This window comes from Stenotrophomonas terrae, assembly GCF_039674165.1.
Classification (GTDB): domain Bacteria; phylum Pseudomonadota; class Gammaproteobacteria; order Xanthomonadales; family Xanthomonadaceae; genus Stenotrophomonas; species Stenotrophomonas terrae_A.
Map to the genome: position 1 here is coordinate 1 of NZ_JBDJMY010000002.1, position 115,343 is coordinate 115,343.

At 61.6% G+C, this 115,343-nt stretch carries 102 protein-coding genes, 1 tRNA gene and 1 pseudogene (1 of these 104 running past the window's edge); 61 read left to right on the top strand and 43 right to left on the bottom strand.

The features are described 5' to 3' along the window. The first annotated feature begins 274 nt into the window (after positions 1 to 274). The 33 genes from ABE493_RS01125 (at position 275) to fliP (ending at position 37,320) form a co-directional block, all read left to right on the top strand. Positions 275 to 1,462, top strand: coding sequence for a flagellin (locus ABE493_RS01125; protein WP_346496467.1), 1,188 nt, complete (start codon positions 275 to 277; stop codon positions 1,460 to 1,462). Between the two features lie 230 nt (positions 1,463 to 1,692). Continuing rightward, positions 1,693 to 3,048: a flagellar filament capping protein FliD gene (gene fliD / locus ABE493_RS01130; protein ID WP_346496469.1), complete on the top strand. Its 1,356-nt coding sequence runs from the start codon at positions 1,693 to 1,695 to the stop codon at positions 3,046 to 3,048. 101 nt (positions 3,049 to 3,149) lie between these two features. Beyond that, a complete protein-coding gene (fliS, locus tag ABE493_RS01135) occupies positions 3,150 to 3,572 on the top strand; it encodes a flagellar export chaperone FliS (RefSeq protein WP_346496471.1) in 423 nt (140 codons plus the stop codon). Further along, the gene (locus ABE493_RS01140; RefSeq protein ID WP_346496473.1) at positions 3,572 to 3,883 is read left to right on the top strand and encodes a hypothetical protein; all 312 of its coding nucleotides are present in this window, start codon (positions 3,572 to 3,574) and stop codon (positions 3,881 to 3,883) included. Before fliS ends, ABE493_RS01140 begins: the two co-directional genes overlap by 1 nt. Continuing rightward, positions 3,880 to 4,452: a PilZ domain-containing protein gene (locus ABE493_RS01145; RefSeq protein WP_346496475.1), complete on the top strand. Its 573-nt coding sequence runs from the start codon at positions 3,880 to 3,882 to the stop codon at positions 4,450 to 4,452. Before ABE493_RS01140 ends, ABE493_RS01145 begins: the two co-directional genes overlap by 4 nt. A gap of 78 nt (positions 4,453 to 4,530) precedes the next feature. After that, positions 4,531 to 5,163 (top strand): response regulator transcription factor, encoded by a 633-nt coding sequence (locus ABE493_RS01150; RefSeq protein WP_346496752.1) that lies wholly within the window; start codon positions 4,531 to 4,533, stop codon positions 5,161 to 5,163. Between the two features lie 261 nt (positions 5,164 to 5,424). Then, positions 5,425 to 6,834, top strand: a complete 1,410-nt coding sequence (gene rpoN / locus ABE493_RS01155; protein ID WP_346496477.1) for an RNA polymerase factor sigma-54 — start codon at positions 5,425 to 5,427, stop codon at positions 6,832 to 6,834. A gap of 14 nt (positions 6,835 to 6,848) precedes the next feature. Beyond that, positions 6,849 to 7,229: a response regulator gene (locus ABE493_RS01160; RefSeq protein ID WP_346496479.1), complete on the top strand. Its 381-nt coding sequence runs from the start codon at positions 6,849 to 6,851 to the stop codon at positions 7,227 to 7,229. Further along, positions 7,222 to 8,709, top strand: coding sequence for a sigma-54 dependent transcriptional regulator (locus ABE493_RS01165; RefSeq protein WP_346496481.1), 1,488 nt, complete (start codon positions 7,222 to 7,224; stop codon positions 8,707 to 8,709). The genes ABE493_RS01160 and ABE493_RS01165 overlap by 8 nt, the downstream gene beginning before the upstream one ends. A 165-nt stretch (positions 8,710 to 8,874) precedes the next feature. After that, positions 8,875 to 9,645: a glucose-1-phosphate cytidylyltransferase gene (gene rfbF, locus ABE493_RS01170; RefSeq protein WP_346496482.1), complete on the top strand. Its 771-nt coding sequence runs from the start codon at positions 8,875 to 8,877 to the stop codon at positions 9,643 to 9,645. Continuing rightward, positions 9,642 to 10,700: a CDP-glucose 4,6-dehydratase gene (gene rfbG, locus ABE493_RS01175; protein ID WP_346496483.1), complete on the top strand. Its 1,059-nt coding sequence runs from the start codon at positions 9,642 to 9,644 to the stop codon at positions 10,698 to 10,700. Before rfbF ends, rfbG begins: the two co-directional genes overlap by 4 nt. Continuing rightward, on the top strand, positions 10,697 to 12,049 hold the full coding sequence (rfbH, locus tag ABE493_RS01180) for a lipopolysaccharide biosynthesis protein RfbH (RefSeq protein ID WP_346496485.1): 1,353 nt from the start codon (positions 10,697 to 10,699) through the stop codon (positions 12,047 to 12,049). The genes rfbG and rfbH overlap by 4 nt, the downstream gene beginning before the upstream one ends. Further along, positions 12,046 to 14,313 carry an N-acetylneuraminate synthase family protein gene (locus ABE493_RS01185; protein ID WP_346496487.1) on the top strand — a complete coding sequence of 756 codons (2,268 nt, stop codon included), beginning with the start codon at positions 12,046 to 12,048 and terminating at the stop codon, positions 14,311 to 14,313. The genes rfbH and ABE493_RS01185 overlap by 4 nt, the downstream gene beginning before the upstream one ends. A 78-nt stretch (positions 14,314 to 14,391) precedes the next feature. Then, positions 14,392 to 16,176 carry a thiamine pyrophosphate-binding protein gene (locus ABE493_RS01190; protein WP_346496489.1) on the top strand — a complete coding sequence of 595 codons (1,785 nt, stop codon included), beginning with the start codon at positions 14,392 to 14,394 and terminating at the stop codon, positions 16,174 to 16,176. After that, on the top strand, positions 16,173 to 16,865 hold the full coding sequence (locus ABE493_RS01195) for a class I SAM-dependent methyltransferase (RefSeq protein ID WP_346496491.1): 693 nt from the start codon (positions 16,173 to 16,175) through the stop codon (positions 16,863 to 16,865). Before ABE493_RS01190 ends, ABE493_RS01195 begins: the two co-directional genes overlap by 4 nt. Then, positions 16,862 to 17,785: a nucleoside-diphosphate sugar epimerase/dehydratase gene (locus tag ABE493_RS01200; protein WP_346496493.1), complete on the top strand. Its 924-nt coding sequence runs from the start codon at positions 16,862 to 16,864 to the stop codon at positions 17,783 to 17,785. The genes ABE493_RS01195 and ABE493_RS01200 overlap by 4 nt, the downstream gene beginning before the upstream one ends. Positions 17,786 to 17,813: 28 nt before the next feature. Next, entirely contained in the window at positions 17,814 to 19,109 is a 1,296-nt protein-coding gene (locus ABE493_RS01205; RefSeq protein WP_346496495.1) for an FkbM family methyltransferase, read from the top strand. Positions 19,110 to 19,168: 59 nt separating this feature from the next. Next, entirely contained in the window at positions 19,169 to 20,563 is a 1,395-nt protein-coding gene (locus tag ABE493_RS01210; protein WP_346496497.1) for a glycosyltransferase family 2 protein, read from the top strand. 46 nt (positions 20,564 to 20,609) lie between these two features. Then, complete coding sequence (locus tag ABE493_RS01215) at positions 20,610 to 21,665, top strand: NAD-dependent epimerase/dehydratase family protein (RefSeq protein ID WP_346496499.1); 1,056 nt, start codon at positions 20,610 to 20,612, stop codon at positions 21,663 to 21,665. Between the two features lie 29 nt (positions 21,666 to 21,694). Then, positions 21,695 to 26,554, top strand: coding sequence for a glycosyltransferase (locus ABE493_RS01220; protein ID WP_346496501.1), 4,860 nt, complete (start codon positions 21,695 to 21,697; stop codon positions 26,552 to 26,554). Between the two features lie 229 nt (positions 26,555 to 26,783). Continuing rightward, positions 26,784 to 27,140: a flagellar hook-basal body complex protein FliE gene (fliE, locus tag ABE493_RS01225; protein WP_346496503.1), complete on the top strand. Its 357-nt coding sequence runs from the start codon at positions 26,784 to 26,786 to the stop codon at positions 27,138 to 27,140. Positions 27,141 to 27,152: 12 nt separating this feature from the next. Continuing rightward, positions 27,153 to 28,796: a flagellar basal-body MS-ring/collar protein FliF gene (gene fliF, locus ABE493_RS01230; RefSeq protein ID WP_346496506.1), complete on the top strand. Its 1,644-nt coding sequence runs from the start codon at positions 27,153 to 27,155 to the stop codon at positions 28,794 to 28,796. A 10-nt stretch (positions 28,797 to 28,806) separates the two neighbouring features. After that, on the top strand, positions 28,807 to 29,793 hold the full coding sequence (gene fliG / locus ABE493_RS01235) for a flagellar motor switch protein FliG (protein WP_057628133.1): 987 nt from the start codon (positions 28,807 to 28,809) through the stop codon (positions 29,791 to 29,793). Further along, positions 29,790 to 30,431 carry a FliH/SctL family protein gene (locus ABE493_RS01240; RefSeq protein ID WP_346496508.1) on the top strand — a complete coding sequence of 214 codons (642 nt, stop codon included), beginning with the start codon at positions 29,790 to 29,792 and terminating at the stop codon, positions 30,429 to 30,431. The genes fliG and ABE493_RS01240 overlap by 4 nt, the downstream gene beginning before the upstream one ends. Continuing rightward, the gene (locus ABE493_RS01245) at positions 30,428 to 31,819 is read left to right on the top strand and encodes a FliI/YscN family ATPase (protein WP_346496510.1); all 1,392 of its coding nucleotides are present in this window, start codon (positions 30,428 to 30,430) and stop codon (positions 31,817 to 31,819) included. Before ABE493_RS01240 ends, ABE493_RS01245 begins: the two co-directional genes overlap by 4 nt. Next, positions 31,816 to 32,268, top strand: a complete 453-nt coding sequence (gene fliJ, locus ABE493_RS01250; protein ID WP_346496512.1) for a flagellar export protein FliJ — start codon at positions 31,816 to 31,818, stop codon at positions 32,266 to 32,268. Before ABE493_RS01245 ends, fliJ begins: the two co-directional genes overlap by 4 nt. Next, positions 32,265 to 33,341, top strand: a complete 1,077-nt coding sequence (locus ABE493_RS01255) for a flagellar hook-length control protein FliK (RefSeq protein WP_346496514.1) — start codon at positions 32,265 to 32,267, stop codon at positions 33,339 to 33,341. The genes fliJ and ABE493_RS01255 overlap by 4 nt, the downstream gene beginning before the upstream one ends. 212 nt (positions 33,342 to 33,553) lie before the next feature. Continuing rightward, positions 33,554 to 34,024, top strand: coding sequence for an REP-associated tyrosine transposase (locus ABE493_RS01260; protein ID WP_430980686.1), 471 nt, complete (start codon positions 33,554 to 33,556; stop codon positions 34,022 to 34,024). Positions 34,025 to 34,231: 207 nt separating this feature from the next. Next, positions 34,232 to 34,747 carry a flagellar basal body-associated FliL family protein gene (locus ABE493_RS01265; protein ID WP_346496518.1) on the top strand — a complete coding sequence of 172 codons (516 nt, stop codon included), beginning with the start codon at positions 34,232 to 34,234 and terminating at the stop codon, positions 34,745 to 34,747. A gap of 9 nt (positions 34,748 to 34,756) precedes the next feature. Beyond that, complete coding sequence (fliM, locus tag ABE493_RS01270; RefSeq protein WP_346496520.1) at positions 34,757 to 35,773, top strand: flagellar motor switch protein FliM; 1,017 nt, start codon at positions 34,757 to 34,759, stop codon at positions 35,771 to 35,773. Beyond that, positions 35,766 to 36,119 carry a flagellar motor switch protein FliN gene (gene fliN, locus ABE493_RS01275; RefSeq protein WP_346496522.1) on the top strand — a complete coding sequence of 118 codons (354 nt, stop codon included), beginning with the start codon at positions 35,766 to 35,768 and terminating at the stop codon, positions 36,117 to 36,119. Before fliM ends, fliN begins: the two co-directional genes overlap by 8 nt. Further along, positions 36,116 to 36,523: a flagellar biosynthetic protein FliO gene (fliO, locus tag ABE493_RS01280; RefSeq protein ID WP_057628148.1), complete on the top strand. Its 408-nt coding sequence runs from the start codon at positions 36,116 to 36,118 to the stop codon at positions 36,521 to 36,523. Before fliN ends, fliO begins: the two co-directional genes overlap by 4 nt. A gap of 74 nt (positions 36,524 to 36,597) precedes the next feature. After that, the gene (gene fliP, locus ABE493_RS01285; protein WP_428999531.1) at positions 36,598 to 37,320 is read left to right on the top strand and encodes a flagellar type III secretion system pore protein FliP; all 723 of its coding nucleotides are present in this window, start codon (positions 36,598 to 36,600) and stop codon (positions 37,318 to 37,320) included. A 39-nt stretch (positions 37,321 to 37,359) separates the two neighbouring features. Here the strand turns inward: fliP and ABE493_RS01290 are convergent, their stop codons facing one another. From ABE493_RS01290 to lexA, 4 genes are read right to left on the bottom strand one after another with little or no spacing between them, the layout of a single operon-like run. Continuing rightward, complete coding sequence (locus tag ABE493_RS01290; RefSeq protein WP_346496525.1) at positions 37,360 to 40,449, bottom strand: error-prone DNA polymerase; 3,090 nt, start codon at positions 40,447 to 40,449, stop codon at positions 37,360 to 37,362. After that, positions 40,446 to 41,867 (bottom strand): Y-family DNA polymerase, encoded by a 1,422-nt coding sequence (locus tag ABE493_RS01295; RefSeq protein WP_346496527.1) that lies wholly within the window; start codon positions 41,865 to 41,867, stop codon positions 40,446 to 40,448. The genes ABE493_RS01290 and ABE493_RS01295 overlap by 4 nt, the downstream gene beginning before the upstream one ends. A 3-nt stretch (positions 41,868 to 41,870) precedes the next feature. Further along, positions 41,871 to 42,491, bottom strand: a complete 621-nt coding sequence (imuA, locus tag ABE493_RS01300) for a translesion DNA synthesis-associated protein ImuA (protein ID WP_346496529.1) — start codon at positions 42,489 to 42,491, stop codon at positions 41,871 to 41,873. Beyond that, on the bottom strand, positions 42,491 to 43,096 hold the full coding sequence (lexA, locus tag ABE493_RS01305) for a transcriptional repressor LexA (RefSeq protein WP_346496531.1): 606 nt from the start codon (positions 43,094 to 43,096) through the stop codon (positions 42,491 to 42,493). Before lexA ends, imuA begins: the two co-directional genes overlap by 1 nt. Positions 43,097 to 43,255: 159 nt before the next feature. Here lexA and ABE493_RS01310 point away from each other — a divergent pair, with 159 nt between their 5' ends. Both ABE493_RS01310 and ABE493_RS01315 read left to right on the top strand, forming a co-directional pair. After that, positions 43,256 to 44,200: a GGDEF domain-containing protein gene (locus ABE493_RS01310; protein WP_346496533.1), complete on the top strand. Its 945-nt coding sequence runs from the start codon at positions 43,256 to 43,258 to the stop codon at positions 44,198 to 44,200. 20 nt (positions 44,201 to 44,220) lie between these two features. Further along, complete coding sequence (locus ABE493_RS01315; RefSeq protein WP_346496535.1) at positions 44,221 to 44,595, top strand: hypothetical protein; 375 nt, start codon at positions 44,221 to 44,223, stop codon at positions 44,593 to 44,595. A gap of 67 nt (positions 44,596 to 44,662) precedes the next feature. On the opposite strand, the gene ABE493_RS01320 is transcribed toward ABE493_RS01315, so the two are convergent. The 9 genes from ABE493_RS01320 to ABE493_RS01360 all read right to left on the bottom strand — a co-directional run bounded on the left by ABE493_RS01320 (position 44,663) and on the right by ABE493_RS01360 (position 53,822). Continuing rightward, the gene (locus ABE493_RS01320; RefSeq protein WP_346496537.1) at positions 44,663 to 45,361 is read right to left on the bottom strand and encodes an OmpA family protein; all 699 of its coding nucleotides are present in this window, start codon (positions 45,359 to 45,361) and stop codon (positions 44,663 to 44,665) included. Positions 45,362 to 45,500: 139 nt separating this feature from the next. Beyond that, a complete protein-coding gene (locus ABE493_RS01325) occupies positions 45,501 to 46,910 on the bottom strand; it encodes a cryptochrome/photolyase family protein (RefSeq protein WP_346496539.1) in 1,410 nt (469 codons plus the stop codon). Between the two features lie 14 nt (positions 46,911 to 46,924). Continuing rightward, positions 46,925 to 48,355, bottom strand: coding sequence for a replicative DNA helicase (locus tag ABE493_RS01330; RefSeq protein WP_346496540.1), 1,431 nt, complete (start codon positions 48,353 to 48,355; stop codon positions 46,925 to 46,927). Between the two features lie 214 nt (positions 48,356 to 48,569). Then, positions 48,570 to 49,127: an NADPH-dependent FMN reductase gene (locus tag ABE493_RS01335; RefSeq protein ID WP_346496542.1), complete on the bottom strand. Its 558-nt coding sequence runs from the start codon at positions 49,125 to 49,127 to the stop codon at positions 48,570 to 48,572. A 105-nt stretch (positions 49,128 to 49,232) separates the two neighbouring features. After that, positions 49,233 to 50,087, bottom strand: a complete 855-nt coding sequence (locus ABE493_RS01340; protein WP_346496544.1) for an EcsC family protein — start codon at positions 50,085 to 50,087, stop codon at positions 49,233 to 49,235. Between the two features lie 5 nt (positions 50,088 to 50,092). Further along, entirely contained in the window at positions 50,093 to 50,668 is a 576-nt protein-coding gene (orn, locus tag ABE493_RS01345) for an oligoribonuclease (RefSeq protein WP_346496546.1), read from the bottom strand. Between the two features lie 88 nt (positions 50,669 to 50,756). Further along, the gene (tadA, locus tag ABE493_RS01350; protein ID WP_346496755.1) at positions 50,757 to 51,242 is read right to left on the bottom strand and encodes a tRNA adenosine(34) deaminase TadA; all 486 of its coding nucleotides are present in this window, start codon (positions 51,240 to 51,242) and stop codon (positions 50,757 to 50,759) included. 237 nt (positions 51,243 to 51,479) lie between these two features. After that, complete coding sequence (locus tag ABE493_RS01355; protein ID WP_346496548.1) at positions 51,480 to 52,142, bottom strand: hypothetical protein; 663 nt, start codon at positions 52,140 to 52,142, stop codon at positions 51,480 to 51,482. Positions 52,143 to 52,283: 141 nt separating this feature from the next. Next, the gene (locus ABE493_RS01360; protein ID WP_346496550.1) at positions 52,284 to 53,822 is read right to left on the bottom strand and encodes a sensor domain-containing diguanylate cyclase; all 1,539 of its coding nucleotides are present in this window, start codon (positions 53,820 to 53,822) and stop codon (positions 52,284 to 52,286) included. Positions 53,823 to 54,045: 223 nt separating this feature from the next. Between ABE493_RS01360 and ABE493_RS19410 the strand changes: the two genes are divergently transcribed. Beyond that, complete coding sequence (locus tag ABE493_RS19410; protein ID WP_430980687.1) at positions 54,046 to 54,630, top strand: phage integrase central domain-containing protein; 585 nt, start codon at positions 54,046 to 54,048, stop codon at positions 54,628 to 54,630. A gap of 72 nt (positions 54,631 to 54,702) precedes the next feature. Then, entirely contained in the window at positions 54,703 to 55,023 is a 321-nt protein-coding gene (locus ABE493_RS01370; RefSeq protein WP_346496555.1) for a hypothetical protein, read from the top strand. A 493-nt stretch (positions 55,024 to 55,516) separates the two neighbouring features. Here the strand turns inward: ABE493_RS01370 and ABE493_RS01375 are convergent, their stop codons facing one another. The 3 genes from ABE493_RS01375 to ABE493_RS01385 all read right to left on the bottom strand — a co-directional run bounded on the left by ABE493_RS01375 (position 55,517) and on the right by ABE493_RS01385 (position 57,633). Then, a complete protein-coding gene (locus ABE493_RS01375) occupies positions 55,517 to 56,158 on the bottom strand; it encodes a hypothetical protein (protein ID WP_346496557.1) in 642 nt (213 codons plus the stop codon). 142 nt (positions 56,159 to 56,300) lie between these two features. Next, positions 56,301 to 56,486 carry a hypothetical protein gene (locus ABE493_RS01380; protein ID WP_346496761.1) on the bottom strand — a complete coding sequence of 62 codons (186 nt, stop codon included), beginning with the start codon at positions 56,484 to 56,486 and terminating at the stop codon, positions 56,301 to 56,303. A 406-nt stretch (positions 56,487 to 56,892) separates the two neighbouring features. Further along, positions 56,893 to 57,633, bottom strand: a complete 741-nt coding sequence (locus tag ABE493_RS01385; protein ID WP_346496559.1) for an antA/AntB antirepressor family protein — start codon at positions 57,631 to 57,633, stop codon at positions 56,893 to 56,895. A 550-nt stretch (positions 57,634 to 58,183) separates the two neighbouring features. On the opposite strand from ABE493_RS01385, the gene ABE493_RS01390 reads away from it, so the two are divergent. The 5 genes from ABE493_RS01390 (at position 58,184) to ABE493_RS01405 (ending at position 61,946) form a co-directional block, all read left to right on the top strand. Next, positions 58,184 to 58,567, top strand: coding sequence for a hypothetical protein (locus tag ABE493_RS01390; RefSeq protein WP_346496561.1), 384 nt, complete (start codon positions 58,184 to 58,186; stop codon positions 58,565 to 58,567). A gap of 132 nt (positions 58,568 to 58,699) precedes the next feature. Then, positions 58,700 to 58,978 (top strand): hypothetical protein, encoded by a 279-nt coding sequence (locus ABE493_RS01395; protein ID WP_346496563.1) that lies wholly within the window; start codon positions 58,700 to 58,702, stop codon positions 58,976 to 58,978. Positions 58,979 to 59,882: 904 nt separating this feature from the next. Next, positions 59,883 to 60,146 carry an energy transducer TonB gene (locus ABE493_RS19415; protein WP_430980689.1) on the top strand — a complete coding sequence of 88 codons (264 nt, stop codon included), beginning with the start codon at positions 59,883 to 59,885 and terminating at the stop codon, positions 60,144 to 60,146. A 482-nt stretch (positions 60,147 to 60,628) separates the two neighbouring features. After that, a complete protein-coding gene (locus ABE493_RS01400; RefSeq protein WP_346496565.1) occupies positions 60,629 to 61,201 on the top strand; it encodes a hypothetical protein in 573 nt (190 codons plus the stop codon). After that, on the top strand, positions 61,191 to 61,946 hold the full coding sequence (locus tag ABE493_RS01405) for a hypothetical protein (protein ID WP_346496567.1): 756 nt from the start codon (positions 61,191 to 61,193) through the stop codon (positions 61,944 to 61,946). Before ABE493_RS01400 ends, ABE493_RS01405 begins: the two co-directional genes overlap by 11 nt. A 650-nt stretch (positions 61,947 to 62,596) precedes the next feature. Here the strand turns inward: ABE493_RS01405 and ABE493_RS01410 are convergent. After that, the gene (locus tag ABE493_RS01410; protein WP_346496569.1) at positions 62,597 to 63,916 is read right to left on the bottom strand and encodes an AAA family ATPase; all 1,320 of its coding nucleotides are present in this window, start codon (positions 63,914 to 63,916) and stop codon (positions 62,597 to 62,599) included. A gap of 774 nt (positions 63,917 to 64,690) precedes the next feature. On the opposite strand from ABE493_RS01410, the gene ABE493_RS01415 reads away from it, so the two are divergent. Continuing rightward, positions 64,691 to 65,071, top strand: a complete 381-nt coding sequence (locus ABE493_RS01415; RefSeq protein ID WP_346496571.1) for a hypothetical protein — start codon at positions 64,691 to 64,693, stop codon at positions 65,069 to 65,071. A gap of 470 nt (positions 65,072 to 65,541) precedes the next feature. On the opposite strand, the gene ABE493_RS01420 is transcribed toward ABE493_RS01415, so the two are convergent. Further along, entirely contained in the window at positions 65,542 to 66,309 is a 768-nt protein-coding gene (locus ABE493_RS01420) for a hypothetical protein (protein WP_346496573.1), read from the bottom strand. Positions 66,310 to 66,548: 239 nt separating this feature from the next. Here ABE493_RS01420 and ABE493_RS01425 point away from each other — a divergent pair, with 239 nt between their 5' ends. From ABE493_RS01425 to ABE493_RS01440, 4 genes are read left to right on the top strand one after another with little or no spacing between them, the layout of a single operon-like run. After that, a complete protein-coding gene (locus ABE493_RS01425; RefSeq protein ID WP_346496575.1) occupies positions 66,549 to 67,514 on the top strand; it encodes a DNA cytosine methyltransferase in 966 nt (321 codons plus the stop codon). After that, positions 67,511 to 67,711 carry a hypothetical protein gene (locus tag ABE493_RS01430; protein WP_346496577.1) on the top strand — a complete coding sequence of 67 codons (201 nt, stop codon included), beginning with the start codon at positions 67,511 to 67,513 and terminating at the stop codon, positions 67,709 to 67,711. Before ABE493_RS01425 ends, ABE493_RS01430 begins: the two co-directional genes overlap by 4 nt. Continuing rightward, positions 67,708 to 67,890, top strand: coding sequence for a hypothetical protein (locus ABE493_RS01435; RefSeq protein ID WP_346496579.1), 183 nt, complete (start codon positions 67,708 to 67,710; stop codon positions 67,888 to 67,890). The genes ABE493_RS01430 and ABE493_RS01435 overlap by 4 nt, the downstream gene beginning before the upstream one ends. Beyond that, the gene (locus ABE493_RS01440) at positions 67,883 to 68,119 is read left to right on the top strand and encodes a helix-turn-helix transcriptional regulator (protein WP_346496581.1); all 237 of its coding nucleotides are present in this window, start codon (positions 67,883 to 67,885) and stop codon (positions 68,117 to 68,119) included. The genes ABE493_RS01435 and ABE493_RS01440 overlap by 8 nt, the downstream gene beginning before the upstream one ends. Positions 68,120 to 68,155: 36 nt before the next feature. Here the strand turns inward: ABE493_RS01440 and ABE493_RS01445 are convergent. From ABE493_RS01445 to serS, 3 genes are all read right to left on the bottom strand, one after another. Beyond that, a tRNA-Ser gene (locus tag ABE493_RS01445) sits at positions 68,156 to 68,245 on the bottom strand. Between the two features lie 67 nt (positions 68,246 to 68,312). Next, complete coding sequence (locus ABE493_RS01450; protein ID WP_057628580.1) at positions 68,313 to 69,305, bottom strand: LysR family transcriptional regulator; 993 nt, start codon at positions 69,303 to 69,305, stop codon at positions 68,313 to 68,315. 581 nt (positions 69,306 to 69,886) lie between these two features. Next, positions 69,887 to 71,164, bottom strand: a complete 1,278-nt coding sequence (serS, locus tag ABE493_RS01455; protein WP_346496583.1) for a serine--tRNA ligase — start codon at positions 71,162 to 71,164, stop codon at positions 69,887 to 69,889. Between the two features lie 113 nt (positions 71,165 to 71,277). Between serS and ABE493_RS01460 the strand changes: the two genes are divergently transcribed. Together ABE493_RS01460 and ABE493_RS01465 are read left to right on the top strand one after the other, a co-directional pair. Further along, entirely contained in the window at positions 71,278 to 71,928 is a 651-nt protein-coding gene (locus ABE493_RS01460) for an energy transducer TonB (RefSeq protein ID WP_346496585.1), read from the top strand. Positions 71,929 to 72,030: 102 nt separating this feature from the next. Continuing rightward, positions 72,031 to 72,537, top strand: coding sequence for an energy transducer TonB (locus ABE493_RS01465; protein WP_346496587.1), 507 nt, complete (start codon positions 72,031 to 72,033; stop codon positions 72,535 to 72,537). On the opposite strand, the gene aroA is transcribed toward ABE493_RS01465, so the two are convergent. The 4 genes from aroA to ABE493_RS01485 form a co-directional block, all read right to left on the bottom strand. Next, positions 72,521 to 73,834 (bottom strand): 3-phosphoshikimate 1-carboxyvinyltransferase, encoded by a 1,314-nt coding sequence (gene aroA, locus ABE493_RS01470; RefSeq protein ID WP_346496589.1) that lies wholly within the window; start codon positions 73,832 to 73,834, stop codon positions 72,521 to 72,523. The genes ABE493_RS01465 and aroA overlap by 17 nt on opposite strands. A 175-nt stretch (positions 73,835 to 74,009) precedes the next feature. After that, positions 74,010 to 75,236 carry a prephenate dehydratase gene (gene pheA, locus ABE493_RS01475; protein WP_346496591.1) on the bottom strand — a complete coding sequence of 409 codons (1,227 nt, stop codon included), beginning with the start codon at positions 75,234 to 75,236 and terminating at the stop codon, positions 74,010 to 74,012. 50 nt (positions 75,237 to 75,286) lie between these two features. Continuing rightward, entirely contained in the window at positions 75,287 to 76,372 is a 1,086-nt protein-coding gene (gene serC, locus ABE493_RS01480) for a 3-phosphoserine/phosphohydroxythreonine transaminase (RefSeq protein ID WP_346496593.1), read from the bottom strand. A 141-nt stretch (positions 76,373 to 76,513) separates the two neighbouring features. Beyond that, positions 76,514 to 77,326: an FHA domain-containing protein gene (locus tag ABE493_RS01485; protein WP_346496595.1), complete on the bottom strand. Its 813-nt coding sequence runs from the start codon at positions 77,324 to 77,326 to the stop codon at positions 76,514 to 76,516. Between the two features lie 118 nt (positions 77,327 to 77,444). Here ABE493_RS01485 and ABE493_RS01490 point away from each other — a divergent pair, with 118 nt between their 5' ends. From ABE493_RS01490 to ABE493_RS01505, 4 genes are all read left to right on the top strand, one after another. Beyond that, positions 77,445 to 77,720, top strand: a complete 276-nt coding sequence (locus ABE493_RS01490) for a polyhydroxyalkanoic acid system family protein (protein WP_346496597.1) — start codon at positions 77,445 to 77,447, stop codon at positions 77,718 to 77,720. A 79-nt stretch (positions 77,721 to 77,799) separates the two neighbouring features. Then, a complete protein-coding gene (locus tag ABE493_RS01495) occupies positions 77,800 to 78,264 on the top strand; it encodes a phasin family protein (RefSeq protein ID WP_346496599.1) in 465 nt (154 codons plus the stop codon). A 224-nt stretch (positions 78,265 to 78,488) separates the two neighbouring features. Beyond that, entirely contained in the window at positions 78,489 to 79,307 is an 819-nt protein-coding gene (locus ABE493_RS01500; protein ID WP_346496601.1) for a YggS family pyridoxal phosphate-dependent enzyme, read from the top strand. Positions 79,308 to 79,403: 96 nt separating this feature from the next. Beyond that, entirely contained in the window at positions 79,404 to 80,402 is a 999-nt protein-coding gene (locus ABE493_RS01505) for a restriction endonuclease (protein ID WP_346496603.1), read from the top strand. Positions 80,403 to 80,477: 75 nt separating this feature from the next. On the opposite strand, the gene hutC is transcribed toward ABE493_RS01505, so the two are convergent. Together hutC and ABE493_RS01515 are read right to left on the bottom strand one after the other, a co-directional pair. Next, positions 80,478 to 81,206, bottom strand: coding sequence for a histidine utilization repressor (hutC, locus tag ABE493_RS01510; protein WP_346496605.1), 729 nt, complete (start codon positions 81,204 to 81,206; stop codon positions 80,478 to 80,480). A gap of 40 nt (positions 81,207 to 81,246) precedes the next feature. Further along, a complete protein-coding gene (locus ABE493_RS01515; protein ID WP_346496757.1) occupies positions 81,247 to 82,611 on the bottom strand; it encodes a formimidoylglutamate deiminase in 1,365 nt (454 codons plus the stop codon). Between the two features lie 66 nt (positions 82,612 to 82,677). On the opposite strand from ABE493_RS01515, the gene hutI reads away from it, so the two are divergent. From hutI to hutU, 4 genes are all read left to right on the top strand, one after another. Next, a complete protein-coding gene (hutI, locus tag ABE493_RS01520) occupies positions 82,678 to 83,883 on the top strand; it encodes an imidazolonepropionase (protein WP_346496607.1) in 1,206 nt (401 codons plus the stop codon). Positions 83,884 to 83,905: 22 nt separating this feature from the next. Then, entirely contained in the window at positions 83,906 to 85,453 is a 1,548-nt protein-coding gene (gene hutH / locus ABE493_RS01525) for a histidine ammonia-lyase (protein WP_346496609.1), read from the top strand. 519 nt (positions 85,454 to 85,972) lie between these two features. After that, positions 85,973 to 86,824 carry an N-formylglutamate deformylase gene (gene hutG / locus ABE493_RS01530; protein ID WP_346496611.1) on the top strand — a complete coding sequence of 284 codons (852 nt, stop codon included), beginning with the start codon at positions 85,973 to 85,975 and terminating at the stop codon, positions 86,822 to 86,824. Further along, positions 86,821 to 88,488 (top strand): urocanate hydratase, encoded by a 1,668-nt coding sequence (hutU, locus tag ABE493_RS01535; protein WP_346496613.1) that lies wholly within the window; start codon positions 86,821 to 86,823, stop codon positions 88,486 to 88,488. Before hutG ends, hutU begins: the two co-directional genes overlap by 4 nt. Positions 88,489 to 88,581: 93 nt before the next feature. On the opposite strand, the gene ABE493_RS01540 is transcribed toward hutU, so the two are convergent. Further along, positions 88,582 to 89,001 carry a DoxX family protein gene (locus tag ABE493_RS01540; protein ID WP_346496615.1) on the bottom strand — a complete coding sequence of 140 codons (420 nt, stop codon included), beginning with the start codon at positions 88,999 to 89,001 and terminating at the stop codon, positions 88,582 to 88,584. A 26-nt stretch (positions 89,002 to 89,027) separates the two neighbouring features. Here ABE493_RS01540 and ABE493_RS01545 point away from each other — a divergent pair, with 26 nt between their 5' ends. After that, a complete protein-coding gene (locus ABE493_RS01545) occupies positions 89,028 to 89,369 on the top strand; it encodes a hypothetical protein (RefSeq protein WP_346496617.1) in 342 nt (113 codons plus the stop codon). Positions 89,370 to 90,043: 674 nt separating this feature from the next. Beyond that, complete coding sequence (gene tssA, locus ABE493_RS01550; RefSeq protein ID WP_346496618.1) at positions 90,044 to 91,108, top strand: type VI secretion system protein TssA; 1,065 nt, start codon at positions 90,044 to 90,046, stop codon at positions 91,106 to 91,108. Between the two features lie 36 nt (positions 91,109 to 91,144). Here tssA and ABE493_RS01555 read toward each other — a convergent pair whose 3' ends face one another. The 6 genes from ABE493_RS01555 to ABE493_RS01580 all read right to left on the bottom strand — a co-directional run bounded on the left by ABE493_RS01555 (position 91,145) and on the right by ABE493_RS01580 (position 99,077). Then, positions 91,145 to 91,939 (bottom strand): OmpA family protein, encoded by a 795-nt coding sequence (locus ABE493_RS01555; RefSeq protein WP_346496620.1) that lies wholly within the window; start codon positions 91,937 to 91,939, stop codon positions 91,145 to 91,147. Then, the gene (gene tagF, locus ABE493_RS01560) at positions 91,939 to 92,922 is read right to left on the bottom strand and encodes a type VI secretion system-associated protein TagF (protein WP_346496622.1); all 984 of its coding nucleotides are present in this window, start codon (positions 92,920 to 92,922) and stop codon (positions 91,939 to 91,941) included. Before tagF ends, ABE493_RS01555 begins: the two co-directional genes overlap by 1 nt. Then, positions 92,919 to 96,638, bottom strand: a complete 3,720-nt coding sequence (gene tssM, locus ABE493_RS01565; RefSeq protein WP_346496624.1) for a type VI secretion system membrane subunit TssM — start codon at positions 96,636 to 96,638, stop codon at positions 92,919 to 92,921. Before tssM ends, tagF begins: the two co-directional genes overlap by 4 nt. Positions 96,639 to 96,653: 15 nt before the next feature. Continuing rightward, positions 96,654 to 98,042: a hypothetical protein gene (locus tag ABE493_RS01570; protein ID WP_346496626.1), complete on the bottom strand. Its 1,389-nt coding sequence runs from the start codon at positions 98,040 to 98,042 to the stop codon at positions 96,654 to 96,656. Between the two features lie 79 nt (positions 98,043 to 98,121). After that, positions 98,122 to 98,382, bottom strand: coding sequence for a PAAR domain-containing protein (locus ABE493_RS01575; RefSeq protein ID WP_346496628.1), 261 nt, complete (start codon positions 98,380 to 98,382; stop codon positions 98,122 to 98,124). A gap of 101 nt (positions 98,383 to 98,483) precedes the next feature. After that, positions 98,484 to 99,077 (bottom strand): M15 family metallopeptidase, encoded by a 594-nt coding sequence (locus ABE493_RS01580; protein ID WP_346496630.1) that lies wholly within the window; start codon positions 99,075 to 99,077, stop codon positions 98,484 to 98,486. Positions 99,078 to 99,737: 660 nt separating this feature from the next. On the opposite strand from ABE493_RS01580, the gene ABE493_RS01585 reads away from it, so the two are divergent. Both ABE493_RS01585 and ABE493_RS01590 read left to right on the top strand, forming a co-directional pair. Beyond that, on the top strand, positions 99,738 to 100,310 hold the full coding sequence (locus ABE493_RS01585) for a hypothetical protein (protein ID WP_346496632.1): 573 nt from the start codon (positions 99,738 to 99,740) through the stop codon (positions 100,308 to 100,310). A gap of 198 nt (positions 100,311 to 100,508) precedes the next feature. Next, positions 100,509 to 101,315: pseudogene (locus ABE493_RS01590) on the top strand (formylglycine-generating enzyme family protein). On the opposite strand, the gene ABE493_RS01595 reads toward ABE493_RS01590, so the two are convergent. From ABE493_RS01595 to tssH, 9 genes are all read right to left on the bottom strand, one after another. Further along, complete coding sequence (locus ABE493_RS01595; protein WP_430980690.1) at positions 101,290 to 101,577, bottom strand: integrase core domain-containing protein; 288 nt, start codon at positions 101,575 to 101,577, stop codon at positions 101,290 to 101,292. The pseudogene ABE493_RS01590 and the gene ABE493_RS01595 overlap by 26 nt on opposite strands. 186 nt (positions 101,578 to 101,763) lie before the next feature. Then, positions 101,764 to 102,603 (bottom strand): DUF6708 domain-containing protein, encoded by an 840-nt coding sequence (locus ABE493_RS01600; protein WP_346496634.1) that lies wholly within the window; start codon positions 102,601 to 102,603, stop codon positions 101,764 to 101,766. A 298-nt stretch (positions 102,604 to 102,901) separates the two neighbouring features. Continuing rightward, positions 102,902 to 103,996 carry a hypothetical protein gene (locus ABE493_RS01605; protein ID WP_346496636.1) on the bottom strand — a complete coding sequence of 365 codons (1,095 nt, stop codon included), beginning with the start codon at positions 103,994 to 103,996 and terminating at the stop codon, positions 102,902 to 102,904. Positions 103,997 to 104,140: 144 nt separating this feature from the next. Continuing rightward, positions 104,141 to 105,109 (bottom strand): DUF6708 domain-containing protein, encoded by a 969-nt coding sequence (locus ABE493_RS01610; protein ID WP_346496638.1) that lies wholly within the window; start codon positions 105,107 to 105,109, stop codon positions 104,141 to 104,143. Between the two features lie 48 nt (positions 105,110 to 105,157). Next, the gene (locus ABE493_RS01615) at positions 105,158 to 108,658 is read right to left on the bottom strand and encodes a T6SS effector BTH_I2691 family protein (RefSeq protein WP_346496640.1); all 3,501 of its coding nucleotides are present in this window, start codon (positions 108,656 to 108,658) and stop codon (positions 105,158 to 105,160) included. Continuing rightward, positions 108,651 to 109,622, bottom strand: coding sequence for a hypothetical protein (locus ABE493_RS01620; RefSeq protein WP_346496642.1), 972 nt, complete (start codon positions 109,620 to 109,622; stop codon positions 108,651 to 108,653). The genes ABE493_RS01615 and ABE493_RS01620 overlap by 8 nt, the downstream gene beginning before the upstream one ends. Continuing rightward, positions 109,619 to 112,345, bottom strand: a complete 2,727-nt coding sequence (locus ABE493_RS01625; RefSeq protein WP_346496644.1) for a type VI secretion system Vgr family protein — start codon at positions 112,343 to 112,345, stop codon at positions 109,619 to 109,621. The genes ABE493_RS01620 and ABE493_RS01625 overlap by 4 nt, the downstream gene beginning before the upstream one ends. A 125-nt stretch (positions 112,346 to 112,470) precedes the next feature. Continuing rightward, complete coding sequence (locus tag ABE493_RS01630) at positions 112,471 to 112,821, bottom strand: hypothetical protein (RefSeq protein ID WP_062167671.1); 351 nt, start codon at positions 112,819 to 112,821, stop codon at positions 112,471 to 112,473. Between the two features lie 21 nt (positions 112,822 to 112,842). After that, a protein-coding gene (gene tssH / locus ABE493_RS01635) for a type VI secretion system ATPase TssH (RefSeq protein ID WP_346496646.1) crosses the window boundary here: on the bottom strand, positions 112,843 to 115,343 show its 3' portion. 250 nt of this gene lie beyond the right edge of the window; only the last 2,501 of its 2,751 coding nucleotides appear in the window; the start codon falls outside the window, past its right edge; its stop codon occupies positions 112,843 to 112,845.

Sequence of the window (115,343 nt, forward strand, 5' to 3'; positions counted from 1 at the left end):
CGCCGCTATGTTGAGTTGGGTTTTGCTTTTTTTGGGGGGGGGTTAACACCCCCCTGCTTCGGGGCGGCCCCCGCTCCCACATGCTTGTCCAAGGCCCGCTCGCCGTTGGACAGCGATTTTTGTCAATCCGAACCTACAGCAGCCCTAAAGCGCGGGAGGGTGCTGCCGTTATTGATATCAGCAGCGGTACTGCGGCCCCAACGGCACCTCCCACTGCACTCAGTACCGGTCAGGTTGAGCTGCCGGATCAAACGACAAAAAGGAATCCGAAACCATGGCACAAGTAATCAACACCAACATCATGTCGCTCAATGCTCAGCGCAACCTGAACACGAGCGGCAGCAGCCTGGCCACCTCGATCCAGCGCCTGTCGTCGGGCCTGCGCATCAACAGCGCCAAGGACGACGCCGCCGGTCTGGCCATCTCCGAGCGCTTCACCACCCAGATCCGCGGCCTGGACGTTGCTACCCGCAACGCCAACGACGGCATCTCGCTGGCCCAGACCGCGGAAGGCGCGATGGTCGAAATCGGCAACAACCTGCAGCGTATCCGCGAGCTGGCTGTGCAGTCCTCGAACGCCACCAACTCCTCGACCGACCGCGAAGCGCTGAACTCGGAAGTCAACCAGCTGCTGAAGGAAATCGACCGCGTCTCCAACCAGACCAGCTTCAACGGCACCAAGTTGCTGGACGGCAGCTTCTCCGGCGCGCTGTTCCAGGTTGGCGCTGACTCGGGCCAGACCATCGGCATCAACAGCATTGTCGACTCCAACATCGACGCGCTGGGCCGTGCAGGCTTCGCCGCGACCTCGACCTCGACCGCAGCACTGGCCTCGGGCGCTGCCACCGCAGCCGGCTCCATCGGCGGCATGAGCGTCAACGGCATCGCCATCGAAACCGTCAAGGTTGCTGTCGGCGACACGGGTGCAGACGTCAGCAAGAAGGTTGCTGCCGCGATCAATGAGAAGATGGACCAGTCGGGCGTGTATGCATCGCTGGACAGCACCGGCAAGCTGAGCATGACCTCGGTCAAGGCCGGCAAGGACTTCACCTTCACCGATGCAACGCAGACCGCTGCCACCGGCCTGGCCTATTCGGGCACCGGCATCGCCGCAGGCACCGTCGCCGCCAATGCTGGCGCCGGCACCAAGTTCCTGAAGGACCTGGACATCTCCAGCGTCGCCGGTTCGCAGCAGGCCCTGGAAATCGTTGACAAGGCACTGACCTCCGTCAACAGCTCGCGTGCCGACATGGGTGCGATCCAGAACCGCTTCAGCTCCACCATCTCCAACCTGTCGACCACCTCGGAAAACCTGTCCGCCTCGCGTAGCCGCATCCGTGACGCTGACTACGCCAAGGAAACCGCCGAGCTGACCCGCAACCAGATCCTGCAGCAGGCCGGTACCGCCATGCTCTCGCAGGCCAACAGCTCCACCCAGAACGTGATGAGCCTGCTGCGCTAATCACACTGCGGCGCCGGTGGATCGGCGCTACCAGTGACGTTTCCGGAACCCCCGCCAGCTGGCGGGGGTTTCGCGTTTGCAGCGGGCGCGGCCCAGGCGACGCCGATCAAGGCACGCCGCTTGCATGGTGTGCACGGCAACCGTCGCCGTCTGCCTAAAGTTGCTGGGCAGGCGTGCCGATACAAGGGATAGCTGCACAGGCGTCCTTCCGCCTAGAACAAGGAAACACAATGGCCACCTCCTCTCTCGCTGCTGTCGGCTCCGGCCTCGACATCCCGACCATCGTTGCCAAGCTGGTCGCTGCCGAGCGCAAGCCGGCTGACAACCGGATCAATTCGCAGGGCACCGCGGCCACGGCCAAGCTGTCTGCGCTGGGCAACATCAAGAGCTCGTTGAGTGGCCTGCAATCCTCGTTGGAGGCGATGGTCAAGAGCGCGGACATCCGTTCCTACAAGGCCACGGTGCCAGAGGGTTCGGGTTTCAGCACCAGCATCATCACCGATGCCAGCTCCGGCAAAACCCTGGCAACCGCAGGCACTTACAACGTCGAAGTGCTGAGCCTGGCGACCACCCAGAAGCTCAGTTCCGGCGCGTTCGCCGCCGATGCGTCAGTAGGCGACGGAACCTTGACGGTAGCCTGGGGCGACAAGACGCTGGATGTCGATATCGCCGAAGGCTCGACGCTGACCGAAATCGCCGCAGCCATCAACAAGGCGGCCAACGGCAAAGGCGTCAACGCCACCATCATCACCGCCAGCGACGGCCAGCATCTGGTAATGAATGCCGTCAACGCCGGCACCGAAGGTGCACTGAAGGTAACCACCAGCGGCGGCAACGGCGGCCTGTCCGCACTGACCTGGGACGGCGCTGCAGGTGGCATGGCACAGACTACGGCGGCCACCAACGCCAAGGTCCGGGTTGACGGCTTCGAACGCGAGTCCAGCAGCAATTCGATCACCGACATCATTCCCGGTATCACCCTCAACCTTAGCAAGGCCGAGGTAGGTACCACCCGCACGCTGACCGTGGCCCAGGACAACTCGCCGCTGAAGATCAACCTGCAGGCATTCATCAGTGCCTACAACGCGACCAACAGCATGCTGAAAAGTGCCACCAGCTATGACGCCAAGAATGACAGGGCGTCCACGCTGACCGGCGACTCGATGATCCGCGGCCTGCAGCAGCAGATGCGCAGCCAGCTCAGTGCCAACGTCGTCGATCTGAAGGCGCTTGGTGTTGCGATCAACAAGGACGGCTCGCTCAGCTTCAGCGCTACCACCTTCGACAAGACCGTCGCCGAAAATCCCGGCGCAGCCGAAGCCCTGCTGGGCAGCAAAGGAAACCTGTCCAGTGGCATGACCAGCATGCTCAAGAGCAACCTGGACAGCACCGGCACCCTGACCCAGCGCACCGATTCGCTCAACAAGCAGATCAAGAAGCTCGAGAAGGACCTGGATGCGCTGGATGCGCGCATGGAAAAGGTTTCCGAGCGCTACACCAAACAGTTCACGGCGATGGACAAGCTGGTCGCGGGGATGCAGAGCACCAGCAACTACCTCAGCCAGCAGTTGGCCTCCAAATCCTGACAACCGCGCCCTGCGGGCGCAGCGACACTCATCCACCAACCACCACCTGCCGCTGCGACGAGCCACTCGCGTAAGGGCTGAATCAAAGGAGTCCCATCCACATGTACGGTGCCAACCGCCACTATGCCGAGCAGTACCGCAAGGTCGGCGTTTCCAGCCGTGCCATCGATGCGGACCCCCATCGTCTGGTTGCGCTGCTGCTTGAAGGCGCCGGCGAGCGCATCCGGCGTGCCGAAGCCTGTCTGGCTAGCGGCGACCAGGCCTTGAAGGGCAAGGCCATCGGCGAGGCCTGCGCCATCATTGGCCACCTCAACGGTTCGCTGGACCATGAGGCCGGTGGTGATGTGGCCGGTAATCTGTCGGCGCTATACGAATATGTACTGCACCGCCTGACCGAGGGTAACCTCAACAACGACGTCAATGCCCTGCAGGAGTCCTTGTCGCTGATGACCGAGATCGAATCCGCCTGGAACGCCATCCCCGCCGAGCAACGCGGCATGCCAAACGCCGCCGGGGCACGGTGATGTCCACTGCCGCCAGCCAGGCCCTGGATGCCCTGCACGCAGATCTGGATGCCTTGAAGAACGCCATCGACGCCGAAGATCACGATCGCGCCGAACAGATTGTTGCCGCGCATGATCAGCGCCTGCGCGGCTATATCCAGGACAACGGCGCAGCGGGTGCGGCAGACGCTCTGCAGCACCTGCTGGAACAACAGCACAGCCTGACCGGGCGGATGCGCGAACTGCGCGACGAGGCGGCCGCACACCTGCGCGCCGAACGTCAGTCCACCCGCGTGGCCAGTGCCTATCTACAGGCTGGAAGCCTGGCATGAACAGCACCGGCATCGACCACCCCGCAGAAGCCGAGCTGTTCGACGACACGCTCAGTTGCGAGTTGTCGCTGCCGGTGGAATTCCAGGCCGGCGCTACGCTGCAGCGCCCGGGCAGTACCGAGATGCTCCTGCGCAGCATCGCGCTGGTCGAAGACGCACGCAATGCGGATGACGGCAGCGACGAGCGCAACGACAACAGCCTGCAACTGCAGCGACTGGAAGCACGGCTGGATCTCACCCTGGTCCTTCTTGGGCGCCTGCTGCAACGCGACGCACCTGCTGCAACGGCTGCAGCGCTGCGCTGGTCACGGCATGGTCTGCGCCTGCAGCGTGAGCAGCTTGCCGGTTACGCGGCAGGAACCAAGGGTGTGGTCCGTTTGCAGCCGGCCGAGTGGCTGCCTGACCTGATCGAGCTGCCCGTCGTGGTGCTGGCCGAAGCAACCACCGCCGCTGGCCCGCAGTTGTGGCTCCGCCTGGACGCCCAGAACGAGGCCTTGCTGGCTGCCGTTGAGCGCCACCTGTTCCGCCTGCACCGCAAGCAGATCGCCGATAGTCGCCGTAACCGGTGAGCAGATTGCATGGTGCTGCGCTGGCGCCTGCGCCCCCGCTCCGCTAAGGTGCAGCCTTCTGATATGACCCGGTCTCCCGTGCGCGTTCTTATTGTCGACGACCACACCTTGGTTCGTGCTGGGCTTACCCGGCTGCTGCAGACATTTGACGGAATCCAAGTGGTGGCCGAAGCCAGCAATGCCGAACAGGCATTGGAAATGGCGCTTTTTCATGTGCCAGACCTGATTTTGCTTGATCTCTCCCTGCCCGGCCGTTCCGGCCTGGAGGCACTGACGGACATCCGCCAGCGCTTGCCGCATGCGCGTGCGGTGATGATGTCCATGCACGATGACGCCGCCCATGTGCGAGATGCACTTGATCGTGGTGCGGTTGGCTTTCTGGTCAAGGATGCGGCTCCGGCGGAACTGGAACTGGCCCTGCGCGCCGCGCATGCCGGGCAGGTTTTCCTGAGCCCGCAGATCTCGGCAAAGATGCTGGCGCCGTTGATGAACAAGGAGCGCGCTACCGGCATCGGCGCTCTGTCGCCGCGACAGAAGCAGATCCTGCGGCGTCTGGGCACCGGCCAGACCACCAAGGAAATCGCCGCGGACCTGGGCATCAGCATCAAGACCGTGGAAACCCATCGGGCGCGGATGATGGAATCCCTGGGCTGCCGCCGCGCCAATGACCTGCTTCTGATGGCCGTACGCCACGAAAACGAGCTCGGTTGATGTCAGTAGTCCGGACAAAGTGAATCTGCGTCACGGAAACCGAAACCCGTCACCTGACTTGACGGATGCAGTGAAATCAACAAGTTGCATCACAGCACCGGCATTGGCGCGCCAATTTACCGACGCAATGTAGGGGTTACACCTACATGAGGTAGGGGGGATTACGACAGCTATCAGGTCGACACCTATTACCGTCCCGACATGAAGCACGCAAGATGCGTTCCACAACGCGGCCATCAACCGGGCGCAACGGGAACCTGCATGAAAGCTTCACTGTCTACCCAGCTGGGACAACAACTCCACCTCACCCCTGCCCTGCTGCAGTCGATTCGCCTGCTGCAGCTCAATGGCATGCAGTTGGAGCTGGAAGTACGTCAGGCGCTGGAGAACAACCCGTTGCTGGAACTGCAGGAGCTGGCTGAAGAAGCGCCAGCGGCCGTTGCCGCTGATGACGCTCAGGCCGACACCGCTGCATTCGACGAACTTCCCGAAAGCAACCTGTGGGATGTCCCCGGCGCCAGTTGGAATGCCGCCGACGAGGACCGCATGGCCCGCGTGGCCGCCGGCGAGTCCACCGATCCGCAGCTGCGCGTCCTCAACGCACTGGCGCTGGAACTGGACGAGGCCGATCTGGCCGTCGCCGCTTTCTGGTTGGAACACTGCGACGAGGCAGGTTACCTGCAGGCTCCGCTGGCGCAGCTGACCCAGCTGGCCAGTGCCCGCCTTGATCGGACGGGCGCAGATATCGAAGCCATCCGCCAGCGCCTGTTGCAGGGCGAGCCTGCCGGCATGGCTGCCGTGAACCTGCATGAGTGCCTGCTGGCACAGCTCACTGCCCTGCCCGGCCGGGTGCCCGCACGCCACCTGGCCTGCCGCCTGCTCGATGCCGACATGCAACTGCTGGCAAACCATGACTATGCGGCGCTGGCGCTGGCCCTGGACGCGGAAGTCGCCGATATACACGAAGCCTTCCGCCTGATTCTGTCGCTGCAGCCACGGCCGGGCGAAACCCTGCTGCCGCAGCAGGAAGCCAGCGTCATCCCCGACGTGGTGGCCTGGCACGCCGACGGCCAGTGGCGGGTAGCGCTGAACCCGGCAACCACCCCGCGCCTGGCGATCAACAGCAGTTATGAGCGGGTTGTCGCCGACAGCAGTGGTGAGTCGGCCCAGCCGCTGCGCGAAATGCTGCAGGAAGCACGCTGGCTGACCCGTGGCCTGTCGATGCGCTACGACACCCTGCTGCGCACCGCGCGGGTCATCGTCGAGCGCCAGGCCGCGTTTCTGGTCAATGGCGATGAATGCATGGCGCCATTGACCCTGAAGGAAGTCGCCGACCTGATCGGCATGCACGAATCCACGGTCTCGCGGATCACCTCGGGCAAGTACCTGCAGACCCCGCGCGGCACCTTTGAATTGAAGCACTTCTTCGCCGTTCGCCTGGAAGGCGCCAGTGTCTCCGGCCAGGCCGTCAAGGCAATGGTCAAGCGCCTGATCGACGCCGAACCGCCCGCCCGCCCGCTCGCCGACGAGGCCATTGCCGGCCTGCTGTCACGTCAGGGAGTGAACATTGCACGCCGGACCGTCGCAAAATACCGCGAACAGCTTGATATCGCCCCGGCACGCGAACGTCGCCGCCAGAGCAGCAAGCCCCAGCTGGCCCGTGTGGGCTGAGACCAAGGATTCCCATGAACAAGCTCACCGTAGTGCTGGTCGACGACCATGAAGGTTTCATCAACGCCGCCATGCGCCATTTCCGCAAGATCGACTGGCTGGAAGTGGTCGGCAGTGCCGCCAACGGCCTGGAAGCGATCGAGCGTTCCGAAGCCCTGCGTCCGCAGGTGGTGCTGATGGATCTGGCCATGCCGGAAATGGGCGGCCTGCAGGCGACGCGCCTGATCAAGACCCAGGACCAGCCCCCCTACATCGTCATCGCCAGCCATTTTGATGACGCCGAGCATCGCGAACACGCGTTGCGCGCCGGTGCTGACAACTTTGTCAGCAAGCTGTCTTACATCCAGGAAGTCATGCCCATCCTGGAAAGTCTCAAGGTGCAGGAAAATGAGTGAGTCACGCATTCTGGTGATCGACGCCGACGGTGTGCGCGCCGAGCGCACGCTGGCGCTGTTGGAGTTCATGGACTTCAACCCGCGCTGGGTCAGCGACGCACAGGACATCGACGTCAGCCGCCACCGCAGCAACGACTGGATGGCGGTGGTGGTCGGCGCACTTGAAGATGCCGACCGCGCTGCCGGTTTCTTCACCTGGCTGGCAAGTACGTCTTTGCCGCCGCCGATCCTGCTGGCCGAAGGCGACCCGCTGGCGTTCTCACGCCACTATGGCCTGCACGAAGCCAATGTATGGCCGCTGGAACAGCCGATGCGCCATGCGCAGATGGAAGCCCTGCTGCGGCGCGCCAGCCTGAAGCGGCTCGATGCCGAGCACCAGGCAGGCAATACCGATGACAGCGGCCCGACCGGGCACAGCCCGGCAGTACGCGAGCTGCGCCAACTGATCGACCAGGTCTCCAATTTCGACACCACCGTGCTGGTGCTGGGCGAATCCGGCACGGGCAAGGAAGTGGTCTCGCGCGCCATCCATCAGCGTTCGCCGCGCCGCGACGGCCCGTTCATTGCCATCAACTGCGGCGCGATCCCGGCCGACCTGCTGGAAAGCGAACTGTTTGGCCATGAGAAAGGCGCCTTCACCGGTGCGCTGAGCGCCCGCAAGGGCCGTTTCGAAATGGCCGAAGGTGGCACCCTGCTGCTCGATGAAATCGGCGACATGAGCCTGCCGATGCAGGTCAAGCTGCTGCGCGTGCTGCAGGAACGCAGCTTCGAGCGCGTTGGCGGCAACCAGACCATCCGCTGCAATGTGCGGGTCATCGCCGCCACCCATCGCAACCTGGAATCGAGCATCACCGACGGCAAGTTCCGCGAGGACCTGTTCTATCGTCTCAACGTGTTCCCGATCGACGTGCCGGCGTTGCGCGAGCGCGCCAGTGATCTTCCCGAGCTGGTCGAAACCATCGCTGCCCAGCTTTCGCGTACCGGCCGTGGCGAAGTCCGTTTCGCGCCCGAAGCACTGCAGGCACTGGCCGGCTATGCCTGGCCCGGCAATGTGCGCGAACTGACCAATCTGGTCGAGCGCCTGGCCGTACTGCATCCGGGCGGCACCGTGCGCCTGCAGGACCTGCCCAGCCGTTACCGCGGCGACAAGGCCATCCTGGCGGCTGCCCGTGCCGAGGACGAACGTCCGATGCTGTTTGGAAAGCAGCCCGCCGCGATGGAAACCTCCGCAAACCCGGTTGCAGGCCTGATCAACCAGATCGCCGCGCCGGATAGCACCAGTCAGCTGCCCAATGAAGGCATGGATCTGCGCGATCACATGGCCAACATCGAGCTGACCCTGATCAACGAAGCACTGGAGCGCACCCAGGGCGTGGTCGCCCATGCCGCCCAGCTGCTTGGCCTGCGCCGCACCACGCTGGTTGAAAAGCTACGCAAGTACGGCATCGAGCGCGATTCGGTCGAGACCGCCAGCCAGTAACAACCTGTGGCCGGCGATGCTTTCGCCGGCAAATGATCACGCCGGGGCAGTTACCCCACGCTTGCGTGCACGCACTGAAGTTGCCGCCCCGCTGCGGCACGAAACTTGCAGCTTCAGTCACATCGTTCGCTGCCCCGACTGCACATGAAGCCCGCCGTTACTGGAATGAAAGCCGTCATCCTGGCCGGAGGCCTGGGAACCCGCATCAGCGAGGAGTCCCACCTGCGCCCCAAGCCGATGATCGAAATCGGCGGCAAGCCGATCATCTGGCACATCATGAAGCTCTACACGCATTTCGGTATCACCGACTTCGTCGTGTGCCTGGGCTACAAGGGCTATGTGATCAAGGAGTATTTCGCAAACTACTTCCTGCACATGTCCGACGTCACCTTCGACATGGCCGAAAACCGCATGCAGATCCACAACCGCAACGCCGAGCCGTGGCGGGTGACGCTGGTGGATACCGGTGACAGCACTTCCACCGGTGGCCGCCTGAAACGTGCGCGCGATTATCTGGGCAGCGACACGTTCTGCCTGACCTACGGCGACGGCGTGGCCGACATCGACATTTCCAGTCTGGTCGACTTCCACCGCCAGCACGGCCGCCTGGCCACGGTAACGGCGGTGCAGCCGCCGGGCCGGTTTGGCGCGCTGGATATCACCGGCACGCAGGTATGTGGCTTCAAGGAGAAACCATTGGGCGATGGCGCCTGGATCAACGGTGGCTTCTTCGTGCTGGAGCCGGGCGTGTTCGATTACATCGAAGGCGATGCGACTACCTGGGAGCAGGAGCCGATGCGTCAACTGGCCGACGAAGGTCAGCTGATGTCCTTCCTCCATCACGGCTTCTGGCAGCCGATGGACACCCTGCGTGACAAGACCCTGCTCGAGGAACGTTGGTCGCTGGGCAAGGCGGAGTGGAAACTGTGGCAGTGACTTCGGATTTCTGGCGCGGGCGTCGGGTCTTCATCACCGGCCACACCGGCTTCAAGGGCACTTGGCTGGCGCTGTGGCTGCGCCAGCTGGGCGCTGATGTTCATGGCTACGCCCTGCCCGCACCTGCGGGTGATTCGATGTGGCAGGCGACCGGGCTGGCTGCGCTGATCGACACTGAACTGGCCGACATCCGCGACGCCGAGCGTTTGACTGCCGCAATGGCGCGGCAGCAACCCGAGCTGGTGCTGCATCTGGCCGCGCAACCCTTGGTACGGGAGTCGTACCGGACGCCCGCAGACACCTGGTCGACCAATGTCACCGGCACCCTCAACCTGCTGCAGGCGGTGCGCCAATGTGACAGCGTTCGCGCCGTGCTCGTGGTCACCACCGACAAGTGCTATGACAACCGCGAATGGGTCTGGCCTTACCGCGAACAGGACGCGCTGGGCGGTCACGATCCCTATAGCAGCAGCAAGGCAGCCGTTGAGCTGTTGTGCGCCTCCTGGCGTGCCTCGTTCCTGCAGACGCAGGGCTTGGCCCTGGCCACCGCACGCGCCGGCAATGTGATCGGCGGCGGCGACTGGTCACCGGAGCGGCTGCTGCCCGACATCCTGCGCCAATGGCAACAGGATCAGCCCGTCACCCTGCGCTACCCCGGCGCCACCCGCCCCTGGCAACACGTGCTCGAATCCCTGCACGGGTACCTGCTGCTGGCAAAGGCGCTGTTGAACGGCCAACAAGGCGCGGATTCCGCCTGGAATTTCGGCCCGGATGCTGCCGATGTCGCCAGTGTCGGTGCCGTCGTCGCGCAGTTGGCGCAGCTGTGGCCGGGCAAGCCGCAGTGGCAGATCGACGCCACGCCGCAACCGCACGAAGCCGGCTTGCTGTCCCTGGATTCGGCCAAGGCACGGCACTTGCTTGCATGGAAACCACGATGGTCGCTGCCACAGGCACTGGCACAAACCGTGCGCTGGCACCAGGCATGGCTGGCCGGCGAAGACATGCAGCGTCACACCCTCACCCAGATCGAAGATTTCCAGAACAGCACGCGATGAACCACGACGAACTCCAGCTGCGCCATCAGATAGCCGAACTGGTCGGGCAATACGCCGACCGTCATCTCGCCACGCCTGCCTTTGTCCCCGGCAGCAGCACGGTGGCGCCGTCCGGCAAGGTCATCGGCGCCACCGAGTTGAAATCGATGATGGAGGCGGTGCTGGATGGCTGGCTGACCACCGGACGTTTCAACGATGCCTTCGAGAAGAAGCTGTCGCGTTACCTCGGCATCCGCAACGTACTCACCACCAACTCGGGTTCTTCCGCCAACCTGCTGGCGTTCTCGGCGTTGACCTCGCCCCGCCTTGGCGAACGCGCCATCGGCAAGGGCGATGAGGTGATCGGCGTCGCCGCCGGTTTCCCGACCACCGTCAATCCAATTCTGCAATGCGGTGCGGTGCCGGTATTCGTCGATGTCGAGCTGGGCACCTACAACGTAAACGCCGCGCTGATCGAAGCGGCGATCACCCCGCGTACCCGCGCCATCATGCTCGCGCACACGCTGGGCAACCCGTTCAACCTGGCCGTCGTGCGCGAGCTGTGCGACCGTTACGGGCTGTGGCTGATCGAGGATTGCTGCGATGCGTTGGGTTCAACCTATAACGGCAAGCTGGTGGGCAGCTTCGGCGATATCGGCACGCTGAGCTTCTATCCGGCCCATCACATCACCATGGGCGAAGGCGGTGCGGTATTCACCGGTTCGCCGCGCCTGAAGCGCATCATCGAATCCTTCCGCGACTGGGGCCGCGACTGCTATTGCGGGCCCGGCACCGACAATACCTGTGGCCAGCGCTTCGACTGGCAACTGGGCGGTCTGCCTGAAGGCTACGACCACAAGTACACCTATTCGCACCTGGGCTACAACCTGAAGATCACCGACATGCAGGCCGCCTGTGCACTGGCACAGATGGACCGCCTGGAAGGCTTCATTGCTGCCCGCAAGCGCAACTTTGCCTGGCTGCACCAGCGCCTTTCCGGCAGCACCGAACAGTTGATTCTTCCGCATGCAACGCCCGGCAGCGACCCCTCTTGGTTCGGCTTCCCGATCACCCTGCGTGATGGCAGCGGCGTGCTGCGCGAAGACCTGTTGCGCCACCTGGACAGCCACAAGATCGGCACCCGCCTGCTGTTTGCCGGCAACCTGACCCGCCAGCCCTATATGCAGGGCCAGAACTACCGGGTCAGCGGTGAGCTGCCGGTAACCGACAAGGTCATGAAAGACACCTTCTGGATCGGCCTGTGGCCGGGCCTGAGTGAAGACCAACTGGAATACGCAGCCGCTTGCATCGAAGACGGACTGCGGACCGCGCGCACGCGCCCACGAGCTGCCGTCGGAGCCGACGCATGAACCAACTTGCGCAGAAACTGAGCCTCTTACCCGACAGCAGCATCCTCGATGCGATCAAGCTGCACGAGGCTGACGCATTGAAGACCGTGTTCGTCATCGACGGGCAACAACGCGTGCTTGGCGTCGTTACCGATGGCGATATCCGCCGCTACCTGCTCAACGGCGGGCAGACCAGCCAAGCCGTCACCGCCTGCATGAACCAGGCCTTCCATTCCGTCAGTGATGATGCCGACCGCGATGCGCTGGCCGATGCCTTCAACCTCGGCTATGGCGCGATACCGGTGCTGGATCGCCTTGGACGGCTGCTCAGTGTCCATACCCGACGCTCGAGCACCATTGAGCTGAATGGCTTCGCGCTCGGCGGCGAGCGGGTGTTCGTCATCGCCGAGATCGGCAACAACCACAACGGCTCCGTAGAACTGGCCAAGCGCCTGATCGATGCATCCATCGCTGCCGGCGTCGATGCGGTCAAGTTCCAGCTGCGCGACCGGCAAGCACTGTACCGTCGTCAGGCGGATGGATCGCGCGCGGAAGACCTGGGTGTCGAGTATCTGCAGGATCTGCTGGACAAGGTCGAACTGAGCCTGGACGAGCACCGGCAGCTGCGCGCTTACTGCCGCCAGAAGAACATCACCTACCTCTGTACCCCGTGGGACGAGCCCAGCGTGGATGCGCTGGCCAGCTTCGACGTGGCGGCGGTGAAGATCGCATCAGCCGATCTCTGCAACCCGTATCTGATTGCCAAAGCTGCAAGCCTGGGCAAGCCGCTGATTCTCTCCACCGGCATGTCACACGAACACGAGATCATCCGCACCATCAAGCAACTGCGCGAGCTCAGGGCGCCTTTCGCCTTGCTCCATTGCAACAGCGCCTACCCGGCCCCGGAATCCGACATCCAGCTTGGCTACATGGGGCGTCTGAAGCAGTTGCACGGACTGGTCGGTTACTCCGGTCACGAGCGCGGTACCGCGATTACCTTGGGGGCCGTCGCACTCGGGGCAAAACTGGTCGAACGCCACATCACCCTGGATCGCGCCATGGAGGGTCCGGATCACCTGGCCAGCCTGGAGCCGAACGAGTTCGGCCAACTGGTCGAAGGCATCCGCCAATTGGAAGCCGCATTGCCCTGGCAACGACCGGGACGGCGCCTTTCCCAGGGCGAACTACTCAACAGGGAAAATCTCGGCAAAAGCGTGATCACTACTCGGCCCGTGCGTGCCGGTACAGTGTTTGCAGCCGACATGCTGCGTGTCGCCAGTCCCGGCCAGGGCTTGGCCCCGTATCGGTTGCACGAGCTGATCGGCAAGACCGCAATGCGCGACATCGCCGAAGCGGGCTTCCTGTACGAAAGCGACCTGGATGCGCCGCGCAGTGAAGAGCGCCTGGCGTTCTCACTTCCCATCGCCTGGGGTGTGCCGGTGCGTTACCACGATTTCCTCGACTACCGGCGCCGCATCGAACCCGATCTTTTTGAATTCCATCTTTCCTATCGCGACCTGGGCCTGAAACCGCAGCGGTTCCTCGATGAAGTCGCATGCCGCCGCTTGGTGGTCCACGCACCGGAGCTGTTCGAGAACAGCGAACTGCTGGATCTGGTTGCCGACGACCCTGGCTGTCGCCGCCGCTCTATCGACAATCTGCAGCGGGTGGTGGACGCTACGTTGCAGATTGCCGAGTTCTTTCCGCATGCAAAGGAACGCTTGATCATCGGCAATGTCGGCGGTTTCTCGGCCGATGCGCCGCGCCCACGACATACACGCGCCGCCCTGTACGAACGCTTCCATGACTCCTGCGCGCGCATAGACTTTGCTGGTACCGAGCTGATCCCGCAGAACATGCCACCGTTCCCCTGGCACTTCGGCGGCCAGCGTCACCAGAACATCTTCATGATGCCCGACGAGCTGGCTGCACAAGCGCACGAACATGGTCTGCGCCTGTGCCTGGATCTCTCGCACCTGCAGATGACCTGCTTCCACTTCAATCTGGATTTCCAGCAGGCACTGGAGCAACTGTTGCCCTACTCCGCCCACCTGCATGTCGCCGATGCCAAGGGAGCCAATGGTGAAGGCGTCCTGATGGGTACCGGCGACATCGATTGGCCACGCGCCTGGCAAACAATCACTCGTCATCCACATGCCAGCTTCATTCCCGAGGTGTGGCAGGGCCACAAGGACCATGGGGCCGGCTTCTGGGCGGCGCTGAAGTTCCTTTCCCACCTCCCTGCAACGCGACCGGCACGCCAATTGCTTGCATCGTGTGCGTGAGCTGCAGCAAACGCTGCAAGCCTTTCTCGCGTACCGGCATCACTGCCCGCCGCACTTCAACTCGATACGGAACCATCAATGCGCGTCGCTGATTACATCATGAGCCGCTTGGCCGACCTGGGCGTCGGGCAGGTTTACTTCCTCCCGGGCGGCGGGGCGATGCATCTTAATGATGCGCTCGGCCGCCATCCGGCATTGGAACCGGTGCTGTGCCTGCACGAGCAGGCCGCTGGCGTCGCCGCCGAGGCGGCAAGCAAACTTCGTGGCGGCCCGTCCGCCTGCATGACCACCTGTGGGCCGGGGGCGACCAATGCAGTCACCGCCGTGCTCGGTGCATGGCTGGACTCATCGCCGGTGTTCTTCATCTCCGGCCAGGTCAAGAGTGCCGACCTGAAGGGCGACAGCGGCCTGCGCATGCTCGGCGTGCAGGAGGCAGACATCGTCTCCATCGTCGCCCCGATCACCAAGCACGCCGTGACCCTGACCGATCCGTTGGCGGCGGCCGAGGTGTTCGACCAACTCGAGCAAGCGGCGCTGAGCGGTCGCCGAGGGCCGGTATGGCTGGACATACCATTGGACATACAGGCCGCGCAGATTGATCCGGCCCAACTCCGTCGCGCACTGCCATTGCCAATCACGGCATCGGCGGATCTGCAGGAGCCAGTGGCAAAGACCATCGAACTCCTGCGCAATGCCCAGCGTCCTGCCTTCATCGCCGGCAGCGGTATCCGCATGGCGGGCGCTGTGGAGGAGTTCCGCAATCTGTTTGAACAAGCGGGAATCCCCGTGCTGCCAACCTGGTTGGCCATGGATGTCATCGAAGACGATCATCCGCTGTATGGCGGTCGGCCAGGTTCGATTGCACCGCGCTGGGCGAACTTCACGTTGCAGAACTGCGATCTGCTGATCGTGCTGGGCTCGCGTCTGGACATGGCGCTCACCGCCTATAACCACGCAAACTTTGCGCCCAATGCCAGAAAGGTCGTGGTGGATATCGACGCAGCCGAGATCGCCAAGCTGAAAATGCCGATTGACGTTGCCGTCGTCAGCGATGCAAAACCATTCATACATGCCCTGAACGTTGCAGTACAAACCGCCACCCTGCCCGACTACCAGCAATGGCATCGTCGCATCGCCGAATGGCGCAGCCGCTACCCCTTGCTGGGTGCCGAGCACGCAGACGACAGCAACGGCGTCAGCATGTACTACTTCACGGACCGGCTCTCCCAACAACTGGCCGAGGGTGATGTGATCGCACCGGGCAGCTCCGGGTTTGCCGCCGAACTGTTCCTGCTCAACCTGCGTCTGAAGAAGGGCCAGCGCTGCTTCCACAATCGTGGCACCGGCTCGATGGGCTTCGGCATACCCGCAGCAATCGGCGCCTGCATGGCATCCGGACGTACCCGGACCATCTGCGTGGAGGGCGACGGCGGCCTGCAGATGAACGTCCAGGAGCTCGCTACGCTGGCCGCGCTGGCGTTGCCGGTCAAGTGCTTCGTGGTCAACAACCAAGGCTATGCCTCCATCCGCACCTCACAACAGATGCACTTCCAGTTGTTGGTTGGCGCGGACAGCAGCAGTGGCATGCGCTTGCCGGAACTGGAGCAACTGGCCAAGGCATATGGCGTGGCCTATGCCCGCATCAGTTCGCATGACGGACTGGAACAACAGTTGCAAGCCGTACTCGACAGCGCGGGGCCGGTGCTGTGCGAAGTAATGGTCTACCCGGAAGAACCCCGTGTCCCGCGCGTGATGACTCGCATCAACGCGGATGGAAAACCCGAATCGGGAACCCTACAGGACCTCTACCCCTTCCTTCCTGCCGACGAGTTGGCTGCCCAGATGAAGGCGTCCGTGCCATGATTACCTACTGCGACAGCGCCACGGCAACTAGCGACGCAGCGCTCATGAATGATCCCCTGCCCTTCGATGCCAAGGCGGATCATTGGGCCAATTTCTACCGTAGTGGCAACGCAACGGCGCCCGTCTATCCCTCTCAGTTCGCAGCATTCGCAATCAATGAGCTGTCTGATATCGACGGAATCGTCGAGTTTGGCTGCGGCAATGGAAGGGACAGCCATTTCTTCGCCAGCAACGGGGTCCCGGTACTCGCCCTTGACGCTGCCGAAACTGCCATCGCCTTGTGCATTGCACGCAACCAACATAGGCATGCGCGCTACGTGGCCAATCGTGCATCCAAGGCGCGGGCCGAAGTGGAGGGCTTCGTTGCTGGCAAGAACAGGATCGCTGTCTATGCGCGATTTTTCCTGCACGCCATCGACGCCAAGGAACAGCACGCCTTCCTGGCAATGACCAGGCAGGCGATTCCGGCCGGTAGTGTGCTGCTGCTGGAATATCGAACCACGGATGATGCCGCCGGTGACAAGGTGTTTGGTCATGACCACTATCGCCGCTACCTGGACCATCTGGGTGTGCTTTCCGCGGTGACCGCAGCAGGCTTTGATGTCCGCTACCAGATAGAAGGACGTGGCTTGGCCAAGTATGGCAACGAAGATGCAATGGTCGGGCGCTGCGTGGCGGTGAAGGCATGAGCGTCGTCCCGCAAGCATTGGCCGGAAAGCGCCTGGTCCTGTTTGGTGCCGGACGCGTCGGGCAAGGTTTCGCCGAAAACTTCGCCACACTGAATGTAGTGGCCTTTGCCGACAATGACAGCAGCCGGCACGGCAGCCAGATCAGAGGCTTGCCCGTTCTGGCGCCGGAGCAGATCAGCACGTTCGACTACGACCTGGTGGTGATCACCACTGGTTGGTGGAAGAGCATCTCCACGCAGTTGCAGGTACTGGGCATTCCCGCAGACAAGGTCACATTGCCACCGAAAAGCATGCTCGCCGTCAACCATGGCAAGCACCCTTTTTCCGACGCAACCACCAAGCACTTCGCGGTCAGGCTGATCCATGCCATGGACGACGCGATGACAAGGTATGGCTTTCGCATGTGCCTGGACTTCGGCACTTTGCTGGGTGCCGTGCGTGAGAACGACTTCATCGCCTGGGATGACGACATCGACTTCACGCTGGTCGACCAGGACCTGCACATCCTCGTAGACAACCTGTCTGCGATCAAAGCCTCGCTTCCGTTGCTTCCTGGAACCTGCGTGGACGTTGCAGTTTTCACGCAGGATTGCAGTCCCGCAGCGGTTGTACTGACCTTCCAGAACGAAACCGACGCGGAAGTCATCATTCCTTTCGAGATCGGAATACTTCGCCGCGTCTTCGAAGATGGCAGCGCGATAACCACCGGTCTTGGCACCGAGTTCATCGCCCCAGCGCACCACTTCCGCGACTACGATCAAATGCGGTTCCTCGACCGCAGCCTATATGTGCCCCATCAGACCGAAGCCTATCTCGACTTCGTCTATGGCGACTGGCGAACGCCGAAGAAAGACACCACCCTGGCCGAGTACCCCATGCGCGAACCCGGCTATCAACGACCTGGCAAGGTCTCGATCTGACCCACCCCTCCCAGCTGGAAACACCCCCGTGCACGTCCCCGCTCAGTACGCCCACCTGCAGGAAGATCACCCCCACATCCACACGATCGCGGGTGGCTTGGCGCTGCAGGTTGTCTGGTCGCGACGCCAGCACCTGGCCTGCCGTGACCAGGTGGTGATTGACCACCCTTCGCGGTTGTCGATCCTGGACCGGTTGGATGCCTATCCGAACGTACAGGCGATGCTGTCTGCAGACGCGTTGCCGCGCCTGCAGCAACGCGGTCAACAGCTGCGCGCGGAACTGAACCGGGGAATCTATATCTTCGGCGCTTACAAGATCGGGATGCGGCTGGCGAGGATCGCGCGCGAGCACGGCGTTGCAGTGATCGGCTTTCTGGACAATGACCATGGCAAAGAGGGTCAGCAACTGGAAGGCTTGCCGGTGCATCACCCGCGATCCATTCCCCTGCAAGCGGCTACGGTTGTCATCGCCAGCGGCCAGCACAGCAATGCGATCCTCTCCCAGCTGGCGCAGCAGTACCCTGCATCGCAGCTGCTGAACATGCACGAGTTCCTCTATGCATTGGATGCCGATCACGTCACCGGCGCCTTTGCCAACACGGCCGAAGCCCCAGCCCGCGACCCACTGCCGCACCTGTCCGCATTCCTGCGACTGGACGATGAACACTCGCGCCAGGTATTCGACGCTCTGATCGGAATGCGTCTGCAGCTGGCCACCGGCCCCGCAGCCGCCATCAGGTCACCGCAGCAGCAGGAGTACTTCGAACCTGCCTTTGTAAGCCGCGAAAAGGCAGAGCGCTTCGTCGACGGCGGGGCAGCCGCAGGCGACACACTCTGCCGGCTGGAGGCAGTGCATGGGCCGGTTCAGCAAGCATGGCTGTTTGAACCGGAGCTTGCGCCGTACTACGAGGCACTGAAGAACTTTTCATCGCGCGCAGAAGTTGCGGTATTCAATATGGGGCTGGATGCGACTCCCACGCGTGCCGTCTATCAGCGCAGCCTGTCCTATGACATCGCCGACGAGCTCAGCTATACCTTGCCGCGCGACATCGCATCATTCATCCAGGGCACGCCGCTGGACGCGCTGGCATCCGGGCAAATCGGCCTCATCAAGCTCGACATCGAGGGCATGGAAGCCAGGGCCATCCGTGGCGCCAAGAACATCATTGCGCGCGACGCACCCACCTTGGCGATCTGCGCTTACCACCACGCAGACGACTATTGGCAGTTGATGGATGAAGTGTTGTCGATCCGCCCGGACTACAAGGTCGGCATGCGCCTGTACGCCGACGTTCTCGAAGACATCACCCTCTATTTCCATTGATCCGCTCCCTGGTGCGGCCAGCAAGCCGTCCCCGGAACGACGCAATTCTGCGAGCCACCATGACGATTCCGCTTACGGTCGCGCTGACCACCTACAATCGCTGCCACTATCTTCGGCAGGCGCTTCCCGCGATTCTCGGCCAGACGTACGGGGATTTCGAACTGCTCGTTCTGGACAATGGAAGCACCGACGAGACCCCTTACTACGTACTGGAGTGCAAGGACAGCCGCTTGCGCTACATCCGCAACCCACCGGGGCACACCTCATCCTTCAACAGCATCTCGGCTCAGTGGATCGCGCGCAGCGAGCGCCTCCTCATCACCCATGACGACGACATCATGGAACCAAAGATGCTGGAACGGCAGATGGCGCTCATTTCCCAACGTCCGGATCTGACCGCCATCTGGACCAACAAGAGCATCATCGACGCGGACAACAACCAGATTCACCCCTGGATCACCCCACCCGGCCCGACCCGCATCTTCGAACAGGGGGAATACATCGCCAGGGTTACCGAGGAACGCCTGTGGTATCCGGCCAGCAGCATGATCTTCATGCCCCACCTGCTTTCGACGAACACGCTGCTGCGTACCTATCGTGGCGTCAAGGATAGCCGTCAGCGCCCGATAACCATCGGGGCGGGGGAACACGTCCGTACCGCGCTGATGAACCTGAAAGGACCGGTTGCATTCCTGAACGAGCCGCTGCTTCGCTACCGCCAGCACGGCGTTCAGGAGACCCAGGACGTGCATCTCGCACGTGCTGCAATGCATACGTTTCAGTCACTCCGCAAACTGGTTCGGAAGACAAGCTACCGCGAGCAATACGAACCGATGTTCGATGCGCAGATCGCGCGTTTCCAGGCCCAGGACCTCATCCTGCAGCAGCAGAAAGCCACATTCGGGCAGTCCGTCCTGCGCCGGCTGGAAGCACTTCTGCTCAAGGGTCTGGACGGTCTTGGCGAGAATACGCGGGTCGCGCAACCGCTGCTCCCCTTGTTGGTGCTGCTGCTGCAGAGCGGACGGGTCGACATCGCCACGCGCGTACTTGATCGAATGCAGGCTCCTGCAGCCGATGCCACCACTGCAATCCGCTTGTTGTATCGATGGGCGGCTCATGTCCGTGCAGGGAACAATATCTTCAGCCACATGCGTGGACAGCGTGTGGTCATTCTCGGTAGCAGCCTGTTGGCCGCCCTGCTGGTGATCGAGGCACGCAACGCCCAGGTGGAAGTGGTGTGCTGCCTGGACTCCAACCGTACCCGACAAGGCACGTCTTGGCTCGGTCTGTCCGTGGTTCCTCCGTCCTGGCTGGCCAGCCGCGAGGAGACAGTGGACGCACTGGTCTTCAGCTCCGAGCGCGACCACGAAGACAAGTTGCTGATGATGGTACGCAGCCATGACCCGGAGTTGCCGGCGTTGTCCTGGAAAAGCCTCGTCGAGGACGTTAAGTGATCCGCCGCGCCGGCTCCACCGGCTGCGGTCGCAATCAGGTGGTCGAATGACATCCGTTGCCACACTCTCGCCACGCTCGGTCGAAGCAATCCGCGCATTTGCACGTTTGCCGGCAGCAACGGCGCTGGGCCCGCGACTGCAGGGTCATCACTTGCTGCTGACAGGCGGCACGGGCTTTTTTGGTCAATGGCTTCTGGCCTTGTTGGACAGCCTTGTTCTTCAGGGCGTTGACCTGCGGGTGACGGTGGTATCGCGGAATCCAGCGCGCTTTCTTGACGCACTTCCCTATTACCGCAGCTGTAGTTGGCTGCATTGGATTGCCAGCGACGTACGCGCCATTCCCAAGTGGCAAGGCCCCGCGCCTGACCTTATCCTGCACGCAGCAGCCGAGACCTCGGTTTCCGCGCATGCAAGGCCGCTGGAACTATTCGACAGCATCTTGACTGGCGGCCGCCGGCTGCTGGACCTTGCCGTGGAATGTGGGGCGCCCCGGATACTTTTTACCGGCTCCGGCGCCCAATATGGGCCGATTGCCGCAGGCCAGCCCGTGCAGGAGTCTACATCGAGCGCAGGTGACAGTACGCTGGCAGGCAACATCTACGGTGAAGCCAAACGTGCCCAGGAAACAATGGCGGCGGTCTACGCCGAGCAGCTTGGCATCGTTCCCGTTTTCACCCGTTGCTTTGCCTTCGCCGGGCCTGGGCTGCCACTGGATGCCCATTTCGCGATTGGTAATTTCGTTCGCGATGCACTCCATTCGAAAAGCATCGACCTGCATTCCTCCGGCGAAGCAATGCGCAGCTACCTGCATGGCGCCGATCTTGCGTGTTGGTTGCTGCACCTGCTGTGCACAGGTATGGCTGGGCAGGCCTACAACGTTGGTTCCGATGTGGGAATCAGCATCGCCGACCTGGCCGTCCGTGTCCGCGACATTCTCAGCCCCAATAAGCCCGTTCATATCCTGGGGAAGTCCGGTGGCCCGCGTTCCTACTATGTCCCCGACATCAGCAAAGCGCGCTCACTGGGCCTTGATGTATGGACCTCGCTGGAGCAGAGCGTGGAAGACATGGCGAGCTTCGCAAGAACGAGCAACAAGCAATGATCCCCACGGCAGTAGAAAGAGATGAATGCATGATCGATTGGGCGTTGTTGGCGGGCGGTCGTTGCCCCGACAAACCGTGGCGCGTCGCCATTGCCGGTTTCAGCCCCATAGAAAATCAGGCGTTCCTGCTCAGTGACGCAGACTGGCGCGATCTGAACATCCAGATGCCGATCACGCCATTGTGCCGCTACGGCGATGGCAACGGCCTTCAGTTCGAGCGTCTGCAGGATCAGAGTGGCGGTTCCCACGACGGTCTTCTGCTGATTGCGCATGACCGCATCGACCATGTTCGCGTCTGCTTCGCATCGACTCCGAATGTCTACCTTGTCCTTCGCCATACCGCGCAACGCGAACATCTGCATGACGAGACAGCATTCAACAAGCTGTTCCTGCCACTCGTGGTACCGATGCATGACGAGCAGCTGGTTTACCTCGATTCGCGCATCATCACCGACCCCAAGGGAGCGGCCACGGATTGGGAGATGATACAAACCGATACGCCGCATCAGGCGCCGTCCTATCCCCGCTCCGCCGACTACTGGATCAACCGCATCACCACGGCCATCGCCGCCGATGCGGCCAACGTGCGTGGCCAACGGCCCAGATTGAGTGTGATCGTCCCAACGTACAACTACGGGAAGTTTCTGCAGCAATGCGTGCAGTCCGTGCTGGACCAGGGCATTGATGACATCGAAGTACTCGTGCTGGACAACGCTTCGAGCGACTGCACCCAACAGGTCATGGCTGCCTATACGAACGAGCCACGTGTGCGCTACATGCGCAATCGCTACAACTATGGCGCTGGTCACAACTGGAGAAATGGTCTGGCGATCGCTCGCGGCCGCTACTTCACGTTCCTGTCGGCCGATGACTTCCTCAATCCAGGGTACCTGCAGCGGCTGCTTCCGGTGCTGGAAGCCCACCCCCATGTAAAGGTGGGCTATACCCGTATCCGCTGGGTCGACGAACAAAGCCAGCCAGTGGCCCAGATTGCCCATCCGGGCTACCGCTCTGCCGACTACGTGGGTGAGCGCAACGAAGTGGCCGACCTGCTGACCCACGATTGCTACATGACGCCCTCCGCGGTGATCTATGACCGCCAGGCCTTCCGTGCCACGTGGCGGCCAGCGAATACCAACGGTGCGGGTGACTGGCAGATGGTTGTGCAGATGGCAGAACAGCACCCGGACTTTGCCTTTGTTCATGCCGAAGGGACAAGCTATCGATGGCATGGCGCACAGGACTCCAACCGCTTCTATGCCTCCACCGCACCGTTGGAAGATCACCTCACCATTGTCGAAGGTGTGCTGGAGCGCGGCATGGGACCACGCCTGCGCGACCGCGAGCATGATGTCGCGGACCACATCACCAGGCGATTGGCGCTGTATCCCACGGAACGCGATTCCGCGCTTGGTCAACGTGCACGCGCACTGATCGAGCGGCTACAGGCCTTGGCAGAAGACAATGCTGCACCACTGATTTCGGTCATCGTCACCACCTGGAACCGCCCGCAGTTGCTGATCGATGCGTTGGCCAGCCTCCAGGCCCAGACCTGCCGTGATTTCGAAGTGGTGCTGGTGAATGACTGCGGCGAAGGGGTCGAGCACCTGCTGGCCGATCATGACTTCCACATCGACTATCTGCGTCTGGGGCGCAATGGTGGGCCGGCCGCGGCACGCAATGCAGCCCATCGCCTGGCGCGTGGTAGATACGTTGTCTATCTCGATGACGATGATCTGTTTCTACCCAGCCATCTACAGGTGCTGGCTGACGCGATCGCGCAACATCCCGGTACAGTCATCTATACCGATGCGCTTTTCATCATCGAGCGTGTTGAAGGTGGCACCCGTCAGCAGCTGACCGAGGAGCGGCGCTACCTGCATGATTGCTATTCGCACGAGCGTTTGTCGGTGGACAACTACATCCCCGTCAACACATTTGCCTGGCCACGCGCGCTCGCCACTGAAATCGGCGGCTTCGACGAGCATTTGCAGGGACTTGAAGATTGGGACTTCCTGTTGCGGTTGGCCGCGCGCCTGCCCTTCCACCATGTGCGCCAGCAAACCGTCCATGTGCGGATGCGCGCCGATGGCGATGAGCGACGGTCCGTGCAGGCATTCGCGCACTACCCCGCGCTGTATCGCAAACTCTATGCCCGTCACTCCGATCTGGGCGCGGAAATCGTACGCACCGGTCGGGCCGAGCGACTGAAGCAGCTTGGCATCCACCTTGCGAAGACTCCCAGTGCCGTAATCGACAACTGGCGCGCGGTGCGGGTACCTACAGCTGCCCAATACACGTTATGCGAACAACGCATGCGCGTTTTCGGAGCGCCACCTCGCCTGTGCATACTGCTGCGGAGTCCGGAAGGTGATGTCGCCGCCATCCAGCGCAGCATCGCCAGCCTCGGTGGCAGCGACGGTTTGCCTGAAGGCTTGAAGGTAATTGTGTTGACGGGCAACACCACACACGCGATATGTGCTGCCGTGGCCAACACCCAGGTGCAGGTGACCGGTTCGGCAGGTGAGTCACTGGAAAGGCTTGCGGACAAGCTCCTGGCGGAAGCGACGTTCGAATGGCTATTGCTGGCCAACAGCGGGGACGAATTCTGCGCAGGTGGCCTACTGCAGCTGCGGCTCAGACTCACGGAGCAGCCACAGCTGCGGGCATTGTTCGCTGACGGGTGGTGCCGCAATGATGATGGCACGTTGGCACCCATGCTCCGTCCGGACCTCAACCTGGACCTGTTGTTGGGTAATCCATCGATGCTCGCATCGCATTGGGTATTTCAACGCGAGGCAGCACGTGCTGCCGGTGGCTTTGATCCCATTGCGGGAGATGCTGCGGAACTCGATCTGATCCTGCGGCTCATCAATGCCGACGCCTTCGTTGGCATTGAACATCTGCCCGAACCCTTGCTTAGCGCCACGCTGCGCCAGAATGGCGGCCCATCACAGCATCGGGCGATCCTCAACCATTTGCAGGCACGCGGCTATATCGACGCGACGGTAGCAGCCATCGACGACGGCCTGTATCGCATCGACTTTGGCCACAGTCAGCAACCAACGGTATCCGTGTTGCTGGTCGTATCCGAAGACACCACGCTGGCCGCGCTCGAGCGCTGTGTCGTCTCGATACTCGAAAAGACCCGCTATGCCAACTATCAGCTGCTGCTGGTCGACAACGGCGCGGCCGATGAACTACGTCAATGGATGCAGCAGGTTGAGTCCTTGGCCGCAGATCGGGTGCGGGCATTCGCCTTCGATCCGCCGCTGCCGCACGCTGCCGCCCGCAATCTTGCCGCTACCCAGGCAAACGGAGAGTTTTTGCTGTTCCTGCGCCCGGAGGTAGCCGCGTTGCAGCCGCATTGGCTGGATGAGCTGCTCAATCATGGCCTGCGGCCCGAGGTCGGGGTGGTGGGAGCCAAGACCGTCTCCGGCGATGGCAAGCTGACCCACGCCGGGCTGGTGCCGGGACTGTTCTGCAGCGGCGGCCACGCGTTTGCGGGAATGGCCATGGATGCGTCTGGCTACATGAACCGGCTGCAGGTAGCGCAGCAATATTCGGCGGTCACGGACAGCTGTTTGTTGATCGGCGCAGAGCTGTTCGCACAGCTCGAAGGGTTCGACCATGCGACCTTCGCCGATGAAGGCGCTGACGTGGATCTGTGCCTGCGTGCACGTGCGCGCGGCTACCTGACCGTATGGACGCCGCATGCCTTGCTGCTGCATTCGACCGAGCAGACCGGGACCACGGAAGCGACAGCCGATGCCCTGCTTGAACGCTGGCTGCCTGCCCTCGCGCACGATCCGGCGTACAACCCAAGCCTGCGATTGGATGTCGCCGGTGGATTCCGCCTGGGCGAATCGGATTTCTCGTGGAAGCCACTGCCCTGGCGGCCGCTTCCCCGCTTGTTGGCGCAGCCCGCCGATCCCTGGGGCAGCGGGCAGTATCGGGTCATCCAGCCGTTCGAAGCCTTGAAGCTGGAGGGCCATGTTGAAGGTGCGCTCTATTCGACATTGCTGGATCCGGTCGAACAGGCACGTATAGATCCCGATGTGCTGGTTCTGCAACGTCGTGTCAGTGAGGATGACCTGCACAAGATCCAGCGCGGCGCTCGTTTCTCGCGTGCGCTCAAGGTTTATGAGCTCGACGACTACCTGCCCAACCTGCCGCCCAAGAGCGCGCATCGCGAGCACATGCCACGCGACGTATTGCGCAGCCTGCGCAAGGCCATGAGCCTGGTCGACCGTTTTGTGGTGTCCACACCGGCGATGGCCGAGGCCTTTGCAGGCATGCATCCGGATATCCGCATTGCCCGTAATCGTCTGCCGGTGAGCTGGTGGAAACACCTGCCCATCGTGCGTCGCGACGACAACCGGCGCCCACGCGTTGGCTGGGCCGGTGGCCTCGGCCATACCGGCGACCTGGAAATGATTGCCGATGTTGTCAGCGAATTGGCGCAGGACGTGGACTGGGTTTTCTTCGGCATGTGCCCGGATCGGCTCCGTCCGTACATTGCCGAGTTCCATCCCGGCGTGGATATCGCGCTGTATCCGCGTGCATTGGCGCAGCTGCAGCTCGACCTGGCCATCGCGCCGCTGGAGGAAAACCGCTTCAACGAATGCAAGAGCAACCTGCGCCTGCTCGAATACGGTGCCTGCGCAGTACCGGTGGTCTGCAGTGACGTCGGTCCGTACCGGGACCCCAGCCTGCCGGTTACCCGCGTGCGTAATCGACACCGCGAGTGGGTGGGCGCCATTCGACAACATCTCGCCGATGCCGGTGCGCGTCGCCAGGCAGGCGATGCGCTGAAGGCCGTGGTTCACCGCGACTGGATGCTCGAAGGTGCCGGGCTGGATGAGTGGCGCGCCGCCTGGCTGCCCTGATCCACGCCCTGCTCCATTGTCATTACGGCCGCCGGTTCTCCGGCGGCCGTCTTCGTTCCGGCGCCTGCGATCCACCGCCAGCGGCGTGAACCCAAGCTTCCGTGTCGGAAAGCCGACACCCATTCACCGCAGCTGCGACGTATTCACCAACATCAAGGCCTTCACGGTTCCGGCACGCAACTTGCAGTTGCTCCAGCAGCTCCCCACACGTTGCCCGGAAACCCGCACGATGTCCCACTCCATCACCTCCGTTCTCTCCCAGATCCGCACGCTGCAGAACCAGGTCGGGCAGACCGCGCCCATTGCCGACGTTCCGCGCAGCAACGCGATCCAGGGGCTGGCCGAGGGCAATGCCGTTGCCGCTCCCTCCTTCAGCCAGGCCCTGCAGGGCGCCATCAAGGGCGTCAACGAAGCGCAGCAGAAGTCCGGGCAACTGGCCGCAGCCTTCGAGCGTGGCGATGCCAATGCCGATCTGGCCAAGGTCATGGTCGCCTCCCAACAGTCCTCGCTGGCGTTCCGCGCCACCGTGGAAGTCCGTAACCGTCTCGTCCAGGCTTACCAGGACGTGATGAACATGCCGCTGTAAGGATCCGCACGCATGGCACTCGCGCTGTCCAGAGAATCACTGAATCCGGAACGGGCTGGGGCCTGGTTCGACCGTCTGCAAAGCCTGCAGATCACCCGCCGCCTGGGCTTGATGGCAATGATCACGGTTGCCGTGGCGGCCGGCCTGTTCGTGTTCTTCTGGGCACAGAAGCCGCAGATGATGCCGCTGTATACCGGGCTGGACCAGAAGGCGACCGCCGAGGCCACCGACCTGCTGCGCTCGGCGCAGATCCCGTTTGAGCTGGACGCCACCACCGGTGCGATCAGCGTGCCGGAAAAGAACGTGCACGATGCGCGCCTGAAGCTGGCCGGCTCCGGCCTGACCGAGAGCGGTCGCCTGGGCTTTGAAATGATGGAACGCGACCCCGGCTTCGGCGTCAGCCAGTTCGTCGAAACCGCGCGCTATCAACACGCGCTGGAAACCGAACTGGTGCGCACCATCAGCAGCCTGCGCCCTGTGCGCGATGCCCGCGTGCATCTGGCCATTCCCAAGCCCAGCGCCTTCACCCGCCAGCGCGATGTCGCCAGTGCCTCGGTGGTACTGGAACTGCGTGGCGGTCAGCAGCTGGAGCGCAACCAGGTCGATGCCATCGTGCATATGGTGGCCTCCAGCATTCCCGATCTGGCGCCCGAACGCGTGACCGTGGTCGACCAGAGTGGACGCATGCTCACCATCGCCGATCCCAACAGCGACGCAGCGCTCAACGCCGCCCAGTTCGACCAGGTCCGTCGTCTGGAGGGCTCCTACAACCAGCGCATCCGCGAACTGCTGGAACCGATGACTGGCGCAGGCCGGGTCAATCCGGAAGTCAGCGTCGACATGGATTTCTCGGTCACCGAGGAAGCCCGCGAGCTCTACAACGCCGAGCCGCAGAAGATCCGCAGCGAGCAGATCAGCGAGAACACCAACACAACCGCCGGCCCGCAGGGCATTCCCGGGGCCACCAGCAACACCCCGCCGGGCCCGGCCGCCGCCCCGCCGGCCACGGCCAGCACGCCGACTGAAACCTCCAAGAACGCCACCCGCAATTACGAGCTGGACCGCACCCTGCAGCACACCCGCCAGCCGCCTGGCCGGGTCAACCGCGTCTCGGTTGCGGTACTGGTGGACCACGTGCCGCGTGCCGGTGCCAACGGCAAGCAGACCGACCAGCCGCTCAGCGCCGCCGAACTGACCCGCGTCGAAGCACTGGTCAAGCAGGCGGTAGGCTTCAACGCCGAACGTGGCGACACCGTGTCGGTGATGAACGCGCCGTTCGTGCGTGAGTCCGTACCCGTCGAAGCACCGAAGTGGTGGGAGAACCCGCAGGTACGCGATGCACTGCGTCTGGTTCTTGGCGCCATCGTGGTACTGGCCCTGCTGTTCGGCGTGCTGCGCCCCGCCCTGCGCCAGATCACCGGCACACCCAAGGCCTTGTCGGGTCCGGAAGATCCGCTCAGCGCCGACGTGCAGGTACTGGATGACGGCACCGAAATGCCGGCACTTGCCGCCGACCGCCTGCACCTGGACGGAACCCCCACCCTGGCCTTGCCGGTGGACGCATACGAAGAACGCCTGCGCATGGCCCGCGAAGCAGTGAAAACCGACTCCAAGCGGGTTGCCCAGGTAGTGAAGGGATGGGTGTCAAATGACTGATGCAATGCCGATGACCGGCGTGCAACGTGCCGCAGTATTGCTGCTGTCGCTCGGTGAAACCGACGCGGCCGAAGTGCTGCGCCACATGGAACCGAAGGAAGTACAGAAGATCGGCATTGCCATGGCTACGCTCACCGATGTCACCCGCGAGCAGGTGCAGAAGGTGATGGACGACTTTGGCGCCGAGCTGGGCAACAAGACCTCGTTGAGCGTTGGCTCGGACGACTACATCCGCAACATGCTGGTGCAGGCGCTGGGCAATGAGAAAGCCAGCAACCTGATCGATCGCATCCTGCTCGGCCGCAATACCACCGGCCTGGATGCCTTGAAGTGGATGGACCCGCGCGCGGTCGCCGACCTGGTGCGCAACGAACACCCGCAGATCATCGCCATCGTCATGGCTCACCTGGAAACCGACCAAGCTGCCGAAGCATTGAAGCTGCTGCCCGAGCGCACCCGCGTCGACGTGCTGCTGCGCATCGCCACCCTCGACGGCATTCCGCCGAACGCGTTGAACGAGCTCAACGAGATCATGGAGCGCCAGTTCGCCGGCAACCAGAACCTGAAGTCGTCGAACATTGGTGGCGTGCAATGTGCCGCGAACATCCTCAACTTCATGGACGGTGGCCAGGACCAGGCCATCCTCACCGAAATTGCCCGTATCGATTCGCCGCTCGGCAGCCGCATCCAGGACCTGATGTTCGTGTTCGACGACCTGGTGGATCTGGACGACCGCGAAATGCAGCTGGTGCTGCGCGAAGTCAGCGGCGAGCGCCTGGGCCTGGCCCTGCGCGGTGCCGACATCAAGGTGCGCGACAAGATCACCCGCAACATGTCGCAGCGTGCCGCAGAAATCCTGCTTGAAGACATGGAAGCCCGGGGCCCGGTGCGCCTGTCCGATGTGGAAGGCGCGCAGCGCGAGATCCTCGCCATCGTCAAGCGCATGGGCGATGAAGGCACCATCACCCTCGGCGGCGCCGCGGAGGCCATGCTGTGAACAACGCCGTGCGCTGGCTTGCACCGGATCTCAACGCACCGCCCGCCCCGTTGGCGGCGGACGATTTCGACCTGGAATCGCTGGAAACCATCGTTGCCGAGCCGGAGCTGCCACCGTTGCAGCTGCCGACCTTGGATGAGATCCAGGCCATCCGCGATGCAGCGCAGGAAGAAGGCTTTCAGCAAGGTCACGCCGATGGCTACGCCCAGGGCCAAGCCGAAGTACGGCGTTTGACCGCGCAGATCGAAGGCATCCTCGACAACTTCAGCCGGCCGCTGGTGCGGCTGGAGAATGAAGTGGTCGGCGCACTTGGCGAACTGTCGGTACGCATCGCCGGCGCCCTGATCAGCCGCGCCTACGAGGCGGACCCTTCACTGTTGAAGGATCTGATCGATGAAGCACTGGACACCGTCAGCGGCACCAACCGCGATGTCGAAGTCCGGCTGCATCCGGATGACATCGCTGCCATCAGCAATCTACTGACGTTGCCAACCGGCCAACGCCTTGTACCCGACCACAGCCTCAGCCGTGGCGACCTGCGCGTACACGCCGAAGCCGTACGTGTGGATGGCACCCTGGATGCACGCCTGCGCGCCGCCCTGGCCACCGTCCTGCGCCGTGCCGGAGCCGCACAATGAACCCGTCGCATTCACCTTCGCCCGCTCCCGCCGATTGGGCCGCCGCCCGTAATCTGCGCTTGGCCGCGCGCCTGGATGGCATCTCGCTCGATGCTGGCGGTGGCCATGGTCTGGTCCGCGAAGGCATCCTGCGCCGCGCGGTTGGCCTCACCCTGGAAGCCGTTGGCTGCGAAGCGCCGATGGGCGCCAGCTGCAAGGTCGAGATCATCGATGGCGGCTGGGTCGATGCCGAGGTGGTCGGCTTTTCCGGCGACCGCACCTATTTGATGCCCAGCGCCGAACTGCATGGCCTGCTGCCCAACGCCCGCGTGGTGCCGTCCTACCGCCGAGGCGGTGTCGAAGTTGGCGAAGGCCTGCTCGGCCGCGTCATCGATTCCGATGGCATCCCGCTCGACGGCAAGGGCCCGATCCGCGCCGAAGGCGTCGTTGGCATGGCCGGTGTCTCCATCAACCCACTGGCCCGCGAACCCATCACCCAGCCATTGGACGTGGGTGTGCGCGCGATCAACGCACTGCTGCCGATCGGCCGTGGCCAGCGTATCGGCTTGTTCGCCGGTTCCGGTGTCGGCAAATCGACCTTGCTGGGCATGATGACCCGCTTCACCGCCGCCGACGTGATCGTGGTTGGCCTTATTGGTGAACGTGGCCGCGAAGTCCGCGACTTCGTTGAATCCACCCTAGGCGAAGAAGGCCTGCGCCGCGCAGTCGTCGTCGCCAGCCCGGCCGACCGGCCACCGCTGGCGCGCCTGCACGGTGCCTACCGTGCAACCGCCATCGCCGAGTGGTTCCGCGACCAAGGCTTGAACGTATTGCTGCTGATGGATTCGCTGACCCGCTTTGCCCAGGCCCAGCGCGAAATCGGCTTGTCAGTGGGCGAACCGCCAACCACCCGCGGCTATCCGCCCTCGGTATTCGCCAAGCTGCCAGCACTGGTGGAACGCGCCGGCAACGGCGCCAAAGGCCGTGGCTCGATCACTGCGTTCTACACCGTGCTCACCGAAGGCGACGATCCGCAGGACCCGATTGCCGATGCCGCACGCGCCATTCTCGACGGCCACATCCTGCTGTCACGCCGCGTTGCGGACAGCGGCCTGTACCCGGCCATCGACGTCGAATCCTCGGTCAGCCGCGTGGTCCAGGACATCGCCGATGACGTCTGGCGCGCACGCATCCGCAAGCTCAAACAGCTGGTATCGGCCTATACGGCCAACCGCGACCTGATCGCGATCGGCGCCTACCAGCGCGGCAACGACCCGCTCACCGACGAGGCGCTGGATCGCTGGCCGGAGATCATGGAATTCCTTGGCCAGGACGTGCACAACGCTGCCGACCTGGGCCACAGCCTCGATGCTTTGCACCAACTGGTAGATAGTGAGACGCCCGCATGAGCCCTAGCCGCCGCCTGGACCCGCTGCTGCGCCACGCGCAGGACCGCGAAGATGAAGTCGCCAAAGCGCTGGCCGAACGCCAGCAGGCCTTGGACATGCATCAATCGCGCCTCTCCGAGCTGCGCCAGTACGCCGAGGAATACGCCAACGCGCAGCTGGCCACCACCAGCGCCGCGCAACTGCTCAACCGCCGTGCTTTCCTCGACCGCCTCGACAACGCGGTGGAAGCGCAGAGCAAAACCGTGGACAGTAACCAGGAACGTGTGGACGCCGAGCGCGCCCGCCTGCTGCTGGCCAGCCGCGACAAGGCCGTGCTGGAACAGCTCGCTGCCAGCTACCGCGCACAGGAAAAACAGGTTGCCGACCGCCGCGATCAACGCGAGATGGATGATATCGGCGCCCGCCGCGCACGCTTGAAGAAGATCGAGGGCGAAGGAGAAAGCCAGTGAATGTCCTTCCCTCAGCGCTCTCCTCTGCCGGCAACGTCGACAACAACAGTACCGCGCGTAGCAGTAGCGACAAGAACGCCGACAGCGGCTTCGATGCAATGCTCAACAGCAAGCCCGCCACGCAGAAGCCCGCAGCCAGCAAGCCAGGCAGCAATGACCCGGCGCCGGCCAAGGAAGCGCGCGTCGACGACAGCGCCACCGAGGCCAGCACCGAGCAGGCCAGCACAGCCAACAACAGTGCCAGCGACGACGACAAGCCCGAGGCTGCAGGCACGGACACTGACGCACCCTGGCCGCCGTTCGGCTTGTCGGCAATTGTGGCGCCAGCCCCGGAGCCGGCAGCGCAACTGCCCGCAGCGCTGGCCGCCGCCACCCAGCAGGCCGCGCCGACGGTTCCCGCTGCGGCTGCAACCCCGGCCCTGCCTGGCGCTGCCCCTGCGGTTGCTGGCCCCGCGCCAACGGCGGCCCTGAGCAGCGATGACGTCGCGGCTGAGTTGACCTTGCCGATGGCAGCGGCCGCCGTAAACGATGATGCCGGCAAGCTCAATCTCGATGTCGACACCCCCGCACCTGCCGCGTTTGCGTCGCTGCTGCACAACCAGGCCTTGCAGGAAGTACGTGCCACTGCCCCGGCCAGCAGCATCACCGCGCCCACGCCCACCCCGGATCTGAATGCCGGCGACTTCGACGAGGCCATCGGCGCGCGTGTCGGCTGGCTGGCAGAGCAGAAGATCGGTCATGCGCATATCCGCATCAACCCGGAAAACATGGGCCAGATCGACGTGAAGCTGCAACTGGACGGCGACCGCGTCCACGCCAGTTTCAGCAGCGCCCACGCCGATGTCCGCCACGCCCTGGAAAGCAGCCTGCCGCGCCTGCGCGAAATGCTGGGCGAACAAGGCCTGCAGCTGAGCCATGCCGATGTAGGCCAGCAATCCAGCTCGCAACATAACGGCGACAAGGGCGAAGGCAGCAACGGCCTGGCAACCGGCAGCCCGCACGATGGCACTGACCTGCCACCGGCAAGCACCCAGAACCTGCGCCTGCGCGGCCTGCTCGATGCATATGCCTGAAGTCCCGCAAAAAAATGATGTTGTGGGAGCGGTGTAAACCGCGAAGCCGAGAGTCTGAAAAGCCCCCAGCTTCGCGGCTGACGCCGCTCCCACAGCACTGATGCATCTCTTGTGGGAGCGGTGTAAACCGCGAAGCAGGCAATCTATCCGCCCATCTGCAAACGATCATTGCGCTGACAGCACTTGAGAGGCCGCAGTGCAATCCTGCGTCGATGGCGCTTCCAGCAACCAATCCAAAGCCAGGCTCCAGAACCCTCCGCACAGGCCGTGTTTCCCTGCCAGGGCATGCCTACCTGGTGACGTTCACAACCCGCGCTCGTCAACCTTTGTTCCTGGACTTCCCGCTGGCATCACGCATCTGCCACGCCCTGTACCACCCTTTACTCTGGCGCGACGCACGCTTGTTGGCCTGGGTACTGATGCCGGACCACTGGCACGGCTTAGTCCAACTGGGTCTTCACACCCACCTCAGTGCGTTGGTACGAAGTATCAAAGCCAACACCGCGCGAACCCTGCCCTCCTCAATTGTTCGCCCCATTTGGGCGGCAGGCTTTCATGACCGCGCCGTGCGCAAGGATCAGGATCTGAAAGCAACCGCCCGCTACATCATCAGGAATCCGGTCCGCGCCGGGCTGGTGAGCTCCCCGCGCTGTTACCCCTACTGGAATGCGATGTGGATCTAGTCATCAGCTTTTGTGGGAGCGGCATGAGCCGCGAAGCTGGGCATGTGGCAGATCATCAGCTTCGCGGCTGACGCCGCTCCCACAAACCCAATCCCACAAACCTGATCCGCGCCCCCCACACCCGCGTCAATTTCCCGCCATCTGCCCATTCACATCCTCCGGCACGGCCCTTGCATCTGCTTGGGCAGCAATCCTGAGGAGCTCCACGTGGCCGTTGCCGCTGATAAAAACCGCAAAGCTGAACCCACCAAGGAAGCGGCAAGCAAACCGCGGCGCTCGTTGTTGGTGCCTGCCCTGATCGCCGTGTTCGCGGCAGCCGCTGCCGGCGGCGGGGTCTGGTATTTCACCCAGGGCAAGGCCGACGGCCAAGCCACCAAGGCCACCGCAGCCAAAACTCCGGCACCGGCGCAGTACTTCGCCCTGGACCCGGCGTTCGTGGTCAACCTCAGCGGTCCCATCGACGGCCCGCGCTACCTGCAGGTCGAAGTGCAGTTGATGACCCGTGATCCGCTGGCGCTGGCTGCGCTGCAGACCCATGCCCCGGCCATCCGCGCCAAATTATTGATGCTGTTCTCGCAGGTTGAGCCGACCCAGATCGCCGACCGCGCCGGCAAGGAGAAACTGCAGGCCGCCGCGCTGGCCGAAGTTCAGAAGCTGATGAAGACCGAGACCGGCCAGAACAGCGCCGACGAATTGTTGTTCACCAGCTTTGTGACCCAGTAAGGCGCCACGATGAGCATCAACGACCTGCTGTCCCAAGACGAAATCGACGCCCTGCTGCATGGCGTGGATTCCGGCTCGGTCAATACCGCCGAGCCTGCGGCGGCACCGGGCGAAGCGCGTTCCTATGACTTCGCCAGCCAGGACCGCATCATCCGTGGGCGCATGCCGACCCTGGAAATGGTCAATGAGCGTTTTGCGCGCTTGTGGCGCATCGGCCTGTTCAACCTGATCCGCCGCTCGGCCGAGTTGTCGGTACGTGGTATCGAGCTGATCAAGTTCGGCGACTACCTGCACTCGCTGTACGTGCCCACCAACCTCAACCTGATCCGCTTCAAGCCGCTGCGCGGTACCGGCCTGATCGTGTTCGAGCCGACCCTGGTGTTTGCCATCGTCGACAATTTCTTCGGCGGTGATGGCCGCTACCCCACCCGCATCGAAGGCCGCGAGTTCACCGCCACCGAAATGCGCGTCATCCAGCTGATGCTCAAGCAGACCTTCACCGATCTACGTGAGGCTTGGGGCCCGGTGATGAATGTCGATTTCGACTACATCAACTCCGAGATCAACCCGCACTTCGCCAATATCGTCAGCCCGCGCGAGTACGTGGTGGTCAGCCGCTTCCATGTCGAACTGGACAGCGGCGGTGGCGACATCCACATCACCTTGCCGTACTCGATGCTGGAGCCTATCCGCGAGCTGCTGGATGCCGGCATCCAGAGCGATCGCAACGACCGCGACGAAAGCTGGGCCAACATGCTGCGCGAGCAGCTGGACACCGCCGAAGTCGAGCTGTCCAGCGTGCTGGCCAAGCGCCGCATGAGCCTGCGCGAACTGACCAAGCTGAAGATCGGCGATGTGCTGCCGATCGATATGCCCAAGCAGGTGCCGCTGTGCGTGGAAGGCATCCCGGTATTCACCGGCGAGTTTGGCGTCTCCAACGACCGCAACGCCATCAAGATCACTGCTACCCATCCTCCGGGAAAGCGCGTCAGCGTCCCCGTGATCCAGGAAAACACCGATGAATGACATCCAATCTCCCGAAACTGAAACCGAAACCGTCGCAGCGCCGGCGCAGTTCGCCAACCTGCAGGCCGACAACGCCATCAGCACCGATCTGGACCTGGACGTCATCCTCGACGTACCGGTGACCCTGTCGCTGGAAGTCGGCCGCGCGCGCCTGCCGATCCGCAACCTGCTGCAGCTCAACCAGGGCTCGGTGGTGGAACTGGAACGCGGCGCCGGTGAATCGCTGGACGTGTTCGTCAACGGCACCTTGATCGCGCATGGCGAAGTGGTCGTCATCAATGATCGCTTCGGCGTGCGACTGACCGATGTGGTCAGCCCCAGCGAGCGCATCCGGAGACTGCGTTGATCGCATTGCTTGCCTATGCCGCACCGGCCGCGAAGGCGGCCACGCCGGTTGGCCAGCACGCGGCCAGCGCGCCCGGCCTGTTCGGTGCGTTCTTCACCCTGCTGCTGGTGCTGGGCCTGATCATCGGCCTGGGCTGGCTGCTCAAGCGCATGCCGGGCGGCGCGTTCCGGCCGGCCGAGGGCTTGAAGGTGGTGGCCAGCATCAACGTTGGTGCCAAGGAGCGTGTGGTGGTGGTCGACGTCAATGGCCAGCAGCTGCTGCTGGGCATCACTGCCGGCGGCATCAGCACCCTGCACCAACTGCCCGAGCCGTTGCCGCAGACACCTGCGCCGGCCCTGCCCAATCTCAAACAATTACCGAATTTCGCCCAGTTGCTGGCACAGAAACTGCGCAAGGACTCCTGATCATGTCGGGCCAACGCTTCAACTCAAGCGGTTTGAACTCACGCGCCTGCTGGCAGCTGCTGCTACTGCTGGCGATGCTGGCATTGCCGTTGTTTGCCTGGGCCGCGCCCGGCCCGCAGATGCCGGCACTGCCGGACGTGAATGTCGGCAAGATCGGCGGCGCGCCGGTCAGCCTGCCACTGCAGACCCTGCTGTTGATGACGGCGATCACCTTGCTGCCTTCCATGCTGCTGGTGCTCACCGCCTTCACCCGCATCATCATCGTGCTGGGTCTGCTGCGCCAGGCGTTGGGCACCGGGCAGACCCCGTCCAACCAGATCCTGCTGGGCCTGGCGCTGTTCCTGACCGCGATGGTCATGATGCCGGTCTGGGACAAGGCGTGGTCCACCGGCATGGCGCCGTATCTGGATGGCCAGATTGATTTCCAGACTGCCTGGCAGCTGACCACCGCGCCGCTGCGCGCCTTCATGCTGGCGCAGGTACGCGAGACCGACCTGATGACCTTCGCCGGCCTGGCCGGGCAAGGCCCTTACGCCAGCCCGGACGCAATCCCCTTCCCGGTGCTGGTTGCCTCCTTCGTCACCAGCGAGCTGAAGACCGCATTCGAAATCGGCTTCCTGATCTTCATCCCGTTCGTCATCATCGACCTGGTGGTGTCCAGCGTGCTGATGTCGATGGGCATGATGATGCTGTCACCGATGCTGGTCTCGGCCCCGTTCAAGATATTGCTGTTCGTGCTGGTCGACGGCTGGGTGCTGGTGGTGGGCACTTTGGCAGCGAGCTTCAACGCGGTGTGATTGCAAATGCGCTGCGCTGACGCAGCGCTCTGCAACGGCTCAATGGAAGTCGCGGCTGCGCACGTCCAGGCTGCCCAGCAGCGAAGACAGATCATCCATGCGGCGTGCGATCAGATGACGCACGCCGTTTTCGGCTTCCAGCCGACCGCTGACCTGCATCAGCCGTGATTCCAGGAATACCTGCCGCTGGCGCTCGGCCAGCTGCCGCCAGACCACCACATTGATCTGGCCGAACTCGTCCTCCAACGTGATGAAGGTAACCCCGCTTGCAGTCGCCGGCCGCTGCCGCCCGCGCACCAGCCCGGCCACCAGCACATTGCCGGTACTGCGCATGCTTTCCAGATCCTTGGAACTGCGGCAGCGACGCGCGCTCAGCTGGTGGCGCAGGCGTGCAAGTGGATGCAGCTCCAGCGTGGTTCCCAGCAAGGCGTAATCCGCGTTGAGATCCTCGCCGGCGCTGGGCATTGGCAAGGCGACATCGGCTTCGGCCGTCGCCGGTTGGTCATCAAACAGCGGCCGCTGGTCTTCCACACCGGCAATCGCCCAACGTGCGCGATGGCGATTGCCGGCCATGCCGCGCAAGGCACCGGCATCGGCCAACAAGGCACGTGCGCGCGCATCCAGATCCGCGCGCCGGCACAGGTCGGCGATATCGGTAAACGCGGCCTGCGCCCTGGCCTGCTCGATGCGCATTGCGTCTTCGGCATTGAAACCACGCACCAGGCAGAAACCCAGCCGGATCGCCAGACGCTGGTTGTCGCGCTCCCATTCCAGCGAACACTCCCAGCCGCTGTAGCGCACGTCCAGCGGCCGGTTCGCGACGCCATGCCGGCGCACGTCCTGCAGCAGTTGGTCCGGGCTGTAGAAGCCCATCGGCTGGCTGTTGAGCAGCGCACAGGCGAACTCGGCCGGATGGTGGCACTTCAACCAGCTGCTGGCGTAGGCGATCAGCGCGAAACTGGCGGCATGGCTTTCGGGGAAGCCATAGCTGCCGAAGCCCTTGATCTGCTCGAAAATGCGTTCGGCAAAATCCAGCGGATAACCGCGATCCAGCATGCCCTCGGTCAGTTTCACCCGGTGCGGCTCCAGACCGCCGTGGCGCTTCCATGCCGCCATCGAACGGCGCAGGCCGTCGGCTTCGCTGGCGTTGTAACCGGCCGCCACCATCGCGATCTGCATCACCTGTTCCTGGAACAGCGGCACGCCGAGGGTCCGCTTAAGCACTTCCTTCAAGGCTTCGGAGGGATAGTTGATCAACTCCTCACCGGTACGCCGGCGCAGGTAGGGATGCACCATGTCACCCTGGATCGGGCCGGGGCGAACGATGGCCACTTCAACCACCAGATCGTAGAAGGTCTTCGGCCGCAGCCGCGGCAGCATCGCCATCTGCGCACGCGATTCGATCTGGAATACGCCCACCGTATCGGCGCGGCTGATCATGTCGTAGGTGGGCTTGTCTTCCTGTGGAATCGTCGCCAGGGTGTAGTGCAGGCCGCGATAACGCTGGATCAGGTCGAAGCAGCGCCGCACGGCGGTAAGCATGCCCAGCGCCAGCACATCCACCTTCATCAGCCCCAAGGTTTCCAGGTCATCCTTGTCCCACTGGATCACCGTGCGCGCGTCCATTGCCGCATTCTCCACCGGCACCATGCTGTGCAGGGCGCGCTCGGAAATGACGAAGCCACCCGGATGCTGGGACAGGTAATGCGGGAAATCGATCAGTTCATTGGCCAGTATCAGGATGCGCCGCAGCAGCGGGCTGTCCGGATCGAAGCCGTGTTCGCGCAGGCGCTCGGCATCGGGAATGCTGTCCGACCAGTGGCCGATGCAGGACGTCAGCTGGGTGATCACATCCCCCGGCATGCCCAGCACCCGCGCCACGTCGCGCAGCGCACCGCGCCCACCATACTGCGTGGCTACGGCGGCCAAGGCGGCGCGTTCGCGGCCATAGCGCGAAAACACGTATTGAATGACTTCCTCGCGCCGCTCATGCTCGAAATCGACATCGATATCCGGCGGCTCATCCCGATCCTCCGAGATGAAACGTTCAAACAACAAGTGGCTATGCGAAGGATCGAGTTCGGTAATGCCCAGCACGAAGCACACCACCGAGTTGGCTGCCGAACCACGGCCCTGGCAGAGGATGCCGATGCTGCGCGCATGGGCCACCAGATCATGCACGGTGAGAAAGTACGAGGCGTACTTCTTCATTTCGATCAGCGCCAGCTCTTTTTCGATCAAGGCTTCGGCCTGCGGCGTCATCCCATCCGGCCAGCGCTTGCGTGCGCCACGCGCCACCAGTTCGGCCAGCCAGCACTGCGCGGTATAACCGGCAGGCACCACTTCACTGGGATACTGGTAATTCACCGCTTCTTTCAGATCAAACCCGGCACAACGCCGGGCAATGCATAGGCTCTGCTCCAGCAGTTCGGCTGGATAGATCGCCTGCAATGCCGGCAGTGGACGCAGATGCCGTTCGCCATTGGCAAACAGGCGCTGCCCGGCCTCGGCAACGGTGACCCGATGGCGGACGGCAGTCATCACATCCTGCAAGGCCCGGCGTCCACGCGCATGCATATGCACGTCACCGGCAGCGACCAGTGGCAGCTGAAGCTGCTCGCCCAGCGCCTGCAGCTGCTGCAGACGCGCTTCATCGTTGGCACCGTGGTGCAGTTCCACTGCAATCCAGCAGCGTTGCGGGAACCACTGCCGCAACTGCATGCCCTCGGCAGGTTCCGGCTGCGCAGCAGGTAACCACAGCGCCAACAGGCCGCTGCGATCAACCGCAGCAAGGTCTTCGGCAAGCAGCCGATATTCGCCCTTCTCCGCACGCCGCCGCGCCTGCGTTATCAACCAACACAAGGCTTGATAGCCGGCGGCGTTTTCCACCAGCAACACCAGCTTCGGCCCGTTTTCCAATTGGATTTCGCTGCCGACAATCAGCGGCAAGCCGGTTTCCTTCGACGCACGCCAGGCCCGCACGATGCCGGCCAGCGTGCATTCGTCGGTGATGGCCAGCGCTTTGTAACCATGTGCCTTGGCCCGCGCGAACAACTCATCCGCAGTCGATGCACCGCGCTGGAAACTGAAGGCGGACAGGCAATGCAGTTCGGCATAACCGGCGCTCATGCGAACCAGCCCTGCAGCATGAAACCGCCCTCGCCGCCCACCTCGCGCCAGGCCCAGGCGTGCTGGCCGAAGCGGGTGCTGACACGGTAGTAATCACGGCGTACGTCATCGCCATCCCACCAGCCGCTTTCAATCCGCTCCGGCGCCGACAGCAGTTCCGGATTTGCCCCCGGCCAAGGCTGCGGCGTGCGCAGCAACCAACCCGGGCGCACTGGCGATGGCAGGCTGGCGACGGTTGAAGTTGAAGCTGGGGCTGGCTCACCGCGCCAGGCATATTCGGGACGATGATCGGCATGTACGCGCAGCCCATGCACGGATTGGTCGCCCAGGCGTGCGCGCAGGCGTTCACGCAACTGCTCCCACGGCATGCTCTGCTGTGGCCGGGTATCGAACAGCTCACGGTGCTCGGGGACGAAGGCCGGCAATTGATCGGCCCGCAAACCGAACTGTCGCACCGGCGCCGGCAGCTTGGCCTGTTCCAAACGGCTGCGGGCAATCTCGAACAACAGGCCAGCATCACGTTCGGCCGCAAGCAGGCCGATTTCCACCGTGGTGGGTGGGTGGTCCTCGTGTTCCAGCAACAGTGCAAAACGCTGCACGCTGCCATCGCGCCCGGCAAGAAACGCGGCCAGATCGGAGGTCAATCGCCGCAAGGGGAACAGCAGCGCCTGCGAGGTTTCCACCTCGTAACCCAGCTCGATGCGCAGCTCGAACACATCCGGCGGCTGGTACGGCTGCAATACGAAAGGCCTCTCCCCGAGCAAGGCATCCAGCTGCCGCAACACATCCGGTGCAAAGCGGCGATTGATGCTGGCCCGTGGCAAGCCCTGCAACTGTTTGACGGTGCGGATGCCCATGCGCGCGAAAGCGGCCGATGCGCTGGCACCAAACCCGGCCCGGGCCACCGGCAACTGGCCCAGCAAGGCCAGCAACCCGGCCTCATCCACGCAGATGCCATCACCGGCATTGGCCAGGGCGCGTGCTGCGACCGGATTGGGTGCCAAGGCGATCCGATGGCGGAAACCCAGCGCGCCCAGTTCCTGTCGCAGACGTGCCTCGAACTTGGGCCATGGCCCGAACAGCGCCAGGCTGTGTTCGATCTCGATGATCAAGGCCTGCGCGTATTGCAGGCTTACCTGCGAACTGAACTGGTACGCCCAGGCCGCCAGGAATCGATGCCAATCCGACTGCGCATCGGGCTCATGCGCATGTATCTCGAACCCGGTTGCCAATGCCTGCGCGGTCACCAGCGATTGCCCGGCCTTCAAACCCAACGCGGCGGCGGCGGGATTGACCGCATGCACTACCCGGCGCTGGCTCGGCCCGCTGATCAGCACCCGTGCCGCCGCCGGCTCAGCGCAGGCGCGCAACACGCCGTCCATGGCCAGATGCGGCAATAAAATGCAGGCCCAGCGCATGGTTTACTGCCCCCGGGCAAAGGGCAGCGGCCGCGGAGGCACCATGCCACCGCGGCACTTCAACACCCGCAGCTGCGCCGGCTGCGCATCGATGGCGATACGCAGCGCCGCAGGCGAAGGGTTTTTTGCCGCCTGCAACGGGCGGCTGGCAAAGCCCAATGTCTGCCCGGACTCGGCCGCCACCTGCAGCCGCCGCAAGGCCTTGTCCTCAGCCAGCTGCGGCCAGCACAGCACGGCACCGCAGCTACCCGAACGCAGGCATTGTTCGGTGGCCCAGAGCGCATCGCGCTGATCGGCCGCCTGCACCACCTGCAACTGGCGCAGGTCGATGCCCGCCGCCTGCCAGGCTGGTGCATACGGGATATGGGGCGGTGCCACCAGCACCACACGCTCACCGGCCTGGGTCAGGCGCGCCAGGCTTGGCCACAGCAGGCGCAGTTCCCCCACACCTTCGGCGGGCAACAGGATTTCGCTCAGCGCCGATTCTGGCCACCCGCCGGTCGGCAACACCGCATCCAGTTGCGCATAGCCGGTGGGCTGGCGGCTGGCCGGCAAGGGCGCAGGCCGCCCACGCCAGACCCGGCGTTCATGCAGCAGGCTATCAAGGGCAACAACCGCGCCCATCAGCCGCGCCGCACCAGACCACAGAACACGCCTTCGACGGCGAAGTCCTGATCGGGCTGCACTTCAATCGGCGCATAGGCCGGATTGCGCGGCAGCAAGCGCAGCGATGCGCCGCTGCGCGCGAGCCGTTTGATGGTCAACTCGCCATCCAGCCGGGCAACCACCGTCTGCCCGTTGCGGGCATCACTGCTGCGCCTGACTCCGACCAGATCGCCATCGAAAATACCGTCGTCGATCATTGAATCGCCCTGCACGCGCAGCAGGTAGTCCGGGCGCATCGCAAACAAACGTTCATCCAGTGCCAGGGTGTCGACCAGGCCGGCATCGGCGCCGATCGGTGCGCCTGCGGCAACCCGCCCGAGAATAGGCACCTGCAACAGCTCGGCGCGCGCCGACGGGCCCGCAGGGCGGATCCCACGCGCCTGACCGGCAGCCACTTCAATCAGCCCTGCCTCGTTCAATGCCAGCACATGCTTGCGCGCCGCCCCCCGCGAGGCCAAGCCGCAGGCGCTTGCGATTTCGGCCAGGGACGGCGATTGCCCGGCATTCACCTGGTCACGGATGTAGCCAAGGATGGCGGCGCGGCGGGGGCTGAGGTCAGTCATTGAGTACATTTGTACTCCATCTGCACAAAGCCCGCCAGAGGCTAAGCGCCTCTATTCAGGTGAACGTGCAGAACACAGCGCCGCTGCTATCTTTCGCCTCATATGGACCCAAAAGTCTCCATAAAACCGTACCCGTCACTACCGCAGGCATTGCGCAGCGTGCCACTGCGCACCATCGCCCCGGTAACCACGCTGGCCTTGCTGTGTTTTGCGCTATGGCTGTGGTTTGACGGCCAGCGCCTTGCGGCCGCCATCAGCGGCCTGTTGGCAATCCTGGCCCTGCTGTCCAGCATATGCATCCATCAGCGCCAGCCGCGCCTGGAACTCGGTGGTGTACTGCTGTGCGTGGCCACGGTGGGGGGCTGCCTGCTCTCCGCCTGGCAATTGGGCAGCGCTGCCCTGCCGTGGACTTACCTGGTGCTGATGTCGAATTTCTTCATCGTCCGCAATCAGATTGCCACGCCGCTCAACCTGATGCTGGTCGCCGGCCTGCTGCTGATGCCGGGCCTGTTGTTGGGCCAGCCAACACAGTTGCAGGCGCTGATCGTGATCGTGTTGGTTTTCGGCTTTGGCTACCACTTCTCCCATCGCCTGCAAGGCGACCGCACGCGCCTGGAAATGCTGGCCTCACTGGATGCGTTGACCGGTGTTCCCAACCGGCGGGCGCTGGAAAAATCCTTGCAGGCGCATATCGACGGCATGCGCGCAGAGCGCTTCCGGCAAGGGCTGGTGGTGATCGATATCGACAATTTCAAAGAGGTCAACGACCGCTACGGTCACGGCGCCGGCGACACCGCCTTGTCCGACCTGGCCGCGATCCTGCGTTTTGAACTGCGCGAAAACGACCAGGTATTCCGTTTTGGTGGCGAGGAGTTCGTGATCCTGGTTGATACCGGCAGCCGCGAAGCGCTGGCCCGTTTTACCGAGCGTCTGCGCAAGACTGTCTATCAATCGCTGCGCGGTCCCGGTGGCCGCATCACCATCTCGGCGGGCGCGGCGATGTATGCCGGCGAGCAACGCTGGCAGGACTGGTTTGCGCGCGCCGATGCCGCGCTGTATGCGGCCAAGGGCCAGGGGCGCAACAACGTGGTGATAGCGGAGTAACCGGAGTAACGGCTGTTTTGATGTTGGTTCTGGTTGTGGCTTTGGCTTTGGCTTTGGCTGCTTCTGCTTCTGCTTCTGCTGCTTCTGCTTCTTCTGCTACTTCCGCTGCTGCTGCTTCGGCGTTGGCTTCGGCGTTGGCTTCGGCGTTGGCTTGGCTGTTGCTGTTGCTGTTGCTGTGGCTGTTGCTCCCTTCTCCCGCCTGCGGGAGAAGGTGGTGCGCAGCACCGGATGAGGGGAGCTTTGGCTTTGGCTTTGGCTTTGGCTTTGGCTCTGGCTGTGCTTTTGTTCTGGTTGATCAAAAGCAAACCAGGCAACAGCAGGAGCTACCCCTCCCCAACCCTCCCCTGCGCCTACGGCACAAGGGAGGGAGCAAAGCGCTGCTCTCCATTGACTGAAGGAAACCAGCAAACGAAAGGGCCGCTTGCGCGGCCCTCTCTTTACTTCAGCAAACAAGCTTTCCGATCACGAACGCAGCGGGATCACGCGGATCTCTACGCGGCGATTCTGTGCACGACCTGCATCGGTGCTGTTGTCAGCAATCGGATAGGCCTTGCCTGCACCCAGGGTTTCAATGCGCTCGCGCTGCACGCCCTGTGCGGTCAGATAAGCCGCAACCGCGTCCGCACGCTCCTTGGAAATACGGTTGTTCACCGCATCGGTACCAATGCTGTCAGTGTGGCCGACCACTTCGATCATGGTCTGGTTGTACTCGCTCAAGGTGCTCGCCACGCCATTGAGTGCACCATAGAACTGCGGCTTCAAGGTGGTCTTGTTGAAATCGAAAGTGATGCCATCGGGCAGGCTCAAGGTGATGTTGTCACCGTCGCGCTGCACGTCGATACCGGTATTGGCAGTGCGCTCACGCAGTGCGCGCTCCTGACGATCCTGGTAATTGCCAACTGCAGCGCCGCCAAGTGCGCCGATACCGGCACCCACCATTGCGCGCTGACGACGTTCGGTGGCGTTGCCGCCGCTGAGCAGGCCGGCAGCAACACCGATGGCCGAGCCGATCAGCGCGCCCTTGCCGGTCTTGTTCTGCTGCTGGGTCTGGTTGCCGTACTGGTCCTGCTGCACATACGAGCCACCGGTAGCGCAGGCCGAGAGGACGGCTGCCGTCACCAGGCCAATGGAAAGATTACGAACAACAGTTAGGGTGGTCATCTGATGAGTCTCCTGATGGGCCGGACTGGCCGCGTGGATTTGCCGGGCAAGCATAAACATCACGAAGCATTACCTGCATGCATCCCAACCCGCTTCACGGGTATCCATTCATCTAACTGTCTTGCGCGTTAAGCCAGTGTCAGCGACAGCGCTGATAGGCCGCCAAGGCCTCATCCCGGCCCTTGGCCAGGTCTACCAAGGGCTGCGTCGGGTAGCTTGGTGCGTGTTCGGCCAGCAGCTGCGGGAACTGCCATGGCGCGAACCGCGCCTTGAGCGGCAGCGCGGCAAGCTCGGGCACCCAGCGGCTGATATAGCGCGCCTGCGGATCGAACTTCTGCGCCTGCGTCACCGGATTGAACACCCGGAAATACGGAGCCGCATCGGCACCGGTACCGGCGATCCATTGCCAGCCCATGCTGTTGTTGGCCAGGTCGGCATCCACCAAGGTGTCCCAGAACCAGCGTGCGCCTTCCTTCCAGTGCATGCGCATGTGCTTGCACAGAAAACTGCCCACCAGCATCCGCACCCGGTTGTGCATGTAACCGGTCGCCCATAGCTCGCGCATGCCAGCATCAACGATTGGAATACCGGTACGACCCTGCTGCCAGGCTTCCAGCATTGCCGGCTGCGCAGGCTCCCAGGCAAAGCGCTCAAAGCGTGGATTGAGATTGACGTCGCTGGTCTGTGGGAAATGGTGCAGCAGGTGGCAGGAGAACTCGCGCCACCCCAGCTGCCGCAGGTAGCCGTCGATATCGGCATCGCGACCGGCGCTGCGCATGGCTTCCAGCGTATGCGCGATACGCCACGGCGCGATCTCGCCGAAATGCAGGTGCGGCGACAGCAGTGAGGTGCCGGTACGGTCTGGCAGATCGCGCTGCTCGCGGTAACCATTGAGCGCGCCTTCGGCAAATACTTCCAGCGCCTCCTGGGCACCGGCTTCGCCGGGCTGCCAGTGCTCCCAGAAACCGGAGTCCCAGCCCAGCCGTGGCTGCAGTGCGAGTGCCTGCAAGGGCACGCCCGACACCTTCGGCGAGCTCAACTTGCGCGGCGCGTCGGACAGCTCAGGTAGCCGCCAACGGGTCAGCGCATTGCGCCAGAACGGGGTGAATACCTTGTAGGGGCCGCCTTGCAGCGTGGCCAGTTCCCACGGCTCGAACAGCAGGTAGCCGTTGTGGCTTTCAACCTGCACGCCTTGTTCGCGCAGCCCACGTTTGATCGCCGCATCACGCGGCTGAGTGGCTGGCTCGTATTTGCGATTCCAGTAGACCGCCTCAGCGCCGCTTTCGGCGATCAGCGCCTGCAACTGGGCCATGCTGTCGCCACTGCGCAATACCAAGGCAGATCCAACCGCACGCAACTGCGCATCAAGCTGCTGCAGCGAACGATGCAGCCACGCCTCCGAGGCAGCGCCCGGTGCCCATGCGCCCTCTTCCTGCGGCGCATGGATGTAGACCGGAACAACCTCATGGCCAGCCTCAAGCGCGGCCTGCAACGCCGGGTTGTCACGCAGGCGCAGATCGCGGCGGAACCAGACAATAGCTGTGGACATGCGTCGGCTCCGGCTTATTCGAACGAACCGACCGAGTCGTGACTCAGGTTGTCAAAGCGGGTGTACTCGCCGAAGAACTTCAATTTGCACGAACCGGTGGGGCCACCACGGTGCTTGCCGATGATGATCTCGGCCAGGCCCTTGTCCGGCGAATTTTCCTTGTTGTAGTAATCGTCGCGGTAGATGAAGACGATCATGTCCGCATCCTGCTCGATAGCGCCGGATTCGCGAAGATCGGCCATCACCGGGCGCTTGTCGGTTCGGGTTTCCAACGAGCGGTTGAGCTGTGACAGCGCAATCACCGGCACGTTCAGTTCCTTGGCCAGACCCTTCAGGCCACGCGAGATTTCCGAAATTTCGGTCGCGCGATTCTCGCTGTTGCCCGGCACGCTCATCAGCTGCAGGTAATCGATCACGATCAAACCAAGGTCGTGCTCACGCTTGAGCCGGCGGCATTTGGAACGCAGGATTTCCGGCGACACGCCCGGCGTATCGTCGATGAAGATCTTGGTTTCCTTCAGCATGCGGATGGCGCCGGTCACGCGGCTCCAGTCCTCATCCTCAAGCTGACCGGTACGCAGGCGCTGGGCGTTGATGCGGCCGTTGGAGGAAATCAGACGCATCGCCAGCTGCGATGCGGACATTTCCATCGAGAAGATCGCCACGCCTTTCTTGGACTTGATTGCCGCGTACTCGGCGATGTTCAAGGCCAGCGTGGTCTTGCCCATGGCCGGACGCGCAGCCAGGATGATCAGATCGGTCGGCTGCAGGCCGGCGGTCATCGCATCGAAATCGTTGTAACCGGTCGGCAGACCGGTGATGTTGCCGCCATTCTCAAAGCGGTTGCGCAGTTCCTCGAAGGCATCCTTGAGTGCACCGGGCATCGCCACGAAGTCGGTACGCCCGCGCGCACCCTGCTCGGCGATGGCGAACACCGACTTTTCTGCGGTCTGCAGCAGCTCCGAGCTGTCGCGGCCTTCAGGCTGGAAACCGTCATTGACGATATCGGTGCCGACCTGGATCAGCTGCCGCAGCACCGCCTTGTCGCGCACGATTTCCGCATAGGCGCTGATATTGGCCGCCGACGGCGTGGTGCTGGCCAGCTCGATCAGGTAAGCACCATCGGCAACCAGATCCGACTTGCCCTGCGACTCGAACCACTCACCCAGGGTGACGGCATCGAACGGACGGTCACGCTCGGACAGGTCGTGGATCGCGCGGTAGATCAGCTGATGGTCGCGCCGGTAGAAGTCCTTGTCGGTCAGCACCTCGTTGACCCGGTCATAGGCCTCCGGGGCCAGCATCAAACCACCAAGCACGGCCTGCTCGGCTTCCACCGAATGAGGGGGAACGCGCAGGGCGTCGATGCGCTGCTCGCTACGATCAGAGCGATCGTTGCGGTCACCGCGGTCGCGGTCGGAACGGAAACCAGTACGGGCGGACATGAAAAGCGTATTTCCTGCAATAAGGCCGTGCGGCCATGGTAGGTGGGCATTGCCCACCGGGATACGTACAAGTCTGTGGATAACCTGTCTACAACCCAAGCCCCAGCGGGACCGGGAGTGGGCTGGCATACAGAAACAAACACCCGGCGCCGTTGCAGCGCCGGGTGGGATTATCGCATGTGCCGCGCAGGTGCCGGCTGCTGCCAGCCGCGCATCAGGCTTTGAGCTGGTGCTCGGTCCAGGCCAGGAACTTGTCGACATAGCCCTGCAGGAACTGCCGGGTACCGTCATTGCTGATGGTGCCGTCTGCCTCTATCAGGCCATCCTTGAACTGGACGAAAGCCTCCGGCTGCGGCATCACCGCCAGGTCGACGAAAACCAGCACATTGCGCAGGTGCTGCTGCGCCAGGGCGCTACCGATGGCACCGATCGAGGTGCCGACCACCGCCGCCGGCTTGCCGGCAAAGGCGTTGTCGCCATAGGGGCGCGAGGCGGTGTCGATGGCGTTCTTGAGCACGCCGGGAATGGAGCGGTTGTATTCGGGGGTGACAAACAGCACCGCGTCAGCCGCCCGCACCTGGTTCTTCATCCGCGTGCCCTGCGCAGGGAACTGGGTGTCGTGATCCTGGTTGTAGAGCGGGATATCGCCGATTTGAATGTATTCAAATTTGGCGCGATCACCGGCCAGCTTCTCCAGCGCCAGCGCCAAACGGCGGTTGATGGACTCCTTGCGCAGACTGCCGACGAAAACCGCGATCCTGTACTGATTCATGGCCACCTCGCTTCGGAAGGAAAATACAGGCTAGAGGCTATTGGCTTCGCAACAGGTGAAGGCAGCACGGTCGCATGCGCCTACCGATGGCGAAGGGGTACAGCTTCAGGGGTGCAGCCGGCCAGTGACTCCGCCGTAGGCCAGGCGAACCGCCTCGAATCCGTACTTCTGTTCCAGCCGCTTGATGATGAAATGGCCGCGCGCCATGTCCTGGTAATAGCCGGTGAACATGGTGTTCAAGGTTGCGCCCGCTATTGCGCCGATCACCGGCACCGCCTGCGCGACAAACTTCTCCGACACCACCACGCCGAACCGGGCTGCGATTTTCTCCACCACCCTGGCCAACCATTTGCCGGCTTCCTTCGGGCCCAGCCCCAGCAATACGCCATGGCTGCCCGTAACGGCGCTGCCAGCCAATTCGGCCGACAGATGCCGCATCACCTCGGTGGTGAAGCCGCGCGCCAGGTAATAGCCAGTTTCGCTGGCATCGTCCTTGCCCGAGTTGCCACCCAGGGCGAACACTTCCAGGCAGGCCTGGCGGGTGGCCATGTCAACCAGGTCGAAGCCTTCGCTGCGAGCGACATCGGCAACCGCGCGCATGAGGATGGTGGTCGACAGCGGCAGCTCGATTGCCAACGCGGGCAAGCCGCCGGCACCGCCAAGCGCGCCGGACGCGGCGGCGGCAAGTTTGTGCAGGCGCGGCGAGGCTGCCTTGCCAGGTTGCTTGTTGTCCATCGTCCACAAGGCCGTCTGCGCGGCCTTGTACAGGGCCGCCTCGGTGACGCCCTGGATGCGCGAAGACACCGCCGAAGGCAGCTTGCGTACCGCAAACTCCAATGGCGAGCCGATCAGGTTGGCCATCTTGGCGGTGAGCGTGGGCGATTCCAACAAACCCACTGCCCGCTGCAGATCGGCCAGGTCCTGCGCGTTGTCATGCAGACGCAGAGCAAGCTCGGTCATCGTCCTCAGCCTGCTTCCGGCAACCCGGCCAGCACGCCCATGAATTGCCGGTAGTGGCGCAGTTCGGCAATGGAGTCCTGCACATCGCTCAACGCGGTATGGCTGGAGGTCTTGCTGACGCCGGCTGCAACGGTTGGCGACCAGCGCTTGGCCAGTTCCTTGATGGTGGACACGTCCAGGTTGCGGTAATGGAAGTACTTTTCCAGCCGCGGCATCTGCCGGTGCAGGAAGCGCCGGTCCTGGCAGATCGAATTGCCACACATCGGCGACGCACCGGCCTTGATCCACTCCTGCAGGAAGGCAATGGTTTTGGCTTCGGCCTGGCCCACGCTGGTGCTGCTGTCCAGCACCCGCTGCCACAGGCCCGAACGCTGGTGCTGGTTGCGGTTCCATTCGTCCATCGCTTCCAGCACCGCCAAGGAGTGGTGGATGGCGAATTCGGGGCCTTCGGCCAACACGTTGAGCTGACCATCGGTGACCACGGTGGCGATCTCGATGATGGAATCGTTGTCCGTATCCAGTCCGGTCATTTCCAGATCAATCCAGATCAACCGGTCGTTGCCTGCGCTGTTGTCCGCCATGTGCTGCCTCATGCTGGGGGCCGGCGGTCAAAGCCGCGCGGCCGGAATATCGATGCACATGATACCCCTGCCACAGGTGCTGGCCGCGTCAAAGGTCGTCGGGACTCAACAGCGGACGGCCGCGCTTGGCCCGGAAATAATTGGTCAGGCGCAGGCTGGCGTCCTTCGCCAGCACCCCGCCGAGCACCTGTACACGGTGGTTGTGACGCGGATCGCCCAGCAGGTCGAACACACTGCCGCAGGCGCCGGTCTTGAGGTCGGTGGCGGCGAACACCACCCGCGCGATGCGCGCGTGCACCACCGCCATCGCACACATGGCACAGGGCTCCAGGGTCACGTACAAGGTGCTGCCGACCAAGCGATGGTTGCCCAGCGCCTTGCCGGCCTGACGCATGGCCACGATCTCGGCATGCGCACTGGGGTCGTGGCTGGCGATATTAAGGTTCCAACCCTCGCCCAGCAACGCGCCATCGGCACCCACCAGCACCGCGCCCACCGGTATCTCGTCGAACTCGCGCTGGGCGCGGTCGGCCAGCGCCAGGGCGTGGCGCATCCAATGTTCATCGTTCGCCATCTCGGCGCTATCGCTGCCTGGAATGTCCGTCACTGCAGACCATCCGTCGCTGCGCGCACAGGGTGACGGCAGGTGCCCAGCGGCACCTGCATCGCAGCAGACAGACTGCGCGTGCGTGGAAACATGGCTTGCAACTCCGACGACCAGGGCCAGGCCCGACCGCGACATTTTACGCCAAGCAACACGCAACGCGCCCAGCCGCCCGCCCTGCGCTGCAGGACCGGGGCAGAGCTGCCTTTACTGCGCTGGCGCCACCGCCCCTTCCGCCACGTCGTCGCTGGCCTTCGGAGCGAGCGAATAAGCATAGCTTTCGTCATACAGACGCACTTCGAGCTTGTCGCGCCCGCGCCGTTCGACCGTGTAGATGCTGCCTTCCCAGTTCCCACTCATGGCGGTGATGGGATCAATGTCGCCCAGACGGCTGGCGTCAATGCGTAGTACCACCTTGTCTGCCTCATAAGAGGGCAGGACCTTGCTGAAGTACGTCGCATGCTGTCCTGACGTCATGGCGCCGTATGAGCTCGAACTGGGGTGCGCCACCAGGAACGCAAAGTTCTTGCTGAAATCGATGCCCGATAGATCGATCGACGCAATGTTCCGGCCAGGCCTGGAAAGCGCACTCAGCGACGCCACTGCATCGGCGTCGGCAATCGGGAAGAACTCGATATCGCTATAACCGGGCCTCGATTCGCCTTCCATCCCAAAACCACTGCCGCCAAGCAGCGCCGACAACATCTGCCTGCTGTTCAGCACCGGGCGACTGCTCACATGGAACTTGCTGGAAGCCTCCAACTCGGCGGCCTTGCCGGTAACGGAGAGGTTCCCTTCCTGGTCACAGCCGCTTAGCAGCAACAACGAAAAAAGGCCAGCAGCGACAAAACCAAGAAGTGACCGATGCATGCCGTACGTCCTGTACAAAGCTGCGCAGCTCGCAGCGGGCCGGCAATCATGCAATCCGTTTCCTCGCCTGTATGTAGGGAAACGCCTACTTACGCCTCACCGCATGCTCTCCAGCGCCAAGGTTCACAAAACGGCACAGATCTAGGAGCTGACGCCAATCTCACGCTGGTGCACCGAAACGCAATTCCTGCCACCGCGCTTGGACGCATACAGCATTTCATCGGCAGCCTTGAGCACGGCATCGACCTCGAAACTACTCTGCGGCCAATTGGCGACACCGAGCGAAATCGTGATCATGCCGACCTTGGGAATCTTCATTTCCTCAACCGCCTTGCGCAGGCGTTCGGCCACCTGTGCTGCGGTCGCCAGCGTAGTGGAAGGCAGCAGGATCAGGAACTCCTCGCCGCCAACCCGCAGCGGCACATCGTAGGCACGGCAGGCGTCGCGCATGCGCTGGGCGAGCTGCTGCAAGGCCGCGTCGCCGGCGGCATGGCCATGGCTGTCATTCACTTTTTTGAAGTGATCGATATCGATCGAAATAACCGAGAACGGAGTTGCCTGGCTCTCGAAGTCGGCCAATGTCTCATCCAGCCGCCGCCGGTTGCCGAGCTTGGTCAACGGATCGGTGGCCGTGTCCTCACGTAGCTTGGTGAAACTCTTGTGGAAGGCGTCAATACCGATCAGCAAGGCCTTCTTCAACTCGCGCGATTCGAAATACCAGGACTTCACCGAGCCGATGTCCTTGGCCGAGGACGGGTCTTCCATCTTGCGCGCGCCATCAGCCAACAAACGCAGCGGACGCGAAATCAAGCGTGCGCTCCACAGGATCAGGATCAAGGTCAGGATCGTCGCCGGCAGCGCCCTGTACAAGGTGCTTTGCATCAGCTGGGTCAGCGGTGCAAGCGTGGCCGCTTCCGGGCGCTGGGCAACAATCCCCCATCCCGTCGAAGCCACCGGCGCGTAGCCCGCCAGCATTCTGACACCCTGTGAGTTGACCGTACCGCCCTTGCCCGCCTGACCAGCAGCAACGCGGTCGACCACCACATTGTGCTGCACCAGATCGCCGACCCGGTTCGGGTCCGGGTGATAGATGATGCGCTTCTGTTTGTCGACCACGAACAGGTAGGAGCCGTCGACATAGAAATGCTGGCCGAGCAGCCGGTCGAGGATGTTCTCCTTCTGCAGGTAGATCGCCCCACCCACCGCACCGAGATAACGGCCGGACGCGGACACCACCGGGTGGTTGATGAAGACGATGAAGTTGCCGGTAGCCGACTGATAAGGCGCGCTGATCAGCGGCCGCTTCTCGCGCAGCGCGGTCTTCACCGCCTCGCTGCCCAGCACCCGGCCCTGCAGACCCAGGGTTTCCGGCGAGGTCGCCAGCACCTTGCCGGTCGCATCGAAGATGGTGATGGAGTTGAAGCTCTTGCTCATCATGCGCAGGCGCGCGGCTTCCTCCTCCAGCTTGGACACGTCGTCCATTTTCACGGCTAGCAGCTGCGCGGTATAGGCAAGCTGCAGCTGTGACGCCTGCAGGAAGTCTTCAGTGCTTTTGGCCAGCTTGTTGGCGTAGGCGTAGTTGCCGTCCAGCGTGGTGTCCATCAGCTGCTGGCGTTGCACCGTATAGCTGGCATAGAAGGTATTGGCGAACGGCACCAGCGCGCCCAGCAAAGTGAGCACCAAGATAAGTTTTCTGAGATCCATGGATTCCAACGCGGACGCTTGAAGGTATTGCCGCGACGAACCCACGCATACCCGGGCATGCATACCCGGGCGCGCAGCTCCCCCAAGCCGCCGCCATTTTACCAGCGGAACTGTCATCGCAGGCGCTTGCCTGGGATGGGCTGCTACACCTTCGGCGCACGCCCAACGCCCTGCCCGAAAGGTCGGCCGCCGCCGCGAGATGGGACTGGGCCCGCCTCCCTCGTCAGCCTGGCTGAAGCGCGTCAGGCAGCCATGGCACAGCGCCGCATGCTCGTCGCCGGTGAGGATCCGACATCCACCCGCCGCGCCTCCCGGGCTGCAGGCGCCAGCCGCGGACGCCTACATTGATTCTCACAGGACAGGCTGGAAGAACGACGCCCAGGCCGCCCAGTGGACCCAGTCCCTGAAGGACGACGGCCCCGCCCGCTCGGTACCCGTCGCGGAGGTCGACACGGCGATGGTGATGGCGTGCCTGCGTCCGATCTGGGAGAAGAAGACGGTCACGGCCGGCAGGGTCCGCGGCCGGATCGAGCGGGTGCTGAACTCGGCCCGAGTCCATGGCATTCGGGAGGGAGAGAACCCTGCCAGGTGGCGCGGCCACCTCGATCACCTTCCGCTAAAGCCTTCCAAGGTGCGTAAGGAGAAGCACCACGCGGCCATTCCGTACGCGGACGTGCCCGCGTTCATGGCCTCCGTGGCTGAACGCGCCGCGCGCTCCCGCCGCGCCTTGCGTTTTACCATCCTTACGGCTGCTCGCACCGAAGAGTTGTTTGGGGCCGACTAGCCGGAGTTCGACCTGGCCGGCCAGGTCTGGGCCATCCCGGCCGGCCGCATGAAGGGAGGTCGGGAGCACTCGGTGCCGCTGACCGCGGTGGCCGTGGTCGTCTTGACCCCTCTCAGCCGTAAAGAGCAGCCGTTCAAGCTGTCCGAGAAAGCCATGCTGTATCTGGTCCAGAAGCCAGCACCCAAGGGGTTGGGCCTACCCTTCACGGTTCACGGCTTCCGGTCCAGTTTCCGCGACTGGGCTGCCGAGGAAACCGAGACGCCCAATGAAGTGGTGGAGATCGCGCTGGCCCACGCGATCAGGAACAAGGCCGAGGCTGCCTACCGCCGCGGCGCATTGCTGGATCGCCGGTGGGTATTGATGGATGAGTGGCAGGCTTATCTGGGGTTGTAGTGCCGAGCCAAGCTCGGCACGCCACCTAACAGGACGGCCGAGTGCCGCAGACGGGCGCTTCTCCAGCTACCGTCGCCCCCACTTCTCCAGCGCAATCGCTGCCGTCTCGGCTCGCAGCTTTGCTTCGTGCCGACGCGCCCATTCCTCGCATCCTGCCCGGCCCGTCTCGTAGGTTCGGCAGTTGCGAGACGGGCGGGACGCACCTCCGTTCGGCGGTGGCAGGTGATAGTCCAGGTTGACGAACCACGATCCATCCAGTCGTTCGACCGGCCGGAACACCGCCAGGTCGTTTACGTAAATCGCGGTCAGCTGGCTTTCGAAGTCAGCGACCTTGGCCCATTTGAAACCATCTGGGAGCATGGGTGGATATCTGGCGGAGGGCAGATGCTACGCCCCCGCAGTCGCTCCAGGTGAGATCAAGCGACAGGCCCTCAGCGCCGAATGCTCAATTGATCAACTCGTCGAACCGTCACTGCACGGCTTCACTCACCAACTATGTTGCAAGAAACCCACTGATCTCTATTCCGGCCGTGCTCAACACGACGCCGACGAGGAGCAGTACCGTTCCCATCGCCGATATGTGAATTCCACCTGTACTAGACTCCTCCAATGCCTTCAGGGAGGCGTCATCACCAGCGGTGCGAGCGCTTGCCTCCGCCTTGATACGACCATCAAACTCGGATGCGTGAGTATCGATTTGACTTTCGGCGCCGCCGATTCGGTCCTGCAGTAGAAGAATCCCAGACTCCAAGTGAGCCATCTTCTCAGAAACATCCTGTGTCGCCTTAGGAACGTGGTGCGTTGTCAGTCGCATCCCGACAACAGCGCACGAAATCGTCACTCCTTCGGGCTCTAGATAGGCCCTTCGACGAACTAGCGGGCACCGCCTTACCCACTGGCCGAATGACTCCATGGGCGACCGGTGGCCAAAATGACGGCGTGTGGAGTGAAGGCCGTAGATCACCGTTGCTATACCAAGCACCTGCATAGCAAGCCCCGACAGGCGGATCGACGGTTCACTCCAGCCGAAAACGGCCATCGTAAGACCGCCAGCAAAGAGAACCAAAAGCGTGGTCCAAACCACCCAAATCTCCAAAAACCATGCACCTAAACGCTTCAATTTGATCCAATTCATGCCGTTCGTTTCCTCCATGACCATCTACGGAGATGCTAGGCCATCTTGCTGATTGGACAAAGCGCTCGATCACCTATAACTGAATTACCCTGCTAAGCCGCAATCCTGTGCTCATAGAACGGGGCCTCTTCTCGCCGAAGATTTAGTAGAGCGCCTGCAAGTCGGCCGGATCCGGCTTGAGACTAGCCTCAATCAGATCAGGCTTGATGTTGATGATTGTCCGGCCGTGGCCGGCGACAGCCATTCCGCTCAGGCCGGCATGGGCCGGCATGTCCGGGAATGCCCGGACGTCGCGTGCACCCGCTGCGGTCTTTGAGATCTCGACCATCTGTCAGTATGCCCCTGTTGGATTGGGGACATGCTGAGCTGGCGCGGAGGGGGTTCAACGGGGCTGCAACGCGGATAGACTGGCGCCTCATCTAAGTAGGTGCATATTTATGACGCAGGCATACGCGACGGCTTATTTGTTCTTAGATTCCGGTGACTTCAATGTTCCCCTTGGATGCCACTTCGTGGGCGAAGGAAACGCAAGCGCTTCTGTCTTTGTCTTCAAGAATTCGCCAACCGCCGTGGAAATCCGAATCCCCATCGAAGAGTTCCGCGCGTTACGGGATAGTGGAAAGGTGCTCGAAGCCCAGCCCTTGGTGGACACGATGCTCCGCCAATCCCAGCAATAGCGATGCTTAGAGCGAAGAGATGACCAACCCCGCAAAATCGGGGTTGGTCAGTGGCTCTTATGCAGCCTGCGGATAGATCATTCGCAACTGCCCCGGCTTCTCAAACGCACGTTGACACCTAGCGTAAAAATCCTGATATCCAACTGAGCTTTTCGCAAGGTTGGCTACTAAATCAATTTGCCTATCTACCAGCAGTGCTCCCCCATTGGAAAGCCACTGATGAAGCTTCTGCCCAGGCAGCCTGCGAGTCTTTAGTTCCGCCAGAACCTCCGCAGGCATAACCATCTGATAAATCCACTCGTCTGTGATTTTCCCAAACAAGAGTGGCGTTCCAGAGGAGTGTCCCTTGCAGGGAAGTCCGGACATATCTGCTAGCGCTTGATAGAAGCCTGAATGAAAGCGCCTTTCCCAGACCAACGGCTTCGGAAGCAACAGCTGTCGCACCGCACTTTCCACTACAACACTTCCCAAGAGCTTCTTCTCACAGGCGATGAAGTACCTTCGGACTGCCTTTCCAAGTTCCGTGCGTTCCACCATCGCCAACTCTTTGGCCATATCGATCGCAATCAGGTATTCCCTCGACGGTCGACCCACCTTGGAATTTTCTCCAGTTCTGGAGAAGACTTCGAAGTCTTGGTCTTCTGTGAAGTGATATTGCGCAATCCGGCCTCGGATCCAGCCGGAAAAATCTCTACCGATTTGCAGATACGCGTGAAGATCACGGGCATTGATGGCCATCGTTTGTTCGCCACCAATAGAGCGAAAGGCCAGGGTGAAGCAATTAGCAGGATCAATCATTTGTAACACCTCTATTTGGATTAGAGGCGTCGCGCCCAGCTAAACTCTTCAGAGTTGACACTTTCGTATCACACCCGGAAAATCCATGGCCGTCCGGAGGGGAGAAGTTCCGGACGGCGCCCGAACCAGGTTCGACGCAGTGGTTGCTGTACAAAATGGAAAAACATCCGCCCCATCTAGTTGACGCTAGGTGGGGCTTTCCATTGTGGAGGTGGAACCTCCAGAGCCTTAAGACGGGGAAAAGTGCCCGGAGCTCAACAACAAGACTACTGTCGATTTTTTTCCGGTCAACCCAGAAAGTGCGAAGCACATGCTTGACTAGGTTCACTCGTTACATTACGGGCCAACACGGGCGTTAGCGGGATACTACGGAAACCTGAAACCGGGGATGCAATAGAGCGATTTATTGGCCCCTCGACTGTGAGAAGGTAATTCTGCGCAAAACCTCCCGCGCCTTAATCGAGCTCAACCCCACAGGCGCCCCACCCTAACCGGGGTGCTACGATCCGGCCGATTGCAGAGGCCCCGTGCCGCTCTGCCAAGGAAGGCTATGGAAAAGCTACCTGAAGATGCCGAAGTGGTGATTACTGACTTACGCCGGCTGTACACGAAATTGCGGGAAATCATGGCCGCCGGTGAGCGTCTGAAAGGCGCCACTTCCTGGGAGGCCTCCGAGTACCATGAGCGCATCAAGACCGTGAAAGCGCAGCTCAAGGACTACGCCAAAACTGAGGCTTTGAACCTTCGAAGGAAGACACAGACCGATGCGGAGCGCTTCTTCTTCGGTCCTGCCGTCAGATCAGCCGCCTCACACTTTCGCATGCGGACGGACGCCGCACCGACGAAGTGGGTGTCAGAACTCTCGGAGGCATCCAGTGACGTGAGCTACTTCATCCACAAGTTTGAACGGCATTTCGAACTCCCTCACACCTGACCGGCGGGCGATCACCGCTCACAGGCACCCCCGAAAAGCCCTGCCATCCCGCACTCTTACGTCTCTCAAACAGGGAGACAGCCCGAGCCTAAGCTAGGAGCGCCCAAGACGGGCGCAACGAAGGGGAAAGGAATGGCCTACAACCTGTTTATTGCATATGACTTGATTGCCATGGGGCAGAACTACGAGGCAGTCAGAGATGCGATCAAGTCGCTTGGTCAGTGGCACCAATTCCAGTACTCACTCTTTTACGTGAACACCCAGCACAGCCCCGCTGCGGTATACAACATCGTCCTTGCAGCGATGGACGCAAACGACAAGCTGGCAGTCATCGATGCTCAAAGTGGAATCGTGACGGACTGGGACAGGCCGCCCATTGCCGAGATCAACGCCATTTGGTTTAAGCCGTAGCGGAAAGTTGTCGGGGGTAGCCCCTCCGATCTGCGGAAAATGGTCCATTCAAGCCTCCGAACTGGGTGATGCCCTGACAGGCGTCACCCACCCTAGCCCCGCTACCATCCAGTTCAACGGTACGGATAGCAGGGCTTTGAAATGAATGGCCTAAGAGAGCTGGCTGAGGCGCGTAAAGCTTTCGATGAGGCTCAGAGCATTCACCCACATCAAACCCACGACTACGGCTACGCCAGTCCTTCCTTACCAGCTCGCAGGGCTTGATTTTTCTGCAACCGACCAGGTTGCTGCAGCTCATTTGCTCGCTGTGAGCTCCCCTATTAGGATCACCTCAACGATCGATGGAGACGCAGCAATGATTGACACAGATTTGTTTTCGATCCAAGTCGTCCAATACGCCTACAGCGAGCCGAACGGTCTTAGTGGCCGGGGTCGACAGTACCTTGGCCCCAAAGAAATAGACGTGACTTGCAAGTCATGCGGAGAAGAGTGGAACGAGCTTAGTGCCAGATGCCTTCAAGGGGCCCTTGGCCGCATCGAAGTTGAGTGTCCCGAATGCGGGGAGGAAGAAATGGTTCCTGGGCAGCTATTCCGTCCGGACACCTAAAGCTCCTTTCTTCAAAGCGTGTCGCCTTGGCCAAAATAGTCACCGGCCCTGCATCAGGCCTATGGAATAGCTGCGACTGCGCCACTAGGCTTCGCCAGCAGGGAGTTAACGAACGAAATGGATCAGGGGGATGGTCCGCATGAAATTCGACGGGGGCAACATTAGGATGTCCAGGGGTCTACTAATCGCCCTCTTGGCAGCAGCGGGGGTCAAAACATCCCCCCTTCAACTACCCATAGAGATCTGCAGCCAAAACGGGAGCTATTCCGTAGCATTGTCAGCATACCGGCCGCCACCATCGACCGTGAAAGCCAGCCAGAAAACCCACCTCGCTATTCACGCGAGTGGGCTAGAGTTGGCATACAGGACGAAACCATACTAATCATCCACGTGAAGCCAGGTGGAAAGGTTGATTCTGTCTTGGTTGAACAATCCAGCGGATATCAAGTGCTTGATGAGTCTGCAGAGACAGCTGCCCGAAGCTGGCGCTACCAGCCAAGTGTTGTAAACGGGGAAGCCTTGAACAGCGGTGTATGTGTGCCCTTCAAATTTCGCCCTTGACGGAGTTCGCGCAAACCAATCGGTGTGGCGATGTCCCTCATAGTCCGCCTAGCGCCAAGCGGTTCGCTTACTCAAGACATCTGTAGAAAAGCAGTAATGGACGCGCATCAGCACCGCACGAGGACTAGGCCCCAGCGACCTACCTAATCACACAGTGGACCTCCCGAGGCAGGCATCAATTTCGGATGGTCAACTTAATGGGTTGAGCCTCGGTCCAGCGGCCCCAATCAGGGAACTTGACGCCCCCCCACAAGCGCTGATACAACACCACCACCCCACGCCTCTCAACTCTACAGGACGTATGAGTTATGAAACGACGTGTTTGGTTTGTGCCGATCAGCCTGTCACTTGCAGTAATCGGTTTGGCATACGCATCGATAACTACCCCCTCCCCTCCAATCCCAACACTGCCACCCGTGCAGGCTATTGCGCCTGCCCAGCAGGGCGGGAATGTCCTTTGCTATGGAGGTGGATGTGCCTCTATGCTGGGTATGATGCAATCCCAAATCAACGAGGAGTTCTTTACTCAGGGCTTCCCTCTTGAAGACGACCCACCAGTTAGCAAAGCGCAGTTCTGCTCCAACCTGAAAGCACAGCGCCCGCCGAACTGTCCGAATCTGTATCCAGATTCGACGCCTGGTGTGCCCACCCCTGGCAAGAGTGCTTACGCATTCAACCAATGCGGCCCGAATCGTCTGACTATGTGGCTTGGCGACAAATTCCTTTCGCACATTGCAACTAACACCTACTCCGGAGATTTCAACGCGCCGGCCCCAGGCGTGAGCTTCTTGGGTGCTTGCCAGTCACACGATCAATGCTGGGCGGGAGGGGAATCCAAAGCATCCTGCAACCTTGATTTCGTGAACTCAATGACTAGTGCTTGTAATGGTCTCGGCAGCGCCGGTGCGATCGACTCGTGCCGCGGCTATGCGGGCCTTTACCACTTCGCTGTCACGAGTACCGACAAGTCGCAAGAAGTTTATAACTCACAGCTCCAGAAGCGGGAGTGCTCTATCTGGGCTCAAGACATGAGGACCAACAACTGTGCGAACTAAGTCTTTTCCCGCAGCCTTGATTGCCACACTTCTCCTCGCCGCGTGCACATCTGAAAATCATGGCAAGGCTGCTATCAACGATGGCTCGACCGGGAGTTCAGCCGACTCACCACCTACCGCAGACGCTAGTGCAACGCCACAAGCATCCGCCGCTGCAAGGAACCAGAACAGCCACAGGGCACTTTCCCAGAATGAGAAATCTCTTCTGGCAACGATTGATTCCCGCTATTTCGGAACACTCAGCAACTCCTCGCCAGGAGAAGATGTCGACCTCAATGAACTAGGGTTCCCTGATGCGAGCAGCTGGATTTCCGCTGAGAGGAGCACAGATGATGAGTTACTGCGGAACGCGCGCAGTGGCGGCCATCTGGAGAAAGAGCTTTACATCGATCGAGTTACGAGCCTGATTCCAGAGAACAACTGGAAGGGAGTTAGCGACACCGCTGAAGACAACGCATTAGCCAGGAAAATTATGGACGCCCGTTCGTTCGCTTTGCAGAACATTGGAGCTACGAAGAGTCCGTTCGCCGTCTATCAGGCTGCCGCGCTCTTCAACACGACAGAAGTCGGTGGAAACCCGGCCATGATTGCGGCATCGTTTCAGCTAGCCGCAGAGCTGGGTGACACGCGGGCAACTCGGATGCTGCAGAGCTACATGTCTGCAAATCGGAACATAGATGCAAAAGGGGTGCTCGCAGCTTATACGTTCCTCAAGTCCGACTTGCGTAGTCCGATAAGCAACTAAAGCCCCGTCTGACGGGCATTTGAGAACTACTTCAGCTCTTGTGTAGCGAGAAGGGGCACTGAGTTGCCCCCTCTCGTATAGCCGCTCTTCTCGACACTTCCAAGGTGCCGAGCTTAGCTCGGCACCGTCCCGCCGGGGGCAAGCTGGGCGCTCCGAATCTGGGTAAATCGCCTGTATGGCAAAGGTGCCCGTCACCACAGTCCGGCTGCGGTCGATGATTGGTCCGGTGAGGATTGACGTGCGTAGAAGGTCCGATCACCACCACTGCCTGGTGCGCAGGCCAGTCATGGCGAATCAGGCGCGCTTGCGCGCGGCACCAGCCCCAATCGCCTCACGGCGAGCGGAGGAACTTGTGGGGCGGTGGTGATCGGGTTGAAATGAAAAAGCCCGGCTCTTGGCCGGGCTTTCGTCGCGTGATGGCAAGAGACTGTAGAGGGAAAAGTGCGCGGGCGTCACCAGCGCAGCAGGAGCCTCAGAGCATGAAGGAGTCTCTCTCACGATAACCAACAATCAGTTCGCTTCGAGTCCACACAGAAAAGCGGGAGAAGGATGAACAAAGCTGCCTCCACACTCTTCCATGGCATAGGACAGCGGCCATCACGGGCAGTGAACTCTTCAAATCCGCGATCAAAACATGAGATTTTGAGGAATCAGCCAAGCATCTGCACCATTAATTCGATCGAAACTCGAAGCTCGGGCTCGCTATACACATTTCCACCATCTGGATGGTGGATCGCATTCCTAACATAGGTCGGCAAAGTTTCGTACGTTGTGCTTCCGTGGCTAGACGGTTTGCCATGTCGCGCGGCGTCATAAGACGCATGTCCAGCGATAAAACTATCGCAACCTTTGATCGAACTACTCGACGCCTTCAATTGCAACTTGCCATACAGCTCGATGTGAAAGTCGACAGAAGGCAGATCAAAGGCTTTGTAATTTATCTGAGCACTCGTCAGCTCGAGAACTGACGAAGCATCCTCATGATTCTTCGCAAGCAGCACCCCCGCTTCTCGCTCAAGAGTGATGACGATAGTCTCCGTGCCTAGGAACGCCTCTCTCACTACGTGATCGGAATGAGTCGCGAAGAAGAGCTGAGCGCTCTGCTCTCCAGCTATAGTGAAAAGCCCCTCATAGTACCCGAGAATCTTCCTCTGCCACTTTGGATGCATACTAAGCTCTGGCTCGTCGACGAAGATTGCCCCGTCCTTGATAGCCCCCAAATTTCTGAGCAAGTAAGCGCCCCGGAAGACAACCTGTTTTTCGCCTGTGCTCAGCGAATCAATGCCAATTTCTTTCCCATTCTTCTTGAACTGAATTACCTTCTCGCCAGCCGATTCCCGCACTCCCTCGAACTTCAGCGCATCAAAGAAACCGTTAAAGGCCGCGCTAAAGCGATACATCCTAGAAGTTGCATAGAAATCCGGCCAGGCAATAGGACTGCCTTCACGAGTTTGATTCTCTCTCGCGTAATCAGCCGCGTCGCGACTTGATGTATTGACTAACAACTGCTTCAGCACAGTGAAGTCCTCTCCATCCTCGATAGGATTTACCGGAGAATCGAGCTCAATCGACGTAGTTGATGTTATTGCACCAGCCCTGAAATCGACCTTTGCCTTCGAGTAAGCACTACCGAAACGGCGCAGGTCTAGCGGATCAAGGGCAGCTCCAATTAGTGGGCCGGGTGTGTCCGCTGACAGAGTCAGAATAGCTTTTCCGTCCAACTCCACACAGACGGACGAACCTTCGGGACGGTAGGCCGCGTCAGCTTTGGGATCGGGAATGACCTTGTACACCACTCCTTCGACTTCATACTCGATGAACTCGAAATTCAAAAATGATCGCCCTGCCAAGAACGAGCTAATACTCGACAGGATAGTTGACTTTCCGGTTCCATTTTCGCCAGCTAGAACAATCGTCTTACATACAGTCCCGTCTGACAGCAAAAAATCCAGAGCTAGGTCACCCAACAAGGGATGCCCTTTCCACTTCACTTTCCGTAGCTGCATACAATCAGTTCCAAGTAGTGGCTATACCGAAACTTCAAGTTTACACTTCACGGCTATTCCGGCGAGCGTTCCAAATGCTCGACGCAGTCAAAAGGCTGCAGTGACCGACAGACCCGGGACATTTACCATTTACCATTTAACCGTTCGCCGAGGCCCAGGTCAGTCAGAGCCGGCACCTAGCCTAGCCCGAGAACACCCTATCGAGATCATCCAACCGGCAACGCGGGGCCTGTTCGCAGCGCCCAATCGAGCTGCGCGTTGCTCTACGTCGATCAACTCGCCGATCATCCAATCGACCAGATATGCCCAGCCTTCGCGGTATGCAGAATCACTAAGCCCTAGGGAGCATGCACGCCCACGATTGCCAAGACGATCTCCCTTCATGTAGCCGATGACAACAGCAGCAATTTGCGGCATGCGCTCTTCCAACTTCTCCGGAAACAGCTGGTCGCGAGCCACCGCAGCGCGCGCCTTCAACACGCCCAGGTTACGGCGGGTCTGCTCGCCTTGGTCTCGCTCAAACTTCGCTATGCAGTCGATGATCCCCCAAAGAGTCCGAGCGTCGATGAAATTGCGCGCCCTGCGATTGCGTTCGTCCGCTGCCAACCGGGTTATCCCGTGAAACACGCGGACGATGGGCAACTGCGGTTGCCCCCTCTCTGCGGTCAATGCCGACTCCCCCTCGGCGGCCCGGGCGCACCGCGTCATCTATGACCTGGCCTTCGTGCAAGCAGCGCCATGAAGAGCTTTCTGGAAGAACTCGGCGCGTTCCTGATCATCGCGGCAGGAGCCGCCCTAATCCTCGGCGCGCTCGTAGCGCTGCTGGCCTACGACGTTCAATCGGAGAAGCCGATGCAACGCATGATCACCGAACAGGTGCCGATCATCCCCTACAGCAAAGGCCACGCCGCACGCCACATGCTCAATCTGCGCCGGCCTTCTGCCGGCGGTGGCCACAACGTGGAGTGCGCCTGCAGCAGCACCGCCAGGCATCTCACTTTCGAAGAAGCGCATGCGGAGTGGCGCCTCGTACACGGGCAGCGTGCGCCAAAACCCCGAGCACCGGCGAAACGTGCCGTATTCCCGCCGGAGCTCGCCCAGCTGCAGCTAAGTCTGTGAGGTATCCATGACCGACCAGGCCCAATGCGACGAACTGCTCGCAGCGCTCAGCAGGCGCCCGATGACCGCAAAAGAAATTCTCCTAAAGCTGGGCATCGGCAGCCCTGCCGCAACTTACTTCGGCATCCACGAACAACCCGCACTCTGGTGCAGAGCGAGGGCCGTTCCCGCTGACCTGAAAACGGCTCGCCATTCACAGGAGAAACATGCTGGGAGCCGTAGTCGCTACACCCGCAGCGCACCGAAGGCCAGAGCTGGGGCCGATTTCCGACGGTAGACAGTTCGGCAACCACATACCGGATCTTTCGTCGCGATGACACCGGCCGCCCGCACTTCGAAGAACGCTCGTTCTTCACCGATGAGCCGGCGGATCTAATCGCCAGCGTCCCGACGCACGCCAAGCGCCAGCTGCGCGACCGCGTGGACCTAATCGACCTAGATACTATGGAGGGAGCAATGTGGAAAGCAGCTTAAGTATTCCTCCGCAACAGTACTTCCTCTTCAGAATAGTCAGCCACTGGCTTGCCTACAAACTTGGCGAAATCCGTCGCAACCGCTATCCCGTCTTCGAGCAGCAGAATCAAAGGTTCGCGGAGTTCCATAATGTTTTGGAACTCCTCATGCCCCTTACCTATGAGAACCGTCGACTCCCCGTCGATTCGGGCTATTCGCTGATCCATGCGTCGAACAGGCACACCAAGAGCCTTCCATGCTCCAACCAGCGCCGCAATATCATTCCCCCTTTTCCCAAGATTGTGAAGACGATCTTGCGCGTCTTCCGTCGCTGGCAAAAACGAGCCAACAAATTCGACCAGAAGCCAGTCGATATCTTGTCGCGCGAAAATTATTCCCGGCTCAGTAAATTTCGCCCTATCCAAGACTCGGACGATGTTTCCAATCCTTGCAGGAAAGTGCTCAATTTCGTACTGAAGCAGGCTACCGAGAATGCTTGCCTGCCCCACTCTATCGGCAACAAATTCTTCAAGTTGCTTCTTCGCAATCCGCGCAGAATCTTCAGCGATTCGCGCCGAATCCTTAGCAATCTCTGCAGATTTTTCGGCGATATCCACAGACGCCTGGGCGATCGTCGCGGTACGGTCAGATGCTTGCCAGGCACGGAACGCAATCCGGGTCGTTGCGAGACCAACAATCGCGCCTACAACGACGGCCCAAGCCTCCCACCAAACTACACAATCATCGACACCCAGAGTGCTACAACGAAAGAAACTATCCCACAAGTACATTCTATGACCCCCCTTCGAATGGGGGATTTTGCCATGGACAGGATTTGTCCGCAGGAGTTGCGCAATGTGTAAGACCTGCACCAAATGCGTTCGCTCCCTTCTACTGCAGCAGTTCAACCGCGCGGGGAAGCAATACCGGCCCGGCGTGTGTGCTCCGTGCATTAGCGACATGCGCAGGTTGCGAGCCCCGCTACCAGCTCAGGCGACCGACGTTACCCAGGTTAGGATCAACAATGCCGCAGCTCTTTGGTTCGCGCCTGTGCGGCCTATGCCGAGGTATGGCGTATGAAGACCATCGATCTATTCTCGGGCGGCGGTGGACTCACAGAGGCGCAGAGCAGGCTGGCTGCAATGTGGTTTGGGCGGCGAACCATTGGCCGGCGGCCGCGAAAACTGATGTTGCAAACCACCCTGGCACGCTGCACGTCTGCCAGGATCTGCAGCAGGCCGACCGGACCCCGCTGCCAGACTTCGACGTACTACTGGCATCGCCGGCGTGCCAGGGGCACACGCCCGCGCGCGGCAAAGAGCGCCCGCACCACGACGCCACACGTTCCACTGCGTGGGCGGTTGTTTCCGCTCTGGAGGCAAAATCGCCGGATGCCGCGGTGATCGAGAACGTCCCCGCTTTCATGAAGTGGAAGCTGTTCCCGGCGTGGTGTGCAGCGGTGCATGCCCTTGGCTACGCCATCAGTCCGCACCTGTTGGACGCCGCCGACTTTGGCGTGCCGCAGCACCGCGTCCGCATCTTCATCGTGCTGACCAAGAGCAAGCACCCGTTGGAACTGAAGCTACCGAAGAGGCCTCACCTTCCCGCCGCCAGTTTCATCGACTTCGAGGCAGGCACCTGGTCGCCGGTCGAACGGCCTGGCCGGGCGGCCGCAACCCTAGCCCGTGTTCGCGCTGGCCGGGCCGCGTTCGGCGCCCGATTCGTGGCGCCCTACTTCGGTAACGGCTCCGGCCTCACTGGTCGGTCTCTGGATCGTCCTATCGGAACGATCACCACCCGCGACCGCTGGGCAATCATCGACGGCGACCGGATGCGGATGCTGTCTTTGCCGGAATCTGCGATTGCGATGGGCTTTCCTCGGCACTACAAGCTTCCAGCGAACAAGAAAGATGGCATGCAGATGATGGGCAACGCCGTATGTCCGCCGAAGGCTTGCGCAGTCATCACTGCATTGAGGATGGCGGCATGACCCTCTTAACCGAAGCCATCGACCACATCGCAGTCGGCCACGACCTCGCCCGCAAGACCGGCGTGAACCTCGACAAGGCCAGGCCAAAGACCCGCCGCATGTGGGAGGCACGCGGCCTGGCCGTCATCGCCCTCGCCCGCGGCAATCTGGACGAGGCCACCAAGATCATGGCGCCGTTCGCGAGGAAGCGCCGATGACCGCCCCGCAGCTATTCCCCAAGCCGGCCAAGCGCATGAAGCAGCCGCCCAAGGACTTCCTGCGCGAGCAGCTGGCCATTGCCACAGAAGAAATCATCCGGCTCCGCGCCCAGGAGCTGGCCAACGAAGACCGAATCAAGAGCGCCCGCGCGGCGCTGGAAGGAGAGCGACATGGCTGAAGAAATCGCGCTGCTGCCACTGAAGGAAGTGAAGCAGAAGGCCGGCATCAGCACGGCCACGATCTACGGCATGATGGCGCGCGGCCAGCAGTTCCCCAAGCCGCGCAAAATCGGGACCAAGTCGCTCTGGCTCCAACCCGAGATCGACGCCTTCATCATGGCCGTGGCGCATGGAACAAGCTGGTCCCCAATGATGGGACAAAGCATGGGGCAGGATATTTCGGCATGAAAAAAGCCACTGATAACAGTGACTTATAGTCATCCTTGGCGGACAGAGTGGGATTCGAACCCACGGAAGGTTTGACCCTTCGCCGGTTTTCAAGACCGGTGCCTTCAACCGCTCGGCCATCTGTCCGTTACGCGTTGCTACCCCGGATAGCGTTCCGGGGTGCGCATTCTCGCATGCTTGCCGGCGTTTTTGTTCAACCGGCCTCGATTGCCAGTGCGCCGGCCATCGAGGCGCGGATCTTCTCCTTGGCCCGCTCGCAGGCGCCGCCGCAGTGCAGGCGGGAGGCCTCCAGCTCGGTGGGCAGGTGCTCGGCCAGGAAGTCGATGAATACCCGCACCGCCGGCAACAGCCCGCGCCGTGAGGCGAATACCGCGTGACAGATGCCCTGCGGCAGCGACCAGTCCGGCAGTACCACCTCCAGTTCGCCGTTGCGCACAGCCTCGGCACAGACAGTTTCCGGCAGCATGGTGATGCCGAAACCATCCTTGACCATGGATTGCAGCAGCGGGAAATCAAACCCAGCAACGCGCGGCTGCAGCTCAACGCGGCGGACTTCGCCACCCGGGCCGTGCAGTTCCCAGCGCTGGCGCGCTTCGTCTTCACTGATGCTCAGGGTGACGTGGTTGCCCAGGTCTTCCGGTGAGGCCGGCCGCCCTGCCCGGTCCAGATACGCAGGGCTGGCAACCAACAGTTCCTGCACCTGGCCGAAGCTGCGCATCACCAGGCTGCCATCGTCATCCAGCCGCGAGCGCACCCGCAGGGCGACGTCGTAGCCTTCGTTGATGATGTCGACACGACGGTTGCTGATGTTCAGCTGCAACCGCACCTTCGGGTATTGCTCGAGGAATTTGGGCAGCAGTTTGGGCAGCTGCATCTGCGCCAGCGACACCGGCACGCTGGCACGCACCAGCCCGCGGGGCTCGGCGCTGAGCCGGTCCACCACCTCACGCGCGGCCTGCGCTTCGGCCAGCATGGTCTGCGCGTGGCGGTGCACGCTCATGCCCACATCGGTGACCGCGAAACGGCGCGTCGAGCGCTGCAGCAGGCGTACGCCCAGATCGGTTTCCAGCTGGCTGATGCGCCGGCTCAGACGTGATTTGGGGATGCCCAATGCGCGCTCGGCAGCGGCGAAGCCACCATGGTCTACCACCATTGCGAAGTAGTAGAGGTCGTTGAGGTCCTGCATGGATTGATCCCGATATTGGAACGAACCGGTGAATTTAAACACCTTTGTTCTGTATTTACAAATCAGGCCATAAACAGTCCTGTTTGCTATTCAAGTCGCTTTTGGGGCCTACCTATTCATCTTTTGAGTGCAGTTGTTGCAGGGGTGCGGGCTGGGTACGGCGCTCGCGGGGAGGCTGATCGAGGGGGTTTGGGGTGGGGAATTCGGATCGTTTGTTGAGCGCGGTGGTGTTGCATTGGGGCGGTCTGGCGGCTGCCAGTTTGCTGGGCGAGCCATTGCCGAGCATGGCTCGGCCCTACATTTGGGCTGCCAGTTTGCTGGCGGAGCCATTGCCGAGCATGGCTCGGCCCTACATTTGGGCTGCCGGTTTGCTGGTGGAGCCATTGCCGAGCATGGCTCGGCACTACATGGGATCGTGGGCTTTGCCTTTTCAGTTGCCAACAAAAACGCCGCGGCTCCGAAGGGAGCGCGGCGTTTTTGTTTTACAACGCAGCCATGCTGCGCTGGGGGCTCAACGGTGGCCACCAGTCTGCTGCATGGCACCGCTGATGCCGAGCATGGCTCGGCACTACATCTGCTGATCAGGCGATGCGTTCGGCGCCGCCCATGTACGGGCGCAGTGCCTCGGGAATGGTGATCGAGCCATCGGCGTTCTGATAATTCTCCATTACCGCGATCATCGCGCGGCCAACAGCCACGCCCGAGCCGTTGAGCGTATGCACCAGCTCCGGCTTGCCAGCCGGGTTGCGCCAGCGTGCCTGCATGCGACGGGCCTGGAAATCACCACAGTTCGAGCAGGACGAAATCTCGCGATAGGTCTGCTGCGACGGCAACCAGACTTCCAGGTCATAGGTCTTGATGGCCGCAAACCCCATGTCGCCGGTGCACAACAGCACCTTGCGGTACGGCAGACCCAGCTTCTGCAGCACGGCCTCGGCACAGCCGGTCATGCGCTGGTGCTCGGCCTCGCTTTCCTCGGCGGTGCAGATGCTGACCAGCTCCACTTTTTCGAACTGGTGCTGGCGGATCATGCCGCGCACGTCGCGGCCACCGCTGCCAGCCTCGGAACGGAAACACATCGAGTGGGCGGTCATGCGCAGCGGCAGGCGCTCGGCGTCGATGATCTCGTCGCGGACGATGTTGGTCAGCGGCACTTCCGAGGTCGGGATCAGATAGCGCGTGGATTCGCCAAGCGCGGTCTTGAACAGGTCTTCCTCGAACTTGGGCAGCTGGCCGGTGCCACGCAGCGAATCGGCATTGACCAGCACCGGCACGTTGGTTTCTTCGTAGCCATGCTCGTTGCTGTGCAGGTTAAGCATGAACTGGCCCAGCGCACGGTGCAGGCGGGCGATCGAACCACGCAGCACGGTGAAGCGGGCGCCAGACAGCTTGGCCGCGGTTTCCGCGTCCAGGCCATGGTTGCGCGCACCCAGCTCGACATGGTCCAGCACCGGGAAATCGAACGCGCGCGGGGTACCCCAGCGCATCTGTTCGACGTTTTCGCTCTCGTCCTTGCCGGCCGGCACATCGGCTGCGGGCAGGTTCGGGATGCCCATCGACAGGGTTTCAATCTGCTCACGCAGCACATCGAGCTGGGCCTCGGAGGTCTTCAGCTCATCAGCGAACGCGGCCACTTCGGCCATGATCGCCGACACGTCCTCGCCCTTGGCCTTGGCATGGCCGATCGACTTGGAACGGCTGTTGCGCAGGCTCTGCAGCTCCTGGGTGCGCACCTGGATGCGCTTGCGATCAGCCTCCAGCGATTCGAAGGCGGCCACATCCAATACATAACCGCGCGTGCTGCGCAGGCGTTCTGCAAGTTCGGCGGGCTGCTGGCGAAGAAGGGCTGGATCAAGCATGGCTGGGCACTGTGTACGGGTGTGAGCCATAGATTATCGCGCGAACTGCGTCTTTCTGCCGCGCGATTCACCTTTCCTGTGCAAGAATCAGCCGGTTCCATACGGTCAAGGCCATGTCCGCTCCCAGCTCCCGCTCCGACCAGAACTTCACTTTCCACCTGCCCCGCAGCAGCCTGAAGATCGCCGGCATCGCCTTTGGCGTCGGGGTATTGCTGTTTCTGGTGGTGTGGCTCAACGCCCGCCGCAACAACGAATTCTATCGAGCCGATCCGGCACAGCCGCAGGCCGAGACCGCCACATTGACGCCGTTGCCGGCTCCGCTGCCTGCCGGCTCCAGTGCCAGCGAGATGCCCGACGCCCGTCCCGAGGCCGTGGAACAGGCACCGGAGCTGGTGGAAACCGCTCCTGCCCAGCCGCCGCAACCCATCGCCGAAGCCGCGCCCGCCGAACCTGCACCGGCCCCCGCACCTGCCGCCGTCGCGCCCAGCGATCAGCCGGTTCCGTTGCCCGGCCAGAGCCCTGCCCCTGACTACCCGGCCGCTGCCCTGCGCCGTGGCGAAAGTGGCACCGTGGTGGTCCGCGTGGACGTTGATGCCAATGGTGTGCCGCTGGATGTCCGGTTGGTCCAACGCAGCGGTTCGCGCGACCTGGATCGCGCTGCCCAGGAGGCCGTGCGCAATTGGCGCTTCCAGCCGGCCCAGAGCAATGGCCAGCCGATGCAGGGCAGCCTTGAGATCCCCTTCGATTTCAAACCCGCTCAGTAAGCTGAACCCCGGCTCCCCAAGGACGCCGGGTTCTGCCTAAAGTCACTCGCCGTTTGGGAGTGCGGGACCAGACTTGCCGCGTAGACGTTACGCAGAGCAGCCATGTCGATGTCCAGCATCCCGCAACACTCCACCTCCCATCAGCCCGTATCAGCCACCGCCCACCAGGCGCAAGGCGTCACGGCTGCGTGGCTGTGGGTTCTGCTGGCGGTGGGCGTATTGACCTTGTTTGGCTGGCTGGGCTACCGCGCCCTGCAAGGCCCCGCAGCGAGTGGCCCGGTGTCGATCACCACCGCAGATACCACCTCGGTGGTCAGCGTTGCCGGCAACAATGATGCCGAGCCCCTGCCCAACAACCCCATGCCCAGCTATCCGGCCGCCGCGCTTGATGCCGGCGTCGAGGGCGATGTGATCGTGCGCCTGCAGATAGACAGCAATGGCCAAGTGAGCCACGCAGCGGTGATCGGCCACGATGGCGGCGTTGATCCCGCCCTGGATCGGGCCGCGATCCAAGCGCTGCAGCAATGGCGCTTCCAGCCCGCGATGCGGGATGGTCGCGCCATCAACAGCGTGGTGCAGGTGCCGGTGGAATTCAGAAGCGGACGCTGAGCCCGAAGCCGGCGCCACTGGCCAGGCTGTCAAAGCCCGGGAACGACGTAGCCACATTGGCCACATCATTGATGCGCACCTCGCCGGTGCTGAGCTGACCGGCAATGGCAAAGGCCATCGAGATGCGATGGTCGCCATGGCTTTCAATCGTGCCGCTGCCCAGCGGGCCGCCGTGAATGGTGGCGCCATCTTCGGTTTCGTCCACGCGCAGACCCAGGGTCCGCAGGCCGGTGGCCATTGCTCCCAGGCGGTCAGATTCCTTCACCCGCAGTTCGGCGGCCCCGCGCACTACGGTCTGGCCCTGTGCCGCCGCAGCGGCAACGAACAGCGCCGGGAACTCATCGATCATGTCGGGCACCAGGTCTTCCGGAATTTCCACACCCTTGAGCTGGGCATGACGCACGATCAGATCGGCAACCTGTTCGCCACCATGTTCGGCGTGGTTTTCCTCGCGGATGTCCGCGCCCATCAGCCGCAGTGCGGCAAGCAGGCCAGTACGGCGCGGGTTCAAGCCGACCGAACGAAGGCGCACTTCCGAGCCCGGAATGACGCTGGCGGCGACGATGAAGAATGCAGAAGACGAGAAATCCGCCGGCACTGCGATATCGGTCGCACGCAGACGCTGGCCGCCACGCAGGCGCGCCTTGCCAGGTTCGAAATCGATTTCCACGCCAAACGCGCGCAACATGCGCTCGGTGTAATCACGGGTGGGATGCGGCTCGACCACCGAGGTTTCCCCCTGCGCATACAGGCCGGCCAGCAACACCGCCGACTTCACCTGCGCACTGGCCACCGGCAAGGCGTAATCGATACCGTGCAGCGACTGGCCGCCATGGATATACAGCGGCGGCGTACCGTCTTCCTGGGTGTCGATACGGGCGCCCATCTGCGCCAGCGGCTCGGTAACCCGGCGCATCGGCCGCTTGGACAGCGATTCGTCGCCAACCAGGGTGGTGTCGAACGGCTGCGCCGCCAACAGGCCGGCGAGCAAACGCATGCCGGTGCCGGCGTTGCCGCAGTCCAACTCGCCCTGCGGGGCTTTCAGGCCATCCACGCCCACGCCATGCACGATGCGCTGCGACGGCGACGGCGTTTCAAAACGCACGCCCATCTGCTCGAAGATCGCGGCGGTGGCGCGGGTGTCCTCGCCCTCAAGGAAACCCTCGATATGGGATACGCCATCGGCCAGCGCCGCAAACATCACCGAGCGGTGCGATACCGATTTGTCGCCAGGTATGGCGAGCGTGCCGTGCAGGGCGGAACCTTTGTGTGCAATCCAGTAGGGCTGGGAGGTCATGCGGTCTCTCTAATGTTCGGTGCGCCGAGGCGCGTCAACAAACCCTTCTCCCCCCGGGAGAAGGTGCCCGAAGGGCGGATGAGGGTGCGGGAATACGCAGCTACAGCCACTTGAAACCTGCCGGTAGTCAGCCCTCACCCCAAGCCCTCTCCCGCAGGGAGAGGGACTTTCAAGCTCAGGGCACGGCAACCGGATAGGAGCCGAGCACTTTGATCTGCGCCGAGTGCGACTTCAACTCTGCCAACGCGGCCTGCATCGATTCGTCTTCGATATGGCCGGCCAGGTCGATGAAGAAGCCGTATTCCCACTTGGCCTGGTGCGAAGGACGCGACTCGATGCGGTTCATGCTGATGCCATGCCGCGCGAACGGGCTGAGCACGTCGAACAGCGCGCCGGGCTTGTCGTGGATGAAGACCAGCACCGAGGTGCGGTCATGGCCCGACGACGGGAACAACTGGCGGCCGATCACCAGGAAGCGCGTGGTGTTGTCCGCATCATTCTGGATCGGCTTGGTCACCACCTTCTTCAAGCCATAAACGTGCCCTGCACTCTCGCCGCCAATCGCAGCCGCGTCTTCCGCATTGCGGGCACGACGGGCGCCTTCGGAGTTGCTGGAAACCGGTACTTTCTCGGTCTTTGGCAGATTGGCACGCAGCCATGCCGAGGTCTGCATGAAGGCCTGCGGGTGGGCGTAGATGCGCTCGATATCCTCAATGCGGCCGGTGCGCGACAGCAGGTACTGCTGCACGCGCAGCTCGACTTCACCGCAGATCTTGAGATTGGAAGTCAGGAACATGTCCAGGGTGATCTGGATCGTGCCCTGCCCGGAATTCTCCACCGGCACCACGCCGAAATCGGCGTTGCCGTTTTCCACTTCCTGGAAAATCTCTTCGATGTTGGCCAGCGGCAAGCCCAACGCTGAACGGCCAAAGTGCTTGTGCGCGGCCTGCTGGGTGAACGAGCCTTCCGGGCCGAGGTAGCCGATCTTCAACGGCTCCTGCTGGGCCAAGCAGGCCGACATGATTTCGCGGTACACATGCACCAGCACTTCGTCGCTGAGCGGGCCTTCGTTGCGGTCCACCACCATGCGCAGCACCTGCGCTTCGCGCTCGGGGCGGTAGTAGTCAACGGCGGCCGCCAGCTTGCCCTTGGCCTTGCCAACCTGATGGGCAAAGTTGGCCCGCTCGGCAATCAAGGCCTGGATGCTGCGGTCGATCTGGTCGATCTTAGCGCGCACGTCCGACAGCACCGGCTTGGCGACGGTCAACGTTTCGGCAGCGGCCTTCTTGCTGACGGCGGTTTTCTTGGCTGCAACCTTCTTGGCCGGCGCCTTGTTGGCGGCAGGTTTGGCTGCGGTGGCCGGCTTGGCCTTGCTGGCGGTCTTGCTTGGCTTGGTCGCCATGGAATCGTCTACCTGTTACAGGCCGGCGCAGTGCGCACGGCGGGATTGGATCAACCGTTGCGCTGCTGGAAATCACGCATGAATGCTGCCAGCGCCTGCGCACCTTCCAGCGGCATGGCGTTGTACAGCGAGGCACGGATGCCGCCGACGGCCTTGTGGCCCTTCAGCGCCAGCAAGCCGGCTGCCTTGGACTCACTGACAAAACGTGCGTTGAGCTCTTCGCTTGGCAGGAAGAACGGGATGTTCATGCGCGAACGCACGGCCGCAGCCACCTCGTTGCGATAGAAGCCCCCGGAACCGTCAATGGCGTCATAGACCGCCGACGACTTGGCAAGGCTGAGCTTGGCAAAGGCTTCCACGCCGCCCTGGGCCAGCATCCACTTGAACATCAAGCCGGCCAGATACCAGTTCCAGGTCGGCGGCGTGTTCAACATCGAATCGCGCTCGACATGCGAGCGGTAATCAAAGATGTCCGCGCGCGGCTGCCCGGCACGTGCCAGCAGGTCGCGGCGGATGATGACCACGGCGATGCCGACCGGGCCCAGATTCTTCTGCGCACCGGCATAGATCACGCCATAACGCGACACATCAATCGGCTCGGAAGCAATCGACGAACTGAAATCGGCGATCAACGGAACCTCGCCCACATCCGGCACGTCGCGGAATTCGACACCGTGGATGGTCTCGTTGGCGGTGATGTGCACATAAGCCGCGTCGTCCGACAGCTGCCATTGCGTGCGCGGCGGAATATCGCGGAACCCGCTGGCCTCGCCGGTGGCGGCGATGTTCACATCCACGTAGGGCTTGGCCTGCTTGATCGCGGTCTTGCCCCAGTGGCCACTGACCACATAGTCAGCGCGCTGCCCGGGGTTGGCGAAATTCAACGGCAGCAGCGCCTGCTGGGTGGTGGCACCGCCACCGAGGAACAGCACCGCATAGTCATCCGGAATACCGATCAGTGCCCGCAGATCGGCTTCGGCCTGGGCCGCCACGGCCATGAAATCGGCACTGCGATGACTGATCTCGACAATGGACGCGCCTACGCCATTCCATTCCAACATCTCCGCCTGCGCCTGACGCAGGACCGATTCCGGCAATGTCGCAGGGCCGGCACTGAAATTGAATGCGCGAGTCATGTCACACCTGTTGAGCAGAACCCCTAGTATGCCGCAGCGCAACAGCCTTGGGCCACCTGGGAAAAGTTGCATCTGCACCCATTGTGGGCGGCGGTTTCAGCGCCGGCAGGCATGCGCTGCCTGTACCGCCGCAACGCTTGCTCAGCGTGCCCCGAACAGCAGCAGCGCGCTGATCGCCGCACCCAGCAGCAAGGCGCTGAGCAGCAACCAGGGCCAACGTCGCTGGCGTTTGGGCTTGACCGGCACCGCCGTTGACGGCTTGACCCGCTCCGGCACGTCGTCGTCTTCCGGCAGAAACGCCGCCGGTGCGGCCACCGGACCCAACGGCACCTCCAGCACGAACCGGTGGTTGCCTTCAAACACCACCTGATCACCGGCCTGCAACCAGCAGTGGCGGGTACTCACGCCATTGACCTGGCTACCCTCGGCCGAGCCCAGGTCGCGCAGCAATACCTTGTCGCCATGCCGCTCGAAGCGGGCATGACGCGGGGCGAAGGCCGGGTCGTCGATGAGAATATCGCTGGCCGGATCGCTGCCGATGCTGCGCGGCTTGTCCAGAGTGAAGCTGCGGCCGTGGTGGCGCCCACCTACCCCGCGCAGCAGCACCCGCAGGTCGTCGCCGCCCTCGCTGGGAACTTCCGGCGGATGCGGCACCTGCTCGCATTCGCCACGCAGCAGCATTTCCGCACCGTCGGCATAGACCGCATCGCCGGCGCGCAGCAGCGCCATGCGGCGCACCGGACGACCGTTGACATGGATGCCACGGCCGCCATTGGCGACCTGTAGCCAAACCCCGCGCTGGTCGGTGCAGAACTGCGCCAGCAGCAAGGGCCCAACACTGCCATCGCCCAGCCGGACCTGCCCGGACGCATGCCGGACAATGCGCTGCACGCCCGGCATCAATGACTGATCGGGCTGCTGACGGTTGCTGAAATGGACTTGCAGAGTGCGCACCGCAGCAGACTATCAGGTCGTCCCGTCATGCAGAAGCTGTTCGTGAGGCTTGGACTACGCCGCGCAGGTCCGCACAATGGCACGACTTTCCTACTTACAGCAGTCCAGGCCACACCCCATGTCGACCATTGATATCCAGCACGCTCATTCCCTGTCCGACGACAAGGCCCGCACCGCCATCGCCGAGGTCGCCGAAAAACTGCAGGAGCGCTTTGACGTGGTCACGCGCTGGGAAGGCGCGATACTGCATTTCAACCGCTCCGGCGTGGATGGCGCCATCGAGCTGCTGCCCGGTGCAGTACGCGTCAAGGCTGAGCTGGGCTTCCTGTTGTCGGCCATGAAGGGCATGGTGGAGTCGGAAATTCAACGCGTGCTGACTGACAAACTCGGCTGAGCCCGGACCGTCACACAACCCAAGCCCGTGTGCCGTTACGGTGTAGATGGACTCTTCAACCCCGCATAGGAGCATCGTCATGACCACATATGAGCAACGCCCCGACGACGAGGACGACACCGCAGGCATCCCCGGCCAGGCCGAACGCCTGGGCAAGAAGATGACCGAGTCGGCCCAGCAGGTCTGGCTGGCCGGCCTGGGCGCGCTGTCGCGTGCACAGGCCGAAGGCAGCAAGCTGTTCGACACACTGGTCAAGGAAGGCCAGACCATGGAAGCCCGCTCGCGCGAGCAATCCAGCAAGGGCGAAAGCCTGCGCGATACCGTGGAAAGCACCTTGGGCCAGGCCCGCGACCGCGCCGCCGGCACCTGGGACCGGGTCGAAAAATCGTTTGAAGACCGGGTTCACAGCGTGCTGAGGCGCCTGGATGTGCCCTCCCGTTCCGATATCGAAGCCCTCAACGACCGCCTGGACGCCCTCAATCGCCGCCTCACCCGCGCCGAAAGCCGTGCCACACACAGCGAGCAGCAAGCTGAAGATCAGTAATGTTGCAAAGCAGCATTAGTTGCGTGAGAATCTCCCTACCCGCCAGCAGTACCGCGCCGTAAGTCTCCCTCCCCTCACGGCACCGGATGGCGGGTTTTTCATGCCTGCGATTTGCCCGGGCAACTGAATCCACGGGTTTCACACCTGCCGGCAAGCGATAATCCGATATTCAGTATCGCCGCCCCGGCAAGCTCGGGCGGCAGCCGCTAGCGCTGGAGGCAAGCATGCAAACCCCTCTCCCGGACGCCGATCCGGGCACCCAGACCCGTCACGCCCTGCACGGCCAATACCCGCGCGCCGAGACCGTCGACGACTTCCGCCACAACCTGGCCGTGGTCCGCGAGCGCATCACTGCCGCCTGCCGGCGCGTCGGCCGCGACCCCGCCGGCGTGCGCCTGCTGCCGGTGAGCAAAACCATCGACGAGGCACATATCCGTCTGGCCTATCAGGCCGGTTGCCGGTTGCTGGGCGAGAACAAGGTGCAGGAAGCCCACCATAAGTGGCAGGCCATGCAGGACCTGGGCGACCTGCAGTGGTCGGTCATAGGCCACCTTCAGACCAACAAGGCCAAACTGGTGGCGCGCTTCGCCAGCGAATTCCAGGCACTGGACAGCCTGCGCCTGGCGCAGACGCTGGAGCGCCGCCTGCAGTCCGAAGGCCGCTCGCTGGATGTGTTCGTGCAGGTCAACACCTCCAATGAAGCCAGCAAGTACGGCCTGGCCCCCGATGAGGTTGCCGGCTTCCTGCAGGCGCTGCCGCGCTCTGGCGCGCTGCGGGTGCGCGGCCTGATGACCCTGGCGCTGTTTTCGGCCCAGCCCGAGCAGGTACGGGCCTGCTTTGTCCGCCTGCGCGAACTGCGCGATCAGCTGCGCCAGCAGGCACCGGCCGACATCAGCCTGGACGAACTGTCGATGGGCATGTCGGGGGATTTCGAAATCGCCATCGAGGAAGGCGCAAGCGTGGTCCGCGTGGGCCAGGCCATCTTCGGCGCGCGCACGGTGCCGGACAGTCATTACTGGCCGAGCAATGAACGAGCGGATTAATTCGCCCGAAGCGCTCAAAAAAGGCGACCCCATCCGGTCTTACAGTCATCAGTGAAGATAGACTGAGGCCCTTCCATAAGCTTCCCAGGTATGTCGATGTTCTCGTGGATTCTGGCCCTGGTACTTGCATTGCTCTTGTGGGGCCTGGCTTCGGTGTACCTGTGGTTGGTCGCCCGTCGCAGCACCGAACGCCAGCACGGCCTGGCCGCGCTGGCCGGCATGCGCTGGCGGGAGTTTTCGCGGATCGTGCATCAGGCCATGGCCGAGCAGCGCGGCCTGCACCCGCTGACCGATGAAGAAGACAACGACCGCGGCACCAGCAGCGATTTCCTGTTGCAGCGTGATGGCCAGCGTTGGCTGGTGTCCTGCAAGCACGGGCGTGCGTATCGCTTCGATGCTGGCGCCATCCACGAACTGGCATCGGCAATCAGCCTTACCGGCGCGGTCGGCGGGCTGCTGATCACCGAGGGTCACGTCGAGCGCGATGGCCTGGCCGAGGCCGAGAAACATTCCATCGAAGTCATCGATGCACGCCAGCTTTGGCAGTTGCTCAAGCCATATATGCCGGCCGATGTACGCGACACGGTCACCGGCATCGCGCGTCGTGAGGCGGTCCGCCACACCGGTATTGCCGGGCTGGCGGCGGTCACCTTCGGCCTGCTGGTTGGCATGGGCTACATGACCCTGCGCAGCGACGCGCCGGCAGTCGAACCCATCGTAGCGGCACCAGTCGAGCGCCCCGCCGACGCCCCGGCAAGCGCGCAACCGCAAGCAGCCGCCGAAGCCGGCAAAGACGCCGCGCCAGTGGCAGCGGCCAATCATTCCGATCTGATCCAGGACCCGGACCCGGCCACCTTGTTGCGTTACCAGCAATCCGTGTCCAAAGCACTGGCCAGCACCGCTGGCGTGGTCAGCGGCATCTGGCTGACCCGCTCCACCCTGTCGGTGGAACGCAGTGGCGAGGATGCGCAGGTATGGCCCTTGATCTGCAAGCAACTCGAACGTTACCCGGCCCTGCGCACCACCCGCGTGCAGCTCAATCCCCGCCCCGGTGTTGACGAGCCGGTGCGCTGGCGCCAGTGCAGCACAATTTGAAGCCGGCTTCGGCTTGGCTGCGCCGTAGGCGTGGCCAAGCACCCGGCTCAGCAGATCCGTTTCAACAACTAACTGTCAGCGAGAGCCTGGCGCGAAGCGCGCGATCAGGTCGTAGGCGTCACCCAGGAACATCTGCCGCACCCAGGTGATGGGCAGTTCACCGCGCCAGGTCTGGCGGTCGATCACCAGGCAGGCGGTACCCACCGGCACTTTCAGCAATAAGGCTTCATCGGCGTCGGCGGCGACGGCGCTGATGCGGTGCTGGCCGCGTGTCCATGACACGTTCTGCAGCAACCAGCTGCCGGGCGCATGGATGGAGAAATCCACCTTCAAGGTTTCCGGCACCGCCTCGGGATTGATCAGCCGGCGCTCCAGCGCCAAGGGCCTGCCGTCGGCAAGATGCAGGCAGCGTATCGCCAGCAGTTTGCCCTCGCCTACCAGCTGCGTTTCTTCGACGACAGTTTCCCGGGCCTTGCGGTGCGCGCGCTCCAGCAACTGAAACCCGTACTCGTGGCCGCGATCGGTAACCGCAACTTCGATATCCGGGATTTCCAGTGCCACCTGTTCCAGATGCGGCGGCTGCCGCGCCACGAACGAACCAGCACGGCGGCGGCGCTCGATCATGCCGCTCTCAGCCAGCGCGGTAAGCACCTTGTTGACCGTCATACGGGAGCAGCCGTACTGCTCCATCAGCTCGTGTTCGAACGGGATACGGAAGCCAGGCTCCCATTCGCCACTGAGGATGCGGCTTTCTATCTCACTGCGGATGCGGTGATTGAGGGTGGGAGCTTTTTTGCCCTTCACTCGGGTTTCCTGAAAGAGACGGCGCGCGCCGATGCGAACCTTACGCCAGTATCCGCGCCAATGCGGCACGGTAACGCGTGGTGATCGCATCGCGGTTCACGTGACGGCCGTCGCGGACCAGCGCCCGTCCGTTACGCCAGACGCTGCGCAGGGCGCCATTACGTGCGGCGAACAGCCAGCTGTCAAGCAGGGCATCGCCGGTGCGGCCCAGCAAGGCCGGGTGCTCACGGTCCAGCTCCAGCAGATCGGCGCAGGCGCCGACGGCCAATCCCGCCGGCGTGCCCAGCGCCTGCGCGCCACCTTCGGCGGCCTGCTGGAACAACCAGCGGCCGCTGGACAACTCGCCCGGCGACAACACATTGCGCCCGCGCAGTTGCAGGCGCTGGCCGTACTCGAGCAAGCGCAGTTCCTCGGCCGCATCGATCAATACATTGGAATCGGAACCGACCCCGAAACGGCCGCCCGCGCGCACGAAATCGCGCATCGGGAACAGCCCATCGCCCAGGTTGGCCTCGGTGATCGGGCACAAACCCACAACCGCGCCGCTATCGGCTATCTGCTCCACTTCGCCGTGCGTGAGATGGGTGGCATGCACCAGGCACCAGCGCTGATCGACGCTGGCATTGGCATACAGCCATTCCACCGGACGCTGCCCGCTCCATACCAGGCAAGCGTCCACTTCGCGGGTCTGCTCGGCGATATGGATATGGATCGGCCCCGGGGCCATCGCCACCAACGCCTGCAATTGCTGCGGGGTACAGGCACGCAGACTGTGCGGGGCCAAGCCCAGCACGGCATCGGCCGTGCCTGCCAGCGCCCGCGTGCAACCCTCCAGCAGCGCGGCAAAGCCGTCGATATCGTGCAGAAAGCGGCGCTGTGCAGGCGTGGCTGCGGCGCCGCCGAAATCGCTGTGCGCGTAAAACACCGGTAGCAAGGTCAGGCCCAACCCGGTTTCGTCAGCGGCTGCCGCAACCCGCACGGCCATCTCGGCATGATCGACGTAACGGCGGCCATCTTCGGCGTGATGCAGGTAATGGAACTCGCCGACACGGGTGAAACCGCTTTCCAGCATTTCCATATAGGCCAGCGCGGCGATGGCCTGGAACGTGTCCGGATCCAGACGGTCCAGGAACCGGTACATCAGCTCACGCCAACTCCAGAAGCTGTCGCCCGAACGCCCGCCTACTTCGGTAAGCCCGGCCATCGCGCGCTGGAAGGCGTGACTGTGCAGGTTACCCAGCCCCGGCACGACCACGTCCAAACGCTGCGCCTGGCCGTCCCAGGCTTCCCCAACCGCCACCGCGGTGATGCGGCCGGCGACGCTGTCAATGCGCACATCTTGCGCCCAGCCCTGCGGCAGCAAGGCCTGGGCGGCGTGGAAACGGACAGATGCGGTCGGCTTGATCGTTGTCACTGGACACTCTCCGATGGTCGCCGCTATTGTATATACAAATAAGCACGGAGAGGGGCAATGCGCTGCGATACGCTCTGGCACAACGCCAACCTGATGACCCTGGATGACGCCTCGGGCGGACTGGGAACGATTGTGGATGGCGTCATCGCCGCCCGCGACGGCTGCATCCTGCATGCCGGGCCGGCAGCAGCTGCACCCGCATTTGAAGCCGATACCCGCATCGACTGCAATGGCCGCTGGATCAGCCCCGGCCTGATCGACTGCCATACGCACCTGGTGTACGCCGGCAATCGCGCGGGCGAATTCGAGCAGCGCCTGCAAGGCGTGAGCTACGCGCAGATCGCCAAGGCCGGCGGCGGCATCGTCGCCACCGTCAGTGCCACCCGCCAGGCCGACGATGCCGCGCTTATCCGCGCAAGCTTGCCGCGGCTTGATGCAATGCTGGCCGAGGGCGTCACAACCATCGAAATCAAATCCGGCTACGGCCTGACCTTGGCCGATGAACGCAAACAGCTGCGCGTGGCACGCGAGCTGGGCGTGCTGCGCAAGGTCGAGGTTGTGCCCACTTTCCTCGGTGCGCATGCAGTACCGCCGGGCCACGAAGCGCAGGCCTACATCAATGAAGTCTGCGCGGTGATGATGCCGGCGATCGCGGCAGAAGGGCTGGCCGAAGCAGTCGACATCTTCTGCGAGAACATCGCCTTTTCCCCGGCGCAGGCGCAGCAGGTTTTCGAGGCCGCCAAACAGCACGGGCTGGCCATCAAGATCCACGCCGAGCAGCTGTCCAACCAGCACGGTGCGGAACTGGCAGCAAAGCATGGCGCGCTGTCCGCCGATCATATCGAGCACCTGGACCAAGCCGGCATCGACGCCATGCGCGCGTCGGGCACCGTCGCCGTGCTGCTACCCGGCGCCTATTACTTCACCCGCGAGACCGTATTGCCGCCTATCCAGGCCTTGCGCGACGCCGGCGTGCCGATGGCCCTGGCGACAGACAGCAACCCCGGCACCTCGCCACTGACCAGCCCGCTGCTGGCAATGAACATGGGCGCCACCTTGTTCCGCATGACGGTAAGCGAGTGCATCGCCGGCTTCACCCGCGAAGCGGCGCGCGCGCTGGGCCGCGCCGAGCGCCTGGGCAAGCTGGCCGCCGGCATGGACTGCGACCTTGCCATCTGGGACATCGACGCCCCGGCCGATCTGGTTTACCGCATCGGCTTCAACCCCCTGCATGCCCGCGTATGGCGCGGGCAGACCCTCTGAACAACGCACTGCTGGAGCACGCATGAGCACTACCCTGACCCTCCTCCCCGGCCACGTACCGTTGGCGCAATGGCGGCAGATCTATCGCGGCGCCGATGTGCACCTGGATGAATCCGCACAGGCCGCCGTTCTGCGCAGCGCCCAGGTGGTGGACGCCATTGTCGCCAAGGGCGAGCCGGTTTACGGCATCAATACCGGCTTCGGCAAACTGGCCAGCGTTCGCATCGAGCGCGAGGACCTGCAGACCCTGCAGCGCAATATCGTGCTGTCGCACGCCGCCGGCGTTGGTGAGCCGATGCCGGCCAACGTGGTGCGGCTGATGATGGCGCTGAAACTGACCAGCCTGGCGCAGGGCGCATCGGGCATTCGCCCGCAGACCCTGGCCCTGCTGGAGGCCATGCTGCAGAAGGACGTTGTGCCGGTGGTGCCGTGCCAGGGTTCGGTTGGCGCTTCCGGCGACCTGGCACCGCTGTCGCATCTGGCCAGCGTGATGATCGGCGTAGGTGAAGCCTTTGTCGGCGGCGCGCGTATGTCGGCCGAAGCGGCGTTCAAGCAGGCCGCGTTGCAGCCGCTGGTATTGGGCGCGAAGGAAGGCCTGGCCCTGCTCAACGGCACCCAGTATTCCACCGCCTATGCCTTGGCCGGCCTGTTCGAGATTGAAGTGGTGTTCCAGGCCGCGCTGGTAACCGGTGCGCTGTCGGTGGAGGCTGCCAAGGGCTCGGATACGCCGTTCGACCCGCGCATCCACAGCATTCGCGGTCAACGCGGGCAGATCGCCACCGCCGCCGTCCTGCGCGAGCTGATGCAGGGCTCGGCAATCCGCGAATCGCATCGCGACAACGACGTACGCGTGCAGGACCCCTATTGCCTGCGCTGCCAGCCACAGGTGATGGGTGCGGCGCTGGACATCATGCGCCAGGCCGCGAGCACGCTGGAAATCGAAGCCAATGGTGTCTCCGACAACCCGCTGGTGTTCACCGATACCGGCGAAGCATTGAGCGGCGGTAACTTCCATGCCGAGCCGGTGGCATTTGCAGCGGACATGCTGGCGATGGCGATCTGCGAGATCGGCTCGATCAGCGAACGCCGCACGGCGATGCTGGTGGACCCGGCATTGTCTGGCCTGCCTGCCTTCCTGACCCCCAAGCCGGGCTTGAACTCGGGCTTCATGATTCCGCAGGTCACCGCTGCGGCGCTGGTCTCCGAGAACAAGCAGCGCGCCTATCCGGCGAGCGTGGATTCGATCCCGACCTCGGCCAATCAGGAAGACCATGTATCAATGGCCGCGCATGGCGCACGTCGTTTGATCGCAATGGCCGAGAACGCAGCCAATGTGATTGGTATCGAACTGCTTGCTGCGGGCCAGGGCTGTGATTTCCATGCACCGCTGCGTTCGAGTTCGGCGCTGGAACAGGTGCGCTCCACGCTACGTGCGCAAGTACCGACGCTACAGGACGACCGTTACTTCCATCCGGACATGGTTGCTGCGACTGCATTGGTGCGTGCTGGTGCATTGACGGCTGGTTTGGGCGTGCAGCTGCCGGGCGTAGAAGCAAGCGCCAAGGCCTGACGGAAGCATATGCAGCGCTGCAATGTGTCAGACCACGCACACCCGACAGCAAGTCGCGGACCTGTCCCTTCTCCCGCCTGCGGGAGAGGAGACAGCTCGCAGCGCTGCAATCTGTCAGACCACGCGCACCCGACAGCAAGTCGCGGACCTCTCCCTTCTCCCGCCTGCGGGAGAAGGTGGCGCGAAGCGACGGATGAGGGGAGCTTTTCAGCTTCATCGCGAAGAGCGCCCTCACCTACCCTTCGGGCATCCTCTCCCGCCTGCGGGAGAGGAGACAGCTCGCAGTACCGCAATGTGTCAGACCCCGCACACCCGACAGCAAGTCGCGGACCTCTCCCTTCTCCCGCCTGCGGGAGAAGGTGGCGCGCAGCGACGGACGAGGGGAGCTTTTCAGCTTCATCGCGAAGAGCGCCCTCACCCGCCCTTCGGGCATCCTCTCCCGCATGCGGGAGAGGAGACAGCTCGCAGCGCTGCAATCTGTGAGAACAGGAAAAACCCCGCCCTGCCCCAGGAGTCCCCATGACGAACACCCATGACTGGCTGCAGATCCACCGCGGCCAAGCCCCTTTGATCGTCAGTTTCCCCCATACCGGGACCGAACTGCCGGCCTCGCACGTCGACCATTTCGTCTCGCCGTGGTTGGCGCGCCGCGACGCCGATTGGTGGGTGCACGAGCTCTACGCCTTCGCCAAGGCGCTGGGCGCCACCACCGTGCGCACGGCGATCTCGCGCTCGCTGATCGACGTCAACCGCGACCCTTCCGGCGCCACGCTCTACCCCGGCCAGAACACCACCGGCCTGTGCCCGGTGACGACCTTCGACAACCAGCCGCTCTATCGTGCCGGCCATGAACCCGATGACGCTGAGATCCAGTACCGGCGCCAGACCTGGTTCGATCCCTATCACGCTGCGCTGAGCAACGAAATCCAACGCCTGCGCGCACAGCACGAAACCGTGGTGGTCTACGACGCGCATTCGATCCGTTCCTTGATCCCGCACCTGTTCGACGGTGAATTGCCGCAGTTCAATATCGGCAGCGCCGGCCCCAGTGGTGCGCCTGATACATCCTGCGACAACGCACTCACCGACGTGGTCGAGAACCTGTGCGCGATGAGCGGCATGAGCCATGTCCGCAACGGCCGCTTCAAGGGCGGCTGGATCACCCGCCACTACAGCAACACCGCCAATGGCGTGCACACGCTGCAGATGGAACTGGGCTGCCGGGGCTATATGCACGAACCCGCGCCGGCGGACGTGGACGAGCACAGCTGGCCCACGCCATACGACCCCGAACACGCTGCACCCGTCCGCAACACCTTGCAACAAGTGCTTGGCGCCTGTCTGGAATTTGCTACCCGGAGAAATGCATGACCCGTCACGACCCCACCCGCAATCCGCGTGCACCGCGCGGCAATACGCTCAACTGCAAATCCTGGCAGACCGAAGCGCCGTTCCGCATGCTGCAGAACAACCTTGATGCCGAGGTCGCCGAAGACCCGACTTCGTTGGTCGTCTACGGCGGCATCGGCCGTGCCGCGCGCGACTGGGAAAGCTACGACAAGATTCTGGAAACGCTCAAGCGCTTGGACGACAACCAGACGTTGCTGGTGCAATCGGGCAAGCCGGTCGGCGTGTTCCCCACCCATCCGGATGCACCGCGCGTGCTGATCGCCAACTCCAACCTGGTGCCGCACTGGGCCAATTGGGAGCACTTCAACGATCTCGATAAGAAGGGCTTGATGATGTACGGGCAGATGACCGCCGGCAGCTGGATCTATATCGGCAGCCAGGGCATCGTCCAGGGCACCTACGAAACCTTCGTCGAGATGGGCCGCCAGCACTACGGTGGCAGCCTGACCGGCAAATGGATCCTCACTGCTGGTCTGGGCGGCATGGGCGGCGCACAGCCGCTGGCCGCGTCACTGGCCGGCGCCAGCAGCCTGACCATCGAATGCCGCCAGAGCAGCATCGACTTCCGCCTGCGCACACGCTATGTCGACGAGCAGGCCAGCGACATCGACGACGCGCTTGCACGTATCGCCAAATACACCGCCAGCGGTGAAGCCAAGTCGATTGCCCTGCTCGGCAACGCCGCCGAGATTTTGCCTGAGCTGGTGCGCCGCGGCGTGCGGCCGGACTGCGTCACCGATCAGACCAGCGCCCACGATCCAGTGCATGGCTATCTGCCGATCGGCTGGAGCGTGGAGCAGTGGCTGGCCGAGCAACAGGCCAGCCCGGAAAAGGTCCGCGATGCCGCCAAGGCGGCCATGCGCGTGCACGTGGAGGCCATGCTTGCCTTCCACGCTGCCGGCATTCCGACCGTGGACTACGGCAACAACATCCGCCAGATGGCCTTCGACGAGGGCCTGAAAAACGCCTTTGATTTCCCCGGCTTCGTGCCCGCCTATGTCCGCCCGCTGTTCTGCCGTGGCATCGGCCCGTTCCGCTGGGTAGCGCTGAGCGGCGACCCGGAAGACATCTACAAGACCGACGCCAAGGTCAAGGAAATCATCGCCGATGATCCCAACCTGCACCGCTGGTTGGACATGGCGCGCGAACGCATCGCCTTCCAGGGCCTGCCGGCGCGCATCTGCTGGGTCGGCCTGGGCCTGCGCCACAAGCTGGGCCTGGCCTTCAACGAAATGGTTCGCAATGGCGAGCTGAGTGCACCGGTGGTGATCGGCCGCGACCATCTGGACAGCGGCAGTGTGGCCTCGCCAAACCGCGAGACCGAGTCCATGAAGGACGGCTCTGATGCGGTCTCCGATTGGCCGCTGCTCAACGCCATGCTCAATGTCGCCGGCGGCGCCACCTGGGTGAGCCTGCACCATGGCGGCGGCGTGGGCATGGGCTATTCGCAGCACTCCGGCGTGGTCATCGTCTGCGACGGCAGCGAAGCGGCAGACCAGCGGATCGCACGCGTACTGTGGAACGATCCGGGCACCGGGGTGATGCGCCACGCCGATGCCGGTTACGATATCGCCATCGATTGCGCCAAGGAGAAAAAACTGGATCTCCCCGGCATTATTGGCTGATTGGAACAGCGGCAATTGCAGACACAACGGGCAGGCCTCGCGCCTGCCCGTTCTGCGTTCTGCACTAGCGCAAAGGCTTGCGGGCAAGCACGTTCATGACCGGCTGCTGGTGAGCGCATAGCGGCCACCGCCGGTGACAACCAGCAACAGCAGGCCGCTGATGATGGACAGGTTTTTCAGGAACTGCAGCAGGTTCATTGCTCTGTCGGCACCTTGCATTGTCCAGAACGGATGGCCCATGCAACTGGCACACAACACGAACACCGCAAGCAACAAGGCCAAAGGCCGCACCCACAGGCCCAGAATCAGGGCGATGCCCACGCCAAGCTCCATGGCCACTGATATCGCCGCCGCCAGCTGCGGTACGGGGGCATGCAGGGAGCCCAGATACCCCACGGTTGCCTGAAAATCGGTCAGCTTGCCAAACCCCGAGTACAGGAACATCACCATCATCACCACGCGTACGAACAGAATCATTCCGTCGCGGTTTCGTTCCACCAGCTCATCCAACATGCCATTGCTCCCGATCGCTGCACTGCATGGCGGCCGAACCGGTCGCCGTCCTTGAATACGCCCCTGCGCGCACTCTCTACTCTGCCCGTCAGCTCCACCAGAACACGCTGCTGCCGAAGGCAAACTTCAACCATTGGCCTTACGCGCCTTGTTTGCGACTCTTTTATTGCAGCAACATGCTGCAAGCACATCTGCACGGGACCGTTGCACCTGCGCTTCTGCACAGAAACATGATTACGCCATCGCAGCTGGCCATGCCTGAATTGGCTGCCCGCACACGTACAAGTCGGCAAAACTGCAAACCTCAGCGCCGTCTCGAAGAACAACCGTTCTGCGGTTTGTTGCAGGCCATCACGCACAAGCGATAGACAGTGTTCGAAGGCTGCACGAACGCCGCAACAATTCACCACAGCTGGCGCAGCTGTGCCTGCAAAACCAGGTGTACGACCCGGCCAGACAAATGTCTGCAGGATCGATGCATCGGTCTTGCCGATGCGCAGAATTGTCATTCATCGGGAACTTGCACAGGAAGGACACAGCGCTGGCATTGAAGACGGAGTTCTCTCCAATGCGGCCTGCAACGCTTGCGCAAAGGCAGCAACAGACAGATTGTTTGCGCCCGTAAAACCCATGCATTGGAGAGCAGGATCCCAGGTTCACTGCCACGCGCGCACGGCAGTTGTGCAGCGCATGGCGTCTACCTTTACCTGCACGTCTAAACGATCCCAGCAATGAACGCCTGTAGTTGCCGGGATGCCGCCGGAACTGGTTGCTGTGCTGGCAGCCACCGCCCGCAACGGACGCGGGCTCCGCTCCAAACGATGCCGCCCATATCGCAGAGACACAAGAAACGTCCTAATCCTGCGAATGGAACGTTGCCGTCGCGGCCAGCAATCGCATGGCTCCATGCACCCCACGCCCCAGCTGAACCGGGCTGGGCCTCGCGTACTGGCATATCGAATTTCCAGCCTGTAACCGGCCTCCACATTCTTCCAGCCATACCCGCGTTAGAATCGGCCCGTAACCCACAATGAGATTTGCCATGCTGGATCAGGATGCCCTGCTGGCCCCGATTGCCGGACACGCGCCGACAGGTGAAGACCTGTCGTTCTCGTCCGAGTTTGATCGGATCATCGAAAACCGTCGTGCCGACGACCCGACCCTGGATCAGGGCGCGTGGCAAACCGACATCAAATATGCCGATTGGGGCAGCGTGCTGCGCGACTGCAACCAGCTGCTGCAGACCCGCACCAAGGACCTGCGCCTGGCCGGCTGGTTGTGCGAGGCGGCGACGCAGCAGGAAGGCTTTCCCGGGCTGGCTGCCGGCTTCCGGGTGACCGCAGGCCTATGCGAGCGCTATTGGGACGATGTGCATCCTTTGGCGCCCGATGGCGACTACGAGGAACGGATCGGCAATCTGAGCTGGCTGCTGACCAATACCTCGCAGTGGCTGCGTGCAATACCGCTCACTTCCGCCCCGCAAGGTCGTTTCAGTCTGGCCGACTTCGAGCACGCGCACGCGGGCAGCAGTGACCATGCCGACGGCCGCCCCAGCCTGGAGCTGCTGGAGGCCGCACGCCGCAGCACCTCGCATGATGCTTACCGCCAGCTGGTGACCGCCCTGCCCGACTGCAGCCTGGCGCTGGACGAACTGCAGGCTGCGGTAGACAGCCGCCTCGGCATGGATGGCCCCAGTTTCAGCTCGGTGCGCGAGCAGCTCGATCACCTGCAGCGCACCGTCCGTCGCTTCGCGCGCGAGGCGGGCATGCTGCTGGATGGCGAAGTAGGCGATGTCGCGGATGAGCAGAGCGATACGTTCCCAGCGCCCGCCGCCGGTGCAGCCGAACCAGCACTCAGCAACGCCGTACCGCGCGGCCCCGCCGGCGCTCCGGGCAGCCGCAAGGAAGCACTGGCACAACTGCGCCAGGTTGCAGAATTCTTCCGGCGCACCGAGCCGCACAGCCCGGTTGCCTATCTGGCCGAGAAGGCCGCCAGCTGGGGCGAAATGCCGCTGCATGTCTGGCTCAAGCGCGTGATCAAGGACCACACCACGCTGGAGCAGATGGAAGAAATGCTGGATGTGAAACAGGACAACGACGGGCTTTGAGCCCGTCGTTTTTCACGCGTCGACAGCCCGACGCGGTTACTGGATCTTGAACTCGATACGGCGGTTGCGCGCGCGACCGTCGTTGCTGGTGTTGTCTGCCACCGGTTCATCCGGCCCCTTACCCAGCACATCCATATGCGTGTTGGGGATGCCCTTGGCCATCATGTAGCTCTTCACCGCTGCGGCACGCGCATGGCTCAGCGAAAGATTGGACTCGCGCTGCCCCACATTGTCGGTATGGCCGATGATCAGGAAGCGGCTGTCCGGCATCTGCGCCATCTTGGCAACCATCTCATCGAGGATGCTCATGCCGAATGGCGTCAGTTTGGCACTGCCGCTCTGGAACTCGATGATGCGGTTGGCCAGCGTCTGGTCGAGCACGCCCTGCTGTGAGCCAACTTTCAACGCATTGCTGACGGTGTAGCTGGTATTGCTGGCCAGGCTCAGGTCGCTGGCCACCTGCTGGCGCAAGGCCTCATTGGCGACTTCGCCGGTCACCCGTACCGACTGCCCGTTGACCTCCAGCTTGCCGGGCGACACGCGCTTCAAGCCCGTGTTGATCATCCCGGCCACGTAGTCGCCCCAATTCGGCGGCGTGGCAATGCTTTCCACCTGGATGCGGTCAACGACACGCTCGGCACCGTAGACCGCGCGCAGGTTGCCCAGCAGTTTGGCCTTGGTGGCCTGATCCGGAACCACACCTTCGATCACCACCGGCCGCTCAGCCGCGGGCACGTTTGCCGCCGGCGCAGGGGCGGCGGTCTGCGCGAAGGCCGGCGCAACCACCAACAGCAGCGCGGCGAGATAAGTAACTTTGGACAAGTGCATCATCAGGTTCCCAGAAAAGTCTCACCAAACAGCCGGCGCGCGGTGACCAATGCAAGGTCGTCACGCTCAAGGAAGCTGCCGAAGCGGTTCAAGTTGTAATCGCCATGCAGGTAGTCATCCACCCACTCCGAATGCTGCAGGTGGATCAGGTAGTCGCCCGCCTCCGAAGGATCCAACGCCGCGCGCAGCACCATGCGGTCGGCGCCGTTGAAACCGATCACCATATTGGGCTTGGCATCATTGCGGATCAGCACCGCCAGCTCGAAGTCGCCGCGGCTGACGAAACTGGAAACCAGATCCAGCCAGAACGCAGCCACCAACGGCCGGTACGCCGGATCGCGCACCAAGGGCAATACCAGCGCCTTGTCGATGTTCACTTCGCCGCCGCTCAATACCGGCTGCAGCAGCAGGCCCAATGCGGGCAATACCTGCCGCAATGCCACATCGCCATGGCCGGCCTCGCGCAGGCGCTGCTCGAAACTGGCGATGGTGGTGCTTTCCAGGAAGTCGTGGAAACTGGCGTTGTAGTCAGCCGGGTCGGTGCTGATGCTGAAGCGCGCTTCGGCAAGTTGACTCAATGCCTGGGTGGCATCGGCGTCCTCGTTGGCCTGCCTCGCCAGCCTTGCCAGCCCGGACCAGGCGTTGGACAGCGCCAACGGGCTGCGGCCAATGAAAGGCAGCGGCTCGGGGGCTTCCAGACGCAATGCGGACAACAGCGGGAAACGCCGTTCCGATGCATCGCGGCTGGCCAGGAAATGGCCGCAGACCAGCATCTTGCTGCGCGAGCCGAGAAACGCATAGTTGATCTCCGGCGCCTCGTCGTAACGCTGCTTCCAGTCCGGGCTCTGGCTGAGCAGTTCCAGCGACTCACCGGCCCAACGGTCCAGCCAGCCCAGCAATTGATGGTTATCGGCTGCGCGCACGAAGTCGCCGCGCGAGGGTACTTTCCCGAAATAGGAAACCCCGGCACTGACGACGCGGCTCATCGGCCACCTCCCGCTGCCTGCTGCGCCGCTGCAGGCGTGGCTGCAGGTGCTGCGGCCGGCGCGGCGGTTGCCGCAGCAACAGGCGCGCCGCCTGCCACCTTCTCCGGCAACTGCAGACCGCGCTGCCAATCACTGCCATCCGAGCCGGCACCGGCGCGGCGTACAACCCGCATTTCCACCGTCACCGCGACGCCGTCGCCTTCCCAGGTGATGCGGCTGGAATCGTCAAGACGCTCGTACTGGCCTTCGGACATCAGGCGCTTGAAGCCATTGGAACCCGGCGCATTGAACACCTCCACCGTACGCCCGTCGCCGGTCACCGCCGAGATTTTCACCCCGGGGATCTGCCCGGCATTCGGGTACTGCATGGTGGTCCACTGTGGCGGGGTGTTGCGGTAGCGCAGCTGCTGACCATCGATTTCGATGGTGTATTCCACCGCGCCGGTAGCCGGCGATGGCAGCAGTTCGAAGATCGTCGTGTCCTGGGCCGCACCGGCCGCGGCACCGCTTACCCAGTTGCCATAGTTGGCAACCAGCTCCGCCGACAGATTGATGCCGATCCCGGCCCAACGACGCGCTTCCAACAAGGGCCCGCGCTGGATGACCAGGGCCCCCATCGCATCCTTGTTGAAGTTGGCGATGCTGCCGCTGGCGCCAAAAATAGCGCCGATGTCGCTGGCGGCGGCATCCACGTCCGAGTTCAGGTTGAACGGGTATTGCAGGCCAATGCGCGCCTTGAACGGATCATAGACCTGCGCCTTCCAGCTCTTGTTGACCTCGTCCTCGGTAGGCGGCACCAGGACGGTGAACGTCTGCGTCAGCGGCCGCAGCAACAAGGGCCGCAGTGCTTCGCGCTGTTTTTCATCCAGGCCATTGAGCACCTGCTCGTCCACCAGCGCCAAGGCGACGCTCAGCTCGGAGCCTTCGTTGCTGAAGGTGTCCTGCATCAGCTTGCGCGCGCCGACGCCGACGTCGCCCTGCGACTTGATGGCGTTCAAGCGCGCCCGCAGCTTGCCCAGCGTCTCGAAGTAAGCCGCAATCACCGCCGGTTGGTCGCCGCGCGGCATGGTCAAGCGTGCAATGCCCTCAAACGCCTTGCCAATCGGCCCGACCGGCGCTGCCGCAGCCGCAGCGGCCGGATCCTTGCGCAGGATGGTGCGCTGGAACCAGGCCACGAAGCCCTTGCCGGATTTGCTGGAACGCGCCTGCGCGGGCGGGTTGTCCCAGATGGTCTCTTCGTTGATCTTCTCCAGCAAGGTGCGCAGCGGCGAGTTGCTGGCGTCGCCAAGGCGATTGATGCGCGCGGTGGCTTCATCAAACGTATTGAACTCGGCAATGCTCAGGCCCTGGACGAACTTGCCCCACTCACGCGCGTATTCCTGCTTGTACAAAGTGACAAGCTCGCGCGAGACATGCTCGGGGCTTCCAGCCAGGGAGAGATCGCTCTGCTCGGTGGTACCCAGCACCCAGTCGGTGGTGCTTAGCTGGGTGTTGGCTGCTTCCTTGATGGCGTCCTGCACATAGTCTTCCCACGCCTTGCGGCTGAACGCACCGGAGATGGCGTAGCTGCCGTTGATCAGGCGCGCATTGCGCTCCTCGCCCACCAGCCCATCGACGGTTACCGTGCCGAAGCGTGCGCCTGCCCGTGCCTTGATCTGCGCGAACACCCGTTCCATCGCCGGCTGGCCCTTCATCACCTGCGACAGCGCCTGGCGCGAATCGGTGACCAGGGTGACCTTGTTCTGCACCTGCGGCCAGCCGGGCTTGCCCGCCTGTGCCACGTAGAAGGTCATCAATTTTTCGGCAGCCCGCACCATTTCCTCGCGGCTCATCTGGCCACGGTTGGCCTCCAGCCAGCTGCGCCAGAACAGCGTCAGCTGCTGCGACAGATGTGCGCCTTCCACATACTTAGGATTGCCCAGCATCAGATAGGTCTTGAGTGCGTTGTACGCATCGTTGGTGCTGGTGGGTGACGCGTTCTGATACAGCGTTTCGCTTTCCGCCGCGGTGGCATTGGCCTGACCGAGCTTGTCGCGTTCGGTAACCACCTGACCCAGATAATTTTCAAGATTGGAGACAGTCGGCGCCAACATCACCTGCTGCATGCCATGGTTGTACTCGCGCAGCAGCTTCTCGCGGATGGCATCGCCCTGGTACAGACCCAGGCTGGTGGTGATACCACCGTCCTTCTTGTAGCGGTCCAGCTGCTCCATCCGGTCCTGCAACAACAGCAGTGCATCAACGCGCGATTTCAGGTCCATGCGGTCCTTCTGGATGCGTACGGCCTGGTCGAGATCCTTGGTAGCGTTGGCCACCAGCTGCGCATTGGTCGTATAAGACCAGGTCCACAGGCCCAGGCCCAGCGCCAGCACACCCACCGCACCCAGGAACACGCCATAGCGCAGGCGATTCTGGTGCGGGCTTGCGTACTGCCGCACCAGCCCGCGGTCGGCAAAGATCACCTTGCGGAACAAATCCTTGAGGAAGAACGCGGTCTGCCCGCTCGGCGCCTCGTCCACGTTGGAACCGCGTTGCAGGCCGAACTGGCGGCCGACGCGTTCAGATGCGTGATGCACCGAGCGCCCTTCCTGCAGCGCGCTGCTGAAATAGAAGCCACGGAACACCGGCTTGAACTGGTAAGGGTTGTCTTCAAACAGCGTTGCGATGAAGGTACGCAAGGCCGGCTTGATGCCCACAAACTCCAATGGCAGCGACAGCAACCCGGGCGAAACCTCACGCCCGCGCTGCATTGCCATATGCGTCAGGCTCATTTCCTTGATGCCTTCGGCCAGCTCATCAAAGTGCGTATCGAAGGCGTTCAGCGCATCGCTCTGCTGCTGCACGTCCGCTGGCAAGGTGGCACCCCAGACGTTCTCGCGCTCACCCGGGTCAAGGTTGCCGAAGAATTCACTGAACCCGGCGATGAGATCGGCCTTGGTGAACAGCACATACACCGGCGCGAATACCTCCAGCTGCTCGGTGATTTCCTGCACCCGCTGGCGCAGGTTCTTGGCCAACTCCATCGCAAATTCGGGCTTGCTGCCAGACAGCTCGGCAATACTGACCGCAATGATCACCCCGTTGATGGGCGCGCGCGGACGGTTTTTCTTCAGCAAGCCAAGGAAAGTGAGCCATTCCATGCGGTCTTCGGTGCTTACCGAATAGCGACCTGCCGTATCCAGCACGATGCCATTGGTAGTGAAATACCAATCGCAGTTGCGGGTACCGCCAATGCCCTGGATGACATTGCTGCGATTGTCCTCGAACGGAAACTGCAATCCCGAGTTGAGAATCGCCGTACTTTTGCCCGCCGCAGGATTGCCGATGATCACGTACCACGGCAGCTCGTAGAGCGCGGCATTGCCCTTGAGCATGCCCATCCGCGAGGACTTGATCTGCTTGACCGCATCCAGCATGCGCTTGCGCAGGGCCTCGGTGTCAGCGCGCTGCGAGGGCTGCGCATTGGCCACGGCCTTGTCCGCTTCACCCTGCACCATCGCCTCGACGCGCCGTGCTGCCCGCCGCGCCATGATCCGTTTGATGATCCACACGATCAATGCAACAACCAGCAACGCCGCCAATACGATCGCTGCCCAGATGCCAATCTGCCTGGCCTCCGCTTCGCCATACTTGGCCAGCCCAGCGGCGCCGATAAGACCGATCACCATCCAAAGGCGATAGTCGCGCAGGTAGTAGCTGAAATTACTAAAACTCATGCAGGAATCCAGGGTTTAGTTGACTGCTGGCATTTCAGCCACCAAGGTCGGGGAAGGAAGCGGCTCTACGAGACCAAACAGACGTTGTTGCGCGTCGGCAACGCCCAGCAGCAGCACCGGCTCGGGCTGCCGCTGCAGCTGTGCATACGCCAATGCCAGCTGGGCGACAGGCAACACCGGGCCAAGCTCACCAGAACACAGCGCCAGGGCAAGACTTTGTGAACTGAAGTCCAGATCAGGGTTGATGGCAGCGGTTACCGCTGCGGTATCAACGATGGACGCAGGCCGTTGGTCGGTGTCATGCAGCACAAACTGCAGCCGCGAAACATCTGCAAGCAACGGCTGCAACCACTGCTGGGCTGCCGCTGCGAGCTGCCGACGGACTTCGGCCGGGCGGCTGCCATAGGCAGCGTCCAGCCGTTCAAGCTGCGGCCGCCACAAACGCCCGGAGCCCTCGCCTGCCAGCGCGAGGCTGGACAACAGCACGCCTGCTGCACCTTCGCCGGGCACGTAACCCTCGGCCTGTTGTGCGCTCGCCAACAGCCCGCGCGCCATCCAGGCGTTGATGACCGCAGCGTCAATGGCCGAATAACAGGAAACCAGCAGATGCCAGCGCGCCGGACCCGTGTTCAGAGCATCAACAACACGCTGCAGATGCGTCCATACATCACCGGGACGTTCGAACACGCTTACGCGTACATCAAACCGGCGCGCATCCAGACCGGCGTGCACGGCCTGTTCCTGCAGCCACGCCTGCGCCCAGTGACGCAAACCATCCGACCACTGCGGCGAAACTATCAGCTCAACACTGAGAATATTCTCAACCCGCTCTTCCTCGCGGCGACGAAGGCCGGCCACCACCACTTCTTCACCAGCAACCACTGTCGGCATCACCGCATAGGCCGCGTCCAGCAGTTGCTCCAGAACCGGTTGCAACAATGCCATCGCGCGCCGCTCATGTGCTGCGGTGTCGATATCGCCTTCGCGCTCGGACAGCACCATCCATTCGTCAAGATCGGCAGCTGCACTGACACGTATCGGAAGATTGTTGGCATCGCGGAAGCGATTATCCAGCTGCGGCCGCGGCGGTGCTGACGCAACAGCCAACAGTGCACCAGCGTCTGCCGCTGCACCCAGACGGATGCTTGCTGCGCTCAGCGCAACTGACGGTACCGCGCCAGCAGTGGACGCCACCGTCGCAGCCGGCTTTGCCTGGTCATTGTCTGCACTTGCTTCAACAAGCTTGCCCGCACCACGCACGAGCGCGCCGCGCAGCATGTAGCCCGCGCCACTCAGGCCCACCGGCAATACGCCAAGATAGGCCAGCATCTGCATGCCGCTAGGGGTAGTGCCACTACTACGCCAATACATGATGGCTGCCGCCCAAGTGGCGACAAAAACCATCAGTACGCTCCCCGCGTTCTTCAACCATCCTGCCATCAGTCGCCGTGCTCCATGCCTGCTCCTGTACTGCGTGTCGCAATCAGCCCAACCCAGTGCTGCTCTGTGTTGCCATCAATGTGGCACCACACGCAGTGCGATCTCCGTCACGTGCAACAGGCTGCCCATCGATCACGACGGTAGCGTCACCACTGATGATTGAAGTTGGCCCGTGCACCGCACAGATTGCGCGGTCCCCAATGCGGGAAACTGGTTTGCCATTGACGTCGGTCTGACCAGTGCCAGACACCACGCTACCGCCATGACTCAATTTGTCGCCGACAACGATAAACGGTCGTGCCATGCATCATGCTCCTTGATTCGCCGTGACCCGGCCTTTCCATCGCCCCTGTCCAACGGCGACCCGAGTCATCACCGGCTTACGATACCAGCACTTGCTGGCGCTTATAAGCCTTGGCGGCGCAGTTCATCACGCTTTGCGTTGCGTGCTGCCCTGCAGCGATCCGTTACTTCAACATGCACATAGTCCTTCAGGCTGCGCCAATTGCCGCCCCAATCCAGCCCCGCCTGTTCAGCAAGTTCGCCATAGAGAAAATAGCCGCGCCGGGTCCACGGATCTTCCATGTCCCATTGCAGACGCCCGTCACGAATTGGCGCGCTATCCACGCCCAACCCGTATTGATGGCAGCTCTGCCAGGCACCTGCACGGGTTGCCTTGCCGCCCGCCATCAACTCCGCCTGGCGCTCTGGGCTTCGATAGCCTTCGATCAACACCATCTCGTAACCATACTGGCGACGCATCACTTCGTAGATAGCCAGAACGCGTTGCTGCAGATCCGGATCAATCTGATTCCATTTGCGATCAGCTGTAACTATTTCTGGACGCAGGCGGCGTATCTCGGTGGTGGTGAACACTTCCGGCGGCGGCGCAGGTGGCGGCGTCAGCCGTTCACCGCGCAACAATTGCGCAACCATCGAGCCCGACTCGGCAAGATCATCACCGCGGAAATCAGACAGCACCACGGTCTGCCGTGACATCAAAATCACCAACGGAGGAATGCACAGCAAGCCTATCGCGACCGCCAACACAGGCCAGTGACGACGCAGCGCAGCACGCACACTCACAACCTCTTCACGAACCCCACTGCGCACACGCGCAGCGCCCTGCCCCGCGCGATCGCCCGCACGCCCAGCGCGCTGCCGCGCCGCAGTCCAACGCGCCTGCAGGCGCGCAAACACCGGACCCAGGGACTCAGGAAACAACAACCCCCAACAGAGCAACGCGACAAGCAACAACAGCACAATGGCTACAACGAGAATTACAGTCACCGGTCCTCCATGACGACCAAGCTGGTTGACGCATCGAAAGGCTTACTCTACAAATGCGCGTATTCGTTTCGGCACTAGCCGACTCAAACCAAGGGCTGGAAGCACTTGAATAATGGCGGAATCAATCGGCCGAGTCTGCTCTCAGGGGGAGCGCAGAACAACGGCCCGGCACCGAACACGGGCCGCATTCTCGCAGACATGGAAGGTCGACAGGTTGCCGCATCATCGCGCGCCACCAAAGACCGGCCAGTTCACAGCCGGCGCGTCTGGCTATGGGCTGGCGCATGCTGCGCACTTCTACTGGCATTCACTACAGCAACGCTGTGGTGGTTCTCAAGCAGTGCATCGCAGGATAGCGCGGAGTACTCGTTGAACCCGGATGCAAATCCAGATTCGTCTGGAAGTGCAACAGGCCACCCAGATGCACCATCAGCAGCCCCGAACGACGGCGCTGCGATGATTGTGGATGCACCGGAAACCGCCGACGCCAAGAGCCGCAATGCTGCAGCAGCGCCGCAGGCTACCAACGCGGCCAATGCCGCTCCTGCGCCTGCCGCTACGGCAAGAGATGCTCGTGCGCAACGCGCAACCGCATCGGCGCGCCCCGCAGCAACAGGCCGAGGCCAGGACGAGAACCTGCTTGGCACATTGCTGGGCATCATCAAGGAAGAGGAAAGCAAGAAGAAGAAAGCTGCAGCGGCCTCGCAGCCTCAGACCATGGATGATCTGATCGCAAAGATTGAAGCAGACGACAAGAAGCGTGCCGATGACGAACGCGTCGCGTTCGAACAGGTGGGAACGCGGAGAACTGCTTCAACCGAATCCACCATCCAAACGCAGCTGCGCGCGTGCCCTGGTGCGAACACCACCAAGGGCCTGGAGTGCCGCGCGAAGATCTGTGCTGGTGTACGCGGGAAGGATCCTGCCTGCCCGGCGATGTGATGAGCATCGATTTCGGCACCGCGCTTATCGAGAACGTTCGACGCTTCCATGAAAATAAGAACTACGCTTCTGCTGTGCAATGCGCTGATCTGCGTGAGTTTCGCTACCGACTGCCATGCGCAACCCGTAGAGACAACGGCGAAATCAAGCCCAGCCGAAATTCAAAGGAAAGTTGAAGCTCTTAAAGCTAAAACCTTGATGGACTTGGTCAGCATCAAAGGCGGGACGTTCATGATGGGAGACTTTGGACCCATTGACCCCCGCGCAAGCATGCCCTACTCAGGCGATCAAAACGACGACGTGCTTCACGAAGTTACGCTGAGTGACTACTCACTAGGAGCTTATAAAGTTACCTATGAAGACTTCGATGTTTTTACCGAAGCAACCGGAAGGGAAAAAATTGCCCAGCAAGAAATGGATCCCCCTTACCGCACCCTACCAAATATTGCAGCAGGCGTAGATTGGCAAGGAGCAAAGAATTATTGCCAGTGGATCGGGCAACAAGTAAGAATACCCATGGACTTACCCACCGAAGCGCAATGGGAATATGCTGCAAGAAATCGCGGAAAGATGATTGTATGGCCGACCGACACAGGGGTCGTTGAAAACGGGCGAAATGTTGCGAATTTCGCTCACTATGCCGAATTTAGCAGCCAGCATAAATAAACAGGCGATTCCTCCTCGATAGGTTTGTTCCCCGCAACTCCTTTGGGCTTGTATGACCTGATAGACCATGGGTTCGAGTGGGTAGGAGATTGGTACTCCCCGAACTATGAGCCTTCGAAAGCCATCAATCCTACCGGACCCACATCGGGGTCCGAAAGAGTCCAGCGTAGTCATTCAAGCCATGGCGGGGACACACTAGCCATAGTTTCAATGACAATTACACGCTTCCATTCCAACCCTTCTCCGCCACCTCAACAATCGGCGCTCTTCGAAAATTCAACAATCCCCGTGAATCAGAACAGTTCGAATACGTTTAGATGTGTATCGCTGGATAACTAGACGTTAGGTATTGCCAACTCCCCGCGGCTCGATGCCAGGCTGATTTAGAGGTTTCCGATCCGCGGTACTGACGGAACTCAGCGTGCGTCGGCCCGCGAAGACCTTCATGAGGCCTCTCGGTGTTGTAGTCGACCAACCACTGTTTTGCCGATTCGCCTACTTCTCGGAAATTGCGGAAGCCGTACATATCCAAAACGCGCCGACAGACCCTGCCATTGAAGCGTTCGATGAAACGGCTATGCATCGGCCGTCCTGGCTCAATGAAATCAGTGCGATGTTCTTGCGCTCAGCCCATTCCGCCAACGCCAAAACGATGAACTCTGGACCGGTGTCTAGTCGAAGTCTTTGCCGGATAGCCATGCTACGCAGTAGTTCGCTCCAGGGTGCATCACCCTGGTAGCAGATAGGTTTGCCGAGCCCGAGCAAGACAAGAAAGGCCCTATACCTCTTATTTACGGTCTGGAGTTCCATGCCGCCGCTGCCGCTCACGATGAAGCTCTCTCATTCGTGCCACCACATCCGGTCGTTCGCCAAACTGGTCGATATAGTCAGGCTCTTCCCAGCGCCCCTTATCATCTGGATCGAACCCACTGTCCGCAACAGTGGCGGGGGAAAAACGGGGCACCGCGCATGTCGCCATAACCAACCAACGAGTCAGTGCCAACATCCCATACCAAGGAAACAGAATATACCTCAAAGGAAATAGCGACCGACCGAGCAAGAAACACGTCCAGCGATAGGAGTTTTTGAAGCTGTTTTTCATCGACAGAGTAATCACCCTATCCGATTCGTGAGAAACAGCACGATCGGGCCCGCCTTCCATATACCTATTGATGAATTCCCACCGCCCGCGCACTCGCATAGGGTCATCAGTAAAAGTACCTACAGTAAACGTATCCGTGATGATCCCATTCCTATTTAAAATATGGCAACGAAGGTCGCACAGACTTTTGTTCTGGGTTCCCCATCCCACAAAGAAGAACAGGCGATTGCTTCCCCACGGAACAACGACCTCACCGGTGCCGCCGTTATTCCTAAAAATATGAATTTTTCTTGTCAATCTATTGAATCTAACAGGATAGTATCGATATGCAAAGAAATCGTACTTCAACACCAAGTTCCAAAAAAATAGTATCAAGCCGCCCATTAATAGTAGAAATAAAACTACAGCCAAAAAATCAGCCCATGTCGGACTCGCTGGAAAGACTGAAACGACAGCGCAAATAGCGATAACTACGCAAAGAAAGCTAAAAGCGCCTGTTACTAACGTAGGTATAAAACCTTTCATTGAAAAAGTTCGATCTACGAACTCCGCATAAGTTGAGTTAAGGGATACCAGTGAAGCGGAATCATCTGGATGCAGATCACCCCTCGCGCCCAGAGCGAGATGCTCTGTCTTTTCGCGATTGACGAGCCCTCTCTCAACCTCAAACTTTGGATGCCAACCTGTCAGCATATCAACCTACCCAATTGAGCAAACACGCTTCCGGTATATAGATTTAGTACTCATAACCGCTAATACAAAACTATTTCGCGTCAATCTTGATAATCATCCGTCGGACGCCAATCACCAATGAAGCATTGCCTCACCCGCGATTCAATGCAGAAAACCAGGGTGGCACTCCGAGCACCGCAAACATCATGAACACAATTACCGTGCAAATCGCGCCAAGCACGAGCCAACGACGGTTCAAATATCCAAGCTTACCGGTATAGGCGAGGCGCTCCGAATCTGTGCGTTCTCTCACACGGAACGAACTACTAAAATTGGCTGCAGACATTTCGGCCTGGATATCCTGCGGCCAGTCGGGCTTTGGAGCAACTCGGAAAATCCAGAACCCCGCTCGTTCGAACCAATACATTAGCGCGCCAACCACATGGACATAGACCATCGGGAACACACCTGGCTTGACCCGATGTCGATCATCAATCAAATCACCAAATAGCCTTCTGTCCAACAATGCGAAATCCGCGCGGGCATCGTCGGTCGGCGGCATTGGGTCTGCCGCAGGCAGATCCTCCAGATCGCCATCCATATAGGCGCGAATGAACTCCCAGACCATCTCCGGTGCTCGATAGTCGCGATACGGCTGCGCCAGAGGTACGTACGATCGGATAGACCGGTTGGAGGCATCCATATCGACTACGGCAAGCACATATCCGGTAGCGGCACCGGCCACGCTATAGCTTCGGGAGACCATCGAGACAGGATGCGCCTTATCGTATTCAAGAGCGACCCATCCTGCTTTAGGTCCTATCCAACAATAGAACTTTCTTAGCCTTCTGCTCAGCACCACCGGGGGCGAAAGAGTGCGCCTGACGGACGTAACGGACCATGCGATGAACATCCCAGAGATCAGGAGAAGGACCGCGTATGCACCAGCAAGGTGAGGCCAGAAATCTTCGCGAGAAAGTACCCCGCCTAACGCGACGTCGGCAAGCACCATGCTAATGCCTGCGCATCCGATCACCAAACCCAAAACGAACGCGAATCCGCGGGTGGAGGCTGAGTTGGTCAACGAGAAGACCACAAACGAATCGTTGATGGATTGAATGGCCTTCACGGAGGCTGGCTTGAGGCGCTGCGCCTCGTCGGAGGCATTCAACAGCATCCCCCAACCACCACTCTTCGCGGGAAGTTCAGCCATCCCAGACAATAAATCACTGGCAAACAGTTTCATTCACTTCGCTCCCTCGATTTTTTTTAAATCAAGACCACCGAAGGACTGCGGACCCTTGGATAGCAGTTGCTGGCAGGCGCCTTAATCACGGGGAGTCTCCAGTTGGAAATTGGTTATCGCGACACAAGACGAACAGTGCCAAATTCACTTAAGGGATTTTCTGCCACCCTCGTTAGACATATGGATCGCCGTAGCGGTCGCATCGTCGAATGGACCAGCGCCAACTGAGAGCTTGACAATTTCTGGCCACGTCGGCCTCCGTTTCATTCTAAAACTAATGTAGCGACACATCCCTGCATATGCAGTGATAGGGAACGCAACCAGCGCCATCAACCCCAGAATCCAGACCAGCGGGCCCTTACGCCAGTTCGCCCCACACCCAGGACCTATGAGCGGCTGCCCAATGGTGACTGACTCCCAGAACCCAGTACCAAAATCCCTAAAACGGTATTCATCCGGCGTCCAAACAGGCCCGCGTCTCTCCATTAACCTGCGAATATACTCCCAACGCTCAATTGCGCCACTAGTATCGCCGTAACCGAACGTAGGCCCGACGCCAACGCGCTGGATCTCGACAGCTCCTCCGGGCTCATTCTTGATCGAAAGCACCAACGAACACTCACGCCTTGGAATCTGACCCGTGAAGATGGTGAAGGAAACAACTTCAGCCTCAACACAATCCCAATCAAAGGACTGCACTTCGCTTTTTGGCCGACCAAATATATTCCATCCCCATTCCCACCAAGGCAGACCTATTGACTTGAAGATATGAATCTTCGCGGATGAGCGATCAAAAAGCACTGGCTCATACCGATAACCCACCCAGTCAATCTGGATAAACAGCAGGGCAATAAAAAAAAGAAATAGCTGAGGTAAGATCAACCAAGATGATCCTAGTCTTACTGATGCATAAATACCAAGAGCCACCCCTACCAATCCGAGAAATCCTCCACTGCTCAGGTACCCGCGCATCAAGCCAACTTGATCGACGAAAGACAAGCCATTCTCATAGACCTCGATCACGGCACCGTGAGTGGTCGCAGTAGCGGATGCTCGATTAGTGCGCGACGGAAGGTGCACTATCGACGTGCGACTAGATTCATCAGTATTCATTTTACTTTCAATAAAAAAATAATCATCGGATACCTCAGGAACTACAAATCAGTCCGTTTCCCAGACCTCACCTCGCGCTATCGGCTCTTCGCCCCCATTTTCATGCAAAGAATAAATCAACCTCACTACGTTAAACTTATCTGGAACAGCCTGCCTGATCGACGCAAGTTGAACTGCCCCGTTCTCTGCATCCTTCTGAAAAACCAATGGCGCTGTAACACTACTACCAAAATTGACACCCGACATCACGCGTTCAACTGCAAGATTTGGCATGGCTTCATATCCCTCAAGGCGATAGTGCACCTCCTGCTCTGCCGGCTTGAAATTGCCAACGGTTATCGTCGCGAGGATCACATCTTTGCTGAGGACGTTGTCCTCCCAGTTGTCAATAACTGCTGATATACCAAGCGCAAGGGCTCCAAGAGCAAGCATCTCGTCATTAACTCCCTGTCCTGACCAAACATCCTCGTCAACCATTGGGGGCCCACCGAACCGCCCCTCGGTCCTTTCATGTTTACCAAAAAAAGACCGATCCAAGAATTTTTCATTCTCATCGTGCTCAAGGCTCGCTGCATACAATGCCCATGCGATACCAATGATCAGTAATACCACGCCGATTCCGGTAAGACTCGCGCCCAATAATGCGCCTAACGAACTCCTCAGCGCCACGCCACCCAAAATTCGCAGAGCAACTTGCTGCCCGACCCTAGCTGCCACAGCTGCCTTCCAAGTAAGGAATGAACCTCCCATAACTGCGAAACCAGAAGCAAAAAGAAGCGTACCCGCAACAACATAGTTGTGCGCTGCCGCAACCTCTCCTTTCGACTGGGTTCTGATCGCGCTGATATAGGCGGAAATTCCGCTCATACATGCACCGACACCCGCCGACATCCCTGCCAGAAACCGAAGCATGAGAGCTCTATTAACATTTACAGCAAGTACAGAAGCCCCCACCGGCGCAGCCTGGCGCCCTGCCGTTTGGAATGCAAAAGCACCGATTTCGAGCATACCACTAACAGTTCCCGAGATACCCCCGACAACATTCACCGCAGCGTCAGCAAAATTGAATCCAGATGTTATACCGATCTTCTGGATCGCATCCCAAAACTGACGCACTGAAAGAATCGCGCCTAACATAGAGAATCCAACCTCTCTGTTAACAAACGCTCCCCACGCACGCGGGCGGTAGATCGAGTTGCCCTTAACTAGTCGTGATGCAACGTCCGTGGGCAGTTCCACAAAGCCTTGCGCCTGACCAATGTTATACAACTGAATCGTCCCCTGCTTTCCCTTCACCTTGGTCAATAGCTCTTTTTCGACAATAAGCGGAACTGTAATCTCCGCCTGAAATCCGGGGTGCCTACTTAGCTTCTCTAGCACTTTCTTCGAACTGGCATTGGCCTGCCGCGACGCCGTTCTATCACCAACTTTGCGCCCACTCATTTCAAAGGTGCCAGCCGAAGCTGGATTGCCCGAAGCAATCGCATCAAGGTACTCACCAACTTTCATTTTTACGTTGACGGAATAATGCTGCTTTTCTGCGTCAATAAAGTCCCATAGCGCTGCTGCTCTAACCCAGACGATTTCGCGCTGCGATATCTGCTCTATAGCGGCAGCCGCAGCCGCCCCGCCCTTTCCTGCCGAGGCTTTCAACGCGCGAGTTTTACCTTCATTAGCAACTTGCTGCATCCCGGTCACCAAGCTTTCTGCGGCCGTCACCGCAGATTGTTGGTAGGTTCGGAATTGCTGCCACCACGATGTCGGCAGCATTCCGCCACCAACGATAGCAGAGTAGACGGTACCTGCATTTCCCGGCGAAACCGCGCTCCCGAGCAGATCAAAGCCAGTGAGCAACGCACCCGCAAACCAGTTTTTTGGGTCGGATGGATCGAGCTCGAAAAGTTCATTCAATAGCTTGTATGAACTCTCTGAAACGGCACCACCGCCATACAATGACTCCGCGGCCCGAAGTCGCGCTACCGCATCGATAACCGATTGTGCAACTTGGATCCCGTCCTTTGGCTTGCCCGGAGAAAAGCCCACGCCGAAGTCATTTGCAAAAATAATCTCCGGCCAGGCTCCTCTTGCGAACTTTACCAAGTCATCATCAATTTTTTTTATTGTACTTTGCCACGCATTTTCTTGCGCCGTGTAAAGTGAATTAAAGGCACCGAGTGCACTAACATCAAGTCGCTCGCGGTACCGACTTAATTTCCGCCCTGCTCTTATTCCGCCATGATAGCTAGCATTGGCAGCATAGTATTCATCCGAAAGCTGCAAAGACCCTAGCCGCTCAGATTTCCAATTTGGATCGTAATCGCGAGGCTCCAGTGTCTCCGAGAATTTAGAAACAGTCATTCGCGGCTTTCCCGATGCAGCATCCGAAAAAGGGACCCAACGCGCCCGATGGTAGACGTTCAATCCCCTTTCATTCTTGAGCGGTTGATTGATATAACGACCGTAGCGACGTTGAAAATCTGATTCCGTTAGCAGCCCCACCCCCTGAGTGTGCATCTTGTCACCCGCAACCCTTAGGGTGTCTGCGGTCTGCTTACCTTCCCACTCGGCCCGCTGATGAACCCAAGCCTCGATATACGTAACATGAGTAGCGGACTGACGTTTCCAGCCCCGAAGCCTGTCGATACCCTTACCTTCAACGGTAGCGCCACCTGCTTTCCATTCGTCATACCTTTGCTGCGCCATGAACCGCAAGGCATTGTGATCATCAGCCAGCCCAACCGGATCAGGTATAACCAGCACGACACCTTGCTTAGACGGCACACCGCTCGACGCCACTGCCATTTCCGTAGCCAATGTCGCTCGTAGCGCTGACAAATCCAACACGGCCCTGGGACTGAATTCATGCAGACGCTTTTGAAAGCCAGGAGAAGTAAAATCAGCTACGCCACGAAGCGAATCTTCAGTGACCCTCATACCAAATGAGACGGTTTTTCCGGAGCCGACATCGCCTCTAGCAGCCGCCGCCACGTCTAGCTCAGTCATTCTCAGCATCCGGCAGCCTTCCGCATTACTCTCATAGCGCTGTCGAACTTCTTTTGACCAGCGATGTTGGCTAAAAGCAATCCATACCTTATCTAATGTCGCATCCAGGGTAATGAAACGCGGCTTCAAGTTGCTATGCCCTTCTCGGCGGCATTTGGTCAGAAGTTCACCGTCTGGGGAATCTGGAAGCACGTCTACCGGGGTCCTGTTGAGCATTCCATCCACACCGACTACATACGCATCCCACGTATTGTCAGGCTTATAGATGTACAGGTAACCTGTCTGCAAGGTACGCATGTAGTACCAAGTGGCGGTTTCGTCGACTGCATTAAGTGCCGCGCCAAGTCTGGTAACCTCTGCGGACGCAAGCGGATCAGAAGCGAGCCAAGTGGTCATGTAATTTGGCGCAGGAGCGAAGCAGACTGGCAGAATTGCCAGGCCGATTTTGTCTGTGCAGTTGCGACACTTTCCTGGCATCTCACCCTTGGCATTCGCTGCAGCGCGTATAGCGCCGGAAAGATTTTGCGATCCCTGCTTCTCAGTCATGACGAAATTCCTGCCCTAGGCTGTTCTTCTCCGCAAAGTCGCGGATTTCTTGCAATTGAATATTTTCCAGACGAGCCATACGTGATGCAAAACATCCGATCTGCTTCGCGCCATCTAAAATGGCCTGAGAAACATATGGATATTTGAGGAAGTCCGACCCCAACAAAAAAAAGCATGACGCGTAGACAAGACAATCCTCTTGCGACACCAAACCTTTGGATTGTGCCTCCATCAATGCAGCATCCAGCTGTTGGTCATCTAGCAACCGGTCGCCCCTCCACGTTTTTGCCTGATGACGCAACTGCTGCAACCACGCCACCCGCTCCAACGCCTTCAGCTGACCTACGGATAGTTTGAAATCCTCGACAGCCACGTGATCTCGCGGCATTCCCTTCATCACCTGAAAACGACCATGTGTATCGAGAAACAACCATTTTGATAGTGGTGCAATCAACGCTGCGCGTTGCTTCAGGTCAAGAATGCTTTCAAGCCGAGCCATAACTCGAGGGTCAAAGTAACGAAAGTACAGCGATTGCTCACCAGATCGAACGATGGTGGCATTCCGGCTCAGCGCTCTAGCCAAAGCAGCCCCATCATTTTTAGCGTTGATAGGAATAGGTAGCCATGCGCAAACCGATCTTGCCCCCCTACTTTCCTTCATGCCTGCTACGCACTCCCGAGCAGCGATTGTCAGAGATGCACTTACTACTCGCTCTCTATTCCGCTCATCATCAACCCAAAGGAGGTACGGTAGTTTGTTAGCATCAATATCTGGGTGCCCAATTTTAAGAAAAATTGGCGAGGCATCACTTGGAAGGTGCGGAGCCAATTCGCACCAAGGGTCTCTTATTGCTGGATCAATCAGCACCGCAAGGGTATGGGTCTTGGACAGATCGAGTTCAAGCCTAAGCGCCAACGTTGCCTGCTCAGCAATCTCTTCGGGGGAACATAGAGCGAAACTCATACCAAAGCTGCGCCCGAAATGGCTGCTTCACGAATTCGCTCAGCACACCCTTTACCTTGACCGCTTGGCACCTCTGCCATCGCGCTCACGCCCGCAGGCCCCACCCAATCCCTCTGGCTCGCCTTGAACTCAATCTTCCCGGGCGCACCCAGCTCGATGTTGTCGCCTTCAATCCGAATGTAAGCACCGGCCGCAGTAGCCAGCAGATGCTTGCTCGGCGCCGCCATCTCGATATCGGCTTCGGTGCTGGCAATGCGGACATTGGTTTTCGCGGCGATCGTGGCTTGGTTCTTGTGCGCGCGAGCGCTCACCTTGCCTTGTGCTGCGTGCAGGGCGATTCCGCGCTCCTGATTCGGGCTGTCTTTGCTGGCTTCGCTGCCCACCGTGTACAGCACCAAGCCTTGGGCGACAGCCAGGCTGAGTGAACCTTGGGTCATCCAGTTCAGGGCAACGCCGCTGCTGAGCAAGGTGTGGGTGCCGCTTACCCAGGCCTGATCAGCCGGGGTCAGGCTCATTACGCCTGCTACGCCGCTGCCAAGTAATACCGGCGCGCTCCAGCCGGGTGCTTCGCCATCGCCGCCACTGATGCTGCCAGCGCTGCCGCTGTGCGTTGCTTTCAGTTGTTCCTGCAGTTCGGTCAGGGTTTGATCGATAGGCAGTTCGGCGGGATCTTTGGGTAGCTGCGCGGTTTGATCTGCTGCCGAATCGGCAAGGCTTTTGAGCAGGTCGTGGCCTTGCTGCAGCTGTGCGATGGCCTGCGGCGCCGCCATCTGCGGCGTACCTTCTTCGGTGGTCAGCAGCAAGCCGCGACCGGCGCGCAGGCTGCCGTGTGCCTGTGTGGAAAGCTCTACGCCGAAGCCGCGTTCGCCGTCACGCACATTGTCGCTGCCACCTTTCAGGTGACCGAGGGTCAAGGTGGTTTCGTGTTGCGTGGTAGACAGTTGGGCACGGCCTTGTCCAGGCGTGTCGTCGAAGCGCAGCTGCTGGTAGCCACCGGTGCCGCTTTGGCTCTCTGCCAGCGCCTGGCTCTTGAAGCCGGTATACACCGCTGCGTGATCGTTGCCCTCGAACCATGCGGCGGCATTGCCGGTGGCGTTTGCGCCGGCGCTGTTGAGCTGATTGTGTTGTGCATCCTGTTGGCCGCGGCCGTTGTAGAGCGCGCCGACTATCACCGGCCGGTCGATGTCGCCTTCAAGGAAGGCAACCAGCACTTCCTGACCACGCCGTGGCAACACCACGCCGCCCCAATTGTCTCCCGCCCACGGTGCCATCACGCGCACCCAGGTCCACGCCTTGCCATCGGCGGGCGCGTTATCGTCGCCGGCCGGGTGCGCCAGGCCATTGCTGGCGTTGCCGCCGCGCTGCCACGGGAATTGCACTTTGATGCGGTGGTCGCGATCAGAGAGCAAGGGATCGCCATCGCTGACCACAATCGCGCTCAGGGTGCCGGTAATGCTGGGCCGTGGGTGCAGGTGCACGCCGTGGCCGTCTTCGGTCTGCGGGCGGTAGATGACCTCGGCCGGAATCACCGCAAACTGGTTGTCGTAGAAGCCGGTGTCGATGTCGTTGCGCGCTGTCCCATTGCTGATGCCAGCCAGGGCGGTCGGCAGGGTCAGCGAGCGCTGATTGATTGGGCCCAGCGTCTGCTCCAGCGCATCGAATACCTCGGCGTCGAGGTTGTTGCGCGCCTGGTGACGTACCGAAATGCAAAGGAAACCGGCGTCGCCGGCCACTTGCGGATGCTGCGACAACGCGAGCTTCGCACCGGGCGCGAGCGCACGCCATTGGCCAGCGCCTTCGATCAGGTGCGAGCGCACTCGCAACGCGTCCAAATGCTGCTGCGCACGACGTTGGCCGCGGGCGTTGTCCTGCCAGCCATATGGCCCGCTGGTGTCCTGGTCGACGATACCAAGCCCGCTGCCCTGCTCTACCTCAGCGCTGGCTTGCCGCCGTTCCAGGCTGCGGTAGTCCCAGGTGGCGCGCTCCACCTTTGGCGTGCACCAGCTGCGCCGCTCCTGCCATTGCTGGATGCTGTCACTGCGCTCGGTTTCATCGCTGCGGTGAAAACGCACGCTACCCAGATCGGCGACGTCGTGGCTGTGGTCGGCAAGCACCAGGGTGTGCTTGCCGAAGGCGGATGCATCGGCATCGCCTTCGTGTTCGAACCAATAGAAGATGCCTTCTTCGGCCAGCAGACGCTGTACGAAAGCCAGGTCACTTTCCTGGTACTGCGTGGTCAAGCTGCGCTTGGCGTATTGGCTGGCATCGTTCAGCAGCCAGCGCCACTCCGGTGCCACGCCTTCGTAGTCCGCGAAGATGTCTTCGACAATCTCGACCGCGGTTTTGTCGTGGAACACATAGCTGTCCACGCGCTGTGACAGAAACGCCAGCCATGGTTGCAGGCGCAGGCGATAACGCGCGAGCCCACCGTTGCTGCCGATCCGCTCGGCAGCGGTGATGCGTCCGTGCAAGGGTCGATGGCTGCCGTCTGCCTGGTGCAATTGCAGCAGTGCAGCCTGGCCGATCAGCGGCTGCAGCTGCAGGCCCGCATCAACCGACAGCGCAGTGATCGTCCATTGAAAGCCGATGCCGTCGATCTGCTCGACGCCATCCAGGGTTTCGGCAATCAGCACCTCGCTGCCCAGCGCGGTATGCAGCCGCAGGAAGCGTTGTGTCTGTGCCGGCCCGGACAGGGCTGCCAATACGTTGTCTACCAAATCCATGGTGTTGATCTGCCTTCATGGAGCGCAGTGCGCACTACGCTTCGGACTGAAAACGGTTGATGCAAACGTTTGTTACCGCCATTCCCGGTGCCCGCCGGCACCGGGGTGACGTTGTCACCTGAAGATCAAGCGCTCTGCACGATTTCCTCAAGGCGCAGGCGAACGCCTTCGCTGATATGCAGGCGGTAGTCACGGCCGCCGGCGGCAATCAGCACTTCACGCACGTTGCTCACCAGCTGCGGCTTGCCAACCGGCGCACTGTCCATGTGGATACGCCAAGAGCCGCGGCTGATCTGTGCGGCCACATTGCGTGCGTCCTGCCGTGCAGCCGGCACGGCGCTGTCCAGCAGTTCGATGATGTGCTCAGGACGCAGGCGGTTCCAGGCGCGTACGCGGTCCAGGTCGCGCCCCAGCCCCAGCTCCAGGCTGTCGCAGTGGCTCAGTGCTGCTTTGCGGTCAAATCCGTAGAAATCCATGTTGTTCTCCTTCGTCCGTAATCAAGAAACTTTGTATTTGAAGTCGCCCTTCTTGCCGGCGCTGACTTTGATGCTGTTGATACGCGTGCCTTCGGCCATGGCCGTCAACACGTTCTCTGCGATCTCCGGCAACAAGGTGCCGTTGAGGATGTGGTCCACGTTGCGCGCACCCGAATCCACTTCGGTGCAACGCGCCAGCACGGCTTCAACCAAGCCGTCATCCCAGCTGAAAGCGGCCTTGTGGTTGGCGCTGACGCGGTCACGTATGCGGCCAAGCTTGAGGGTAATGATGCGCACCAGCACGTCGTCGCTGATCGGGTAGTAAGGCACCACTTTCAAGCGGCCGAGGAAGGCAGGCTTGAAGGTGCGCATCAGGATCGGGCGCAGCGCTTCGGCAAGCGCGTCCGCAGCGGGGATCTCCTCGGCCGGCTTGTTGAGGCAGGACTGCATGATCTGCGAGGAGCCGATGTTGGAAGTGAGGATGATCAAGGTATTGCGGAAGTCGATCTCGCGCCCTTCGGCATCGTCCATCACGCCCTTGTCGAACACCTGGAAGAACATTTCCAGAACATCCGGGTGCGCCTTCTCAACTTCGTCCAGCAGTACCACGCTGTAGGGGTTTCGGCGCACAGCCTCGGTCAGCACGCCACCTTCACCGTAGCCCACATAGCCCGGAGGTGAGCCCTTCAGACCAGACACGCTATGCGCTTCCTGGTACTCGCTCATATTGATGGTGATCAACTTGCGCTCACCGCCATAGAGGATGTCGGCCAGCGCCAAGGCGGTCTCGGTCTTGCCCACGCCCGATGGCCCAACGAACATGAACACACCGCGCGGCTTGTTCGGGTCTTCCAGCTTGGCGGTTGCAGTACGCACACGCTGGGCGATGGCATCGAGCGCGTGGTCCTGGCCGATGACACGTTCTTCCAGCAGCGTGCCAAGCGAGCGGATGGTGCGGATTTCATCCTTGACCATGCGGCCCAATGGCACCCCGGTCCACGCCGACACAATCTCGGCGACCACGGTGCCGTCCACCTGCAGCGGCACCATCGGCGTCTCGCCTTGCAGCTCGCGCAATTCTGCCTGCAACTTCGCAAGCTCCGCATGCTGTGGCGACAGCTCGCGGCCGGCCTTGCCGCGCTTGCCGGCAACCTTGGCGACAGCGACATCGGCCTGCCCTTCCGCGGCCGCTTCTGCGTCGCCCTCGGCCGCCAGACCCTGCTCCAGCTGCTGGCGAAGTGCGGCGACACGTCCGGCCAACTCACGCTCAACGCTCAAGCGTTGCTCGTTGCTGGCCAACACTGCCTGCGCTTCAAGCTGCTGCGCCTTCAGTTCCGCCAGACGCTCCTCGTGCTGGGTGCTGCCACCGGCAGTCTCGCGCTGCAGCGCGGCCAGCTCTGCCTCAAGCCGGTCCAGATGCTTGCGGGTGTCTTCGATGATGGCCGGGGTTGCGCTCTGCCCAAGGGCGACCTTGGCACAGGCGGTATCCAGCACGCTGACAGCCTTGTCCGGCAGCTGCCGGCCGCTGATGTAGCGGTGCGACAGGCGAACGGCTTCGGTCACCGCTTCGTCCAGCACGCGGATGCCGAAGTGCGCTTCCATCAGGCTGACCATGCCACGCAGCATCGCTGCAGCCAGCACTTCGCTGGGTTCTTCCACCTTCACCACCTGGAAGCGGCGCGCCAGGGCGGCGTCCTTTTCAAAGTACTTCTTGTACTCGCTCCAGGTAGTTGCGGCGATGGTGCGCAGCTCGCCGCGCGCCAGTGCCGGCTTGAGCAGGTTGGCGGCATCGTTCTGGCCGGCAGTACCGCCGGCGCCAATCATGGTGTGCGCTTCGTCGATGAAAAGGATGATCGGGTGCGGGCTTTTCTTCACCTCGTCGATCACGTTCTTCAGCCGGTTCTCGAACTCGCCCTTGACGCTGGCACCGGCCTGCAGCAGGCCCATGTCCAAGGTGTGCAACTCCACGCCTTGCAGCACCTCGGGTACATCTTTCTCGGCAATGCGACGCGCCAGGCCTTCAACAACGGCGGTTTTGCCGACGCCGGCCTCGCCGGTGAGGATGGGGTTGTTCTGGCGGCGGCGCATCAGGATGTCGATCACCTGACGGATCTCGCCATCACGACCGATCACCGGATCGATCTTGCCGTCGCGCGCACGCTGGGTGAGATTGGTGGTGAACTGGTCCAGGGCCGGGGTCTTCGACAGACCGCCTTTTGCCTCGCCCGGCATCGCATCTGAATCTTCGCCGGCACTTTCGCCCGTTGCCGAAGCATCGGCGAAGCGCACGGTCTGCGCTTCCTGCGAGCCTTCGGTCAGTTTGGCGAAATCATGCTTGAGCTCTTCGCGCTTGAAGCGCACGAACAATTTGGATCCGCGATAGGCCAGCTGCGACAGATCCGGCTCGGTCAGCAGTGCGAGCAGCAGGTGGCCACTGCGGATACGGGTGGTCTCCGAATCCAGCGAGGCAATCAACCAGGCATGCTCGAACAAGGCCGGCAGGTGCTGGGAAAACACCGGGG

What these genes read in the sequence shown, in the direction of transcription:
- ABE493_RS01260 (WP_430980686.1), top strand. Translation starts at nt 33,554, where the DNA reads ATGGCGCTTCCAGCAACCAATCCAAAGCCAGGCTCCAGAACCCTCCGC.
- orn (WP_346496546.1), bottom strand. Translation starts at nt 50,668, where the DNA reads ATGGCGGACAACAGCGCAGGCAACGACCGGTTGATCTGGATTGATCTG.
- ABE493_RS01400 (WP_346496565.1), top strand. Translation starts at nt 60,629, where the DNA reads ATGCTGGGTATGATGCAATCCCAAATCAACGAGGAGTTCTTTACTCAG.
- ABE493_RS01330 (WP_346496540.1), bottom strand. Translation starts at nt 48,355, where the DNA reads ATGTCCGCCCGTACTGGTTTCCGTTCCGACCGCGACCGCGGTGACCGC.
- ABE493_RS01320 (WP_346496537.1), bottom strand. Translation starts at nt 45,361, where the DNA reads ATGACCACCCTAACTGTTGTTCGTAATCTTTCCATTGGCCTGGTGACG.
- rfbF (WP_346496482.1), top strand. Translation starts at nt 8,875, where the DNA reads ATGAAAGCCGTCATCCTGGCCGGAGGCCTGGGAACCCGCATCAGCGAG.
- ABE493_RS01495 (WP_346496599.1), top strand. Translation starts at nt 77,800, where the DNA reads ATGACCACATATGAGCAACGCCCCGACGACGAGGACGACACCGCAGGC.
- fliD (WP_346496469.1), top strand. Translation starts at nt 1,693, where the DNA reads ATGGCCACCTCCTCTCTCGCTGCTGTCGGCTCCGGCCTCGACATCCCG.
- ABE493_RS01335 (WP_346496542.1), bottom strand. Translation starts at nt 49,127, where the DNA reads ATGAATCAGTACAGGATCGCGGTTTTCGTCGGCAGTCTGCGCAAGGAG.
- fliP (WP_428999531.1), top strand. Translation starts at nt 36,598, where the DNA reads ATGCTGGCATTGCCGTTGTTTGCCTGGGCCGCGCCCGGCCCGCAGATG.
- ABE493_RS01125 (WP_346496467.1), top strand. Translation starts at nt 275, where the DNA reads ATGGCACAAGTAATCAACACCAACATCATGTCGCTCAATGCTCAGCGC.
- ABE493_RS01415 (WP_346496571.1), top strand. Translation starts at nt 64,691, where the DNA reads ATGAAGAGCTTTCTGGAAGAACTCGGCGCGTTCCTGATCATCGCGGCA.
- ABE493_RS01380 (WP_346496761.1), bottom strand. Translation starts at nt 56,486, where the DNA reads ATGGTCGAGATCTCAAAGACCGCAGCGGGTGCACGCGACGTCCGGGCA.
- tssA (WP_346496618.1), top strand. Translation starts at nt 90,044, where the DNA reads ATGCTGGATCAGGATGCCCTGCTGGCCCCGATTGCCGGACACGCGCCG.
- ABE493_RS01220 (WP_346496501.1), top strand. Translation starts at nt 21,695, where the DNA reads ATGATCGATTGGGCGTTGTTGGCGGGCGGTCGTTGCCCCGACAAACCG.
- fliE (WP_346496503.1), top strand. Translation starts at nt 26,784, where the DNA reads ATGTCCCACTCCATCACCTCCGTTCTCTCCCAGATCCGCACGCTGCAG.
- ABE493_RS01210 (WP_346496497.1), top strand. Translation starts at nt 19,169, where the DNA reads ATGACGATTCCGCTTACGGTCGCGCTGACCACCTACAATCGCTGCCAC.
- ABE493_RS01200 (WP_346496493.1), top strand. Translation starts at nt 16,862, where the DNA reads ATGAGCGTCGTCCCGCAAGCATTGGCCGGAAAGCGCCTGGTCCTGTTT.
- hutU (WP_346496613.1), top strand. Translation starts at nt 86,821, where the DNA reads ATGACCCGTCACGACCCCACCCGCAATCCGCGTGCACCGCGCGGCAAT.
- ABE493_RS01440 (WP_346496581.1), top strand. Translation starts at nt 67,883, where the DNA reads ATGGCTGAAGAAATCGCGCTGCTGCCACTGAAGGAAGTGAAGCAGAAG.
- serS (WP_346496583.1), bottom strand. Translation starts at nt 71,164, where the DNA reads ATGCTTGATCCAGCCCTTCTTCGCCAGCAGCCCGCCGAACTTGCAGAA.
- lexA (WP_346496531.1), bottom strand. Translation starts at nt 43,096, where the DNA reads ATGACTGACCTCAGCCCCCGCCGCGCCGCCATCCTTGGCTACATCCGT.
- fliN (WP_346496522.1), top strand. Translation starts at nt 35,766, where the DNA reads ATGAATGACATCCAATCTCCCGAAACTGAAACCGAAACCGTCGCAGCG.
- fliM (WP_346496520.1), top strand. Translation starts at nt 34,757, where the DNA reads ATGAGCATCAACGACCTGCTGTCCCAAGACGAAATCGACGCCCTGCTG.
- rfbH (WP_346496485.1), top strand. Translation starts at nt 10,697, where the DNA reads ATGAACCACGACGAACTCCAGCTGCGCCATCAGATAGCCGAACTGGTC.
- serC (WP_346496593.1), bottom strand. Translation starts at nt 76,372, where the DNA reads ATGACTCGCGCATTCAATTTCAGTGCCGGCCCTGCGACATTGCCGGAA.
- ABE493_RS01140 (WP_346496473.1), top strand. Translation starts at nt 3,572, where the DNA reads ATGTCCACTGCCGCCAGCCAGGCCCTGGATGCCCTGCACGCAGATCTG.
- ABE493_RS01620 (WP_346496642.1), bottom strand. Translation starts at nt 109,622, where the DNA reads ATGAGTTTCGCTCTATGTTCCCCCGAAGAGATTGCTGAGCAGGCAACG.
- ABE493_RS01215 (WP_346496499.1), top strand. Translation starts at nt 20,610, where the DNA reads ATGACATCCGTTGCCACACTCTCGCCACGCTCGGTCGAAGCAATCCGC.
- ABE493_RS01450 (WP_057628580.1), bottom strand. Translation starts at nt 69,305, where the DNA reads ATGCAGGACCTCAACGACCTCTACTACTTCGCAATGGTGGTAGACCAT.
- ABE493_RS01625 (WP_346496644.1), bottom strand. Translation starts at nt 112,345, where the DNA reads ATGGATTTGGTAGACAACGTATTGGCAGCCCTGTCCGGGCCGGCACAG.
- ABE493_RS01190 (WP_346496489.1), top strand. Translation starts at nt 14,392, where the DNA reads ATGCGCGTCGCTGATTACATCATGAGCCGCTTGGCCGACCTGGGCGTC.
- ABE493_RS01315 (WP_346496535.1), top strand. Translation starts at nt 44,221, where the DNA reads ATGTTGGTTCTGGTTGTGGCTTTGGCTTTGGCTTTGGCTGCTTCTGCT.
- fliJ (WP_346496512.1), top strand. Translation starts at nt 31,816, where the DNA reads ATGAGCCCTAGCCGCCGCCTGGACCCGCTGCTGCGCCACGCGCAGGAC.
- hutH (WP_346496609.1), top strand. Translation starts at nt 83,906, where the DNA reads ATGAGCACTACCCTGACCCTCCTCCCCGGCCACGTACCGTTGGCGCAA.
- ABE493_RS01430 (WP_346496577.1), top strand. Translation starts at nt 67,511, where the DNA reads ATGACCCTCTTAACCGAAGCCATCGACCACATCGCAGTCGGCCACGAC.
- tadA (WP_346496755.1), bottom strand. Translation starts at nt 51,242, where the DNA reads ATGGCGAACGATGAACATTGGATGCGCCACGCCCTGGCGCTGGCCGAC.
- ABE493_RS01570 (WP_346496626.1), bottom strand. Translation starts at nt 98,042, where the DNA reads ATGGTTTTTGTCGCCACTTGGGCGGCAGCCATCATGTATTGGCGTAGT.
- ABE493_RS01390 (WP_346496561.1), top strand. Translation starts at nt 58,184, where the DNA reads ATGGAAAAGCTACCTGAAGATGCCGAAGTGGTGATTACTGACTTACGC.
- ABE493_RS01575 (WP_346496628.1), bottom strand. Translation starts at nt 98,382, where the DNA reads ATGGCACGACCGTTTATCGTTGTCGGCGACAAATTGAGTCATGGCGGT.
- ABE493_RS01630 (WP_062167671.1), bottom strand. Translation starts at nt 112,821, where the DNA reads ATGGATTTCTACGGATTTGACCGCAAAGCAGCACTGAGCCACTGCGAC.
- ABE493_RS01165 (WP_346496481.1), top strand. Translation starts at nt 7,222, where the DNA reads ATGAGTGAGTCACGCATTCTGGTGATCGACGCCGACGGTGTGCGCGCC.
- ABE493_RS01185 (WP_346496487.1), top strand. Translation starts at nt 12,046, where the DNA reads ATGAACCAACTTGCGCAGAAACTGAGCCTCTTACCCGACAGCAGCATC.
- ABE493_RS01610 (WP_346496638.1), bottom strand. Translation starts at nt 105,109, where the DNA reads ATGAATACTGATGAATCTAGTCGCACGTCGATAGTGCACCTTCCGTCG.
- ABE493_RS01555 (WP_346496620.1), bottom strand. Translation starts at nt 91,939, where the DNA reads ATGATGCACTTGTCCAAAGTTACTTATCTCGCCGCGCTGCTGTTGGTG.
- fliS (WP_346496471.1), top strand. Translation starts at nt 3,150, where the DNA reads ATGTACGGTGCCAACCGCCACTATGCCGAGCAGTACCGCAAGGTCGGC.
- rpoN (WP_346496477.1), top strand. Translation starts at nt 5,425, where the DNA reads ATGAAAGCTTCACTGTCTACCCAGCTGGGACAACAACTCCACCTCACC.
- ABE493_RS01145 (WP_346496475.1), top strand. Translation starts at nt 3,880, where the DNA reads ATGAACAGCACCGGCATCGACCACCCCGCAGAAGCCGAGCTGTTCGAC.
- ABE493_RS01340 (WP_346496544.1), bottom strand. Translation starts at nt 50,087, where the DNA reads ATGACCGAGCTTGCTCTGCGTCTGCATGACAACGCGCAGGACCTGGCC.
- fliF (WP_346496506.1), top strand. Translation starts at nt 27,153, where the DNA reads ATGGCACTCGCGCTGTCCAGAGAATCACTGAATCCGGAACGGGCTGGG.
- ABE493_RS01580 (WP_346496630.1), bottom strand. Translation starts at nt 99,077, where the DNA reads ATGTCACGGCAGACCGTGGTGCTGTCTGATTTCCGCGGTGATGATCTT.
- ABE493_RS01290 (WP_346496525.1), bottom strand. Translation starts at nt 40,449, where the DNA reads ATGAGCGCCGGTTATGCCGAACTGCATTGCCTGTCCGCCTTCAGTTTC.
- ABE493_RS01385 (WP_346496559.1), bottom strand. Translation starts at nt 57,633, where the DNA reads ATGATTGATCCTGCTAATTGCTTCACCCTGGCCTTTCGCTCTATTGGT.
- imuA (WP_346496529.1), bottom strand. Translation starts at nt 42,491, where the DNA reads ATGGGCGCGGTTGTTGCCCTTGATAGCCTGCTGCATGAACGCCGGGTC.
- tssM (WP_346496624.1), bottom strand. Translation starts at nt 96,638, where the DNA reads ATGAGTTTTAGTAATTTCAGCTACTACCTGCGCGACTATCGCCTTTGG.
- ABE493_RS01325 (WP_346496539.1), bottom strand. Translation starts at nt 46,910, where the DNA reads ATGTCCACAGCTATTGTCTGGTTCCGCCGCGATCTGCGCCTGCGTGAC.
- ABE493_RS01355 (WP_346496548.1), bottom strand. Translation starts at nt 52,142, where the DNA reads ATGCATCGGTCACTTCTTGGTTTTGTCGCTGCTGGCCTTTTTTCGTTG.
- ABE493_RS01600 (WP_346496634.1), bottom strand. Translation starts at nt 102,603, where the DNA reads ATGAAAGGTTTTATACCTACGTTAGTAACAGGCGCTTTTAGCTTTCTT.
- ABE493_RS19410 (WP_430980687.1), top strand. Translation starts at nt 54,046, where the DNA reads ATGGGACTGGGCCCGCCTCCCTCGTCAGCCTGGCTGAAGCGCGTCAGG.
- ABE493_RS01540 (WP_346496615.1), bottom strand. Translation starts at nt 89,001, where the DNA reads ATGTTGGATGAGCTGGTGGAACGAAACCGCGACGGAATGATTCTGTTC.
- fliG (WP_057628133.1), top strand. Translation starts at nt 28,807, where the DNA reads ATGACCGGCGTGCAACGTGCCGCAGTATTGCTGCTGTCGCTCGGTGAA.
- ABE493_RS01425 (WP_346496575.1), top strand. Translation starts at nt 66,549, where the DNA reads ATGCCGCAGCTCTTTGGTTCGCGCCTGTGCGGCCTATGCCGAGGTATG.
- hutG (WP_346496611.1), top strand. Translation starts at nt 85,973, where the DNA reads ATGACGAACACCCATGACTGGCTGCAGATCCACCGCGGCCAAGCCCCT.
- ABE493_RS01460 (WP_346496585.1), top strand. Translation starts at nt 71,278, where the DNA reads ATGTCCGCTCCCAGCTCCCGCTCCGACCAGAACTTCACTTTCCACCTG.
- pheA (WP_346496591.1), bottom strand. Translation starts at nt 75,236, where the DNA reads ATGGCGACCAAGCCAAGCAAGACCGCCAGCAAGGCCAAGCCGGCCACC.
- ABE493_RS01195 (WP_346496491.1), top strand. Translation starts at nt 16,173, where the DNA reads ATGATTACCTACTGCGACAGCGCCACGGCAACTAGCGACGCAGCGCTC.
- ABE493_RS01435 (WP_346496579.1), top strand. Translation starts at nt 67,708, where the DNA reads ATGACCGCCCCGCAGCTATTCCCCAAGCCGGCCAAGCGCATGAAGCAG.
- ABE493_RS01500 (WP_346496601.1), top strand. Translation starts at nt 78,489, where the DNA reads ATGCAAACCCCTCTCCCGGACGCCGATCCGGGCACCCAGACCCGTCAC.
- aroA (WP_346496589.1), bottom strand. Translation starts at nt 73,834, where the DNA reads ATGACCTCCCAGCCCTACTGGATTGCACACAAAGGTTCCGCCCTGCAC.
- tagF (WP_346496622.1), bottom strand. Translation starts at nt 92,922, where the DNA reads ATGAGCCGCGTCGTCAGTGCCGGGGTTTCCTATTTCGGGAAAGTACCC.
- ABE493_RS01375 (WP_346496557.1), bottom strand. Translation starts at nt 56,158, where the DNA reads ATGAATTGGATCAAATTGAAGCGTTTAGGTGCATGGTTTTTGGAGATT.
- ABE493_RS01505 (WP_346496603.1), top strand. Translation starts at nt 79,404, where the DNA reads ATGTTCTCGTGGATTCTGGCCCTGGTACTTGCATTGCTCTTGTGGGGC.
- ABE493_RS01605 (WP_346496636.1), bottom strand. Translation starts at nt 103,996, where the DNA reads ATGAAACTGTTTGCCAGTGATTTATTGTCTGGGATGGCTGAACTTCCC.
- ABE493_RS01395 (WP_346496563.1), top strand. Translation starts at nt 58,700, where the DNA reads ATGGCCTACAACCTGTTTATTGCATATGACTTGATTGCCATGGGGCAG.
- ABE493_RS01295 (WP_346496527.1), bottom strand. Translation starts at nt 41,867, where the DNA reads ATGCGCTGGGCCTGCATTTTATTGCCGCATCTGGCCATGGACGGCGTG.
- ABE493_RS01615 (WP_346496640.1), bottom strand. Translation starts at nt 108,658, where the DNA reads ATGACTGAGAAGCAGGGATCGCAAAATCTTTCCGGCGCTATACGCGCT.
- hutI (WP_346496607.1), top strand. Translation starts at nt 82,678, where the DNA reads ATGCGCTGCGATACGCTCTGGCACAACGCCAACCTGATGACCCTGGAT.
- ABE493_RS01465 (WP_346496587.1), top strand. Translation starts at nt 72,031, where the DNA reads ATGTCGATGTCCAGCATCCCGCAACACTCCACCTCCCATCAGCCCGTA.
- ABE493_RS01160 (WP_346496479.1), top strand. Translation starts at nt 6,849, where the DNA reads ATGAACAAGCTCACCGTAGTGCTGGTCGACGACCATGAAGGTTTCATC.
- ABE493_RS01545 (WP_346496617.1), top strand. Translation starts at nt 89,028, where the DNA reads ATGGCGGCCGAACCGGTCGCCGTCCTTGAATACGCCCCTGCGCGCACT.
- ABE493_RS01245 (WP_346496510.1), top strand. Translation starts at nt 30,428, where the DNA reads ATGAACCCGTCGCATTCACCTTCGCCCGCTCCCGCCGATTGGGCCGCC.
- ABE493_RS01490 (WP_346496597.1), top strand. Translation starts at nt 77,445, where the DNA reads ATGTCGACCATTGATATCCAGCACGCTCATTCCCTGTCCGACGACAAG.